Consider the following 115,343-nt stretch of genomic DNA (forward strand, 5'->3'; position numbering starts at 1 on the left):
GGCAAGCTTGCGAACGATCCGGCGATCATGAGTGCCGCCGAAGCATGGGTGATGATCGAGGGCGCGGCGCGCACGCCCTTCGAACCGTCGGTCGCCAACGATGCGGTGCTCCAGCTCTATACTTCGGGCACCACCGGCAATCCCAAGGGCGCGGTGCTGTCGAACCGCAACCTCTTCGCGCTGCGCAAACATTCGAGCACCCTCGACATGCCCTACACCAAATGGGAGGATGACGAGGCGGTGCTGGTCGCGATGCCATGCGCGCATATCGGCGGCACCGGGCTCGGCATCATGGCGCTCGCGGCGGGGCTTCCCGGCGTCATCCTCGCCGAATTCAATCCCGACGGCGTGTTCGACGCGGTCGAACAGCATGGCGTCACGCGCTTCTTCATGGTGCCCGCGGCGCTTCAGATGCTGCTGATGCACCCGCGCTGCGCCAGCGTCGATTACAGCCGCCTCAAATATATCCTCTATGGCGCCGCGCCGATCCCGCTCGAACTGCTGCGCCAGTGCATCCAGGTTTTCGGCGCGCAGTTCATTCAGGCTTACGGGATGACCGAGACGACGGGCACCATCTCGATGCTGCCGCCCGAGGATCATGATCCGGCCGGCAATGCGCGGATGCGCTCGGCGGGCAAGGCGCTTCCCGGGGTCGAGATTGTCATCCTCGGACCGGACGGCCAGCCGGTTTCGACAGGCGAGGTCGGCGAAGTCGTGACACGATCGTCGAACAATATGCTCGGATACTGGAACCTGCCCGACGCGACCGCGAAGACGATGACCGACGACGGCTGGATCCGCACCGGCGACGCGGGTTACCTCGACGCCGACGGCTATCTGTTCATCCACGACCGGATGAAGGACATGATCATCACCGGCGGCGAGAATGTCTATCCGGCCGAGGTCGAAAGCGCGATTTTCGGCCATCCCGCGGTGCAGGAAGTTGCGGTGATCGGCATCCCCGACGCGAAATGGGGCGAGACGGTGAAGGCGGTCGTTGTGGCCAAGCCCGGTGCCAGCGTCGAGGAAGCCGATATCATCGCCTGGGCGCGCGAGCGCATCGCCCCCTTCAAATGCCCGCGCAGCATCGACCTGATCGATGCGTTGCCGCGCAACGCCAGCGGCAAGATTTTGCGAAAAGACCTGCGCGCGCCCTATTGGGAAGGCTATGAGCGGATGGTGAACTGAGCGCCAAGCCGCTCGTCGTGGTGCCGGTGGACGTCCGGCAGGTTCATTTCCTCAGTGCTTAGCGCGCAACGATGGAATGGGTGATCGACTTTTACCGTCCGCTGAGTGCCGCGCTCGGCATGAGCACGGGCGCCTCGGACAGTCTGCTGCATGTGCATGGCGGCATGGTCGTCCTGTTTCTCGCTCGCATCGTAACCCGGCGTTCGCTCGCGACGTGGGCGCCGTTTCTGTTCGTCCTGGCGGCGGCAGTTGCGAAAGAAGCGGCCGATCGCGTGGCGCATGGCGGATGCCCGACAGCGCTTTCGATGTGCTGAGCACGATATTCTGGCCATTGTCCTGATGGTCGGACTGCGATGGCGTCGGGCGCATCCCGACAAGCGCTAGTTTGGGACAGGGCAATGGCCTGCGTGAAAATATGAAAGCCAACCTTCCCGCCGTCCCATAAATTGGGCCCACATACGGCCCTTCACGCGACCTACACCCCGAAGGGCCGATGCGTTTTCCTCGTTGGCTTTGCCATGCACGGGGGCACGGAGGGCTTCACCGGATGGTGGAGCCCTTTTTCGTCACGCTGCGGCCTTCTGACGTGTGCGGGCGCGCTGGAACCCTTCGCGCGCCATGCAGCGACCGAGCCATGCCTTCGTCGCCTCGCCCAGCACATCGTCGGCATCGAGGGTCGTCGCAAGGAACGCCGCATAGCCGATCACGATGTCGGCGATGGTGAAGCGCCCCGCGACCAGCCATTCGCGCCCATCGGCCAGCGCCGCCTCGATGCTCCTGGCCCGGCCCCCGAAAAACGCCTTATAGTCCTCGACCGCCTGCGCGAGCCGCCGCTCCTCGGGTTCGACGCGCGTGTAGCGGATCATGATCGCGAGCGGGAAGGTCAGCGTCGCGTCGCTGCGGTGCAGCCAGTTGCGATAATCCCAATAATCGGCTTCGCTCCGCCGGACTTCGAGCGGCGTCCCTTCGGCGATCCGTTCGCAGATCGCGGCGGACTCGGTCATCAGCCGCCCGTCCTCGGCCCAGCCGGGAATCGTCATCAGCGGGTTCACGGCGCGATAATCGGGCTCAAACGCGCGCGGCGGGAATTTAAGCAGCTTGAGATCGACGTCGATCTCCGCCTCCTCGACCGCCCACAGGCAGCGCAACGAGCGGGCATCGGGGCAGTGATACAGGATAGGGCGCGTCATGCGGCAACCTCCTTCGGCCGGTCGATATGGCGGCGATGTTCGCGCCAGGCGATGAACAGGCCCGACGCGATGATCAGCGGCGCGCCGACCCAGGTGGTGTCGGCGGGCAGGGTGCCGAAAAACCACCAGCCGGCGGCAATCGCCCAGAGCAGGCTCGAATAATCCATCGGGATCACGACCGACACCGGCGCGAGGCGCAGCGCGCCGGTCAGCGACATCTGGACGACCGCGCCGAGGAAGCCGAGCCCGATCAGCAACAGCCATTCGTGGCCGTCGTGCGGCGTGATGACGAAGGGAAGGGCGATGCCGAGCGGGATCATCGACAAGAGGCTGAACCAGAAAACGATCGTCGCGGCATTTTCGGTGCGGCCGAGATCGCGCACCGCAATGGTTATCAGCGCGGTCATGATCGCGCCGGTAAGGGCGACCAATGTGCCGACGCCGTGCGTGCCGCCGAAACCGCCCGCGAAGCTTGAAAGCGGGTCGAGCACGACGAGCACGCCGACGAAGCCGACGATCACTGCACTCCACCGCTGCCACCCCGTCGCCTCGCCGAGCAGAAGCGCAGCGAAGAGAACGGCAAAGATGGGCACCGACAGGCTGATCGTCGTCGCTTCGGCCATCGGCAGCAGGATCATTGCGCCGAAATTGCACGCCATGCCGGCGAGGCCCATCAGCATTCGCCGCGCATGCGCGCCGATCCTCCGCGTCTTCAGCGACGACAGGCCGGTGGTCGCCATCACCCATGCCAGCAGGAAGGGCAGCACGAGCGCCTGTCGCCAGAAGAGGCTCTCGACGACATGGATGCCCGCGGCGTCGATCTTTTTGACGAGCACGAACATCAGCGACAGGCTGACCATCGCGAGCAGCCGCAACGCGATCCCGCCCAGATAATGCTGCGGAGGCCCGTCGGGCCGGGCGGGAAACGGGGCGTCGCTCATATGAAATCGCGCATATCAGCCCGGCGCGTGCGCGCAACCCGTCATCCCCCTTGCCCCGCCCCTCCAATCCGGCTAGTGGCGCACTCCGGCCTAGGGGTATAGCTCAGTTGGTAGAGCATCGGTCTCCAAAACCGAGGGTCGCGGGTTCGAGTCCTGCTGCCCCTGCCAGGCCGGCGTCTTCGAGCAAGATTTCGGCCTCGCCGATTAACCGGGTGGCATTTGCCCTGGCGCGGCGAAATGGGCATCGAGCGCATTGCATCGGACGCGTCACGACGCCCGACAGCACTATATCGACGACCCCAACCCACTTGGCGAAACAGGCGTCTTGATGCGATAATTGCCTGCGTCCTTCAGGTTGAAGCCCCGAACCTGTGTCCCGTTATAACGGCCGATCTGCTCGACGCCGATGCGTATACCGATTGCTCGGGGAGATGGAGCGCATGAACGAACAGGCCTTCTTTGGATTGAGCGCCTATCATCTCGCCATGATGCTCGTCGGTGCGGGCGTCATCGTGGCTTTCTGGCTTCCGCGCTTTCTCTCGGGACGCGAGCCTGCGGCTTCTGCACTGCTGATCCTCTTCGGTATCGCAATCCATTGGGCGATGCCGGACGTCTGGCGTGCTCTCGATCCGCGTGAAGCGCCGAAACTTTGGGAGGTCGCGAGCGAGCTGGCGGTGATCGTCGCGCTGTTCGGTACCGGCATCCGCATCGACGATCTGGCGCATTACCGCCGCTGGCGACCGACGATCAGGCTGCTCGCGGCAGCGATGCCGCTGACCATCGCCGCGGTGGCACTCATGGGATGGGCCTTCGCGGGCATGACTCTCGCCGGAGCCATTCTGCTCGGTGCTGTGCTGGCGCCCACCGACCCCGTGCTTGCGGGCGAAGTACAGGTCGGCCCGCCGACCGAGGGCGACGAACAGCCGGTACGCTTCACCTTGACGACCGAGGCGGGGCTCAACGACGGATTGGCTTTCCCCTTCGTCTATCTCGGCCTGCTCCTCGGGAGCAGTGGATTCTCCGCGGCAATGCTCGGCGAATGGCTGCTTGTCGACGTCTTCTACCGGATTGCCGCGGGTGTGCTCGGGGGCGCCGCCGTCGGTTGGCTCCTCGCGCGCGTCCTTTTCGTGATTCCGCGCGGCAACGTCCTCGCCGACACCGCGTCGGGGGTGCTTTCGATTGCCGGCGTCCTCTTTTGCTATGGCGCAACCGAACTCGCCGAAGGCTATGGCTTCATCGCCTGCTTCGTCGCCGGTATTGTCCTCCGCCGGGTTGAGGCCGAGCATGAATTCCATGGTCGTCTCCACAGTTTCAACGAGGCGATCGAACTGGCGCTCACCGCGCTGTTGCTTCTTCTGGTCGGTGCGACCTTTCCACGGCTTTTCGGCATACTCGACTGGGCGCATGCCGGCATTGCGCTGGGGCTGATATTCCTGGTCCGGCCGATCGCAGGCTGGGTCGGCCTGGTGCGCACGGGACTTGCGGCCCGCGAACGCCTTTTCGTGGCATTTTACGGGATACGGGGCGTCGGCTCGATCTATTATCTCGCCTATGCGGGGAGCCATCTCGAACTGGTCAACGAAGGACAGCTTTGGGCTACGATCCTTTTGACAATCCTGCTGTCGACGATCGTCCATGGCTTTACGGCGGGGCCGATCGTCGATCAGGTCGCGAAACGCCGCGCCCAGTGACGCCGCAGGCGAAAGCGAAGCTTTTCAGCCCGATCGCTCAGCCAAAACGTGGCGGCCGTGACATCCCGCTCGACGTCGCGACCGGCGTCCCCCAATATTATTCGGGTTGCGGCGACGGGAAAATCTGCTGATCAATCCGCATCGGGCAGGCTGGGGGGCAGGCGGGGCGCAGGCATGGTGTCGAAGCACAATATATTGATCGTCGACGATCATCGCATCACCCAGAGCGGGTTGCGGTTCCTGTTCGGGTCGCTCGACCGCTATATGGTCGTGGGCGCGCTCGATCGCGGCGCGACGGTCAACGCCTTCGTCCAGTCGCAGCCCGTCGACCTGGTGATCCTCGACCTCAACCTGCCCGACGTGCGCGGGATCAATGTGCTCGCCGAAATCGTGGGTTCGCGCGACATGACGGTGATCATCCTGACCGGCGAGACGCATGTGAACGAGATTCATTCGGCGCTGAAGCTCGGCGCGCGCGCGATCGTCAGCAAGTCGGACTCGCTCGACCATATCGTCGCCGCGTGCGACGCGGCGCTCGCCGGCGAAATCTATGTCTCGCCGCATATCGGCGAGGCGCTCGGCAAGTTCCAGCAGCCGCCCGTCGCGCTGTCGTCGCGGCAAATGGCGATTCTTCACTATCTGGCGCAAGGCGAGACGAACAAGGAAATCGCCTATCGTCTGGCGATCGCGCCGCCGACCGTGTCGTTCCATATCGCCGAACTGCGGCGCAAGCTTGACGTCTCGCACAACCGCAAGATCGTCGAGCGGGCGAACGAGCTAAACCTGCTCTGATCTTGCTGAAACAGCGCCCAAAAGCGGGTGGAGCGCCATTTCGCGGCATGCGGGCTTGACCGCCATCATCGTGACGAGCTGGCTGAGCCGCCCGCGCGTCACCGTCGTGTCGTCATAGGTGAGCGCGATCGTCGGGCCGCTCGCGGCGGCATCGAGGCCGGCCCCGAACGCCGTGCGGTCGTCGAAATCGAGCAGCGTCCAGCCGTCGAGCTCCGCCTGTAGGGCTTCGGCGGACACCGGAGTGATCGACGAAAAGGCTGCGGGCAGCGCGATCCGGATTTCGGTTCCGGCGGCACTCGATGCGACAATTTTCAGCGATCCGCGCAGCGTGCTGATGATGCGCTGCGCCGATCCGAAGCCCGACCCGCTGCCTTCGTCGCTTTCATCGGCGCGAATGCGGTTCATGGTGCCGTCATTCAACGCCGCGACGAGTTCGGCGGGCATTCCGCCCCCGCTGTCGCGGACCGTGATGATGGCGCAGCCTTCCTCGATTTCGAGCGAGAGGCTCGCCCCTCCGCTGTGGGTATATTTGTAACTGTTGCTCAGCAGGTTCGCGAGTGCGCGCATCAGCAAGGGGCGGTCGGAAATGATCGTGGCCTTGTCGGGAATGCGGACTTCGAGCGTCAGCCTCTTGCCCGCGAAGGGTGTCTTGAACATCATCGACAGTGGCTCGACGAGCGCCTCGGCGCGAAAGCTGCTGAGTGCGAGGAAACCCGTATCGCTTGCGGCGATATTGGCGCCCGAGATGGTCGTTGATACGATTTCATTGAGATAGTCGGCCGAACTTTCGAGCATCTCGACCAGCTCGTCGTCGGCATCGGCGCGCTTCTGGCGCTTGAGAACCTCGACCGCGCTGTTGAGCGCCAGAATCACCTGCCGGCTGTCGTGCCCCGACGCGTGGAGCAGCGCATTCTGGCTGTTGACCGTTTCGAGTGCGAAGGCCTTTTCCTCGGCAAGCCGCGTGGCGCGCTCGCTGATCTCCAGCCGCTCCGTCAGCGACTGCGCATATTTCCAGTCGGCGACGAGCTTGTCGCGCTGGATCTTCTTGAGGTTGAGCCCCAGCGCGATCGTCACCATCACCGATTCGAACAGCCCGACCGGTCCGGCGAGGTGCCAGTTGATCGGCAGCCATGCGAAAATGCCCATCGACGCGATCGCCGCATAGACGATGAAGAGCGCGAGGCTCGCCCAGCCTACAAAGAGCGGCCAGAGCTGGACGCCGAGCTGTTTCATTGCGGCATAGCCGACGAAGGGCAGGAACAATGCGACCGCCACCGCGACCAGCCAGGTCGCGATGTGCAGCAGGAAGCGCAGCTCGGGCGGGTAATAGGCGAGGCCCGGCTGAAAGAGCATGATCGCGAGCGCGAACCAGATCAGCGCCTTCAGCACCATGTCGCGCCGCGGAAAATGGGTAGGGGTGTCGACGAAGCTCCGGCAGAATTGCGCCATCGACGCGGCAAAGCCGCATTTGATGAAATCCTCTACCGCCAGCCCGGTCAGCGGTTTGTCGTAGAGGAAGAAGATCGTGATATAGCCTTCCGAATGGACCGTGTTCAGTGCGAAAAAGGCCTCGGCGACCGCCAGCCACAGAAATTCCCTGAAACCCGTGATCGAGAAGAAGAGGAAGTTGAGCAGCAGCAGCGTCAGCGCGCCGACCACGACGCCCGAGACCATCGAGATATTCGCCCGCCGTTCCTTGAAGAAGGTGCCGTAGCTGTTGATCTTGAGCGGCATATAGGTCGAGTTTTCCGAAATGAACTCGATGGCCACCAGCGTGGTCTGGCGCGGGCCGAGGACCAGTTCGGAGCTGAAGGCCTGATATGTGCCGAGATTTTGCCGGGCGGCCTGCGGGTCCGTGCCATCGACGACCAAGGCGAGGCGCTCCCCATTTGCTTCATAGAGCCGGAAATGTTTGAGCGACCCGCGGCCTGTGGTCAGAATCCAGCTTCCTTGCTCGTCGCTGGCGTTGCGGACCTGTAGTAGAACGACTGTGCGTGTGCCCGGCGGCCCGAAGTGGATGGTCGAACCCTCCACCTGCTGAAGCGGGCCCCGCAGGATGGCGTCCAATTGCGGCGCCCGGATGTCGCCGGGGCGCTTGGCGAAGCGTATGAAAGGCGCCAGATTCGGCGCATCCTCATGGGCGTGCAGTTCGAGCACAGGCAATGTGTCCGTCGCCCCCCACGCCGGCTGCACCAGCCCGAGCAGGGTGAAAAACAGGACGGCAAGCAGGCTTCGCATCATGGGCACCCGTTCGATTACGGGGCCGGCGGTTCCATCATGTTCACGGGAGAGCAGGCGCGCGAAGCCGCGCGCTTCCCCGAATATCAGCGACCCACCCCCCGGTGACGAGGTCACCGTAACGACTACGCCGCCGGATGTGCAAGTATGACGTCAACGGTCCGTCGCAAATTTACCCAAAAAAACATTGGGTAGACGCTCGGGGGAGCCTCGACCTAGTCAACGCGCACAAAGCTGAGCGATGCGAGTCATCCCATCAGCTGGGGGCGCATATTTTTTGGGGGGTGGGGTGGACCAGCCGGAGGACGCGACGTCCTCCGGCGAACCCCTCGCCATGCTTGAATGTCGAGGGGAGTCTCAGTCATGTCGCGTATTTCGAAATCCCGCCTGCTTGCCACCAGCGCGATCGTCGGCCTGTCGATAGGTCAGATCGCGGCGCCCGCCGCGGCGCAGCAATCCTTCGGCATCCACAACGACCAGCCCGAAACGCTGGAGATCGTCGTCGCCGAGGACGAGGATGTCGAAGGCCTCGACATCGGCATCTATGCAGACAATGGCCCCGTCACCGTCGACAATGCCGGCGACATTCGCGGCGACGGCACCAGCCTCGGCAGCATCGACAGCCGGCCGAGCGGCGGCATCGTCATCGCGCAGCCGGGGTCGAGCGTCACCAACAGCGGCACGATCGCCGGCGGCTCCAACGGCATCGTCACCTCCTACTTCTTCAGCGAGGACGAAAATGACAACGAACTGCCGCCCGAAGCGCGTGCGGCCGACACGACCGTCGTTAACACGGGGCTGATCCGCGGTGACGCGGGCACCGGCGTCGGCCTGACCGGCGGCGGCAGCGTCACCAACAGCGGCACGATCCTGGGCTTCAGCGGCAACGTCGGCAACGGCGCGCAGGGCGTCGGGGTTGCGATCTCCGAATTCGCCGATCGCATTGCCGAAGGCGTGACCGGGGTCGGGACCATCGCCAACAGCGAAACCGGCCTGATCGAAGGAACGACATTCGGCGCGGTGCTGCAAGGCGGCGGCACGATCGACAATGCGGGTGTCATCCGCAGCACCGGAACACCCAACCCGGCAACGCCGGGGATCAGCCCCTTCGGTATCATTCTGACCGCCTCGCCCGATCAGGTCGGCCGAACCGCGACCGTCAATAACAGCGGAACGGTTTCGGGTTTCCTCGGCGTGCTCGCGGGCGGCTCGCTCGATACGGCGGTCATCAACAACAGCGGCACGATCAACGCCGTCACCACTGCGATCTTCGCCAACCTGTCGGGCGACCTCGTCGTCAACAACGAAGCGGGCGGCGAGATCATATCGAACGGCTTCATAGCGATCAATTCGGCGGGCGGCACGTTGACGCTCGACAATGAAGGGCTGGTTCGCAGCAACGCCAACACGGCGATCAGCGTCGGCACCCCGGGCGCCTCGATCACCAACAGCGGTACGATCGCCGGTGGCGGGAGCGACGGCATCTATACGAACGCGGACGGCGTCACCACGATCGACAATGCGGAGGATGGCACGATCACCGGCGCGGCGTCGGGCGTCCACGCCGAGCTTGGCGGGCTCGAACTCACCAATGCGGGCACCATCCACGGCGACGGCATCAACCCCGGTTTCGACGCACCGCCCGACGCGGGCGTCACCATTTCGGGCGGGCCCAGCTCGGTCGTCAACAGCGGCAGCATCACCGGCAACCGCTTCGGCATCACGACCGCCAATTATTTCAACGCCGCGACCGGCCAGCTCCAGGGTCTCGCGACCGGCACCACCGTGGTCAACAGCGGCACCATCTATGGTTATAACGACGATGGCGTGCGCCTGATCGGCGGCGGCAGCGTCACCAACAGCGGTGAAATCGGCGGCCAGATCGACGCCTTCGCCGACGGCGTGTCGATGTTCGCCTACACCGACCAGGCGAACGAGGATTATAGCGCGCTGGTCACGAACGAGACCGAGGGGCGGATCATCGGCGTTCGCTTCGGCGTCATCCTGTCGGGCGGCGGCGAGGTCGTGAACGATGGCGAGATCATCGGCGCCTCGGGCGGCGTCTATATTCAGGGCACCGCGCTCAACACCGACCCGAACGAGGAACGCAGCGGACTGACCGCGAACGTCGTCAATCGCGGCACGATCACCGGGCTCGGCGATTTCGGCGGCACGGGCACCGAAGGCTATGGCGTCGGTTTCGGCAGCGACATGTCGACCGCGACTTTGGTCAACAGCGGCACGATCAGCAGCGAATTCGCCGAGGGCGTCAGCCACGGCTCGCTCGCCGATCTGACGATCACCAACGAGGAAGGCGGCGTGATCGCCGGCGCCACCTCGGGCATCTACAGCGGCGCCAGCGGCACGCTGACCGTCGACAACGCCGGCACGATCCGCGGCAATGGCGCCTATGACGGCTTCGCTGCACCGCCCGACGCCGGCATCACCATCGGCACCGCGAGCTCGAGCGTAACCAACAGCGGCATCATCTCGGGCGCCGGCGCGGGCATCACCACCGCGTCGCTGTTCGACGAGGAAATCAATGCGCTCGTCGGCCTCGCCGTGGGTACCGAAATCACCAACAGCGGCAGCATCCTCGGCGAAACGAATGACGGGGTGCGCCTGATCGGCGGCGGCACCGTCACCAACAGCGGAACGATCCGCGGCGAAGGCACGGCTTTCTCCGATGGCGTCTCGATGTACGCCTTCACCGATCAGGCGAACGAGGATTTCAGCGCTTCGGTCGTCAACGCCGAGGGTGGCGAGATCGAAGGCACGCGCTTCGGCATCATCCTGTCGGGCGGCGGCGCGGTCGAAAATGCCGGCGACATCACCGGCGGCGACGGCGGCATGTTCATTCAGGGCACCGCGATCAACACCGATCCGGGTGAGGACCGCAGCGGCCTGACCGCGAGCGTCGTCAACAGCGGCACGATCACCGGCACCCGCGCCGACGGGCTCAACGGCTATGGCGTCGGCTTCGGCAGCGACCTTTCGACCGCGACGCTCGACAACAGCGGCACGATCAGCAGCGTGGCGGCGGCGGGCGTCTTCCACGGCACGCTCGGCGACGTGACGATCAACAACGCTGCCGATGGCGAAATCACTGGCGGCGCTTATGGCGTGCTGGCCGATGGCGCCGGGTCGCTGACGCTCGTCAACGCCGGCACCATCCGCGGCGAGGGTGCTTATGAAGGTGCCGACCGCCCGGCCGAAGCGGGGGTGACGATCACCTCGGCGAACGCCGTGATCGAGAATAGCGGCATCATTTCGAGCGCCGGGCAGGGCATCGTCACCCAGCTCTATTATAATGATGACACCGCCCAGCTCGAGATGCGCGCGGCGAACACGAGCGTCACCAACAGCGGGACGATCCGCGGCGAGAGCAACGATGCGATCCGGCTGTTCGGCGGCGGCAGCGTGACCAACAGCGGGACGATCGAAGGTACGGGCAGCGATTTTGCCGACGGCGTCACGATCCAGGCCTTCGCCGGGCAGGACACGAGCGGCAGCACGATGCTCGGCACGGTCGTCAACGAGGCCGGCGGCACGATCACCGGCGAACGCTATGGCGTGCTCGCGGTCAGCGGCGCGTCGGTCGACAATGCCGGCACCATCTCGGGCGGCATCGCGGGCGTCATCATCGGCCGCCAGAACAGCGCGGGCAAGGAAGGCGTGCTGGTCAACAGCGGCACGATCAATGGCGGCGTCCAGATCGACGTCGACAGCGCGGATGCGACGAACAGCGGTTCGATCGTCAGCGAAACCGGCGTCGCCCTGGCTTCGCTTGGCCAGCTGGACCTGGTCAACAGCGGCACGATCACCGGCGGCAACGGCGTCGCGGCGCAGCTCAGCGCGTTCGACGACACGGTGACGCTGAAGACCGGCAGCGCGATTTCGGGCCTCGTCGATGCGGGCGACGGTATCGACACGCTGACGCTCGACGGCGACGTGCTCGAACTGACCGAAGCGCAGCAGCTCACCGCCGCCAACGGCTTCGAGGCGCTCGACGTCGCGGCGGGCTATTGGTCGACGTCGGGCTTCGTCGGCGAATTCGGCAATGTGACGGTCGACGCGGGTGCGTCGCTCCAGGTCAACGAAGTCGATCTGGGCGAAGAAGGCACCTCGTCGCCGATCCTCACCTCGGCGGTGCGGACCGACGGCCTCCTCGTGCTCAACTTCGGTGAGGATGAAACCGTCTCGGCGCTCGACGATCTGACGATCGACGGGGCAGGGCAGCTGCAGCTGATCGGCGACGCCGTGTTCACCGTCGATACCGCGAATATCGCGCACACCGGCGGCACGATCATCTCGAACGGCGGGCTGGTGCTGACCGGCGTGCTGCAGGGCGACGTCCGGACCGAAGGCGACGGCTTCTTCGAACTCGGCGCTGGCGGGACCGAGGGCAGCTTCGCGGGCAATATCGTCAACGACGGCCGCTTCGTCTTCAATCGTTCGGACAACTATGACTTCCTCGGCGATTTCTCGGGCAATGGCGCGCTCGACAAGCTGGGCGACGGCACGCTGACCTTCATGGGCGACTATGCCTTCGAAGGCGTGACGAACATCCTCGGCGGTTCGGTGCGCATCGGCGGGACGATCGATCCGACGACCGATTTCAATCTCGGCGAGGGCGGCACGCTCGACATCACGGGCAAGGACCAGACGATCGGCGGTCTCGAGGGTGAAGAAGGTTCGAACGTCGAACTCGGCGACAGCCAGCTGACCGTCGACCAGCCGGGGAATACGTCCTTCGGCGGCGACATCTCGGGAACCGGCAGCTTCGTCAAACAGGGCGAGGGCACCCTCAACCTGACGGGCAACAGCACCTACACCGGCCCCACGTCGGTCGACGGCGGCACCCTCGCGGTGAACGGCTCGATCGTCTCGCCGGTCACCGTCAACAGCGGCGGCACGCTCGGCGGCAACGGCAGCGTCGGTTCGACCACCGTCGGCGACGGCGGGACGCTCGCGCCGGGCAATTCGATCGGCCGGCTCACCGTCAACGGCGACCTCGCCTTCGCCGCCGGCTCGACCTATGAGGTCGAAGTCAATGCGGCGGGCGAGGCTGACCGCCTCGACGCCACCGGCGCGGTCACGATCGACAGCACGGCGAGCGTCGCCGTTCTCGCCGAAGATGGCGAATATGCCGGCCGCACCGACTATGTGATCCTGACCGGCGCGGGCGGCATCACCGGCACCTTCGGGACGGTGACGAGCGATCTCGCCTTCCTCGATCCGCTGCTGCGCTACGACGCCAATTCGGTGATCCTGTCGCTCTATCGCAACGACATCGACTTCGCCGACATCGCCATCGGTTTCAACCAGGCGAGCGTCGCGACCGCGGTTCAGGCGCTCGGCATCGACAACCCGCTCTACGAAGCGGTGCTGGTCCAGAATGCGGCGACCGCACAGGCGAGCTTCGGCGACCTGTCGGGCGAAATTCTCGCCAGTTCGCTCAGCGGCCTGACCGACGACAGCCGGCACCTGCGCAACAGCCTGATGGGGATGAAGGCGCCCGAGGGAAGCGGCGCGTTCGTCTGGGGCTCGGCCTTCGGCGGCTGGGGCGATTTCGACGCCAATCGCGGCAATTTCGCGATGGACACCGACCACAAGGGGCTGGTCGCGGGGGTCGGTTTCGGCGGCAACGGCTTCGCCGCGGCGCTCTCGGCGGGGATCGGCGGTTCGGACTTCCGTTTCGACGGGCGTAATGACCGCACCGAGGTCGACAGCAAATATTTCGCCGCGCATGCCACCTATGGCAGCGGCGAGGGGCTGCGCGGCACCGTCGGGGTCAGCTACGCCTGGCACGACGTCGACACCAGCCGCAGCATCAGCGGCGCGCCGCTCGCCCAGACGCTGACGTCGAAGCGCGATGCCGACACGCTGCAGATCTTCGGCGAAATCGGTTATGACATCACCGCCGGCAACACGGCGATCACACCCTTTGCCCGGCTGGCGCATGTCGACACCGGCAGCGACGCCTTCACCGAAACCGGCGGCAGTGCGGCGCTGACGGTGGGCAAGGCCGACCAGAAGACGACCTTCCTCAGCTTGGGCGCGCGGGCGCAGTTCAACGCGGGACAGCCGGGCTTCCAGCCCTATCTGTCGGCGGCGTGGAACCGCGCCTTCAACGATCGCCGCGCCCCGATCGTCTCGCGCTTCGTCGCGGGTGGTCCGGCGTTCGACATCCTCGGCATCGCGATCCCCAAAAATTCGGCGGAGGTCGAAGCCGGCTTTGAATTCACCACGGGGGCCTTCCGCCTCGGCGCCGCCTATACCGGCACGCTGGCGTCGGATCGCAGCGCCCATGGTGCACGAGTAACTGCGCGCATCGCTTTCTGATAGCGACCCGATCGGAAGCGGTTCACGCAGTTTGAGGCCGAGGCAACCTAGGTTGCCTCGGCCTCATCCTCTAATTGCATCGTCATCCCGGCCTTCGCCGGGATGACGAGCTATGGAATAACGGTGTTTCGGTCTATTCCGATCACTAGAACTTCACGCTCAGTCCGGCAGTGATCCGGCGATCGGTCAGGCCCTGGAAGCAGAGCAGCGCCTTGTTGTTGACGCAATATTGGTTCTGGTCGCCGCGCAGCAGGTTGATGCCCTCGACGCCGACATTGATGTGATCGTTGATGTCGTAATTGATGCTGGCGTTGAGTTGGCCCCGCGCGCCGTTGATCAGCGGCAGGCCGAAGAAGAAGGGATCGTCCGACACATAGCTCGACCGCCACGTATAACGCACGCGCGCATTGAGACCGTATTTGTCGTAGAACAGCGTCGCATTATAGGCATATTTAGACAGATTGGTCAGCGAGATCAGGTCCTGCGAACCCGGATAGCCGAGCTGGGTGAAGACCGTCCGCGGCCCGTCGGCGGTGCGATATTCGCGCGCCGAGCCGCCCGCCTTCTGATAGGTGAAATTGCCGATAAAGCCGAAGCCCGAGGCGAAGCCGAGCACGTCCTCCCACGCCGAAAGATCGTGCTGGAACGCGACCTCGACGCCGGTTTGCGTCGTCGTGCCCGGAACGTTGAAGGTCGAACTGCGCGGAACGCAGATGCCGACGCCCTGAATCGGGTTGTTGATGTTGCGGTTGGCGATCGGATTATAGATGCCGCCGTCGGGGCAAGAGGGGTCGATCGAAATATTGAGGTTGCCGTCGGCGTCGAGATTCGGCGCCGGATCTTCCTGCCGCTGCGCGAACAAATTGGTACGGCTCTTGTGGAAGAAGCCGATGCTGATCAGGCTCGACGGCGCGAAATAATATTCGCCCGACAGGTCGAACGACCACACCGCTTCGGGAACGAGGTCGGGATTGCCCACCGCGACCGGCGTGTTCGCGCCGGTGCCGAAAGAGAAGGAGGTCGACAGCGTGTCGAAATTCGGGCGGCGAATGTCGCGCGCGATGCCGGCGCGGACGAGGAAGCGGTCGGCGGGTTCGAGCACGAGGTTGAAGCGCGGCAACAGGAAGTTGTACGAGCTTTTGGCGACGGTCTGCCCCGTGACCTCGCCGTTCGCGATATTGTTGCCGGTCGAGGACAGGCTGGTGTGCAGCCAGCGCACGCCCGCGTTGCCGCGCACCGGCATGCCGGCGATCTCGCCCTCCATATTCGCCTGAAAATAGGCGGCATTCGTCGTTTCCTTGATCTTGAAAAAGCCCGCGAAGGATTCGGTCGGCGTCACCAGCGACGCGATGGGCGGCCCCTGCGTCGCGGCGGCGTTGCTCGCGTCGATCGCGGCGTTGAGTGCGTCGAGCACTTTCGCCGGATCGTCGAACGCCAGCCCGCCGTCGATCAGCAGAAAATCGGGGAAATAGAGCCGGCGCCCGTCGGCCGCGTTGAAGTTGCTCGGCCCCGGGATCAATATGTCCGAAAACAGGTCGCCCGACGGCCGGTTCCATGCGCTGGTCGTGTTGGTCAGGCTGACATTTCGTGAAAATTCGCTGTTTTCCGCCGAGGTGCGGTTCCAGCGATAGCCGAAATCGATCGAAGTGACGAACGGGTTGAGATCGCTCGTATCATAGGAGAAATCGAGGCGCGCCGCCCTTTCCTGATTGTCGGTCGTGTTCGCGCCCTGCGCCACTTGCTGCAGCTGGTAATTGGCGGGATCGAGCAATTGCGCCGTTGTCGGCGCGAAGGGGCTCGCCTGGTCGATGCCGAACTGCAGTGTGCCGCCGCGCAGGTCGAATTCGATCGGCACGCCATTGTCGATGCTGCGTCCGATTTGCGGCTGCGGGCCGTTGGGGTTGATGAAATCGAGCGTTGTCGAAAAGTTCGGGAAATCCGATTTCGAGGTCGATAGCGCTACTTCCGCGCGCATCCTCAGCTTGTCGGTTACCTGCCAGTCGGTGCCAAAGTCGAACACCCGGCTTTTGGTGACGCGCGCTCCGGTGTCGCTCGACGTGCGCATATTCGGATCGATCACCGTTCCGGTGCTGCCGCCGATACCGAGCGTGCCCGCGACCGTCGCCTCGACGCTGCCAAGGTCGATCGGGCCGTCGGGTCCGTCGAGCGTGCCCCAGTTGACGGTCTCGAACGCGCTATTGTCGGTCGCGTCGACGACCGACGGCGTCGCGGTGCCCGAAATCTGCACGCGGTGGCTTTGCTGCCCGCGCGTCTGGTTGTTGAGCGTCGCGTCGAAATAGAATTTCAGGTCGTCGTTCGGCTTCCATTCCAGCGCGGCGGTGCCATTGTAGGTTTCATATTCGTAATTCTCCAATCCCTGCTGAAGGAACTGGATGCGCAGAAAGGGAAAGGCCTCGGCGCTTGGGCCCGATCCGGGAAGGACGACCGCGTCGCGGTCGACGCGCGGTTTGAACGCGGCGACGTCCTGCCGGGCATAGCTGCCGCTCAAGACGATGCCGATTTCGCCGATGCCGGTGTCCCAATTGCTGCCGACCGTCGCCGACAGCCGCGGCAGGGTCGACTTCGACAGGTCGCTGTTTTCCATCTGCGCGCGCGCGGCGATCAGCGGTTCCTTGAGGTCGAGCGGGCGGATCGTCCGCAGGTTGATCGTGCCGCCGACCGACCCCTCGATCGTCTGCGCGGTCGGGACCTTGGTGACTTCGACCGAGGCGATCAGCGCGGCGGGCAGATCCTCGAAACTGATGCCCGAGCGGCCGGCGCCTGATCCGACGGTCGACACGCCGTTGATTTCGGTGCGGTTGGCGTCGGTACCGCGGATCTGCACCGCATTGCCGACGCCGGCTTGCCGGGTGATCTGGACCCCGGTGACATTCTCCAGCACTTCGGCCAAATTCTGGTCGGGCAGTTTGCCGATATCTTCGGCTTGGATGACCTCGACGATATTGTCGGAGGTGCGCTTTTCGCCCAGCGCGGTGGCAAGGGAACTGCGGATGCCCGTGACGACAATCGCGTCATCGACCGCCTCATCGGCGGGGGCATCGTCCGACGCCCTATCCTGCGCGAACGCGGGAATGGCGAGCATCGCCAAGGCCGTCGTGCCCAACAAGGTCGCCGCGAAATTCATTCTGCCGCGCGAAACGCGCACGAGGCTGCCCCGAATCATTCCCACTCTCCCTGTTTGCCTTGTTTGGAGAGAGGCTCTTCCTGTCAGACCAATATGTCAACCCATGATTCATACCATATCTGGGTTGATATTGTCCTACCTCTTGTATAGGCCAATGGCCAAGAATCATAAAAAGGGTGAGGCGCGGTGCAGATAAGGGCGATTCTAACGATAGTGATGTTGGCATCGACGGCGCATCCCGCGTGGGCGCGCGACCTGCTCGTGGCCGATCAGGCGCAATATAAGGCGGCGGTCAAAAAGGCGCAGCCGGGCGACACGATTGTCCTCGCCGAAGGCGAGTGGCGCGATTTCCAGATCGTCTTCACCGGCACCGGCACCGCCGCCAAGCCGATCGCGCTGACCGCTGAGACCAAGGGCAAGGTGCTGATCACCGGCCAGTCGAACCTGCGCATCGGCGGAAAGCATCTTCTCGTTTCGGGTCTCGTCTTCAAAAATGGCGCGAGCCCGACCCGCGAAGTCATCAGCTTCCGCCGCGATTCCAAAACGCTCGCCACCGACAGCCGCATTACCGAGACCGTCATCGACGGCTTCAGCAAGGCCGACCGCCGCGCCGAGGATATTTGGGTCGCGCTTTACGGCACCGGCAACCGCGTCGATCATTCGCATTTCGAGGGCAAGACCAACGCCGGCGTGACGCTCGCGGTGATCCGCCGCGCGGGCGACCCGCTCGATAACGGCCACCGCATCGATCACAATTATTTCGGCCCGCGTCCGCCGCTGGGATCGAACGGCGGAGAGACGATCCGCATCGGCACCAGCGAGGAATCGCTGTCCGACAGCCATACGATCGTCGAACGCAACATCTTCGACCGGACGAGTGGCGAGGTCGAGATCGTCTCTGTCAAGTCGGGCGGCAATATCATCCGCGAAAATCTGGTGCTCGAAGCGCAGGGTGCCTTCGTGCTCCGCCACGGCAACGGCAATCTCGTCGAGCGCAACATCTTCTTCGGCAAGGGCGTGCCCGACACCGGCGGCGTGCGCGTGATCAACCGCGATCAGATCGTGCGCGACAATTATTTCGAAGGGCTCGCGGGCAGCTCGTTCAAAAGCGCGATCACCGTGATGAACGGCGTGCCCAATTCGGTGATCAACCGCTATCATCGGGTCGCGAACGCGCGGATCGAGCGCAACAGCCTCATCGACGTCGCGCGCATCACCCTGGCGGCGGGCGCCGACGCCGAACGTTCGGCGCCGCCCGTGGACAGCAAATTCGAGCGCAATCTGATCGTCGGCGCCAAGGGTGCGGACCCGTTCCGCGCCGAAGGCGAAATCGGCGGCATCGCCTTCGCGGGCAATGTTCAGACGAAGGTCGCGAAGCCCTTGCCGAGCGCCGGGGTCGAGCAGCGCGACATGACGCTCGAACGCGCCGCCAATGGCTTGCTCTATCCGATCGAGCCCGCGCTCGCCGCCGTCGGCGCGCCCCGCGACCTCGAACCCGTCACCCGCGAAGAGGTTGGCGCGAGCTGGTATCGCGGCGATGCTCCGGAGGCGGCGTTCGGCGCCGGCGCCACACGGCCGATCGCGGCGGGCGCCTCGCTCGCAGAGGCGGTCGCCGATGCGAAGGCCGGCGACACGCTGGCGCTCGCGACGGGCACCTACGACATCGCCGCGCCGCTGACGGTGCAGAGCCGGCTGACCATCGCAGGTGCCAAGGACGCGAAGCCCGTGCTGCGCGTCGCGTCGAGCCTCGCGCGGATCGCGAGCGGCGGCGGGTTGCGGCTCGAAAATCTGGCGGTGGACGCTAGTGCATCGCCCGGCGACGGCGCGCTGATCGCGGTCGGCGCTGGCATCGCCCCCAATTACAGCATTGCGCTCGACCGCGTGTCGGTGCGCGGCCCGGGCAAGGGCCGCCTCGACGGCATCGTCATGGCGCCCGGCACCTTCGCCGACGATGTGACGATCACGAACAGCGATTTTTCCGCAATGGGCGTCGTCGTCTCGGGCACCGGCGAGCAGGAACCAAAGGGCTGGTATCCGATGGAACGCCTGACGATCAGCGGCAGCCGCTTCGCGAGCGTCGCGATGGTCGCCGACCTCTTGCGCAAGGGCACCGACGAAAGCACCTTCGGCCCCTGGTTTTCGATGACGGGTTCGAGCGTCGCCAATAGCGGTGCGGGCGGCGCGTCGCTGCGCGTCTCGGGCGCGCAACACACCGACATCGGGCAGAACAGCTTCGCCAAGTCGGACGGCATCGTCGTCATCCATTCGGTCGGCGCGCCCGAAACGCGCATCGCGTCGAACGCCTTCGCCGCGACCCCCGCGCCGCGCATCGAGGAACTGGCATGGAAAGGCCCGCCGCGCGGGCAGCTGATCGGTAATGTCGTGGAGGCGCGCCGATGACCCGCACCCTCGCGCTCCTGCTCGCCGCCGCGACGCTGCCGGCGGTCCCCGCCGCCGCGCAGACCCCGCCCGCCGCTTCGGCACAGGCTTTCGCACCGCTCTTTGCGGCCGAGGTCGAACGCGCGCGGCGCGACGTCGATGCGTCGATCAAGGCGGGCATCAACGTTCCGGTGCCCAAGGATCCCGGCGGCGGCTTCACCCACGAGCAGCACAAGCGCAATTACCGCATCATTTTCGAGGGCGGCCAGCTCTTCCGTCTGACCGGCGAGGCGCGCTACCGCGACCATGTTCGCGATCTTTTACTCGCTTATGCCGACCTCTATCCGGGGCTCGGGCCGCATCCCGCGGCGTCGAACCAGGTGCCGGGACGCCTCTTCTGGCAGAGCCTCAACGACAGCGTCTTCCTCGTGAACGCGGTGCAGGGCTATGCTCAGATCCGCGAGGCGCTCTCCGCCGACGAGCGCAAGCGGATCGACGACAATGTGATCCGCCCGATGGCGCGCTTCCTGTCGGACGAGTCGCCCGAGGTGATCAACCGCATCCACAATCACGCGACCTGGGCCGCGGCCGGCGTCGGCCTGTCGGGCTATCTGCTCGGCGACCGCGACCTCGTCGACAAGGCGCTGCTCGGGCTCGACAAGAGCGGCAAGGCAGGATTCCTCCGCCAGCTCGATCTGCTCTTTTCGCCTGACGGCTATTATGCCGAAGGGCCCTATTATCAACGCTATGCGTTGCAACCCTTTGTCGTCTTCGCGGCGGCGATCGCCGCGAATGATCCCGACCGCGAGATTTTCGAATATCGGGGCGGCATCGTCCTGAAAGCGATCCGCACCGCGATCGACCTGACGCACGATGGCTTTTTCCTCCCGATCAACGACGCGATGCCCGACAAGAGCCTGCGCACCGAGGAACTCTACCACGCCGTTGCCATCGCCTATGGCGCCACCAAGGATCCGGCCTTCCTGTCGATCGCCGACTGGCAGGGCCGCACCGTGCTGACCCCGGCGGGGCAGGCGGTGGCCGGCGATCTTGCGGCGGGCAAGGCGAAGCCCTGGCCCTTCGCCTCGCGGCTGCTGTCCGACGGCCCCGACGGCAAGGGCGGCGCGCTCGTGCTGCTGCGGACCAAGAGTGATCCCGCCGGCCCGCTGCTCGTTGCCAAGAATACGGTGCAAGGCATGGGGCACGGCCATTTCGACCGGCTCGGCTGGCTCTATTATGACGAGACCGGCGCGGTCGTGACCGACTATGGCGCCGCGCGCTTCCTCAATGTCGAGGCGAAGCGCGGCGGGCGCTACCTCCCCGAAAACGACAGCTGGGCGAGCGCGACGATCGCGCACAACACGCTTGTCGTCGATGAGCAAAGCCACTTCGCAGGCGACTGGAAAGCTGGAGAAAAATCCGGAACGCGCCAGCTCGCCGCATCGCTCGAAGGCCCCACCCGCTACACGATCGGCGAAATCGACAGCGCATACAAGGATGTCGCGATCCGCCGCGCGCTGCTGCTGATCGAGATCGACGGCCTCGCCAATCCTCTGACGCTCGATATCCTCCACGGAACTGGCAGCGGCAGGCATGTCTATGACCTGCCGCTGCATTTTTCGGGGCATATCATCGACAGCGACATCGCGTTCGACCGCAATCTCGCCGAGCGGCCGGTGCTGGGGAAGGCGAACGGCTATCAGCATCTGTGGGTCGACGGGACGGGAACCAAGGCGGGCAAGGCGCGGCTGACATGGATGCAGGGCAGCCGCTTCTATAGCTATCATATGCTGCCGCCCGCGGGCGCAAGCTTCATCCTCGCCGAAAGCGGCGCGAACGATCCCGAGTTCAACCTGCGCCGCGAACCCGCGCTGATTCAGCGCGTCGACGGCGCCGCGAACGCGACCTTCGTCAGCCTGCTCGAACCGCACGGCGCCTACGACGCCGCGGCCGAGACGGTCGTCGCGAGCAGCGCGCGTGTCGCGGCGCTTGAGCATCGCAAGGAAAAGGGCGTCGATCTCGTCCTCGTAACTCTCGTCGACGGCCGCCGCATCGCTATCGCGGTCGCCGACGACGTTGCCGCCCATGCGAAGCACAGCCTCGTCATAGGCGAACAAACCCTCGCTTGGACCGGCCCCGTCGGCCGCCTCGACCTCGCCAAGACCGGAGCGAAGAAATGAGCAATATCAAGGGCCGCTTCCGCTGGTGCGTCATCGCGCTGATCGCGCTCGCAACCGTCATCAATTACATCGACCGCAACGCGCTCGCCGTGATGTGGCCCGAGGTGTCGAAGGACATCGGCGCCACCAAGGAAGATTACGCGCTGCTGGTGACGATCTTCATGATCTTCTACGCCTTCGGCCAGTCGTTGTTCGGGCGCATCTTCGACGCGATCGGCACGCGGATGGGTTTCACCCTTTCGATCGTCATCTGGTCGCTGTCGATCGCCGCCCACGCCCTCGTGCGCTCGATGCCGCTGCTCATGGTCCTGCGCGCCACATTGGGAGTCAGCGAGGCGGGTAACTGGCCCGGCGCCGCAAAAGCGAACGCGCTGTGGTTCCCGTCGCGCGAACGCGCGCTGGCGCAGGGCATCTTCAATGCCGGCGCCTCGCTCGGCGGCATCATCTCGGCGCCGCTGATCGCCTTGCTCTTCGTCCAGTTCGGCTGGCACGGAACCTTCCTCCTCATCGGCGTGCTCGGCTTCATCTGGCTCGTGCCCTGGCTCTGGTTCTACAAGGCCGATCCCGACAAGCATCCGGGACTCAGCGAAGAAGAGCGGCAATATATCCTGACCGGCCGCACCGAGGCGGGCCGTGACGACGGCCGCCGCGTGCCGCTCGGCGAACTGCTCCGCTATCGCCAGAGCTGGGGCGTCATCCTGTCGCGCTTCTTCCTCGACCCCGTCTGGTGGCTCTTCGTGTCGTGGCTACCGATCTATCTCGCCGAAACCTTCGGCTTCGACGTCAAGCAGATCGGCCTCTTCGCCTGGGTGCCCTTCGTCGGCGCGATGCTCGGCAGCCTGTTCGGCGGCTGGTTCGCAGGAAGGATCATCACCGGCGGCGGCGGCGTGCACAAGGCGCGCACGCTCAGCATCGCGATCGGCTGCGCGATCATGCTGCCCGCGCTGCTCTTCACCATCGGCGCGAGCGATCCGCTCACCGCGGTGCTGCTGATCGCGTGCATCCTCTTCGGCTTCCAGATGGCGATCGGCAACATCCAGACGCTGCCGAGCGACTATTTCGGCGGCGGCGCGGTCGGCAGCCTCGCGGGGATCAGCGGCACCGCGGCGGTCGCGGGCACGCTGATCACGACCTGGCTCGTGCCGGTACTCACCAAGACGAGCTACGCGCCGATCTTCGCGCTCTCCGCGGCGATCGTCCCGATCTCATTCCTGTGTTTCTGGCTGGTCGGCGGTCGCGTCGAACCGGTCGCCACCCAACCCACCCACAATCAAGAATAAGGAAATGCACCACATGACTCTCCAGGGCAAAACCGCGCTCGTCACCGGCGGCGGCCGCGACATCGGCCGCTCGGTCTCGATCGCGCTCGCGCGCGCCGGGGTGCGCGTCGCGATCAACTATAACAGCGGCCGCGAAGCCGCCGAGGAAACGCTCCGGACGATCAAGGACGCGGGGGGTGACGCCTTTCTGATTCAGGCCGATGTCACCGACAGCAACGCCGTCCGGGCGATGCTCGACGAGGTCGGCGCCCGCTTCAGCGGCCGGCTCGATATCCTCGTCAACCTCGCGGGCGGCATGGTCGCGCGCAAGACGCTGAGCGAGATGGACGAGGATTTCTTCGATCATGTCATGACGCTCAACCTCAAATCGGCCTTCCTCGTCCTCCAGGCGTCGCAGCCCTTCCTTGGCGAAGGCTCGGCGGTGGTAAACGTCTCGTCGCTTGCCGGCCGCGACGGTGGCGGCCCCGGCGCGTCGGTCTATGCGACCGCGAAAGGCGCGCTGATGACCTACACGCGTTCGATGGCGAAGGAACTCGGCCCGCAGGGCATCCGCGTCAACGCCGTCTGCCCCGGCCTGATCGGCACCAGCTTCCACGACATCTTCTCGAAGCCCGAGGGGCGCGCCGCGACCGCGAACAACACCCCGCTCCGCCGCGAAGGTCATCCCGACGAGGTCGCCGACACGATCGTCTATCTCGCGTCGCCTGCGGCGAGCTTCCTCGCGGGCGTCTGCCTCGACATCAACGGCGGGCTGGCCTTCTCGTGATGCGCCGGCTTCTCGCAACCGCGGCCTGCCTCCTGATCGCGAGCGGCGCGCAGGCTCAAACCCGTGAGCGCACCGACGCGCCGCCGCTCGAGCCATACAAGATCATCCTCGTCGGCGACTCCACGATGGCGCCGCACAGCGGCTGGGGCGGGGCGTTTTGCGCGCACCATGTCAAATCGTCGGTCGCGTGCCTCAACACCGGGCGTGGCGGGCGTTCGACGCGCAGCTACCGACAGGAAGGCAGCTGGGACATCGCGCTCGCCGAGGCGAAGGTGCCGGGCTATCGCGGCACCTGGGTGCTGATCCAGTTCGCGCACAACGACCAGTCGTCGAAGTCCGAGCGCTGGACCGACGAGACGACCGAATTTCCCGCCAACCTTCGCCGCTTCGTCGAAGAGGTGCGGGCGGCGGGCGCCACCCCGGTGCTCGTCACCCCGCTGACGCGCCGCGAGTTCAAGGACGGCAAGCTGAAGAACACGCTCGCGAGCTGGTCGGACCAGATTCGCGGCGTCGCCAAGGCGATGGACGTGCCGCTCGTCGACCTCAATGCGCTCAGCGCGGCACAGGCGCAGGAGATGGGCGCCGAGACGGCGACCAAGCTCGCGCAGGAACCGCCGACGGCCGAAGAACTCGCCGCCGCGCAAGCCGGAACGACGCTGACCGCGCGCCCGGCGCCGCCTCCGCCCCCGCCGATCGCCGGCGACGGTGCGCGCGGGCAGGTGACGCGCAAGTTCGACTATACGCACCTCGGCAATGTCGGCGCCGAAGTCACCGCCAAGCTGGTGACGCAGGCGCTTGCCCGTGCCGTGCCGGACCTTCGGAGCCAGCTCGTCCGCTGACGAATAGTGTATGGCAAAATGGACTAACCAATTGTCCATACACAATGGTTGACAATCATGCTGCAATGTTCGACAGCATTGGTCAGAACAGAATCGATTTCTTGGGAGAGACGAAGTGAATTCTCGTAATCAATTCCGTGCGCGTTCGCTCCGCGCCGTCTTGCTGGCGGGTGCGGGCTCGACATTGCTCGCCGCCGCGATGCCCGCGATGGCGCAGGACACCGCCCCCGCCGCGCAGGACGAAGAGGACGCGATCGTCGTCACCGGGATTCGCGAGACGATCCAGAATTCGATCAACACCAAGCGCGAGGAGACGGCGATCGTCGACGCGCTCTCGGCCGATGACATCGGCGACCTTCCCGCGCTGTCGGTCGGCCAGGCGATCCAGACGATCACCGGCGCGACGACGCACCGCGAAAAGGGCGACGCCTCCGAAATCGCGTTGCGCGGCCTCGGCCCCTTCCTCTCGAACGCGACCTTCAACGGCCGCGACGCGACCAACGGCAGCGGCGACCGCTCGGTGAACTTCAACCAGTTCCCGTCCGAACTCGTCAACAATATCAAAATCTACAAGACGCAGCAGGCGGACCTCGTCGAGGGCGGCGTCGCCGGCACGATCGAGATCGGGACGCTGCGCCCGCTCGACTTCGGCAAGCGCCGCATCCAGGCCGAGGTCAAGGCGCAGTACAACCCCTATGGAGACCGCATCGTCGGGTCGGGCGGCATCGGCTGGCGCGGGACGCTGAGCTATGTCGATCAGTTCGCGAACGACACGATCGGCATCGCGATCGGCGTCCAGCGCAACGACACCAACAACCCCGAGGAAACCTATGCCGCCAGCAGCACCTGGGTCGCGTGCCGCGCCGACAATGCCTCCAGCGGCAATTGCAGCGAACTCGCGCGCGAGGATTACGGCCAGGATCCCTATTATCTCGTCCCCAACTCCTACATCTTCCGCCAGATCAGCGAGACCGACAAGCGCGATGCCGCGTTCGGCGCGATCCAGTGGCGCCCCTCGGACCGGCTCAACGTCAATCTCGACGTCCAATATTCGGACCGCACTTTTGTCGAAAGCCGCCGCGACCTTACGATTTCGGAGGCGCGGCGCGGCCTGGCCAACGTCGAATATGACGAAAACGGCATCGTTCGTTATCTCGAAGGGTCGAGTTCGCTCGAATCGAACGGCTCCGAACTGTCGCGTTCGGAAGAATATCTCGGCGGAGGCCTGTCGGTCGAATGGATGCCGAACGACCGGCTGACGCTGACCTTCGACGGCAGCTATTCGCGCACGATCCGCAAGGAGATCGAACGCAATTTCCGCCTGCGCACCGACCGGAACGACCTCAACGGCGATCGCACGCCGGTGGGCGACCAGCGCGTCCCCTATATCTACGAACTCGCGCCGGGCAGCTTCGTGCCCACAATCACGATCGACCCGCGCTTCGACCTCAATAACCATGATCTCTTCTGGGACGACGCCCGCCTGCGCCGCGACGAGAGCAAGCGCCACAACGAGATCATCGCGGGGCGCTTCGACGCCGCATATGAGCTCGACGGCTTTCTCAGCCGGATTTCGGCGGGCGCGCGCTGGTCCGAACTCACCTTTCGCGACTACGACCTGCGCAACGAGGCTTTCGAGCTGACATCGGATATCGACGAAGAGCGGGCGATCAACAACCAGTGCCGCCAGGCCTTCCCGCAGACCGGTTATCTGTCGGCGGCCGAGGGCAACAACATCCACAGCTGGGCGACCTTTGACGTCGACTGCATATTCGGCGGATATCTGGGCACTGTGGATCCGGGCTTGCCCGACGAGCTCCGCGCGGCCGCCAATCGCGACGTCACCGAACGCACGCTCGCGGGCTATGTGATGGCCGAATATGACGCCGATCTGGGCAATATGCCCGTCCGCGGCAATTTCGGCGTCCGCGTCGTCAAGACCGACGTCACCTCGAACGGGCTGCGCAGCGACCTCGTCCTCGTCCCCGATGACACCGACCCCGGCCGGTTCACGCTCGAAGAAACCAGTGATTTCCAGACGGTGCGGATCGAGAGCAGCAGCACACGCATCCTGCCGAGCGTCAATGCGATCTTCGAGGTCGCGCCCGACACGTTGGTGCGCGTCGCGGGCTATCGCGCCATGTCGCGCCCCAATCCCAGCGCGCTCGGCGCCGGCCGCACCTTCACACTCGGCGACGGCGACGATGGCGGCTTCACCTCGATCGAGGAAGCCATCGACAATGTCCGCGCCAACGGTAGCCCACGCCTCAAGCCGCTGATGTCGTGGAACGCCGACGCCGCGATCGAATGGTATCCGAACAAGGACAGCCTCCTGTCGGCAACCGTCTACTACAAGCAGTTCAACGGCGGCTTCCAGCCGGTGGTCTATAACGAGGATTTCACGATCAACGGCGAAACGGTCACCGTTCCGGTGACCCAGACGCGCAACAGCCCCGACAAGTCGCGCATCTACGGCCTCGAACTCACCGCCGCGACGCGCTTCAGCTTCCTGCCCAAGCCGCTCGACGGTCTCGGCGCCAAGGTCAGCTACAATTACGCCGATTCGAACTTCGAAACGCAGGATATCCGGCTCGGCGACGAATATAATCCGGAAACCGAAACGGTGACGCCGGGCCTCATCGCGCCCGCTGGCCTTTCGGGCTATTCGAAGCATGTGTTATCGGCGCAGGCCTATTACGACATCGGGCCGGTGTCGCTGCAGGCGATCTACAATTACCGCAGCAAATATTTCCAGGACTTCGTCGGCGGCAATAGCCAATTGCGCTATGTCGGGCCCAGCGAAACCCTCGATTTCCGCGCATCGCTCGCGCTGATGCCCGGTGTGTCGCTGCGGTTCGAGGCGCTGAACCTCTTCAACGAGCCCAAGGCGACCTATATGCCCGTCTACGGCAGCAGCCGCCAATATCATTATTACGGATCCAAATATTTCATCGGCCTGCGGGCCCGGATCTAGGCGGCAAGGTGCGCACTCTGTTCGCCTTGTTATCGGTCGCGGCTGCAGCGCCCGCCGCTGCGACCGATGCGGTCGAACTCGCGCAAATCGACCGGGACGTCGTATACCGGACGGTGGAAGGAACGGCGCTGCACCTCGACGTCTATCGCCATGCGGACAGCGTCGCTGCGCCGGGCCCGGTGTTGGTTCACTTCCATGGCGGCGGCTGGGCGCGCGGCGCGCGGCCCGCCGACTGGGCGGGGTTTCGTCCTTATCTGGCGGCGGGCTTATCGCTGGTGACGGTGCAATATCGCCTCGCTGGCGAGGCGCGCGCGCCGGCCGCCGTGCAGGATGCGCGCTGCGCGCTCCACTGGGTCGCCGCCAACGCTGCCCGGCTGGGCTTCGATCCCGACCGTGTCATTGTGACCGGAACCTCGGCGGGGGGGCATCTGGCGCTCATGGCGGGCCTGCTACCCGCGGCAAATGATATCGACAGCGCCGAATGCCGCGCTGCTCCCGCGGCGGCGGCGATCCTCGATTTCTATGGACCGGCCGACCTGACCCGTATCGCGTCGCCGTCGGGCGCGCGGCATCCTACCGTCGCGAACTGGATCGGCGACGAAGCCGAAGCTGCGGTAACCGAGCGGGCGATGTCGCCGGTCGCCTGGCTTGCCAAGGACAGTCCGCCGGTCTTTATCGTGCATGGCGATGCCGACCCGGTGGTGCCCGTCGCCCAGTCGATCGAACTCAAGCGCCGCCTCGACGCGCTGGCGGTCCCGTCCGAATTGTTCGTCGTGCGCGGCGGCGGTCACGGCAAATTTACGCCCCAACGCCAAGCCGAAGTGTCGAGGCGGGCGATCGCTTTCCTGTGTGGCCGCAAACTGTTGGTCGCATCGGCTTGTGCAGCGAAAAATTGATGCGCCGCGCGACGACCCACTTCAAACTTGTCATACCAAATTGTATGACCGTACCCGCAATCATGCGGGGAGACGATTGAATATGGCCGAACGCCGCCTTTTCGAGGATGTCGCCGATACGATCCGGCGCCTGATTCTCGACGGAACCTATCCGCCGGGAACGCGACTGCCCGGCGAGCGCGAGTTGTCCGAGCGGTTCGAGGTCAGCCGGGTGACGATCCGCGAGGCCGAGATCGCGCTGCAGGCGACGGGGTGGATTCATATCCGCACCGGCGCGGGCGCCTATGTCGAGGCGGTGCTGCCCGGCGACAATGCGATCCTGCCCAAGGTCAGCGCCTTCGAGCTGACCGAAGCGCGCTCGCTGTTCGAGGCCGAGGCGGCGGCGCTCGCGGCGCCGACGATTTCGAGCGAGACGCTCGAAAAGCTCGACGAACTGCTCGTGGCGATGGCCGACGACAGCAAGAGCGAGGAAGAGATCAGCGCGATCGACCGCGAGTTTCACATGACGATCGCCGCCGCGTCGAGCAACAAGGCGATCATCCATGTGATCGAGAGCCTGTGGCGGATGCGCATGGAATTGCCCGAGGTGCGGAGCAGCCATTCGCTCGTCTGCCGCAAGGACGGCGCCGCGCGCCAGGCCGAACACGCCGACGTCGTCGCGGCGCTGCGCAAGCGCGACGCGGGCGGCGCGCGGCTCGCGATGCGGCGCCATTTCAACCGCCTGCTCGAATCGATGCTCGACGAAACCGAGGAACGCGCGATGGTCGAATTGCGCCGCCAGTCGGCCGAAAGTCGCCAGCGCTATCTGCTGAGCGCAAAACTCGCCTGATGCCCGATACCCCCGATCCGGTTGCGGCGCTGCTTGCCGCGCGCCTTTCGGGGCAGGCGCTTCCCGCCTTTCCCACGCCTGTTCCCGCGACGCTGGCCGAAGCCTATGATGTGCAGCAGCGGCTGACCGCGGCGCTCGGCGCGCCGGTGCTCGGCTGGAAGGTCGGCCGCATCCCGCCCGCGCTCGTCGAAACGCTCGGTGCCGAGCGCGTCGCGGGCCCCGTGCTGCGCGTCGCCGAACTCGACGGAGACAGGCCGGGCGAGGTCCTTATCTTCAGGGACGGCGCGGGCGCGATCGAGTCCGAGGTGATGCTGCGCCTCCGCGCGGTGCCCGACGGACGCGTGACCGCGGGCGACGGCGCCCGCTGGGTCGACGAGATCCGCGCGGGGTTCGAAGTCGCAAGCTCGCCCGCACCTGACGTCCATAACCACGCCCCCTATGGCATCATCGCCGACATCGGCATCAACAACGGCCTGCTGCTCGGTCCGCAGCTCGATCCCGGCGATTTCGCCACGCTCGGGGTCGAAACGCAAATCGACGGCGTGGCGGTCGGCAGCGGGCGGGCGATCGACGTGCTCGACGGCCCGTGGGGCGCGCTCGATTTCCTCGCCGACCTCCATCGCCGCGGCGTCATCGAACTCAAGCGCGGGCAATGGATTTCCGCTGGCGCGATCACCGGGGTCCACCCGATCGCCATCGGCCAGACCGCAACCGCCCGTTTCGGCGCCGCCGCCACCATCGCCTGCACGGCCGCCGCCGAAACCGGATTCCACGCATGATCGCTCCGCCCCGCAGCATCGCCTGTTTCGGCGAAATCGTCATGCGCGTCTCGGTTCCGGCGGGCGAACTGCCGCTGCAATCGGCGCGCTTCGGCGCGCACGTCGGGGGCGCCGAGGCGAATGTCGCCGTCGCGCTCGCAGCGCTCGGCCGTGCTACCGCGATGATCAGCGCGGTCCCCGAAGGTCCGATCGGCGACGGGGTCATGGGCGAACTGCGCCGTCATGGCGTCGATACGACGTCGGTGCGCCGCCCCGCGGGCCGCATGGGCCTCTATTACCATCTTCCCGGCGGCCCGATGCGCCCCGCCGAGGTCGTCTACGACCGCGCCGGCTCAGCCTTTGCGGCGGCCAGCCGCGACGACTGGGATTGGGACCGCTTGCTCGACGGCTTCGACTGGCTGCACGTCTCGGGCGTCACGCCCGCGCTGGGGCCGGACAGCGCCGCCGCGACGCTCGCAGCGGTCACGCGTGCCCGCGCCGCCGGGATCGGCGTGTCGTTCGACGGCAATTGGCGCGGGCGTCTGTGGGAACGCTGGCAGCCCGACCCGGCGTCGATCCTGAAACCGATCGTCGCGCACGCGACCTTGCTTTTCGGCAATCATCGCGACGCGAGGCTGCTGCTGGGCCGCGAATTTTCGGGCGAGGGCGAAGACCGGCGGCGCGAGGCCGCGCTGGCGCTGTTCGATCAATTCCCCTCGCTCGAACATATCGCCTCGACCGCCCGCGAAATCCTCGGCACCGACGCCCACCGGATCACCGCGCGCGTCGATACGCGGGACGACCGTGGCGCGAGCGACCCCACCCTCATCACGCCGGTGATCGACCGGGTCGGGACCGGCGACGCCTTCGCGGCGGGCGTTCTCGACGGCCTGTGGAGCGGTAAGAGCCTCGCCGATGCGGCGACGCACGGCCTTGCGCTCGCGGCGCTCAAACATGGGCTGCACGGCGATTTCGCGCCCTTCGCGCGGTCGGTGCTGGACCGTGCGTCCAGTGCCGCACAGGATATTGCGCGCTAGGGTTCGCAACGGTAGAGACTCCCGACGGAGGCCACGTCCTCGCCCGGCTATGCCGGGTTCTCAAGTCCGGGACGGCCCGGCAGCTCGATAAGGAGGCTGCCATGGCCTGGATATATTTGACGATCGCCGGAATTTTCGAAGTCGTGTGGGCTTTCTCGATGAAGCAGTCCGAAGGCTTCACGCGCCCGGGCGCGACCGCCGTTACCATCGCCGCGATGATCGTGAGTTTCGCGCTGCTCGCGCTGTCGATGAAATCGCTGCCGCTCGGCACGGCCTATACGATCTGGACCGGGATCGGCGCCGTCGGCGCGTTCCTCGTCGGCATCTTCATCCTCGGCGAACAGGCGAACGCGATGCGGATCGTCGCCGCGCTGCTGATCGTCAGCGGCCTCATCCTGATGAAGCTGTCGTCGACTGCGTGAGCGACGCCCGCCGGGCTTTCGAAGAAAACACGGCGAGCGCCAAGGGCAAACGGCGGGAAGACCGCCGCCCTGTTCAGATCAGGATATGACAGACGTCGGGCGCGGGCCGGACGAGCCCGCGCGTCAACCGCGCCAGCGCGCCTTCGTCGACCTGCGCCGCGTCGGCGAGTTCGACCCGGTAGCGGCCGTGGAGCGCGCGGACCGAACGCACATTCGCGGCGCCGCCAAGCGCGCCGGCCAGATCGTCGGGCAGCGTCGCATCCGCTCCGATCCCGTCCGCCGCGGGGGCAGGGACCGCGATCGCCCCGCCGCCGCCGGCCAGCGCGACGCGGATTTCCTCGGCGACCAGATCGGCGACCGGGCCCAGAACGACCTGCGCCGCATTTTCCGACGGCCGGATGATGCCGCGCGCGCCGAGCGCGGTCAGCGCCGCGTCGTCGACCGCCGACTGATCGGCGACGATCAGGCGCAGGCGCGTCGTGCACGCCTCGACGCTGACGAGATTGGCTGCGCCGCCGAGCGCCGCGACAAAGGCTTCGCCGCGCGCGCCTCCCGTCGAAACGGTTGACGCCTCGGCGGCCTCGCCGCGCTCGCGTCCCGGTGTCGTCAGGTCGAACCGGCGGATGAAGAAGCGGAACAGGCCATAATAGAGCAGCGCGTAAACTGCGCCGACCGGCAGCAGCATCCACGGCCGCGTCGCCAGGCTGAAATTGAGCACATAGTCGAACAGCCCCGCCGAAAAGCCGAAGCCGAGCCGGATGTCGAGCGCGTCCATCAGCGCCATCGACACGCCCATCAGCAGCGCGTGGATCGCATAGAGCAAGGGCGCGACGAACATGAAGGTGAACTCGATCGGTTCGGTCACCCCGGTCAAAAAGCTGGTGAGCGCCAGCGAAAGCAGCATCCCGCCGACCGCCTTGCGCCGCTCGGGCCGCGCCTCGTGATACATGGCGAGGCACGCGGCGGGCAGGCCGAACATCATCACCGGGAAAAAGCCCGACATGAATGCGCCGGCGGTTGGATCGCCCGCGAAGAAGCGGCGGAGATCACCGGTCGCGCCCGCGAAATCGCCGACGACGAACCAGGCGGCATTGTTGATGATATGGTGCAATCCGGTGACGATCAGCAGCCGGTTGAGCACGCCATAGACGAACAGGCCCGCGCCGCCGCTTTCGACGACGGTGCGGCTCGCGGCGTCGATTGCGCCGCTGATATGCGCATAGCCGTAACCGATCACCGCCGCGAGCAGCAGCCCGGCGACCCCGCTCGCGATCGGTACGAAGCGCCGCCCGCCGAAGAAGGCGAGATATTCGGGCAGGGCGATCGCCGCGAAACGGTTATAGAAATTGCCGCCGATCAATCCTGACAGGATGCCGATGGGCACTTCAAGCTTGTCGATCTGCGTCAGCGCCCAGTTCTTGCCTGCCAGCGCCGCCGCCGCCTCGGGCCATCCGGCGCCGAGGTCAGCCGGCGCGGTCATGAAGGTCTGCGCGCCGGTCGTCGTGACGAGATAGCAGACGACCCCCGCGAGCGCCGCGGCGCCATTGCCGTCGCGCGCAAAGCCGACCGCGACGCCGATCGCGAACAGGATACCCAGATTCTCGAAGATCGCCGCGCCCGCCGCCGAGACGAAGGCGATGTCGAGCAGGTCGGGCTGGCCGATGCGCAGCAGCAGGCCGGCGATCGGCAGCACCGCGATCGGCAGCATCAGCGCGCGGCCCAAGGGCTGGAGCGTTTCGAGTATCTTGCGCATCACCGTGTCTCCTCGAACGCGCGGGCGAGCGCGCGCACCTCCGCCGCCGACTTGCATTGCAGCGCCAGCGCCGCATGCGCTTGCGCCTCGGGCAGTGAGAGCCCGCGCACGATCTGTTTCGCCTCGGCGACGAATCCCGGCACCGCCGACAATTCGGTGACGCCCAGCCCGATCAGGATCGGCAGCGCTGCGGGATCGGACGCGAGCCCGCCGCACACGCCGACCCAGCGCCCGTGGACGGCGGCAAGGCGGCAGGTTTCGCCGATCATCCGCAGCACCGCGGGGTGCATCGCGTCGGCCCCCGCGGCGACCGCCGGATTGCCGCGGTCCATCGCGAGCACATATTGGGTGAGGTCGTTGGTGCCGATCGACAGGAAATCGGCCTCGGCGGCGAGCAGGTCGGCGGTCATCGCCGCGGCGGGGGTTTCGACCATCACCCCGACTTCGACCGGCGCCGCGATCCCCATCTCGCCGCGCAGCCTCTCGACCACCGCGCGCACCTGGCGCAGCTCATCGAGGCTCGCGACCATCGGGATCATGATCTTGCATTGCCCGGCGGGTTCGATGCGCAGGATCGCGCGAAGCTGCGTTTCGAGGAGGTCGGGCCGTGCGAGCGCCACACGAATGCCGCGCTGGCCCAGCGCCGGATTTTCCTCGGCGTCGAACGGGATATAGGCGGCGGGCTTGTCGCCGCCGATGTCGAGCAGGCGGACGATCACCGGCCGCTCCGCGAGCGCGTCGGCGATCCCCTGATAGGCGGCGTGCTGTTCATCCTCCGACGGCGCGGTGTCGCGATCGAGGAAGAGAAACTCGCTGCGCACGAGGCCCGATCCTTCGGCGCCTTGCGTCGCGGCCGCTCGCGCTTCGTCGACGCTGCCGACATTGGCGAAGATTTCGATGCGCGTGCCGTCGGCGCTGTGGCAGGCGTCCTTCGCCGCCGCCTGCGCCGCTTCGCGCCGCGCGTCGCGCTTCGCAAGCCGCGCGGTAAAGGCGTCGGTGCCGGCGGCCGACGGCGCCGCCGTGACATGACCCAGTTCGGCATCGAGCAGCAGCGGTGTGCCCTCCGCAATCTCGTCGAGCGCGTCGCCCATTGCGACGAGGGAAGGCAATCCCATGCCCGCACAAAGGATCGCGACGTGCGACGTCGGGCCGCCGCGCCGGAGGCAGATCCCGGCAGGCTTTTGCGCCGCCAGCGCCACAAGCTGCGACGGCAACAGGTCCTCGGCAACGACGATCGCACCCGCCGCAATATTCGCCCCGTCGAGCGGTGTCCCGGTCAGCACGGCGAGCATCTGCCGCTCGATGTCGATCAGGTCGTCGATGCGCTCGATCAAATGGGCGTTGCCCGTCGCGCGGATCGCGTCGATCTGGTCGTGGATCGCGCCGCGCCACGCGAAACCGGCGCTGTTCCCCGCTGCGATCCGGCCCTCGGCCGCCGCAATCAGTTCTGGATCGTCGATCAAGGCCAGATGCGCCTGCATCACCGATGCGACGCTGCCGCTCGCGCCGTCGGCGCGCGCGGCAATCATCGCGCGGACCTCTTCGCGCGCCGCCAGCAACGCCTCGCATTCCTCGGCCGCCCCGGCGCCTTCGCGCGCAACGGCGATCTCCGTCTGCCGCAACCGCGCGGCGGGTCCCATGGCCAGGCCGGGCGAGGCGATCACGCCGCCGATCTGTCCCGCGCGCAGCGGACTGGCAGCGGCGGCGGGCAGGGGCGCGACGACCGCCGCCGCTCCTTCGCCCATATCGGTCGCGAGCAATGCGACGATCGCCGCGAGCGCCGCTTCGGCGTCGTCGCCGCGCGCCTGCACGACCACCTCGTCGCCGAACGCCGTGCCGAGCGCGAGCAAGGCGACCGTACTCCGCGCATCGCCGCGCTTGTCGCCCTTCACCAGATGCACGTCGGCCTCGAAGCCGCGCGCCGCTTCGCCGATCCGCGCGGCGGGGCGTGCGTGAATCCCGTGCGGCAGCGACAGCGTCACCGCCTGCTCGACCAAAATTCCGTCATCGGACCGGCGGCGCGCTTCGGCCTGCACCGGGACGAGCGTCATCAGCGCCTCGCATGCGCCGATCGCGGCATCGGTCGTCCGGCGGCCGATCGCAAAAGCCTCGGCGTTGGTCACGATCACCGGCGTGATCAGGCTCGTCGCGGCCAGCGCGACCGCGTCGAGGTCGAAACGGATCAGCGGATCGCCGCGCGCCACCGTATCGCCGATCGCCACCAGCGGCGTGAAGCCTTCGCCCTTCAGCATCACCGTATCGAGCCCGATATGGATCAGGACCTCGGCGCCCTCGGCGCTGCGCAGCGACACGGCGTGGCCGGCCTCGTGCAGCGTCACCACCTCGCCGTCGAACGGCGCGACGACGGTATCGCCGAGCGGCTGGATCGCGACCCCGTCGCCCATCATCCGCTGGGCAAAGACCGGGTCGGGAACTTCGTCCAGCGTCGTCGCCCACCCTCGAAGCGGAGAGGTGATGATCAGGCCCATCGATATAATCCCCAAAACGTCCGCCGCTTATGATGCGGCTTGCGTATCATTGCGCGGCCTGGAAATGGCCCCATGCGGTTTCCGAATCAATCGCGCCGCCGATCCACGTTGCGCGCGGAGCGAGACCGGCATCGAGCCACACCCAGTCGGCGCGCTGCCCCACCGCGATCGCCCCGATGCGATCCGCCAGCGACAGGAAGGCCGCGGGCGTCGCGCTCGCCATAGCCGACACGTCGGGCACCGGCAGCCCGGTAACCTCGACCGTCTTGCGCAGCGCCGACGCCATGTCGAGATGCGTGCCCGCGAGCGTGCCGTCCTCAAAGATGCAGACGCCGTCCTTCACCGCAATGCGCTTGCCCTGCAGCGTGAATTCGCTGACCTCGGTGCCGACGCTCGGCATCGCGTCGGTGACCAGCATGATGCGCTCCTTGCCCTTGGTCCGCACCGCCAGGCGCACCACCGCAGGGTGCAAATGGACATCGTCGACGATCAGCCCGCAATAGCTATCCGAATCGAACGCCGCGCCGACCGCGCCGGGATTGCGATGGTGCAGCGGCGACATCGCGTTGAACAAATGGGTAAAGCCCGACAATCCCGCCGCGATCGCGCGCTGCGCCTCGTCATAGGTCGCGTCGCTGTGCCCCGCGCTGACGATCACCCCGTGGCGGACGAGGGTGCGGATATCCTCTTCGTCGCACAGTTCGGGGGCGAGCGTCAGCATCACGCGCCCGCGGTGCGGCGCGGTGAGCGTCGCCAATATTCCGGTATCGAGCCGCCGGATGCGATGCGCCTCGTGGATGCCGCGCTTCACCTCGTTGATGAACGGCCCTTCGATATGGATGCCGACGACGCCCGGCACGCCCTGCTCGATCGCGGCGTCGACCGCCGCGAGCGCGGCGGCGATCTGCGCGGGCGTGTCGCTGATCAAGGTCGGCAGGAAAGCGGTGGTGCCGAAGCGCGCATGCGCGGCGCCGATCGCCGCGATCGCTTCGACATCGACCTGATCGTTGAACAATACGCCGCCGCCGCCGTTGACTTGCGTGTCGACGAAGCCGGGCAGCAGCCAGCCGCCTTCGAGGTCGACCGCGCGGTCCGCCGGCGTATCGCCCGGCGCGGACACGGTGGTGACGGCGCTGCCTTCGACGGCGATGTCCGCCGCGTCGACGGTGCCGCCCGGCAGTGCGACCCGGCCGTTGTGGAAACGAACGATCATAAAGTCTCGGTAACCTTGTTGAGATGCGGTGGCGAGTCGGGGTCGCAGCCGCGCGCGAGCGCCAGCCTGCTTGCCATGCGGTAAAAGCTCTGGATCATCAGCACCGGCTCGATGGCCGGGTGCGCGGCGATGACAGGCAGGTCGCCGCCGGGATCGGCGAGCAGCACCGTCGCGCCGCGCCCGCGAAACTCGGCGGCCGCGTCGCGCACGCTCGCCGCCGCACGGTCGGTGCCGCCGAACGCCAGCACATGAAAGGCATCGCCGACGATCGCCATCGGCCCGTGGCGCACTTCGGCGGCGCTGAAACTTTCGGCATGGAGCGCCGAGGTTTCCTTGAACTTGAGCGCGGCCTCCTGCGCGACGCCGAGCCCATAGCCGCGCCCGAGCACGAACAGGTTGGTCGCTTCCCGAAACGCGGCGACCGCGGGCGACCAGTCGAGCGCGAAGGCCTGCGCAAGCTGGCCGGGCAGGGCGGTCAGCGCCGCGTCGAGCGCATCATCCTCGGCCCATGCCGCGACGAGCGCAGCGATGGCGGCGAGCGAGGCGATATAGGATTTGGTCGCCGCGACCGATCGTTCGACCCCGGCGGAGAGCGGGATCACCACGTCGGCGAGCCCCGCAAGCGGCGATCCCTCGGCATTGACCAGCGCGACGACGAAGGCGCCGGCGTCGCGCTGCTGCTCGACCGCCGCCAGCAGGTCGGGGCTCTTGCCCGACTGCGACACCGCAAGGCACAGGCGATTCCCGGCAACCGCCGGCGCGTCGTAGAGCGACGCGATCGACAGCGCGGCCGACGCGGTCGGCGTCCCGGTCATCGTCTCGATCAGATATTTGGCATAGGTCGCCGCATGGTCCGACGACCCGCGCGCGCAGGTCACCACCGCGACGGGCGGCGCGCCGCGCAGCCGCCGCCCGATCGCGGCGAAGGCGTCGCGATTGGCGTCCAGCATCGTGGCGACGGCCGCGGCTGCTTCCCCGGCTTCCTGCTCCATCAGCGTTATTCGTCCGTCTGTCGCGGCGTTCGGCATCGTCCATCACTTTCCGGATCGGGCGACGCGACGCCGCCCGATTATTGGTATTATATAGGTTATATAGGTCTTATCAAGAGGTATGTTCGGCCGGATCAGATTTTGATGATCCAGCCCTTGCGGCGCAGCCATTCCATCGCACCCCAGATCAGCAGCATATAGAGAAGGATGGGGATGAGCGACGCGACCGGATCGCCCAGTGTCTCGCGCAGCGCGCGAAAGGGCGCCAGCAGCAGGTCCCATGTCACCACGCCCGCCGTCACCTGGTGCAGCGTATAGGCCGCGATCGCATTGGCACCGAACGCCAGCATCGCGGTCGCGGCCATCCCGGGATCGCGGCCTTCGCGGTCGAGTAAATGATGCAGCAGCGCGAGCGCCAGCACGGTGATGCCGCTGGTGACGAGCACGAAGCTGCTCGACCAGATATCCTTGACGATCGGGAAGGCGAGGCTCCAGCCGCTGCCGGCGACCAGCATCGCGGCGCCGATCGTCGCGAGCTGCCGCGCCGCGGGACCTTGGCGGCGGATCAGCAGTTCGCCGATCGCGACGCCGATCAGTCCTTGGGCAATGGCGGGCAAGGTGCCCAATATCCCCTCGGGATCATAGCCTTCGGGTCCCTTCACATAGAGGTGAGTGCCGAGCAGCAGCCGGTCGACCGAAGCGACGAAATTGTGCCCACGCCCCCAGATGTCGGTCGCGAGCCCGTCGAGCGAGGGGAGCAGCGCGAGCGGCCAGTAGAGCGCGAGGATCGCCGCCGCGACGATCAGCCGCGCGCGCGGCCCCGCGAGCAGGAACAGGATCGCGCAGGCGCAATAGACGAGCCCGATGCGCTGAAGCACCCCGAACAGCCGCCAGTCGCCCGACGCGAAGCTGGTGAACCAGTAAAGATTGCTGAGGATGAAGCCCAGCAGCAGCAGGCGGCCGGTGCGGCCGAAGATATGCCGGCGCTGCGCCGAATCGAGCTTCGCATCGCGCATCGAAAAGGGGATGGCGATGCCCACCATCGTCAGAAAACCCGGAAAAACAAGGTCGGCGAGGGTGAGCCCGTCCCAGCTCACATGCAGCAGCATCGGCGCGACATTTGCCTCCGCGCCATATTTCATCGCCGCGGCCGAATTCACCAATATCATCCCGGCGACGGTGAGCCCCCGCAGCACGTCGAGTGAAATCAATCGCATGGCCATTTCCTCCCCGGTCGCCATCGCCCCCTCGGGCGGCATCCTGACGCTGCCATAAATTTGCAATGGACAGCGCGCTGGATTTGTAGTCTATTGGTAATATTCCAAGGACGCAATTGGTCTTATAGAGATTGTGGGAAGGCAATCTGGACCGCATTGGATGGGGGAAATCATAATGGTTAAGGGGCCTGCCAAGACATATCGGATTCGCCAGAGCCTGCTCCAGGGGATATGCGGGGCGGCACTGGCGAGCGCGATGATCCTTCCCGCCGCGGCGCAGGAAAGCACCGTGCCGGTATCGGCGGATGAGGAAAATCCCGACGACATCGTCGTTACCGGGATTCGCGCCAACCTCGAATCGGCGCAGAACCGCAAGCGCAACGCCGACACCGTCGTCGATTCGATCACGGCGGAGGATATCGGATCTTTCCCCGATAAATCGGTCGCTGAAGCGCTGCAGCGCGTTCCCGGCATCACCGTCATCCGTTTCGCGGGCACCGACGACACGTCGCACTTTTCCGCCGAACCCTCGGGGGTCGTCATCCGCGGCCTCAATCAGGTCCGCTCCGAATTCAACGGCCGCGATACCTTCAGCGCGAACAGCTCGCGCGGTCTCAGCTGGCAGGACATCTCGCCCGAACTTCTCGGCGGCATTGATACCTACAAAAACCAGACCGCCGACCTGATCGAGGGCGGCATCGCGGGCACGGTCAATCTGCGCACGCGCGTGCCGTTCGATCAGGACGGACGCCTGATCTCGATCTCGATCAAGAACACCTATGGCGACATCGCCGAGAAATCGACGCCCGAAATCTCGGGCATCATCTCGGATCGCTGGCAGACCGGGATCGGCGAGATCGGCCTGATGCTGAGCGGCGCCTATTCGCACGCGATCACCGCGAGCCAGGGCATCCAGTTCGACCGCATGGCGATCTTCGACGGCGTGTTCGGCCCGGGGAAGCAATATATCCCCAGCGGCATCTACATGCGCGACAATGAATATGACCGCAAACGTTACGGCGTCTCGGCCGCCTTCCAGTGGCGCTCCAACGACGGCGACATGGAACTGACCGGTCAGTATCTGCGCTCGCAATATAACAACAGCTGGCGCGAGCATGCGATCTATTCGAGCGCGTTCAGCATCTACGGCCAGCCGAGCGATTACCAGGTCACCGACCCGACGCTCGTGAACCCGCTCACCGGCACCGCCCCCTTCCAGTTCGACGACGACGGCAATTTCCTCAGCGGCTGGTGGTCGGCGCCGCGCCCCTATGTCGGCGAAGGCGACGCCAATCTCGGGCTGGGCGTCAACGAGGATGGCGAGGCCTTCTTCAATCGCTGCTACGGCTGGGAAGGCTGCGTCCCGCAACAGCGCGCGCCGCAGGTCGACACCGCGGCGAACGCGCTCAAGAACAAGCAGATCACACAGGATTTCGGCCTCAACTTCCGCTGGGATGTTTCGGACCGCCTGCGCGTCACGCTCGACGGCCAATATGTCGACGCCAGCGTCCAAAACTACAACGCATCGGTCACCGCGCGGACCTTCGCCGACACCTTCGTCGACCTGACGGGCAAATATCCGCGCCTCGAATTCCTGCCCAACCAGGCCGAGAACATCAATTTGTCGAGCGGCGGGCTGAACAACCCGAACAATTATTTCTACTACGCGGTCACCGATCACACCGAGGACAGCGACGGCGAGGAGGTCGCCTTCCGCGCCGACGTCGAATATGACGTCGATTCGGGCTGGCTCGACGCGATCAAGGTCGGCGCGCGCTACGCCGATCGCGATCAGACGGTGCGCTGGGGCGCGTATAACTGGGCGAATATCTCGAACACCTGGACCTATACGCAGGCGCCCTATTTCAACATCGACAGCCCCGCCTATGCGCCGGGCACCAACCAGCTGCACACCTTCGGCGGCGATTTCTTCGCCGGCAACCAGATCAATCATAACAGCTTCGCCTTCTTCAACATGGACATGTTGTCGAATCGCGAACAGCTCGCGGCCGCGCTCGGGCGCCCGTCGATCGGCGTCGGTGATTATTATCCGGTCTGTTCGGGCGAGGGTTATCGCGGTGCCGAGACGATCGAAAAGGCCTTCGGCTGCTATTTCCCGAGCGAGGTCCACCGCGTCAGCGAGCGCACGATTGCCACCTATGCGATGGCGAAGTTCGGCGGCGACAGCCTCGCGATCGGCGGGGTGCCGATCTCGGGCAATATCGGCGTCCGCCTGATCTGGACGCGCGACGATACGGTGGGGGCAACCACCTTGCCCGTTCCCTTCACGCCGACAGGGCTCCTTTGCGAGCGGGGGACCGATCCGGGCCCGCCGCCGCGCCCGACGGCATCATCGGGCTGCGTCGTCACGCAGCAGGAGATTGATTTCAGCAACGGCGCGACGGTCGCCGACACGACCAAGGTCAATCATTTCCACGCGCTGCCCAGCTTCAACATCAAGTTCGACCTGACCGACAGGCTGGTGTCGCGATTTGCCTATTCGCGGGCGATGTCGCGCCCCGATTTCGGACTGCTCCGCAATTTCCTGACGGTCAACCGGCTGACGCCGAACCTCAACGATTTTTCGGACCCGAACGTCACGCGCGACGAGGATGGCAACGCGATCGCCTATGACTGGCAATATACCGGCCAATCGGGCAATCCGGGGCTCAAACCGATAACGGCCGACCAGTTCGACCTGACGCTCGAATATTATTTCGGCCGGTCGAGTTCGTTCACCGCCACGGGTTTCTACAAGAAGTTCTACGATTATATCCAGGCGGGCCAATTCAACCTCGAAGTGACGAACAACGGGGTGACCGAGGACGTCCGCGTCAACCGCCCGGTCAACGGCGACGGCGCGAGCATCTATGGCGCCGAATTCGCCTTCCAGACCTTCTTCGATTTCCTGCCGGCGCCGTTCGACGGCTTCGGGGTGCAGGCGAACTACACCTATGTGAAGAACGACGGGATCGAGACGGTCAATCTGACCAACGAAACCGCGGGCGGAACGGCCGGCGGCGGCCTGACCTATGAGGATAGCACGGTAAAGGCCAACGCGCTCGAAGGCATTTCGAAGCACAGCTACAACCTCGTCGGCATGTATGAGAAGGGCCCGGTATCGGCGCGCGTCGCCTACAACTGGCGCTCCAAATATCTGGTGACCGCGATCGACTGCTGCGTCGGCTTCCCGATCTGGCAAAAGAGCACGGGCTATCTCGACGCGTCGCTTCGCCTGCGCGCGACCGCGAATATCGAGTTCGTGCTGGAGGGCACCAATCTGCTCGGCACCGACACCGTGCTGTTGCAGCAGGTCGACGGCGACGGCACGCTCAAGCCCAACGCCTGGTTCAAGAACGACCGGCGCTACCAGCTCGGCGTGCGCCTGAGCTTCTAAAAATGGGGAGGGGCGCCGGTCCATTGGGGCTGGCGCCCGCTTTCTTCCGCGTTAAGCTAGGCCGCCATGGGGGATAGGTTCGATCTGGTAATCGTCGGAGGCGGGACCGCGGGTTGGATGTGCGCCGCGGCCTGCGCCGCCAAACTCGACCCTGCGCGCTTCCGCGTCCGCCTCGTCGAATCCGAAGAGATCGGCACCGTCGGCGTCGGCGAAGCGACGCTGCCGCAGATGAAGGATTTCAACGACTTCCTCGGCCTCGACGAGGTCGAGTTCATGCAGGCGACGCAGGCGACCTTCAAGCTTGGCATCGAATTCGTGAACTGGGGGCGCGAAGGCGTCCGCTACGTCCACCCCTTCGGCACCTTCGGCCGCCCGATCGGCGAGGCCGATTTCTTCAGCTATTGGATCCGCGCGCATGTTGCCGGCACGGCCGCGCCGCTCTCCGACTATTGCTTCCCGATCGTCGCCGCGCTGCAGAACCGCTTCATGCTGCCCAGCGGCGACGCGAACGATGTGCGCAATGCCTTCGCCTACGCCTATCACCTCGATGCCTTTCTCTATGCGCGTTACCTGCGCGGCTGGGCCGAGGCGCGCGGGATCGAGCGCGTCGAAGGGCGGATCGTCGAGGTCGAGCAGCATGGCGAAAGCGGCGACATCGCCGCGGTCAAGCTCGCGTCGGGCACCCGCGTCGCGGGCGACCTGTTTGTCGATTGCTCGGGCTTCCGCTCGCTGCTCCTCGGCCAGACGCTCGGCGTCGGTCTCGAGGATTGGGCGCACTGGCTGCCGTGCGACAGCGCGCAGGCGGTGCCCTCGGCTCGTTCGGTCGACTTCACCCCCTATACGCGCTCGACGCGCCGCACGGCGGGGTGGCAATGGCGCATCCCGCTCCAGCACCGCACCGGCAACGGCTATGTCTATTCGAGCGCCGATATCTCGGACGACGAGGCGGCCGCGACCCTGCTCGCGAACCTCGACGGCGAAGCGCTCGCCGACCCGCGCGTGCTGCGCTTCAGGGCGGGCAAGCGGCAAAAGGCATGGGCGCATAATTGCATCGGCATGGGCCTCGCGGGCGGTTTCCTCGAACCGCTCGAATCGACGAGCATCTATCTCGTCCAGATGGCGATCATGCACATGCTGACGCTGCTGCCCTCGAGACCCGGCATCGACCCGGCCTTGCCTGCCGAACTCAACCGCGTGATGGACGTGGAATATGACCGCATCCGCGACTTCCTGATCCTCCACTATATCGCGAACGAGCCCGACGCGCCGCTGTGGGAGCGCGTGACGACGATGGCTGTGCCCGATACGCTCGCCGACAAGATCGACCGCTTCCGCCATCGCGGCCATGTCCAGGCCTATCGCGACGGACTGTTCGGGCCGCCGAGCTGGCAGGCCGTGTTCGTCGGGCAGGGCATCGAACCGCGCGCCGCCGACCGCCTCGCCGACGCGCTGCCCGCCGCGACGGTCGAGGAACGCCTCGCGACCCTCGCCGCGACGATCGCCGACGCCGCCGCGACATTGCCCTCGCACGCCGATTTCATCGCGCGCTATTGCCCGGCGCCGGCGCCATGACGAATGCGGTGCAGCAGGTGGTCGTCCATGGCGGCGGCGTCGCGGCGGCGATGGCGGCGCTCGCGGTCGGCCGCGCTTATGCGCGGCTCGGCACCGACACCGTCTGGGTCGACACCGGCGAAGCGCCCGCGCCGCACGCCGCGCTCATCGCGCCGCCCGACCTCGCGACCTTCCACCGCCTGCTCGGCATCGACGAAGCCGCGCTGCTCCGCCATGCCGCGGCGACGATCGCCATGGGCCAGCAGTTCGCCGGCTGGTCGGGCGGCGACGACGCTTTCCTCCACGCCTATGGCGACGCGGGCAGCGCCTTCGCCTCGCTGCCCTTCGTCCAGCACTGGACGCGCGCGTGCGCCGCGGGGCTGCGCGTCGCGCTCGAGGATTTCTGCCTCGCCGCCGCCGCCGCCAAGCAGGGCCGCACCGGCGCCCCGCGCGAGCCGGCGACGCGGCAGGCGGTCAAGACGGGCTGGCATCTCGACGCCCCCGGCTATGCGAAGCTGCTGCGCGCCGTGTGCGAACAGGCCGATATTCGCATCGTCGCGGGCGCGGACGCCGTCGCGCATCGCGGCGGAGCGGGCCTCGACCGCATCGAGCTTGCCGATGGCGAGCAATTCGGCGCCGACCTGTTCATCGACACCGACGGTGCGCTGATCGCCGCGCTCGATCCCGGCGAAACCGCCGCGCGACCCGTTTTCTGCGACCGCATCATCCGCGCCTCGGCGCCCGCCTTCGATCCGCTGCCGCTCTACAGCCGCGTCGCCGCGCACCCGGCGGGGTGGCTCACGCTGATCCCGCTCGCGAACCGCACCGCGATCGAGTTCGCCTACGACAGCGCATCCTTGGCCGACGCCGACGCCCCCGCCGCGCTCGCGGCGGCCCTCGGACGCCCCGTCGACGCCGAGCCATCCGCACCGCTCGCCGCGACCGCGCGCCCGCGCCCGTGGGTCGGCAACGTCGTCGCGGTCGGCCCCGCGGCGGGCGACCCGCCGCCGCTCGACGGCGCCGAACTGCTCCTCCTCCAGCTTGGCATTGCGCAGCTCGTGCTGCTTTGGCCGATCGACCGCGCACAGATGCCCGAGGCCGATATTTACAACGAGGAACTCGCGGGCACCCGCGCGCGCGTCGCCGATTTCACCGCGCAGCATTTCCGCCTCAACGCCCGCACCGGCGAGCCCTATTGGGACGCCGCGCGCGCCGCACCGATCTCAACCGAACTCGCGGCCAAGATCGACCTGTTCGCCGCGCGCGGCATGTTCGCGCACTATAATCACGAGGCGCATGTCGAGGATAGCTGGGCGCTCGTCATGGCGGGCCACGGCGTCACCCCGCGCAGTTTCGACCCGCAGGCGCTCTTGACCGAAGACCAGGCGCTGATGGCCGAATTCCAGCGCCAGCTCCGCGCCGTCGCGAGCGACGTCCATGCGATGGACAGCCACGCCGACGCACTACGGCGGATGCGCGGATGAGCGCGCGGGCGCGCCCCGTGCGGCGCATCGTCATCGTCGGCGGCGGCAGCGCAGGCTGGATGACCGCCGCCGCGTTCGGTCGCGCGCTCGCGGGGCAGCCGCACAGCATCGCCCTCGTCGAATCCGAGGCGATCGGCACCGTCGGCGTCGGCGAGGCGACCGTGCCGCCGATCCACGAATTCAACCGCTACCTGAAGATCGACCAAGCCGAATTCCTCCGCGCGACGCACGGCACGATCAAGCTCGGCATCGCATTCGAGGGGTGGGGCGGGGCGGGCCACCGCTATTTTCACCCCTTCGGCTATCTCGGCATCGAAATGTCGGGCATCCATTTCCACCATTTCTGGCTGCGCCATCTCGCCGCGGGCGGCGACCCCGATCACGGTCCCTATAATCTCGAAACGATGGCGGCGCGCGAGGGCCGCTTTGCGCCCGCAACCCGCCACGGCCCGGTGCATCATGCCGTCCAGTTCGACGCCGCCGCCTACGCGCGCTTGCTGCGAAGCTATGCCGAGGACAAGGGCGTCGTGCGGATCGAGGGCAAGGTCGCCGACGTCCGCCTCGATCCCGAGGATGGCTTCATCACCGCGCTCGCGCTCGACGACGGCCGCACGATCGATGGCGACCTTTTCATCGACTGTTCGGGCTTTCGCGGTCTCCTCATCGAGGGCGCGCTCCAGACCGGCTACACCGAATGGAGCCACTGGCTCCCCTGCGACAGCGCGATCGCGATGCCGTGCGAAGGCACGGGCGACCCCGCGCCCTTCACACGCTCGACCGTGCGCGAGGCGGGGTGGCAATGGCGCATCCCGCTCCAGCACCGCGACGGCAACGGCTATGTCTATTCGAGCGCGCATCTCGGCCATGACGAGGCCGAGGCGCTGCTCCGCTCGCGCCTGCCCGGCGCGCCGCTCGCCGACGCCAACCGGCTGCGTTTCGTTGCGGGGCACCGCAAGGCGATCTGGAACCGCAATTGCGTCGCGATCGGCCTCGCGGGGGGCTTTCTCGAACCGCTCGAATCGACCTCGATTCACCTCATCCAGACGACGATCATCCGCCTGCTGTCGCTGCTGCCGCGCGACGCGATCGATCCGAATGTCATCCGCCGCTTCAACCGCGACGCGCTTCACGAATATGCGGTGATCCGCGATTTCGTGATCGCCCATTATGCGCTCGCGAACCGCGACGACACGCCCTTCTGGCGCGACGTCGCCGCGGCGGGCCAGCCCGACAGCCTTGCCGAGCGGATCGAGGCGTTCCGCGCCACCGGAAATATCCTCTTCGAACCCGGCGACCTGTTCGGCCCGACAAACTGGTATGCGGTGCTGACGGGGCAGGGGGTGCGGCCGCAAAGCTGGCACCCGATCGCCGATGGCCTCTCGGACGAGGAACTCGCCACGCGTCTCGCGACATTGCGCGGCCGCGTCGCCGAACAACTCGCCGAACTGCCGCCGCATGTGGAATTTCTGCGACGGCTCTAATTCCTAACCCTCGTCATCCCGGCGAAGGCCGGGATCTCGCCGGTGCATTATGACGCGAGGTCGAGATCCCGGCCTTCGCCGGGATGACGATAAGGGCTCAGCCGTTCAGTTCCGCGACCACATCATAGGCATCGCCGCGATAGAAGCTCTGCGTGAACTCCGCGGTGCGCCCGTCGGCCAGGAAACCGCGTCGTTCGATGAACAGCCCCGGCGTGCCGGGCTCGATCTCGAGCATTTCGGCCTGCTCGGTCGTCGCCGCGATCGCGCGCAGCCGCTGGAGCGCGCGCACGGGCAAATGCCCCGCCGCCTCCAGCGCCTCATAGAGCGAAGCGCCCACCGCCTCGACCGACGGCAGGCAATAGGCAGGGATCGTCGCGATCTCGAGCGCCATCGACGTGTCGTCGGCATAGCGGATGCGGTGAAAACGATAGACGAGCGACCCCGGCGACAGCCCGAGCGACAGCGCCTCTTCGGGGGTCACCGCGCCCGCGGTCTTGCTTACCCATCTGCTGTGTGGCTTGCGCCCGCGCGAGATCATATCCTCCGAAAAAGAGGTGAGTTTCGAAAAGCTCTTCTCGACGCGCGGCCGCGTGACGAACGTGCCGGCGCCGCGCCGCCGCGTGACGAGGCCGTCGCCGACCAGCCCGTCGATCGCCTTGCGCACCGTGATGCGCGACACGTCGAATTCCTCGGCCAGGTCGCGCTCGGTCGGGATCGCCTCTTCGGCCTTCACGACCTGCCCCTCGATCGCGTCGCGCAGGATTTTCTGGAGCTGCAGGTAAAGCGGTGTCGGATCGTCCTTCTGGAGCGGACCCACGCGTTCGATCAGTGACAAGGACGATGCTCCACTTGGTTGCCCGGCGCTTCGGTCGATAAGACCAGCGCCCGCTCCCCATGTGTTGCATTGGTATCCTCGCGTCAACCTTGTTGCGAATTATTCGCGCGTCAGACCGCGTTCGATCGCCTTGGTCAACGCGTGATCTGGGCTGTCCTGCGACAACTCCCACACCATCACGCCGCCCGCCTTTTCTTTGGCAAGTCGCGCTTTCTTCTCGATCGTCGCCGAGCTGTTGAGGGTGATATAGCGACAGCCCGCGCACCGATCGCCGATCACATCGGTTTTGGTCGCATTTATGCCATGTGCGTCGGCAATCTCGCGATAGGACCAATTCGCCTTCTCGCCGCCGAAGCCATAACCGTAAAAGGGCACGCCGAGGACGAGCCGCTCGCGCGCCACCCCGCGCGCCAGCCACAGGTCGAGATCGCGCGCCGCCATCGCATAGCTGCTGTGCTCGGCGCCCGCTTCGCCCCAGCTCGGCCCGATCGCGTCATAGGACATGACGTTGACGAGGTCGAAATAGGGGATCGAGCTCACCGGGATCATCCCGCCTTCATAGGAAGCGGTGGCGCAGGTCAGCAGCTTGCCGCGCGCCCTCGTCGCGTCGGACAGCGCCGCGATGAAGGGCGTATAGTCGCCCGCGCGGTCGATTTCGGTGAGCAGCGTCCCCTCGATGTCGATATCGACCCCGTCGAGCCCGAGGGTATCGGCAAGATCGACCAGCGCCGCGACCGTCGCCGCGCGCCGTTCGGGCGCGAGCAGCGCCTTCCAGTCGCCCGAACAGCCGGGGATCACGCCGCCGGCGGTCGAGATCAGCACCTTCGCCCCGCTCGCCTGCAGCCGCGCGACCGTGCCGCGCAGCGCCGCGACCGACAGGTTCGCGCCCGTCTCGTCGCCCATGCACGTCATCCTTCCGTCATGGACAAAGCGTCCCCCGGCATCGGGATTGGCAAAGGACAGGTTGAAATGAGTGAAGGCTGCAAGGTCGGTGCGGGCGATCGACAGCTCGAGTCCCTTGAACGCTGCGAGATAGCCGACCACAACGGGCCGTCGCTCCTCCGCTCGGGCCGACAGTGACAATACTAATATAAAACCAATCAGGATCGACGCGATGAGGCGAAAAGCACGAATATTCGTCATATTATCCATTTCCCCCATAATTCTGCCCGATCCGAAAGACGTTGACCCGCACGCGGCTACATGACAAATTAGATACAAATTGTCGAGCGGGAGAAAATGGATGCGGGCTGCGGGGTGGATCATGATGGCGATGATGGCGCTCGCCCCGCCGCAGGCGCTGGCGGCCGAGACGGGATCGCAAGCGTTGCTCGACCGCCTCGCCGACACGCTCGGCTACCGCCTCACCATGGTCGACAACGGCCCGGCGTGCCCGGCGGGGATTGAAGGCTGCTTCCTCACGACGATCACGCTGACCGTGCCCGAAAAATTGTCCGCCGACGTGCCCAAGGGGCTCGCGCTCTATTTCAGCTTCGTCAACCGGCTGCCGCTCGTCGAAAGCGACATCTTCGCGCACCGACTGATCAACGGCGACCTCCAGCAACTGACGCTGAAGCCCGGCGCGGCGCTGCGCCCCGGCGCGAAGCATGAGATCAAACTCTGGGGCGTCGGCTCCAATTTCTCGAAGGCGTTCGGCATGCCCAACGCCTATCTCGTCGCCGACGGGCTGAAACCGCGCACGATCGCTGCGACGCGCCCCGTGATCGACCCCGAAACCGGTCTCGAAACCTTGCCCTTCGTCGCGCCGATGACCGACGAGGCGAAACTCGCGACCAAGAGCGCCGCCGACAAGACGCGCTGGCTCACCGCCGAGCGCGCCTTCGACCTGCAGGCCGGCCGGCTCGCACCCGAAGCCAAGGGCGTCGTGATCCTGCCGAAACCCGCAAAGGCGGTGCAGGGCAAGGGCCAGCCGGTCGATCTCGGCCGCGGCGTTGCGCTGACATTGAGCGGTGTCGAGCGTAGCGCGCTCGCGCCCGCGCTCGCGGCGCTCGGCGTCCCCGAAGGCGGGCTGCCGCTGACGATCCGCGTCGATCGCGCCGCCGCGGAGGAGCCCGAATCCTATATTCTCGACGCCAAGGCGTCGGGCATCGCGATCACCGCGCACGACGCCGCGGGCGCGAGCCATGCCTTGCGCTCGCTCGCGCAGCAGGCGGCATTCGAAAAGGGCAAGCTCACGCCGCTGCACGTCGAGGACGCCCCCGAATATGGCTTCCGCGGCCTCCACATCGACCTCGGGCGCAATTTCCACAGCCGCGAGGAGATATTGAAGCTCGTCGAGGCGATGGCGACCTACAAGCTCAACAAGCTCCACCTCCATCTCGCCGACGACGAGGGCTGGCGCATCGAAATCCCGGCGCTCCCCGAGCTCGCCGAAATCGGCTCGAAGCGCTGCCATGACCCGTCCGAGACGGTATGTCTCCTGCCGCAACTCGGCGCCGGGCCCGACGGCACCGGCGGCGTCAACGGCTATCTGACGGTCGCCGACTATGTCGCGATCGTCGAGGCCGCGGCGGCGCGTCAGATCGAGGTGATCCCGTCGATCGACATGCCCGGCCACAGCCGCGCTGCGATCAAGGCGATGGAGGTGCGCCACGCGCGCCTGACCGCGGCGGGCAAACAGGCCGAGGCCGACGAATATCGCCTCATCGACCCCGCCGACACGACCGAATATCGCAGCATCCAGAATTATAACGACAATACGCTCAACGTCTGCATTCCCGCGACCTATCGCTTCGTCGATACCATCGTCGATGCGCTCGCCGCGATGCACAGCCAAGCGGGGGTGCCGCTCCAAACCTTCCACCTCGGCGCCGACGAGACCGCGGGCGCGTGGGTCAAGTCGCCCGCGTGCCAGGCGATGACTGCCGAAAATGGCGGTGACGCGGGCAAGCTCACCCCGCGCTTCATCGAGCGCGTGACCGCCAGCCTCGCCGCGAAGGGCCTGCGCACAGGCGGCTGGAGCGACGGCATGGGGCACACCGAGACCGCCGCAATGCCGAAAGCGCCGCATCTGGTGCAGACGAACATATGGGGCGTACTCCACACCGGCGCGATCCGCGAGGCGCACGACCAGATGAACCGCGGCTGGGACGCGGTGCTGTCGATCCCCGACCTCGGCTATTTCGACATGCCCTATGCGCCGCATCCCGAAGAGGGCGGCTACGACTGGGCCTCGCGCGGGGTCGATCCCTGGCAGGTCTTCGGCTTCATGCCCGACAATCTGCCCGCCAACGCCGCGACGATCCGCAACATCCATGCCGAGGGCAAGCCGATCGAGGACAAGCCGGTCCTCGAGTCCGGGCACCGGGTTGCCGGGCTGCAGGCGCAGCTGTGGAGCGAGACGATCCGCACCGACGCGCAGGTCGATTATATGCTCTTCCCGCGCCTGCTCGCGCTCGCCGAGCGCGCTTGGGCGCCCGCCCCGTGGACCCCGCCCTATCGGGCGGGCGTCAGCTACGAATGGGGCGACAAACGCGTCGACGCCGCGAAGCTCAAGGCGGGCTGGCAGGATTTCGCCGGTCGCGTCGCCGCGCAATGGCCGATGCTCGAAAAGATCGGCGTCGCCTATCGCGTCGCGCCGCCGGGCGCGCGGATCGCGAACGGCAAGCTCGAGGCGAACAGCATGTTCCCCGGCACGGCGATCGAATATCGGGTCGAAGGCGGCGCGTGGACGCGCTATGCCGGGCCCGTTGCGGTCGGCGGCGCAGCCGAACTGCGCAGCCGCTCCGCCGACGGCAAGCGCGCGAGCCGGACGATGCGGGTCGAACCGGCCCGCTGAGGGCAGGGGAGGCGAAGTGAGCGCAGTGCTGGAAGAGATATCGGGCAGCGACCACGCCGCGATCGCGCGCGCGGTCGCGGCAGGCGATCGTCCGGCCATCATCCGCGGCATCGCGGCCGACTGGCCCGCAGTCGCCGCGGCGCGCGAAGGCGACGAATCCATTGCCGCCTATCTCGCCGCGCGCGACAATGGCAAGCCGCTCACCGTGCTCGTCGGCCCGCCCGAAACCGGTGGGCGCTATTTCTACACCGACGACATGCGCGGGGTGAATTTTGGCAGCGAAAAGATGCCGATGACGGCGCTCGTCGAACGTCTCGTCGCGCTGCGCGATAGGTCTGATGCGCCGAGCCTCTACGCGGGATCGACCCCGGTCTCCGAAAGCGTCGCCAGCTTCGCCGTCGAAAACCCGCTGCCCATCGATACCGGCGTCGATCCCCGCATCTGGGTCGGCAACGCCAGCCGCATCGCGCCGCATTACGACATGGCGGCGAATATCGCGGTCGTCGTCGCGGGGCGCCGCCGCTTCACCCTCTTCCCGCCCGCGCAGATAACGAACCTCTACGTCGGCCCCGTCGAGCGCACGATCGCGGGTCAGCCGACGAGCATGGTCGACCCCGACCATCCCGATCACGCCCGCTACCCGCTCTATGCCGAGGCCGAGCGCCACAAGCGCGTCGCCGAACTCACACCCGGCGACGCCATCTACATGCCACCGATGTGGTGGCACCATGTCCGCAGCGAAGGCGCGGTGGGTGTCCTCGTCAACTATTGGTTCGGGCAGCGGCAGGACCGCTTTCCCTTCGCCGCGCTGATGCTCGCGATGCACTCGATCCGCGAGCTTCCGGGCGCCGAGCGCGCCGCGTGGAAAAGCTGGTTCGACCATTATGTCTTCGGCGACGGCGCGACGCACGCGGTCGATCACCTGCCGCCGCACGCGCAGGGCGTGCTCGGCCCGCCGTCGCCGCAGCGCGACCGGATGATCATCGACTATGTCGTCGGCTTCTGCCGCAGCGGCGGCAGCGGCTAGGCCCGCGCCCGCCCGAAGGTGGTGATCGTCGGCCATTCGCCGCCGGTCTCGACCCTCGCGTCAATGCCGTAAACCGCACGCAGCCGCTCGGCGGTGAGCACCTCGGCGGGCGTCCCATCGGCGACGATCCGCCCTTCGTCGATCAGCAGCAGCCGGTCGCAATAACGCGCGGCCAGCGTCAGATCGTGCAGCACCGCGATCACGAGCCCGCCGCCCGCCGCTTCGGCGCGCAGCAACTCCATCACGTCGATCTGGTGCCCCGGATCGAGGCTCGCGAGCGGCTCGTCGGCGATCAGCGCGGGCGCTTCGACCGCCAGCGCGCGCGCGAACAGCACCCGCGCGCGCTCGCCGCCCGACAGCTCGGTCGCGATCCGGCCGCGCAGTTCGAGCACGTCGGCGCGCGCCATCGCGCGCTCGATCGCGGCCGCGTCGGCATCGGAAATCCGCGACATCGGCGCCAGATGCGGCAAGCGCCCCAGCCCGACGAGCCGCTCGACCGTCAGCGGCCAGTGCAATGTCTGCCCCTGCGGAACATAGGCGATCCGCCGCGCCAGCTCGCCGCGCGGCATCGCCGCCGCATCGACCCCGTCGACGCGGACCGAACCGCGCGCGGGCACCAGCGCGAGCATCGCGCGCGCCAGCGTCGACTTGCCCGCGCCATTGGGCCCGACGATCCCGGCCAGCGTTCCCGCGCCGAACGCGGCGCTGACGTCGTGGACCACCGCGCGGCGGCCGAGCGTCACGCCGACATGATCGAGGACCAGGCTCACCATAGCCGCCGCTCCCGCATCAGGTGGAGGAGGAAGACCGGCACCCCCAGAAAGGCGGTGACGACCCCCAGCTTCAGCTCGTTCGTCGTCGGGATGATCCGCACGCCAAGGTCGGCGAGCGTCAGCAACGCTGCGCCGCCGATCGCCGAAGGAAGCAGGATCGCCGACGGGCTGCGGTCGGTGAGCGGGCGGATCAGGTGCGGCACGATCAGCCCGACGAAACCGATCGCCCCCGACACCGCGACCGCGCCGCCGACCCCGATCGCGGTCCCGATCAAGAGGCGGAGCCGCGTGCGCCGCAGATCGGTGCCGAGCGCCTGCGCCGCATCCTCGCCGAGCGTCAGCGCGTCGAGCGCGCGCCCGTTCCACAGCAGCATTGCGGCGCCGATCGCGATGCACGGCAACGCGATCCACACATGTTCGAACGACCTATTCTCGAGGCTGCCGAGCAGCCAGGTCATGATCTCCATCGCCGCGAAGGGATTGGGCGACAGGTTGAGCGCGAGGCTCGTCCCCGCGACCGCGAGCGTCCCCACCGCGATCCCGGCGAGGATCAGCGTCAGCGGGCTTTCGGCGCGGCCCGCGAGGACGAAAAGCAGCGCGAGCGAGACGAGCGCGCCGCCCGTCGCGAGCAAGGGCAGCATCACCGGATGCAGCTCGGCGATCCCGAAATAGAGCGCCGCGACCCCGCCGAGCGCCGCGGCGTTCGAGGTTCCGAGCACCGACGGTTCGGCGAGCGGATTGCGCAGATAGCCTTGCAGCGCCGCGCCCGCGAGCCCGAGCATCGCGCCCACCGCCAGCGCCAGCAAGGTGCGCGGCAAGCGCAGGTCGAAGAGGATGATCGACGCGACCCGGTCGCCGTCGCCGCTCGCGGCGGCGATCAGCCGCGCAACCGACAGGTCGACCGCGCCGAACAAGAGCGAGCCGGCCGCCGCGACCAGCATCAGCACCGCGAGCGCGCCGATCAGCGACCAGCGGGGGAGGGCAAAGCGGCTCATGAGCGGCCCCCGTCGTGCCGCGCGATCTGCGCCGCCATGCTGCGCGCCGCCCGCGTGTAGGCGGGGCTGCCGCACACGGTCCACGCCTGCGCTATGCTGATGCGCGGAATATCCTTGATCGCGGGATGGTGCAGCATCTCGCTCCCCTGGTCGGTCACGACATCGGTCGCGCTCTCGACGATCAGGAAATCGGGCTCGGCCGCGACCATCTCCTCGAGGCTCAGTTGTGAGAGCGGCGGCTTGCCGAGCTTGCCCGCGAGGTTGACCAGCCCGATGCGCGCCATCATTTCGTCGATCAGCGTTCCCGTCCCCGTCATATAGCCGCGCCGCTGGTAATAGGCCGCGACGCGGCCCTTGCCCGGCTTGGGAAGCCCCGCCAGCTCGCGCTCCATCCGCGCGATCAGCGCGGTCCCGCGCTCGGGGTGGCCGACTGCCGCGGCGGTCTTGCGGATCGACGTGTAAATTTCGCCAAGCGTGTTGGCGGTCGCGAGGTCGAGCAGCGGATAATGTTGCGGTGGCAGCGCGCGGAGCGCCGCGCTGCGGCTCGCGGGCATGCCGACGATCAAATCGGGTTCGATCGCCAAAATCTGCTCGGCCGAATTGCTGAGGAGCGGCAGTCCACGCGCTGCCCCCGCCTCGCCCGACATTTCCGCGTCGGTGGCGTTCTTCGTCAGCCCGGCGATCTGCTTCCGGTCGGCGAGGGCGAGCACGAGTTGGTCGGCGCACAGGTTGATCGAAACGATGCGCTGCGGCACCGCCGGCGCCTTGACCGGCGGGGCGGAGGAGGCCGCCCACAGCAGCCCCGCGCCGCCCGCGAGCAGCGCGGCCGCCGCCAAAAGGCCGCGCCGCCGCATCAAAACTCGATTCCCTTTTGCGCCTTCACATTCTGCTCGCGGAACGGATGCTTCACCTGCGCCATTTCGGTGACAAGATCAGCGGCGTCGATCAACGCCTCGGGAGCGTTGCGGCCCGTGATGACCACATGCGTCATATGCGGTTTCGTACCCAGCGCCTCCACCACGTCATCGACCGGCAGATAGTCGTAGCGCAGCACGATATTGAGCTCGTCGGCGATCACCATCGCATAGTCGGGATCGGCGATCATCCGTTTGACCTCGTCCCACGCTTCGCGCGCGACCGCGATGTCGCGCGTCCGGTCCTGCGTATCCCAGGTGAAGCCTTCGCCCATCGGCTTGAATTCGATCAGGTCGGGGAAGCGGTCGAACACGGCTTTCTCGCCGGTCGTCATCGCGCCCTTGATGAACTGGATCACGCCGACCTTCATCCCGTGTCCGATCGCGCGCACCGCCATGCCGAGCGCGGCCGAAGTCTTGCCCTTGCCGGGACCGGTGTGGACGATGACCAACCCCTTTTCGACCGTCTTCGCCGCGACCTTCTTCGCCTGCGCCGCCTGGATCTTCTTCATCTTCGCCTTATGCTCGGCGCCGCTCCGCGCCTTCATCAGAAGCGCGTCCGCACGCCGCCATAGGCCGCGCGGCCATAGGTGCCGTAATTGAACGCCGTCGCATAATCGGCGTCGAACAGATTGTCGACGCGGCCGGTAATCTCGAAATGGCCGCTCACGGGGAAGGATGCGCGGATCCCTGCGAGCGCATAGCCGTCGAGCGGTACGTTATTGGCGAAATCGTCGAAACTGTCGCCGACCATCGTCAGCGTCGCGCCCGTCGACAGCCCGAACGACCAGTCATAATCGGCCGACAGGCTGACCGCATGTTCGGCGCGGCGGGGCAGGCGCTTGCCGTCGAACGCGGGGCGCCCCGACCGGTCGCGCGCGTCGATATAGCTGTACGACGCGGTGACGTTCAGCGCGTCGACGGGCTTCAGCGCAAGCGTCGCCTCGACCCCCTTGGCGCGCGTGCGGTCGATATTGCCATAGGTAAAGGTCGCATTGTCGTAATTGATCTGGTCGTCGGTGTTGCGCAGAAACGCGGTGAGCGAGATCAGCGCACGGCCTTCCGCGAGACTCTGGTCGACGCCGATATCATAGCTTTTCGACCGTTCGGGGCGCAGCGCGGCATTGCCGCTGAACGCGTCGTAGAGCTGGTACAGCGACGGCGCCTTGAACCCCTCGCCATAGCTCAGCCGAAAATTGGTCGCGCCCGCGTTCGGCGAATAATTGGCGTTGGCGCCGAGCGTCGTCGCGCCGCCGAACTGGCTGTGGTCGTCGTGACGGACGCCGCCCGACAGCGACAGGCCGGTGACCGGCTGGATGATCCCCAGCGCATAGACGCTGTCGATATCGGCCTTCTGGCTGTCGGTCGATCCAAAGCCGAAGAAATCATAGTCGGGGCGCTCATGCTCGTAACCGAAGATCAGCTTGGCCTGCTGTACCGGCGTCACGACACCCTGATATTCGAACCTCAAATTACTGCCCGAATAGCCGTAATCGGGCGCCGTCCCGCGCACGAAATAATAATCGCGCTCGCCCCGCATCCACGTCACCGCCGCGCGGCTGGTGAAATTGCCGTCGAACAGGCCAAGGTTCAGCCCCGCATAGCCGACATATTGGTCGAGCTTGGCGACGTCGGCGCTGTCGGCGGGCGCGCCGAAGAAGCTGTCGTAATCGAGGTCGGCGTTGATATAATAGCCGCGCAGGTCGAGGCTCAGCGCGTCGCTGAACGCGACCTTCAGCCGCGCGTTGCCTGCGAAATTCTTGTATCCGTCCTTCTCGGTGCCGACCGCCGCCGACGAAATGCCGTCGGTGCGGAAATAGGCCCCGCCGATCCCGCCCGAAATCGCCCCGGCGGTGCCCGACACATCGGCCTTGGCATTCAAAGTATCGCTATAGCCATATTCGGCCGAGGCATCGGCGGCGAAGCCTTCGGCCGGGGTTGCGGTCATCAGGCTGACGACGCCGCCGATCGCCTGGCTGCCGTGGACGACCGAGTTCGACCCGCGCAGCACCTCGATCCGGTCGATATTGCCGGTCAGCAGATGGCCGAAATCATATCCGTCGCCGATGCCGCTCGGGTCGTTGACCTTCACCCCGTCGATCAGCACGAGCGTCTGCGTTGTTTCGGCGCCGCGCAGCGATATGCTCGCGACCGATCCGGTGCTGCCCGACCGGTTGAAGCGCACGCCGGGCGTGGTCGCGAGCAGGTCGACGACATCGACCGACTGGCGCCGCGCGATCGTGTCGGCGTCGATGATCGTGATCGCCTGACCGACTTCGTCGCGCGGCTGCTCGATGCCCGACGCGGTGACGACGATATCGTCTCCGCGCTCGCTATCGACGGTTTCGGCAAGCGCCGGTGTTGCCGTTGCCAGTGTCAAAAGAGAAATGGTCGCAAATTTCAACATCGGAAGTCCCTGCACGCCGGCAACGAAGGCGGAGCCTGCCGACTGCGTGGGACGCGATCGACCGATGCCGGCGTCGCAAGTGGCGTAACGCCTGCGGCACCGCACCGAGGCGGCTCCAGCCGCCTGGTCGTCGCTCGACGGAATCCTCCGTGCCGCGGCCTTTCCCTGGGCCATGGCATTGAGCGACCCACGCCGGCAGGTCTCCTGGCTCGCGGGTCTGGGCTTGATGCACGCCTTCCCAGGATGATCCCAGTGGCTGGTCCGAAAGCCTCGAACCGGTGCATCGCGCTCGCCGCTTACAGTTGCAGGGACAGCCTCGGCTTCGGGGGTTCAGGACGAACCCCTTTACCGCGTTCCCATTTTAAGCCCTTTCGGGCACCGGCGCGATCATGCGCGGGGCAAGCCCCGCACGCGCCGCCCATAGCGCAGCCACGCTTTTGCGCAATCGGCTTTTGCGAGACGCAATCCTCCCTGTCGCGAAGCGATGGGGAGGGGGACCGCCGCGAAGCGGTGGTGGAGGGGCCGAAACCGTAGCGCCAATGCCCCTCCGTCAGCCCTCCGGGCTGCCACCTCCCCATGGCTCCGCCACAGGAGGAGTTGGTTCTAAGCCACCCGCTCGACCACCATCGCCGCGCCGACCCCCATCGCGCCGGTCAGCACGACCAGTCCATAACGCCCGCCGCACGCATCGAGCGCGTCGAGCAAGGTCGAGGTCAGGATCGCGCCGCTCGCGCCCATCGGATGGCCCTTGGAGAGATGGCCGCCGCTGACATTGACGCGCGCCGGATCGGCATCGCGGTCGCGCATGAATTTGGCGATCGTGACCGCGAACGCTTCCATGAACTCGATCCGGTCCATCTCGCCGAGCGTCAGCCCGGCGCGCGTCAGCACCTTGTCCATCGCCGCGAACCCCGCGGTCAGCGAAGCAGCAGGGTCGCCGCCGCTTTCGGCAAAGGCGACCGCGCGCGCGCGCGGCGCGATGCCGAGCCCGTCGCCGCCGACCAGCGCCAGCCCCGCGCCATCGCAGATCGGCGGTGCATGCGCGATACTGTGCAGCGGTTCAAAGGTCGCGCCTTCGAGTGCGCCCGCATATTGCGCCTGCAACTCGCCAAAGGCCGCCGGTGCGGCGGCGAGCGATTCCGCGCTCGTTTGCGGCCGGATACACTCCTCGCCGTCGAGCGCGCCGGTCGCGACGCGCGAGGCTTGCAGGGCGGGATCGGTTTCCGCAGCAGCAGCTTTCAGTTGCGAGGCGAGCGCAACCGCGTCGAGTTCGGCGCGCGCGATGCCTTCGCTGTTCGCCAGCCGGTCGGCCGCCAGCACCGGCGGCACGAAGCGCGCGCGCGGCGGCAATTCGTCGTTGGTGTAATATCCGGCGCGATCGCCGAGGAAGGGCGCGCTGCTCATCGACTCGACCCCGCCCGCGAGCGCCACCGCGATCTCGCCGCTCGCGACCTTCGCGACCGCCTGCCCGATCGCCGATAATCCCGACGCGCAATAATTGTTGATGCTGTGCGCGGCGGTCTGGTCGGGCAACCCCGCGTGCAGCTTCGACACCAGCGCGATATGCCCACCCTGCTCGCCGCTCTGCGTAACGCAACCAAGCAGCAGCACATCTGGCGTCGTAGCGACATCGCCGCATCGCGCCGCAAGCGCCGCCGCCTGCTGGCGCACCAACTCCTGCGGGCTGAGCTTGGCGAGCCCGCCATCGGGCCGCGCCTTGCCGCGCGGCGTCCGCACCGCGTCGTAAAGATAGACCTCGCTCAAATCAGGTGCCGACGACGAAGCTGACCGCGGTCGTCGCGCTGCCGCCGACGTTGAAGGTCGCGAAGTTGCGCGCGCCCTCGACCTGATAATCGCCAGCGTTTCCGGTGACCTGCCGCCATCCGTCGAGCAGCATCCGCACCCCGGTGGCACCTACCGGATGCCCGAGCCCGATCAGCCCGCCCGACGGATTGACCGGCAGCTTCCCGCCCAGCGCAATCGTCCCGTCCTCGACCGCGCGCCAGCTTTCGCCCGGTTTGGTGATCCCGAAATGATCGATCGCCATATATTCGGTGATCGAAAAACAGTCATGCACCTCGACCCCGTCGCACGCATAGATGTCGGGCATCTCTGCGCGCCGCAGCGCATCCATCATCGCCTTGCGAACGCTTGGAAAAACAAAGCCTTGGCCTCTGCTTTCCGCGACTTTGGTCGAATAGAGCAGCGGCGCGGTCGCATGCCCCCATCCCTTGATCCGCGGAATCGAGTCGATCGAAATCCCCCGACGCTGCGCGTAACGTTCGGCAACTTCCGCCGAGGCGAGAAAGATCGCAGCCGCCCCGTCGGTAACCTGCCCGCAATCGGACTTGCGCAAACTCCCCTCGATCAACGGATTGACCTCGTCATTCTCACCGAGATGATCGTCGGTAATCGCCCAGCCGCGCGTCTGCGAATATGGGTTCTTCTTGGCATTGGCGAAATTGTTCGCCGAAATGCCGCGCAGATACGCACGGTCGAGCCCGAAGCGCTCCTCATATTCCTCGGCGACGCGCGCGAACATATAGGGCCACAGATAACGCGCCTCCTGCGCCTCGCGCCCCGCCCACGCGGCGGCGCCAAGATATTCGGCGGCGCGCTGGCCGGGGACGTTGCGCATCAGCTCGATGCCGAGCACGAGCGCGAGCCCGTAGCGCTCGGCCTCGATCTCGGCGGCGGCGGCGAGGATCGCGATGCTGCCCGACGCGCAGGCGGCTTCGTGCCGCGAAGCGGGGATGCCCGCGAGGTCGGGGTGGACATGGCCGAAGAAGCCGCCGAGCTGGCCTTGCCCCGCGAACAGCTCGCCGACGAAATTGCCGACATGCGCGGTCTCGACCTCTTTGGGTTCGATCCCCGTCGCCACGAAAGCGGCTTCGGCGACATCGCGGAACAGCTCGAACAGCCCGCCGCCCTCGCGTTCGAGGTTGCGCGAAAAGTCGGTCTGCGCGCCGCCGAGGATGAAGACGTTCTTTGCCATGTCAGGCTTCCTTTTCGAGAGTGGCGAGCGCCATTTCGCGCACTTCGCTGCGCATCACCTTGTTGGTGACGTTGCGCGGCAGCGCGTCGAAGCGGAACAGGCGCTCGGGCAGTTTGAATACCGCGAGGTCGTGGCCGCGCAGATAATCGGCGACCTCGCCGATCCCCACATCGTCGCTCCCACGCGGAACATAGGCGAGTCCGATGCGCTCGCCCATCGTCGGGTCGGGGAGCGAGAAGGTGCAGGCCTCGGCCAGCAGCGGATGCCCGCCGAGCATCTGGTCGATCTCCTCGGGCGAGATATTGACCCCGCCGCGAATGATCAGATCCTTGCAGCGCCCGACGAAGCGATAGAAATCTCCGTCCTCGGCGATCTCGAACAGGTCGCCGGTGCGGAACCAGCCGTCGTCGGTGAAGGCTTCGGCGGTGCGCTCGGGGGCATTGTGATAGCCCTCGAACAAGGTCGGGCCGCGGATCTGGAGTTCGCCTGAGACGCCGTCCGCCTCGATCGGTTCGCCGCCGCCGGGCGGGACGAGCCGGCTTTCGATATTGGGGGCGCGGCCTTCGCCATAGGGGCGCTGATATGTACCGCGACGCGGGAACAGGCTCGCGCGCTTGTCGGGGTCGGGCATGTCGGCCTCGCCGGTGATGAAGCTCATCCCCTCGTTCGACCCGAACACATTGACGATGATGATGCCGAGCTTGTCCTGAAAACCGCGCACCATCGCGGGCGCGAGGGGGGCGGAGCCCGAGGCGATGACGCGCAGGCTGGAGAGGTCGACCGACGCGAGCAAAGCCTCATTCTGCAGCAGCATGTTGAGCACCGCGGGCGGCGCGATCGTCAGGCTCGGCCGCTCGGTCGCGATCTGCTTGAGGTAGACGCCGGGGTCGAAGGGGTGGTGCAGCACCATCGTCCCCGCGCTGGTGAGCCAGCACATTGTAATGCCGCCGATGCTCGCCATGTTGATAAGCGGGAAGGGGTTGAGCAGCACGTCGCCCGGGCCGACCTTCATCGCCTCATAACCGGCGCCCGCAACCGCGATCCAATGGTTGTGGCTGCGCGGCACGCCCTTGGGCACGCCGGTGGTGCCCGATGTCCAGCAGATGGTGAAGATATCGTCGGCATCGACCGGGTTGGCGGCGATATGCGCGGCTAGCGCGGCTTCGTCACCCACGGCGGTCGAGAGGTCGAGCGCTTCGTCTGGTGGATTGGGGCCAAAGGTCATCAGCCTGATGCCATCGAGCAGCGGCGCCGCAACACCGACATGATCGCATCCCTTGACCGTCGTCGCACAGAGGAAGGCTTTCGGTTCGACGACGCCGATCATACCCTTCAGCTCATGGCTGCGATATTGCACCGCCGCCGGGCTGACGATCGCGCCTATCTTCGCCGCAGCGAAATAGAGCGCGACGAATTCGCTGATATTGGGAAGCTGGACGAGCAGCACATCGTCCTTGCCGATCCCAGCCTTCACGAGCGCGCCCGCGAGCCGGTCGATCTCGGCCGCCAGCTCGGCATAACTCAGCCGTTGCGGCTCGCCGAAGGCGAAGTCGTAACGGTTCGGCGCATCGACCAGCGCCATCCGCTCGGGATGCGCCGCCGCATTGGCGGCGAACAGGCTGGCGAAGGTTTCGTCGCCCCACCAGCCGCTTTCCCGATGTCGCCGCCGTTTTTCCTCTCCCGCGACGATCATCTCAGGCGGCCAGCACACTGTTTTCGCCCATGCCGATATCGTCGCCGCTCGCCCAGACGGTATGCGTTCCCGAACAGATGCGCTCGGGCAGAATGATCCGGCACACCGGCCCCGCCGCGACATTTTTCGCGTCGATCAGCACGCATTCGGATTTGTCGGTTTCGAGGTCGGCGATGAAGGAGACGAGATAGCCGTCGTCCTCGTCCTTCGCATCGATCCGCGGCGCGAAGGGCGCCTCGCTGCCGAAGCGGCCGGGGCCGAATTCATAGTCCTCGCTCGTCCCAGCATCGAGGTCGTGCTTCACCAGCCCGCGGAACAGGAACCAGCCCGGCTCGGGGATCGCGCTATAGGCGTAGCGATAGGGCTTGCCCGCATAGCGGTGGTTGAACATGCCGAATTCGAGGTCGCGGTCGTCGAGCCTCTGTTCGGTCGTTTTCCCGGTCTTGAGGTTGAAGCGCCAGCGGTGGAGCCTCGGCTTGAGCAGCCCCTGATCGAGATACGCCATCATCCGCTCGAGCCCCTCCGGCGCGTTCGGATAGGATTTCGGCATCGGCTCTTCCTGATAATAGCCGTCGAGGATGATCTCGTCGCCTTCCTCCCACGCGTTGAGCCAATGGAGCGTGTAGGTCGGTTCGGCCTCGAACCAGCGGATGTCCTCAGGGCTTCCATGCCGCGGGATGATCGCAAAGCGCGTCTTCTCGTCGGGATGGAACTGGACGACGTGGAGGTTCCGTTCGAGCAGTTCCGCGTTCCAATAAAGCGGCATGTCGTTGAGGATCGTATAATTTTCGGTGAAGGCCATGTCGTGCGGCAGGCGCGGTCCGGCGAGCGGGACGGGGATATAATGCTTGAGCTTATTGTCCGCGCCGACGACGCCATAGTGCATATAGGGCGCGTGCTTCGAATAGTTGAAGAACATGAGTTCGCCCGTCGCGAGGTCGACCTTGCAGTGCGCCGAAATGCCGTCGAGCGGCACCCAGCTTTCGGTACCGAACTGTTCGAGCGTGAAGGGATCGAGCCGGTACGCTTCGCCGCACTGGTAGAAGGTCGAGATTATCTTGCCCGCGTGGATCGCGACGTCGGTCGAGCTTGAATCCTTGAGCCATTCCTGCGCCCCCCAGCCGTGGCGCGTCGACTTGTGCGGCGGCTCCATCAGTCCCGCCCACAGCGAGCGGCCGGCTTCCTTTTCGGCCTCGAACCCCTTGGTGCGCACGAAGCGGCTGCGATAGCTGGCGCGGCCATCCTTGAACGAAATCGCATGGATGAAGCCGTCGCCGTCGAAGGGGTGGTAGCGCCCGATCGGCTCGTGAATCTGGTTCTCGCCCGTGCGGACGTAAACGCCGTCGATGTCGGTCGGGATATTGCCGATCACCTCGGCATCGCCATTGGCAAAGATCGCGTTCCACTCGTTATAGGTCGGGCGCCAGGCGCCCTTCATATAGGGGTGGTCGTTCGGCTGGATCGTGGTGGTGATCGTATCGACGAGCTGGGCGGTCATGCGAGGGCTCCTTCGGCAGCTGCAAAGCGTGGCCTTGCGGCGGCTGCATCATATTCTTTCACGAGACGATCGACGATGGTCGCGACAGGTTCGACCGCGCGGACAGCGCCGACGCCCTGGCCGGCGGACCACACATTCTTCCACGCCTTGGCATCGTCCTGCGCGTCGGAGAAATTTGGTCGCTTGTCTTGGGGCATGTTGACGGGATCGTAGCCCGCAGCGATCAGGCTCGACTTCAGCCAGTTGGCAGTGACGCCGGTGATGCCCTTCGAAGGCACGATGTCCTCGGCGCCAGCGGCGACGACCATGTCCTTATAGCCCGGCACTGCCATGCTTTCGGCGCAAGCGATCAACGAGGTGCCGAGATAGGCGAAGTCGGCACCGAGGATTTCGGCGGCGCGGATCGCATGGCCGGTCGAGATCGCCCCGCCGAGCACGAGCGGCCCGTCCCAGAATTGCCGCACCTCCTCGACAAAGGCGAAGCCCGCGGTCGCGCCGGTGTGTCCGCCCGCGCCCGCGGCGACGAGCACGAGCCCGTCGACTCCGGCCGCCGCCGCCTTGCGCGCGAAACCCACCGAATTGACGTCGGCGAAGACGAGCCCGCCATAGCCGTGAATTTCTTCGACGACGCGCGCCGGGCTGCCGAGCGCGGTGATCACCAGCGGGACCTTGTGGCGCACGACGCAGGCGAGGTCTTCGGGCAGGCGGTTGTTCGACGGATGGACGACCAGATTGACCGCCCAGGCTGCGGCGTCGGGATCGTTCGACAGCGCCGAATCGATCCGGCTGACCCAGTCTTCGAGGTCGGCCGATGTGCGTGCATTGGGGGCCGGGAAGCTGCCGATCACCCCCGAACGCGACGCCGCGATCACCATCTCGGGACCCGAGACGAGGAACATCGGCGCCGCGATCGCGGGCAGGCGCAAATTCCGCATCAGCGCAGTTGGCAGGCCGTTTTTCGGCACCTTCGATCCTCTCCAAATTATCTGACTTGCATAACGATACTTAAAGACGATATGAGTCGCAAGGCCAGAAAAACATCGCGGGGCAAACCTGACGATGGTGGGAGGGAGAGAGTTTCATGAAAAAGCATTTGGTCGCGTTGCTCGCCGCATCGGCGCTTGCCAGCCCCGGTATCGCCCTTGCGCAGGACGCGGCGCCGGCTGACGATCAGGGCGGGCTTGAGGAAATCATCGTCACCGCGCAGAAACGCGCCGAGGGCCTCTCCGACGTGCCGATCTCGATCTCGGCGGTCAGCGGCAAGCAGGTCGAAAGTTATGGCCAGACCAACCTCGAACAAATCTCCTCGTCGGTCCCGAACCTCAAGATCACCCAGACCGCGATCGCCAACCGCATCGCGATCCGCGGCATCGCATCGGGCGACAACAAGGGTTTCGAACAGTCGGTCGCGATGTTCGTCGACGGCGTCTATTACGGCCGCGACCAGCTCTCGCGCCTGCCGCTCGTCGACATGGAGCGCGTCGAGGTCCTGCGCGGCCCGCAGCCGACTTTGTTCGGGAAAAATGCGATCGCGGGCGCGGTCAACATCACGACGCGCAGCCCGACCGACGAGTTCGAAGGCTCGGTCAGCGGCCTCTATGAATTCAACCACAAGGAAGTGCAGCTCACCGGCGTGCTGTCGGGGCCGCTCAGCGACGGCATCGAAGCGCGCGTCGTCGGCTATCATCGCTCGATGGACGGCTATTTCTACAATCAGGAACTCGACCGCGACGAGCCGAACGTCGACGAATATTATGTCCGCGGTAAGCTCGAATTCGACAAGGGCGGGCCGTTCGCGGCCGAACTCAAGCTCGAATATGCCGACTTCGAAACGAAGGGGCAGCCGCGCGACGTGTTCGGCGCGGTCGGCAATTACAATGCCGTCTTCCAGGGACCCTTCTTCGTCAGCACCGATCCCGATTTCGTCCGCGAAGACAATGGCTATGAAAGCCGGAACAAGGTGTTCGGCGCGACGCTCAACGCCGACCTTGAGCTTGGCGACCACACGCTGACCTCGGTTTCGTCGCTGCTCGATTACAAGACGCGCGAGATCGTCGACGTCGATTTCTCCGGCATCAGCTTCCTCGACGGCACCAACTTGCGCGAGGATTATCGCCAGTTCAGCCAGGAACTCCGCCTCGCGTCGCCGGGCGGCGAGGCGTTCAACTATATCGCGGGCGTCTATTACCAGCATGCGAAGCTCGACGTGCAGGACTTCACGCTGTTCAACCCGACCTTTCTCGCGCTGGGCGCCCCCTTCAGCGCGCTCGGCGATACCAGCAACGATCGTGATTATGCGCAGAAGTCCGACCTGATCTCGGGCTTTGCTCAAGGCGAGCTGTCGGTCACCGACCGGCTTCGCATCACCGCGGGCGCGCGCTTCAACCATGAGAAGAAGACGGGCAGCCGCAGCCTCGCGATCGTGCAGGGGCCGCTCAGCACCGCGCCCGCGCCGGTCGTTGCGGCGGTGTTCCGCGCTCTCAATATCGAAGCACACAGCATCTCGGGCAAGATCAGCGAGGACAGCTTCAACCCGATGGTCAACGTCCAGTACGACGCGACCGACGATCTGATGCTCTACGCTTCCTATGCCAAGGGGACGAAGGCGGGCGGCTTCGACATCCGGTCGAACTCGCTGCCGACCTCGACCACCGTCGCGCGGCCCGGCGCGTTCGAGTTCGAGGACGAAAGCGCCGACAATTTCGAGGCGGGGGTCAAATACAAGGGGCGCAGTGTCGCGTTCAATCTTTCGGTATATCGCACCGATTACAAGGATCTGCAGGTCAACATCTTCGACGGCACGCTCAACTTCAACGTCCGCAACGCCGCCGAGGCCCGCACGCAGGGGGTCGAGGCCGACTTCCGCGCCGCGCCCGCCCCCGGGCTGACGGTCAGCGGCGCGGTCGCCTATCTCGACTTCAAGTTCAGCAATTTCACCGACGGCCAATGCTATTATCTGCAGACGCCCGACGCGAACGGCTTCTGCGACTATTCGGGCAAGCGCAACGCGCTCAGCCCCAAATGGTCGGGCAACCTCAACCTCGATTACACTACGCCGGTGACGAGCGACATGAAGGTCGCGTTCAACCTTAATGCCGACTTCTCCTCCTCCTATATCGCGGCGGCGAACCTCGACCCGCGCACGCATCAGGACGGTTATGTGAAGCTCGGCGCGCGGCTTGCGCTGGCTGAGGTCGACGATCGCTGGGTGGTCGCACTGATCGGCCGCAACCTCACCAACCAACGCATCCTGCAGACCGCGAGTTCGATGCCGCTCGCGACGACGATCACGCGAAACGCCGGCAACGCCTATAACGGCATCGTCGACCGCCCGCGCACGATCGCGGTGCAGTTGACCGGACGCTTCTGACTCGGGGAGGGCGGCACGCCGCCGCCCTCCTGTCGCGGGTGCTAGCCTTGTCGATGCACCCGCCTTGGTCTAGGGGCGGGGAGAGGCAAGGACGGCTTATTTGAAACACGACCGCACCATCAGGGCCTGCTCGATCTGGCGCGCGCTCGATGTCGTCGGCGACGTGCCGGTCCTGCTGATCATGGAACAGACGTTCCTCGGCATCCACAGCTTCGACGAATTCGTCGCGCGCACCGGCCTCGCGCGCTCGGTCGTCAACGGCCGCCTCAAGAAGCTGGTCGAGGAGGATTGCCTCGCCAAAGTGCCCAAGAAGAATGGGCGCGGCTTTCACTATGTCCTCACGCAGAAGGGCCGCGACCAATTCCCGAACGGCCTGATGATGCTGCGCTGGCAGCATAAGTGGGAGGCGGACAGCCGCGATTTCCAGGTCCGGCTTCACCACGCCACCTGTGGCCATGCGACCGAACCCGTGCCCGTATGCGCGCATTGCCGCGCCGAGATCGATCCGCGCGACGTCGACTGGCGCGAGGGGCCGGGGCTTGCACAGGTCGTCCCGCATTACGAGCGCCGCCGCTTCAACGGCGAAGTCGGCGCCCGGCGCCCCGGCGGCCGTCCGCTCGTCGACACGATGATCGAGCTGTTCGGCGATCGCTGGGCGACGCTCGTCGTCCGCGCGATGTTCACGCACATCAACCGCTTCGACGATATCCAGCGCGACACGCTGATGGCGACGAACATATTGACCGGCCGCCTCGAACGGCTCGTGCGGCAGGGTATCTTGAAGACCGTGCCCTATTCGAGCCACGCCGACCGCGTCGAATATCGCCTGACCGACAAGGGGCGCGATCTCTACCCGGTGCTGCTCGCGCTGTTGCAATGGGGCGACAAATGGTTTTCCGACGAGCGCGGGCCGCCGGTGCTGCTGACGCATCGTCCGTGCGGCCATGACTTGCATATGGTCGCGGCGTGCAGCCATTGCGGCGACGAACTCGCGCTATCGAACAGCCGCTTCACGATCGAAGAGGCGGGCTAGGGTCCTGACCCTAAGCTCAGGGCAGGATGCGGCCCTCGTCGCGGCGCGGCATCGGCGCGACGAAACGCAGCACCAGCGCGGAGAGCAGAAGCCAGCCGGCGGACCCGAGGATCGCCGCGGGCAGGCTGCTGAGGTCGGCGACCAGCCCGAGCGTATAGGCGCCGAGCGCCATCGCGCCGAAGGTCACCGCCTGATAGATCGACAGGCAGCGGCCGAGTATCTCTTCGGGCGAGCGGAGCTGCATCGCGACGTTCAGCGTCGTCAGCGTCGAGACCCACGCGCCGCCCGCGACGAAGGCGGCGACCATCAGGGCGGGGAGGTTGGCCGTCAGCGCGACCGGCAGCATCGCGGCGGTGAAGATCAGCGACGCGGTCGTCACCACCCGGTCGCTGCCCCAGCGGCGCCGCGCCTGTCCGACCCACAGCGCGGCAAAGATCGACCCCGCGCCAAAAGCGGCAAGACACAGGCCGTAGATGATTTCGGTCCCGTGCAGCCGGTCACGGACGAGCGAAGGAAGCAGCGCTTGAAACCCTGCCGCGCCGAAACCGAAGGCGAAACCGCGAATCAACACGCGGCGCACCGGGTCCGAATGCGCGCAGAATCTTATGCCCGCGGCGATCGCCGTCAGCATCGGCGTCCTTCGCGGCGGCAGCGTTTCGGGATGCCAGCGCAGCAGCACGACGATCAACGCGACATAGCTTAGTGCGTTGAGCCCGAAAGCGGCGGCGGTGCCGACGATCGCGACCAGCATCCCACCCAGCGCGGGCCCGACGCTGCGCGCGAGGTTGAAGGCGATGGTGTTGAGAGCGATCGCCTGCGGCAAATCCCTGGGACCGACTTGCAAGCGCACCGACGCCTGCCACGCGGGGCCGTTGAGCGCGGTGCCGCATCCGACCGCGAGCGTGAAGAACAGTAGCGTCAGCGGCGTGATCGCATCCATATAGGTCGTGACCGTCAGCGCCGCCGAGACGATCAGCATCCCCGTTTGCGCCGCGAGCATCACGCGTCGCCGGTCGAAATTGTCGGCGATCGCGCCGGCGAAGATGCCGAGCAGCATGACGGGGATCGTCGTGCTCGCGGCCACCAGCGCGATCAGCAGGTGCGATTGGGTCAGCTCGGTCATCAGCCACGCCGCCGCGACCGACTGGATCATCGATCCCATGTTCGACGCAAGGTTCGCGATCCAGATCGCGCGGAACGCCGGGTAGCGGAAGGGCGCGAACGCAGAGGGTGGTTCGGGGCTCACGCCATCGCGCCTACCGTCCGCAAGCAGCCGTCGCAACCCGGTCAGGAAATGGCGGGGCCACTCGTATCCCTATATTCGCGGCGCAGTTCGACCAGCCGCCGCTTCATCGCCGCGATCGGACCCTTCATCGCCGGATCGCCGATCCGATTGTCCATCTCGTGCGGATCTTTCTTCAGGTCGTAAAACTCCCACGCGTCGAGCCCTTCGCCATAGAAACGCACGAGTTTGTACCGCTCGCCGCGTACGCCATAGTGCGCGCGCACCGCGTGGAACCCTGGAAATTCGTAGTAATGATAATAAACATCCTTGCGCCAGTCGCGCAGCGTGCGGCCGGCCAGTAGCGGCGTCATCGACCGGCCTTGGATCGTCGCCGGACCCTTGACCCCGGCATAGTCGAGGAAGGTCGGCGCATAGTCGATATTCTGGATCGGCGCAGCGATGCGGGTGCCCGGGCGAATATGCCCCGGATACTGGATCAGGAACGGCGTGCGCATCGATTCTTCATAGATGAAGCGCTTGTCGAACCAGCCATGCTCGCCCAGGTAAAAGCCCTGGTCGGAGGTGTAGACGACGATCGTGTTCCGATCGAGGCCACTTTCTTCCAGATAGTCGAGCACCGCGCCGACGCCTTCGTCGACCGCCGCGATCGTGCCCAGATATTGCTGCATGTAACGCTGATATTTCCACAGCGCGAGGTCGCGGCCCGACAGCGGCGCGGCGTTGAGCCGGTCGTTGTCGGCCTGCATCGCCGCGTCCCATTCGGCCTGCTGTGCGTGCGTCATCCGGTCGAAAGCGCCGGGCCAGCGGTTGTAGCGCAGCTGCGCCGACCCCTTCGCGACCGTCATCTTGAGGTCGTGCCCCTCATACATATCGCGATAGATGTTCATTTCCTGTGTGCCTGCGGCGATGCGGCCGCGATAATCGTCGAAATAATTGCCCGGCACGGGAAAGGTCACGCCCTGATATTTCCGCACATGGCGCAGCGCAGGCATGAAATTGCGGTGCGGCGCCTTGTGGTGGATCATTATCGCAAAGGGCTTCGACTTGTCGCGCCCGGTTTTCAGCCAGTCGAGGCTGTACTGCGTGATGAGGTCGGTGGCATAGCCCTCGACGACGCTGCGTCCCTTGGGCGTGATGATGTCAGGGTTATAATATTCGCCCTGATCGTCGAGCACTTTCCAGTCGTCGAAGCCGATGCCTTCGGGCGAATAGTTGATGTGCCATTTGCCGAACATCGCGGTCGCATAGCCCGCCTGGCCCAGCGCGCGCGGCCAGACCCAGACATTATTGTCGAACCGCTGGCCGTTCTGGGTGAAACCATGCGCGTGACTCTGCCGCCCGGTGAGCAACGTCGCGCGGCTGGGACCGCACAGCGAATTGCCAACGAAGCTCTGCGTGAAGATCGCGCCATTTTTCGCGATCCGGTCGATATTGGGCGTCGGCGCCAGCTTCGACAGCGGCGAGCCATAGGCCGAAATCGCCTGATAGGCATGATCGTCCGACATGATGTAGACGATGTTCGGGCGTGCGGCCGGCTCTGCCCCCGCCGCGGCAACGAAAGCGAGCGGGAGCGCGAGCGCGAGAGGAAGGCGAAAGCGCATCCTATTCGGTCAGCTCGAAGTTGGCTTCCTGCCCCTCGGCCGACGACGGCCCGACCCACAGCTTGAACTGGCCGGGCTCGCTGCCCCAGCTCATATCCTGCCGCGTGAAGGCCAGATCGGCGTCGGTCAGGGTGAAGCGGACCGTCCGTTTTTCGCCCTTCTTGAGGTTGATTTTCTCGAAGCCTTTCAATTCCTTCACCGGGCGTGTCACCGATCCGACAAGATCGCGAACGTAAAGCTGCACGACCTCCTCGCCGTCGCGCGCGCCGCTGTTGGTCACGGTAACGCTCGCCGTCAGTGTCTCGCCGGGGCGGATCTTATTCCGGTCGAGCGTCACCGGCGAATAGGTGAAGCTGGTGTAGCTGAGGCCATAGCCGAACGGATAGAGCGGCGTGTTCGGCGTATTGAGGTAGCGCGAGACATATTTCGCATCGGGGTCCGCCGGATTGATCGGCCGCCCGGTATTCTTCATGTCGTAATGGATCGGCACCTGCCCGACATTGCGCGGGAAGGTGACCGGCAGCTTGCCCGACGGATTGTACCGGCCATAGAGGACGTCGGCGATCGCATGGCCGCCCATCGTGCCGGGGTACCAGGCCTCGAGGATCGCATCGACATTGGCGTCGGCCCATTCGATGCTGTTCGGCCGCCCGCTCATCAGCACGAGGACGATCGGCTTGCCGGTCTTTTTGAGCTCTTCAAGCAGCGCCAACTGATTGCCGGGCAGGTCGAGCGAGGTGCGGCTCGCCGCCTCGCCGGTCATGTCCCAGCGTTCGCCCATCGCCGCGATGATCACGTCGGATTTCTGCGCCAGCGCGATCGCTTCGGCGAACCCGTCGGTCTTGCCCGCGTCGGCGAACGCATAGCTCGCGCCCTTGGCAAAAGCGACGCTCGTCCCCTTCGGTGCGCCGGCCTGCATCCCCTCGATCAGGGTGACCGGCCGCGTCTTGCGGTCGCCCGCCGCCGACCAGCTGCCGATCATGTCCTCCTTGCTGTTGCCGAGCGGGCCGATCACCGCGATCGACTTCGCCGCTGCGGCGAGGGGCAGGGCATTGTCCTTGTTCTTGAGGAGAACGATCGATTTGCGCGCGACATCGCGCGCGGCTTCGAGGAAGTCGGGGCGATAGATGGTCGCTTTCTCGCGTGCTTCGTCGGAATAGCGATAAGGATCCTCGAACAGGCCGAGGCGGTATTTCATCTCGAGAATCGCCTTCACCGCGGCGTCGACACGCTTCACGTCGACCTTTCCCTCGGCGACCGACTTGGCGAGATGGTCCATGAACACCGCGCCCTGCAGGTCCATGTCGACGCCGGCGTTGATCGCCTGTTCGCCGGCCTGCTTCAGGTCCTTCGAATAGCCGTGCGCGACCATTTCGTTGATCGACGTGTAATCGGTTACGATAAAGCCCTTGAAGCCCCATTTCTCGCGCAGGACGTCGGTCAGCAGATAGTGGCTGCCCGACGCCGGGACGCCGTCATACTCGTTGAACGACGTCATGAAGGTCGCCGCGCCGGCATCGGCCGCGGCCTTGAAGGGCGGCAGATAGATGTCGCGCAGCGTGCGCTCCGAAATGTCGACCGTATGATAATCGCGCCCCGCCTGCGCGGCGCCGTAAGCGGCGAAATGCTTCGCCGTCGCCAGCACGGTATCGACGCGCTTCAAATCGTCGCATTGGAACCCGCGCACGCGCGCGGCGGCGATCTTGCTGCCGAGATAGACATCTTCGCCCGCGCCTTCGGACATGCGGCCCCAGCGTGGGTCGCGCGCGACGTCGACCATCGGCGCGAAGGTCCAGTGAATGCCCTCGGCCGAGGCTTCGGTCGCCGCGATTCGTGCTGCCTTTTCAATGGCTTTCAAGTCCCAGCTCGCCGATTCGCCGAGTGAGATGGGGAAGATGGTGCGGTGACCGTGGATGACGTCATAGCCGAAGAGCAGGGGAATCTTGAGCCGCGTTTCCTCGACCGCCAGCCGCTGCAGGTCGCGCGTATATTTGGCGGTGAAGGCGTTGAAGATCGACCCGATCCGCCCCTTGCGGATATCGTCCTGATAGCCCTGGCGCATCGTCGGGCCGGTCGAATCCCAGTCGCTGGTCAGCAGCGACAATTGGCCGATTTTTTCGTCGAGCGTCATCTTCGTGATCAGTTCGGCGATGAAGCGATCCATCTTCGGATCGGGGCGCATCCATCCCGTCGAATCCTCCGGGGCGGCCTCGCTCTTGCTCGTCGCCGGTTTCGCCATGAGCGGAGCGGGGGTGAGCTGTCCTGCCACCATCAGGGTGGCCAGCGTCAGGCATGTCAGGTTGCGCGTCATCGGCGGCATGATTCGTCCTTCCCGGTCGGGTTTGCTTATACATTGTCACGCGGATTGGCCGAATTTCGGCCGAAAACCGGCTGGCCCCCGATCATATCCATCTGTGTCGCTTCCCCCTATACAGCTATCGTGAAACCGGTTACAAATCAAAAAAACAACGACGCGGTTTTCGCGACTCGTCGCTGCACGGTGGCAAGGCCGGGCGGCTGGCAAGGCGAGGGCGGAAATGGTCGGGGCACAAAAAGGGAGGATGCCGTGAAGTTTTCGTATGAATTTCAGACCATGACCGCGCACCGGTCGCGCGCACGCCGGCTCGCCGCGGCGCTTGCATGGAGCAGCGCGGGCGCTGCACTGGCCGTTGCCGTCGCGACGCCGGCGCACGCGCAGGTGTCGAACGCCTCGCTGCGCGGCACGGTGAAGGCCGAAGGCGGCGTGACGCAGGTCACCGCGATCAATGTCGATACCGGCCTGACGCGCAGCGTCGCGGTGGGCGCGAACGGCAGCTATAATATCGCCTCGCTCCCCGTCGGCACCTATCGCCTCGAACTGACGACGCCGAACGGTGTCCGCCGCACCGACGAGTTTACGCTCTCGGTGGGACAGAGCGCGGTGCTCGATTTCGATTTCTCGCAGCCCGACATCGCGTCGGCCGAGGGCGACGCGATCATCGTCACCGGTACGCGCATCCGTTCACTTGAGGGCGGCGAGGTCGGCTCGAACATCACGCAGCGCCAGATCGAGGTGCTGCCGCAAAATAACCGCAACTTCCTCGCCTTCGCCGATCTCGCGCCGGGCGTCCAGTTCGTGACCGGCGGTAACGGGCAGTCGCGCCTCCAGGGCGGCGCGCAGGACAGCCGCAGCGTCAACATCTTCATCGATGGTGTCGGGCAGAAGGATTATGTTCTCAAGAACGGGGTTACCGGGCAGGATTCGACGCAAGGCAACCCGTTCCCGCAGCTCGCGGTCGGCGAGTATCGCGTCCTGTCATCGAACTATAAGGCCGAGTTCGACCAGGTGAGTTCGGTCGCGATTACGGCGGTGACCAAATCGGGCACCAACGAATTCCACGGCGAAGCCTTCATCGACTATACCGACCAGAGCCTGCGCGACGCGCGTCCGAACGAGCTCACGACGGGCAAGGTCAAGACCAAGGATTTCCAGTTCGGCGGTGCGCTCGGCGGTCCGATCATCAAGGACGTGCTGCACTTCTTCGTGACCTATGAAGGCAAAAGGCAAGAAAATCCGGTCGATGTCCGGCCGGGGCTCAACCTGCCGGTCAGCTATTTTCCTTCGGAATATCAGGGGGTGTTCGGGCCGACCAACGCGACCTTCAACGAGGATCTGTATTTCGGCAAACTCAGTTTCCAGCCTTCGAACAGCGACCTGATCGAGGTGTCGGGCAAATATCGCAAGGAAAGCGGCGAGTTTCTGTCGAGCGGCATCAACGCCCGCAGCACGATCAGTTCGCAAGATGTCGAGGAACTGCGCGTGACCGGCCGGTGGGAACATACGGCGGACAATTGGATCAATGATTTCAAGCTGACCTATGAAGACGTCAAATGGGCGCCCACGCCGGTCGAATTCGGCAACGCGTTCCTCTTTGCCTATGCGGGTCCGTCGCCGACCAACCCGCAGCCGGGCGTGGTCGTGCGCGGAGACATTCTGCGCACCGGCGGCGGCGGCAATTATCAGGACAAGGGCCAGAAGGGCTGGGGCGTCCAGAACGACTTCACCTGGACCGGTTTCGAAGGCCACACGATCAAGGTTGGCGCAAAGGCCAAATGGGTCGAACTCAACACACTCCAGCTCGGCAATTTCAACCCGCTTTATACCTATAATCCCGCTTTCAATCCAGGCGGCGGCAGCTTCAACGACGAGGTTCCGTATCGCGTCCAGTTCGGTGCGCAGACCGGCAACGGCAGCCCGATTGTCAATTCGAAGAATTTCCAGTTCGGCATCTATGTCCAGGACGACTGGGAGGTCACCGACCGGCTGACGCTCAATCTTGGCGTGCGCTGGGACTATGAGCGGACGCCGGCCTTCCTCGACTTCGTCCACCCCGCCGACGCGGTCAATGCGGTGTCGCCGGCCAATTATCCGAACCTGATCAACGCCGATTACGACATCAACGACTTCATCTCGACGGGATCGGAACGCAAGGCGTTCACCGGGGCATGGCAACCGCGCATCGGTTTCAGCTACGAACTCGACGACGAGGCACGCTATGTCCTGTTCGGCGGTTTCGGCCGCTCGTACGACCGCAACCAGTTCGACTTCCTGCAACAGGAGATCAGCGTCGGTTCCTACACGACCCGGACATTCAACTTCATCACGGGTGACCCGAACAACACATGCGTTCCCGGACCGACCTGCGTTCCTTGGGATCCGGTCTATTTGACCGAAGCCGGCCGCGCTCAACTGCTGGCGCAGGCCGGGCCGGGCGGCGGACGCGAACTGCGTTTCATCGACAATGACCTGAAGGTGCCCTATTCGGACCAGTTCAGCTTGGGCTTCCGTGCGCGCGTGACTCCGCTGTTCGAAGCCGAAGTCGGTTACAGCCACATCGAGAGCAAGGATGGTTTCGCCTATCTCTTGGGCAATCGCCGGCCCGACGGCACCTTCTTCCCGCCCGCGCCGGCGGCACCGGGATCGCCCTTCGGTTTCGCCCCGCCGGGCTTCGGTTCGATCATCATCGGAACGAACGGCCTCGAAACCAGTGCGGATTCGGGCTATCTGAAGCTCGTAAAGAACTACACGGCGGCTTCGCCGTGGAGCTTCTCGGCGACCTACACCTATACCGAGGCCGAGGAGAACCGAAACTTTGGCGAGACGTTCAGCCTCGATTTTCCGTCGCTCGACGATTATCCGATTACGCGGTCGAGCGGGGTGCGCAAGCATCGCCTCGTCGCGACGGGGTCGGTCGATCTGCCGATCGGGGTTACGCTGTCGGGCAAGTTCCAGATCGCCTCGCCGCCATATCTCAAGCGGTTCATCGATGTCGGCGGCGCCAATCCGTCGCGCAACGTGATCTCGAACGAGGCCGACGGCAACGGCGATCGCTGGGGTTTCCGCCAGATGGACATCGCGATCACCAAATATATCCCGTTCAGGTTCATCAGCGAGGAATCGCGCCTGCGGCTCCGCGTCGACATTCTGAACCTGTTCAACGACCGCAACTATGTCGATTACAACAATGACCCGACGTCGCCCGACTATCTGAGCATTTCGGGCAATGGCGTTGGCGGCAACCCGCCGCGTACGCTAAAGTTTTCGGCCGGCTTCTCTTTCTGACCGGCTGACCGGGCGCCCGGCCTGCACCCCCCTCCCGTGGGCCGGGCGCCTCAATTTTTGGAGTATTTCATGTCGTTCCGCAGCGGGGTCCTTGTCCTGCCCCTGATCGCGCTGGCCACCGCCTGCGCTCCGAGCCCGGCGCCCTCCGCCGCCGTCCCCGCATCGACGCTCGCCCCGCTGACCGAGGCCGCCTTTTCGGAAGAGCTGAGCGAGCGGACCTTCCGCTATTTCTGGGACACGACCGATACCAAGCGCTGCCTCGCGCCCGATCGCTGGCCGAGCAATCCCTTCTCGTCGATCGCCGCGACCGGCTTCGCGCTCACCGCTTATGGCGTCGGCGCCGAGCGCGGCTATGTCACGCGCGCCGAAGCGGCGGAGCGGACGCGCGACTGCCTGCGCTTCTACTGGACCGCCCCGCAGGGACCCGCCGCGACCGGGATGGCGGGTCACAAGGGCTTCTTCTATCATTTCCTCAACAATGAGGACGGAACGCGGCGCGGCAAGACCGAGCTTTCGACCGTCGATACGTCGCTGCTGCTCGGCGGCGTGCTCTTCGCGCAGAGCTATTACGACCGCGACACGCCCGTCGAGGCGGAGATTCGCGACCTCGCCGAAAAAATCTACGCCCGCGTCGATTGGACCTTCGTCCAGCGCGAAAACAGCCGGATTCCATCAGCCAATGGCGGCGGGCAAAAGGCGATCGCGATGGGCTGGTATCCCGAACGCGGCGAAGGCGGCGATTTCGGGACCCACGACTGGGTCGGCTATAATGAGGGGATGCTCGTCTATATCCTCGCATTGGGTTCGCCGACGCACCCCGTCGGCAAGGATGCGTGGGACACGGGCTGGGCGGCCGACCTCGAAAAGGACTGGGGTACCTATTACGGGCAAGAGCATCTCCAGTTCGAGCCGCTGTTCGGGCACCAGTACAGCCATGTCTGGGTCGACTTCCGCGGTATTCGCGACGAATTCATGCGCGGCAAGGGGATCGACTATTTCGAGAACAGCCGCCGCGCGACGCTGGCGCAGCGCGCCTATGGCGCCGACAATCCGAACAAATGGCCGGGCTATAGCGCCGACATCTGGGGCTGGACCGCCTCCGACGGGCCCGGCTATTCGGAAGGCAAATATAGCGTCAACAGCACGCCGCGCGATTTCAACGGCTATATGGCGCGCGGCGTCAGCGCGATCCGCGTCGTCGACGACGGTACCGTCGTCCCGACCGCGGCCGGCGGCTCGGTCGCCTTTGCACCCGAAGCGGCGATCCCCGCGCTGATGGCGATGCGCACGCAATACGGCCCCCGGCTCTATACGCGCTATGGTTTCAAGGACGCGTTCAACCCCGGCTTCACCTTCGCCGATTCCGGTTCGAAATCGGGCGCAATCGACCCCGTTCACGGCTGGGTCGCGAACGATTATCTCGGCATCGACCAGGGCCCGATCCTCGCGATGATGGAGAACCATCGCAGCGGACTGGTGTGGAAGGTGATGCGCAAGAATCCGCATATCGTTCGCGGATTGAAGCGCATCGGTTTCACCGGCGGCTGGCTGGACGAAGCGAAATAGCGACGCTCAGCGCGGCGTCAGCGTCCATTCGACGACGTCGCTGACCACCCTGCCGGCGAAGCGGGCGGAGGCGGTCACGCGGTTGACGCCGGGCGCGAGCCGCACGTCCCCGATCTCGCATATGCTTGCGGCGCAGGCGATCTCGCCCAGCGGCTTGTCGCCCAGCATCACCATGACCTTCGGTGCGTTGCTATAGATGCGGATGCGCGTCGTCGCTTCGGTGCGCCGCGTCCAGCGCCGGCTGTTGATATGGACGACGGGTTCGGTCGACCATTCGGCCTTGTAATAGAAAAAGGCGTCCTTCTTCACCTTGCGGTCGAATGTGACGAGGCCCTTGTCATTGACGTCGGTCGCGTCGCCTTCCTGCCGGATTTTCGAAGAGAAATCGAACATGTTCCAGATCCAGCTCGCCCAGAGATAGGGGCGGTCGCGAAGCTGCGACCAGCTTTGCTCGTGATACCAGCTCTGGAATTCCTCGGGGTGCATGCGGCTGGCGTGCGCGATCTTGTGGGTCGATCCATCCTCGACATGTTGGCTGAGCGCGCCGCCCGCGCCATATTCGCTAACCGAGATCGGGATCGCCGGATAGCGCGCGTGCATACGGTCGAGATGCGGACCAAGGTCGGCGACGTCGCCGTAATACCAGCCAAAATAGCGGTTGTATCCCATCAGGGCGGCAAGCCCCGTCAGCACCGGCTGGCGGGGCCGCTCGCCGGACGGAGCCGCGCCCTCGTGCGTCGCCTCGCAGCAATCGGCGATCACCGTCGGGCGCGTCGGATCCTCGGCCTTCGACAGCGCGTCGAGGTCGCGCAGCAGCGGACGGGCGTCGGCGCTCGGCGGGGCACGGCCGGTCGCCATGTCGAGGTCGACCTCATTGCCGATGCCCCAGGTGACGACCGAGGGATGGTTGTAATTCTGGCGGATCAGTTCGACCATCTGCGCTTTCGCATTGGCGACCAGTTCGGGCGATCCGGTCGAGCCGTCGTTCGACGGCCGGTTGACGAAGGGAATTTCGGCCCACACGATCATGCCGTAACGGTCGGCGAGTTCGAACCATTCGGGCGCGTGCTGATAATGGGCGAAGCGCACGGTGTTTGCGCCCATTTCGGCGATCAGCGCCATGTCGCGTTCATGGTCCTCGGGGGCGAGCGCCCAACCCTTGCCGAGATAGTCCTGATGTCGCGAGACGCCATGCAGCGGCAGATGCTTGCCGTTGAGGAAAAAGCCCTTGTTCGGATCGATAAGGAATTCGCGAAAACCCACGGGCACCGAGACGCTGTCGAGTGACGCGCCCGCATCGGCGATCCTCGCCTCTAGCCGATAGAGATAGGGGTCGGCGCGCCCGTTCCAGCGGCGCGGAGCGGGGACGTCGAGCGTCAATTGCGCCTCGCGCTGCTGCGCATCGAGCGGCGTCGTCGCTTCGGCGATGGGGCGTCCTTCGGCATCGCGCAAGGTGACGACGAGGCTCTGTCCAGCCGCCGCGCCCGCGAGCTTTACGCGCACCGCCAGCGTCGCGCGGCCATCGGCGGCGAAGCGCGGGGTCGCGTAGACGCCGGGCCCGCCATGATCGTCGAGCGCGATATGGCTGGGTGCGACATGGAGCAGCCGGACGCCGCGATAAATGCCGCCGTGAATGAAGAAATCGCCGTCGAGCGGGATGACATGCTGCGTGCTGCTGCCGGGCTCGGGCTTGCTGTTGTCGGCGCGCAGCAGGATGAGGTTCGAACCAGCCGGATCGAGATATCCGGTGAGATCGAAGCGGAAGCGCGAGAAGGCGCCGGCGTGGCTGCCGGCCTTGCGTCCGTTGACCCACAGGTCGGCGATATTGCCGACGCCGTCGAACTCGATCACATGGCGGCGGCCTGCGGGCAAAGTCGCGCCGTCGAGCCGCAGCCGATACCAGCCGATGCCCTGCCTGTTGTCGGTCGCTTCGGTTCGGCCGACGCGATATTCGCCGAGACGATTCCATGTGTGGGGCAGGACGACCGGCGCCCAACCGCCATCGGGCAGCGCAGCCGCCGTCTCGGGCGTCAGTTTTTCATCGAAGCGAAACTGCCAGCCCGCGCCGAGATCGGCGATCATGCGCGGCGATGGAGGCGGCGCCGGCACCGAGGTGGGCGGCGTCGCCGAGCATGCGGTGAGCGACGCCGCGATCAGCAACGCCAGCCACCGCGCCATCTTCAGCAAGCCTCGCCAATGCACAGATCGGCCACCACCGGATAATGATCCGACGGCAGCTTCCCGCCGGTCTGGTCGGTCAGCGTCGCATGGCGCAGCACCGCCACATCGTCGCTGACGAAGATATGGTCGATCGGGCTGGCGTCCATCCGCGCGATGTCGAATCCGGTGAAGGTGCCGAGCGGGCCGTAATGCGGCGTGCGGCTGACCGTGCGGCTGTCGCGCAGCGCACCCTCGCCGGGCTCGACGATCGCGGCATAGGGATTGCTCGTCGCGGCGCTGTTGAAGTCGCCCATCAATATGGCGCTTTCGTCAGGCTTGCGCTCGCCGTCGATCCAGCGGCGGATCTGCCGGGCGCTTTCCTGCCGCGCGACCTCGCCGATATGGTCGAAATGGGTGTTCACGACGAGCAAATTGCGCTTCGCCGTCCGGTCGTGCAGCCGCGCCCAGGTCGCGATCCGCGGCAGCGCGGCGTCCCAGCCCTTGCTCGGCACATCGGGCGTCGGCGACAACCAGAAAGTGCCCGATCCGACCAGCGCGAAGCGGTCGCGGCGGAACCCCAGCATCGAATATTCGCCCTTCGTCTTGCCGTCGTCGCGCGCGACGCCGACGAACTGATAGGCGGGCAGATCGGCCTCGACGGCCTGCTTCTGGTGCTGCAACACCTCCTGCATCCCGACAAGGTCAGGCGCCTGATAGGCGACGAGTGCGATCAGCGCTGCGCGGCGGTGCGGCCAGGCGTTGCCGCCATCCGACGCGATATCGAGCCGGATATTATAGGTCATCGCTTCATAATGATCGGCGCGCTCTTTCGCCGCGGCGGGCAGTGCAAGCAGCGCCGCCGCGAGGATCAGGGCTTTGCGGGTCATCCGAGATTTCCTCCGTTGGCGGCGATCACGCTACTATAGAAACGCGCGCTGCGCTTCGGTGTGCGGACCTGCGTTTCATAATCGACATGGACGATACCGAAGCGCTTCGAAAAGCCCAAGGACCATTCGAGATTGTCGAGCAGCGACCAGGCCATATAGCCGCGCACGTCGACCCCCTGCCGGATCGCGTCGCCGATCGCCGAGATATGCGTGCGGAGATAATCGCAGCGCAGCGGATCGTCGATGCCGTCGGGCCCGGCCCGCGGCGGGTCATAGAATGCGGCACCATTTTCGGTGATATAGACGGGAATGTCGCCATAGGTGTCGCGGAACCAGATCAGCATGTCGGTGAGCGCGGGCGGATAGACCTCCCAGTCGGTGGTCGTGTGCGTCGCGACCTGCCGCACCGGCGACGCGCCGACGGGCCATTGGTTCGGGTCGGCCCTGACGACGTTGCGGGTGTAATAGTTGATACCGATGAAATCGACCGGCTGGCAGATGTCCTTCAAATCCTCGACGGGCCATTGCGGCCAAGCTTCGCCGAACACGTCGGCGAGTTCGTCGGGGTAGCTGCCCTTCAGCGCCGGATCGAGATACTGCCGGTTCATATAGGCGTGCGCGCGTGCCGTGGCGGCCAGATCCTCGGCGCTGTCGCTCGCGGGATATTTGGGCTCGATATTGACGACGAGCCCGATCTCGTGCGCGCCCTCGCTGCGATAGGCCTGCACCGCGCGGCCGTGCGCGCGCATCAGATTGTGGCTTGCGATCGGTGTCTCGAACAGATTGCGGTGGCCGGGGGCAAGCGCGCCGTGGAGATAGCCGCCGTCGGTGATCACCCAGGGTTCGTTCAGCGTCACCCATTTCTTCACCCGGCCGTCGAGGCGGCGGTACATCACCGATCCATATTCGGCGAACCAGTCGGCGCTGTCGCGGTTGAGCCAGCCGCCCTTGTCGTCGAGCGCTGCGGGCAAGTCCCAGTGATGCAGCGTCAGCAACGGCTCGATGTCGTTCTTGAGCAGTTCGTCGACCAGCCGCTCGTAGAAGTCGAGGCCGGGCTCGTTCACGCGCCCGATGCCTTCGGGCAGCACGCGGCCCCAGTTGACGCTGAAGCGATAGGCCTTGAGCCCGAGTTCCTTCATCAGCGCGACGTCGGCGGGCATGCGGTTATAATGGTCGCACGCCACGTCGCCGGTGTCGCCTTTCGCCGCCATCAGCCGCGGGTCGTGGCTGAAGCGCTGCCAGATGCTCGCGCCCGCGCCGTCGGCGAGCGGCGACCCCTCGATCTGATAGGCCGCGGTCGCCGCGCCCCACAGGAAATCGTCGGGGAAAATCGTCTGCGTCATTTTCTTTCCTTGGTCTTCTTGTTTGCCGCCGCGTCGGGCGGAGTGGGGAGGCGGTGAGAGAGCAGCCAGAGGTAAAGCGCGGGATCGTCATAGGCCGGGTCCCAGCTGTTGTGGCCGAGGTCGGGATAGATGGTCAGCCGCGAAACCCGGCCGCCGCAGGCGCGGATCGCGCGCGCCATCGCAAAGCTGCCCTCGGGCACGACGACATCGTCGCGGTCGCCGTGAAACGCCCAGACCGGCGTGTCCTTGAGCGCGCAGGCGGTCGTGGGATCGCCGCGCCCCGCGACCGGCGCGACCGCGGCGAAGCGGTGCGGCTCGGCCGTGGCCCAGCGCCAGCTCGCATGGCCGCCGCGGCTGAGCCCGGTCAGATAGACGCGCGTGGGGTCGATGCGCAGCGTTTTGGTCACATGATCGAGCAGCTGGTCGAGCTTCGCGACGTCCCAGTCCTGATCGGCGCCGAGCAGCGGCGAGACGGTGACGAAGGGAAAGTCGGGGGTGCGGTCGGCGATCTTCGGCGGGCCGTGCACCGTGACCTTCGCGACATCGTTGCCGCGCTCGCCCGAACCGTGGAGGAAGATCAGCAGGGGCCAGTTCGCCCTGGAATCGGCGGTGTAGCCGCGCGGCAGGAACAGCTGGTAGGGGTAATTGCCCGCCTCGATCGCAGGTTGCGGACTTTGGCCGTCGCTTTGGGCGAAGGCTGGCGGGGAGAAAGCCAACGCGATGGCCGCAAGCGGAGCAAAGGCGAACGAGTTTTTGGGCAGCTTCAACGATTTGCTCCTGATAAATTTCATCCCTTCACGCTCCCGGTCAGAAGCCCGCTTAGATAATAGCGTTGGAGCGCGAGGAAGAGGATGAGCACGGGGAGGGTGGTGACGACCGCACCGGCCATCATGATCTCGTAATCCTGCACATTCTGGCGGCTGTTCGCGGCGAGCGCGACGGGCAGGGTGTAGAGATCCTGATCGGCGAGGATGATCAGCGGCCACATGAAATCGTTCCAGCTCGACAGGAAGACATAGAGCGCGAGCGTGACGATGATCGGGGTCAGGATCGGCAGCACGATGCGGCGCAATATCTGCCCCTCGCTCGCGCCGTCGATCCGCGCCGCCTCGAGCATCTCGTCGGGGATCGACAGGCAATATTGGCGGACGAGGAAGATGCCGAAAATCCCCGCGAGCCATGGCACCAGCGCGCCGGCATAGCTGTTGACGAGCCCCATCGCCTTGAGTTCGAGGAACAGCGGCAGCATTCCGATCTGCCCCGGCACGACAAGCGCCGCGACGAGCAGGCGGAAGGTCGCGTCGCGGCCTTTGAAGCGCAGCTTGGCGAAGGCATAGCCCGCCGGAATCGTGAAGAGCAGCGCAAGGCCCGTCGCGAGCGTCGAAATGAGGATGCTGTTGAGCAGGAAGCGGCCGACGCCGAAACTGCCGAATAGCTCGCGGTAATTTTCGAGCGTCGGGCTCGCGGGCCACAGCGGCGGCGGAAAGTGCGCCGCCTCGCCCCGCGCCATCAAGCTGACCGAGACCATCCAGAGCAAGGGCGCGATCGTCACCAGCGCGGCGAACGCGGCGAGCAGGGTGACGGACCAGCGGCGCAGGCTCATATCGCGCCGCTCCGCTTTGCCAGACGCAATTGCACCAGCGTCACCGCGAGGATGCAGAGGAAGAGCAGGAAGGCGACCGCCGCGCCCGACCCGAGGTTCCACCATTTGAACCCCTCCTCATACATGAAATACAGGATGGTGACGGTCGACTGGGCGGGGCCGCCCTGCGTCATCACATAGGGTTCGGCGAAGAGCTGGAACATGCCCGCGACGGTGAGCACCGAGACGAGCAGCACCGTCGGCGCGATCGCGGGCAGGGTGACGTGGCGCAGCCGCATGAACCAACCCGCGCCGTCGATCCGCGCCGCCTCATCGAGCTCGCGCGGCACCGTCTGGAGCGCGGCGAGGAAGATGATCATATTATAGCCGAAAGTCTTCCACCCGACGAAGATCAGGATCGCGGGCAGCGATGCGGTCGGACTTCCCAGCCAGTCGACCGGGGGCACCCCGAAAAGGGAGAGCAGATAGTTGAGCAGCCCGTAACGCGTGTGGAGCAGATAGCGCCACACCACTGCCGTGGCGACGAGCGTCGTCACATAGGGCGCGAACAAGGCGACGCGCCACACCGGCCGCCACTTCAGCCAGCGCGAATTGACGAGCATCGCCGCGAACAGCGACAGCGCGACGATGAAGGGGGTGCCGACCGCGACGAACAGCAGGGTGTTCGTCATCGCCTTCCAGAACAGCGGGTTCTCGACCAGCCGTTCGTAGTTTTGCAGGCCGACGAAGCGCAGGTTTCCGATGTCGGCGAGCGCGTAAATGTCGAAATCGGTGAAGCTTAAAAACAGCGAGGCGATCGCGGGCAGCACGAAGAAAAGCAGGATCGCCGCGAGCGCCGGCGACGACATCGCCCAACCCGCGCGCACTTCGCCCACCCTGCCAGCGGCCGTCATAGCGCCCGCCCCTTCTCGATCATCCAGCGCCGCTTTTCGAGCAGCCGGTCGGCGCGCGCGTCGATCTCCTTCGCGGCCGCGTCGACGCTATATTGGCCGCGCACCATGCGTTCGGCGACGATCTGCATCTCGGTCACGATTCGCTCCCATTCGGGCACCTTCGGCAGCGCGGTCGCATGCTCAAGCTGGGCGCGGAACGGCGCGACCGCGGGGTCGCGCATCAACCCCGCCGCGGTCCACACCGAGCGCCGCGCGGGAAGGTCGCCCGTCGCCTCGTGGAGCGCGAGCTGCGCGCCCGAAGTCGTCAGGCGCGCGACCAGATCCCACGCCGCCTTGCCATGCTCGCTCCCGGCGAAGACGACGAGGCTCGACCCGCCCGGCGCCGCCGATCCGATGCCGCCCGGACCGGGGTTCGCCGCCGTGCCCCAATCGTCCTGCCGTTCGGGGCCGAGGCGGCTCTTCATGTCGCCGATCGTCCAGGGGCCCGACAGGAAGAGGCTGAAATAACCGCGTCCGAATTCGGTCCAGACGTTGGAGATTTGCGCCATCGAGACCCGCGGCGCGAGCCCCTCGTCGAACAGCGATTTATAGAAGGCGAGCGCGGCCTTGAATTCGGGGTCGGAGAAGGCGCCGCGTCCGCCCTCGTCGCGCAGCATCCGCGCCCCCGCCGACAGCGCGAGCGTCGTCAGCTGCTCATATTCGTTAAGCGGATAGAGCAGCGCGTAATTGCCGTCGCCAGCGACTTGCTTCACCTTGTGAAGCGCCGCCTTCCAATCGGTCCACTCGGCCGGCGGCGCGGCATAGCCCGCGCGCGCGAACAGGTCCTTGCGATAAAATTGCAGCCGCGTGTCGACATACCAGGGGATGCCCCACGTCTTGCCCGCGATGCGGTTGGTGTCGACCACCGCGCCGAACTGGTCGCTCAGCAACCGCTTCGCATAGGCGGGAACCGGTTGGATCGCACCGATCGCGGCCAGCTCGGCGATCCAGCTATTGCCGACCTGTCCGACGCCGGGCAGCGAGCCGCCCGCAAATCCCGTGAGCAATTTCTCGTGCGCCGCGGTCCATGGCAGCGGCTGGACCGCGATCGGCGGCGCGTCCGCCGGCCAGTCGATACCCTTGAGCAGCGCGGGCAGGCTCGCCGCCTCATTGCCCATCGCCCACACGGTCAGCGTATCGCGCGCGCGCGCGCCGCAGCTGCCGAGTAACGGGGCGAGGGGCAGCGCGGCGAGCGCGCCGGTCATATGGCGGCGCGTCAGCTGCATCGGCAAAGGCGCGCCGCGGGGTTCACAATGGAGAGGCTGCCGCGGCGGTCGCCCGCGCGGCGCCGGGTGCGCTCGCGGTGGTGCCGCGTTCGATTAGGTTCGGGGTCAGGATCGTCGCGCTCGCCGCGCCCAGCGCGTCGCCGCGCAGCAAGCGGAGCAACAGCATCATGCCCGTCGACCCCAGCCGGTCGATATTGACCTGCATCGTCGTGAGACCGGGGCTCAAATGGCGCGCGAGCGGAATGTCGTCGAAGCCCGCGACCATCACATCACCGGGCACCGACACGCCCGCGCGCGCCAGTTCGGCGATCAGTCCGACCGCCATCTGATCGTTCGCGGCGAACACCGCATCGGCGGGAAGCTGCCCCTCGACGAGCAGCCGCGCCGCCTTCTCGCCGCTTTCCTCCGAAAAATCGCCGGGCAGGATCACCGGGCTGCGTTCCTTGGCGATCTTCGCCATCGCATCGACGAAGCCGCGCTGGCGGTCGCGCGCGTCGCGGTTGTGCTTGGGGCCCGCGATATGGATCACCTGCCGCGCGCCGTGTGCCAAGAGCGCTTCGGTCATCGCATAGGCGCCGCGATAATTGTCGACCGCCACGAAGGGCAGGTCGAGCGAACCCGCATCATAGTTGAGCAACACCGTGGGCAGCGCCGGGTCGAGATAGTCCGCCAGCAGTTCGGGCTTCAGGTCGGGCGGCATGACGAGCAGCCCGTCGACGCGGCCGCGCATCGCGGCGATCGCCGCGGCGGTCTCGTGCGTGCTGCCGTGCATGTTGCCGAGCAGCAGGTGCATCCCCGATTCATGCGCGACCAGGTCGATCCCGCGGATGATTTCGGAAAAGAATTCGCCGAACAGGTCGGGCAGGATGACCCCGACGGTGTCAGTCTTGCGCCGCGTCAGGCTGCGCGCGCCGCTGTGGGGAACGAAGTTCAGCTTCTTGACCGCCGCCATCACCGCGGCGCGCGTCGGTGCGGTGACATTGCCGAGCCCGTTGATCGCGCGCGATGCCGTCGCCACCGAAACCCCCGCCTCGCGGGCCACGTCCCTCAATGTCGCCATGCCGCTGGCCCCCTTTCCCTCATTTGGCGCCGGGCCGCTGATGCGACTCCGTTGCTCTTTCGCCGAGCGCGGAAACGGCGACAGCGTAACCGGTTACAATGGCGAAATGCAAGGTCATTTCCCCATCGTCTCCAACGCTTTGCCGTCGGTGTCGAATAGGTGGAGATGGCGGGGCGCGAAGGATGCCGCGACCGTGTCGCCCTCGCCGAGGCTGCCGTCGTCGCGCCACTGGCACGCGATGGGTTCGCCTTCGCCGCGGCCGCCCAGATGCAGCGTCGCCAGACCGCCAAGCCGCTCGATAAAGCCGATGGTGAACGGCAGCGCGCCCGGCGCGTCGCCGATCGCGATATCCTCGGGCCGGATGCCGATCGACAGCGGCGTCCCGGCCGCCAGCGGCGCCGCGAGCGCGGGCAGGGCGATGCTGCGGCCGTCGGCCAGCGTCGCGCGGCCGCCTTCTGCCACCGTCGCGGGCAGGATATTCATCCGCGGCGTGCCGAGGAACTGCGCGACGAAGATATTCGTGGGCCGGTCATAAAGTTCGCGCGGGGTGCCGACCTGTTCGATCCGCCCGTCGCGCATCACGATGATCCGGTCGGCGAGCGTCATCGCCTCGACCTGATCGTGCGTCACATAAAGCGTCGTCGTGCCGAGTTGGCGGTGAAGCTCGGCAAATTCATAACGCATCCGCACGCGCAGATCGGCGTCGAGATTCGACAGCGGCTCGTCGAACAGGAAAATCTCCGGCTGGCGGACGATCGCGCGGCCGATCGCGACGCGCTGGCGCTGGCCGCCCGACAGTGCCGCCGGCTTGCGGTCGAGCAGCGCCTCGATGTTCAATATCGCCGCCGCGCGGCGCACCGCGGCATCGGTCGCGGTTTTGCCGACCTTCGCGATGCGCAGCCCGAACGCCATATTTTCATAGACGGTGAGGTGCGGGTAGAGCGCATAGGACTGAAAAACCATCGCAATCCCGCGCTCCGACGGCGCGAGGCCGGTAACGTCGCGGTCGCCGATGTGGATACGGCCGGCCGTCAGTTCCTCAAGCCCAGCGACGATGCGCAAAAGCGTCGATTTTCCGCAACCCGAAGGCCCCACGATCACCGTGAATTCGCCGTCGGCGACCTCGATCGACACATCCTTCAGGACCTCGGTCGCACCGAAGCTCTTGCGCGCGCGCTCGATCGATAATCCCGCCATGATCCCCCGCGTTCCCCGATCCTCAGTGGACCGTGACGCCCGTGCCCGCCTGCCGTGCGGGCGCGCGCCCGGCGGCGATGGCAAAGACGCACAGCGCGACATAGCAGGCGGCGGGCAGGATCAGCGCGGCGCTGTAACCGACCGCGTCCGACAATTGCCCGACGAGATAGGGGATCGCCGCGCCGCCGACGATCGCGGTGCACAGCAGCCCCGACGTCGCCTCCGCGCGCGCGGTCGAACGTTCGAGCGTCAGCGTGAAGATCACCGGGAACATGATCGAGTTGAACAGGCCGATCGACAGCGCGACGAAGCCCGCGCTCACCCCGCCGACGACCACGATATAGAGGCAGAGCAGCGCCGCGATGGCGGTGAAGAGGACGAGCAGCTTCGATGCCGAGAAACGCGCGAGCAGCAGCGATCCGATCGCGCGGCCGACCATCGCGCCGCCCCAGTAAAGCGCAACCGCCTTGCCCGCTTCCTGCAACGACACGCCGGGAACGCCGTCGCTGCCCATGATCCAGCCGAATGTGCCGAAGGGCGCGTCGGACTGGCCCCAGATCGCATCGCTGTTAAGAAACAGCGCCATCTGCGTCCCGATCGCGACCTCGGCGCCGACATAGAGGAAGATCGCGGCGCCGCCGAGCAACGCCCAGCGTGACGAAAAGGCCTCGCGGATCAGTTCGCCCATCCCCGCGCGCTCGCCGATCGGCGCGGGCGGCACCGCTTCGTTGACGATCCGCCGGCTGAACCAAAAGAAGAAAAGGAGGGCGATGATCAGGCCGCAGATCCAGAAATAGGCCGCGTCGATCCCGCCGAGCGCCTGCGCGCGCACTGACTCGGTCACCACGGTACCTTCCTTGACCTCGACGCCTTCGAGGAACAGGTGCGCGCCGATCAGCGGGCCGAGGAAGGTGCCGAAACTGTTGAAGGTCTGGCTGAAGGTCAGGCGGAAATGGCTGCGTTTCGGGTCGCCGAGCGCCGCCGCGAGCGGGTTCGCCGCGACCTGCAATATGGTGATGCCGCTGGCGAGGATGAACAGGCCCGCGAGCACGAGCGGATAGACGGCGAGGTTCGCCGCCGCGAGCATGACGAGGCAACCGACGACCATCGTCGACAGCGCGGTCAGGATCGACGGCACCGAATGAAAGCGCGCGATCAGCGCCGCGGCGGGGAAGGACATCAGGCCATAGGCGATAAAAAAGGCCGACGCCGACAATTGGGCTTCGGCGTCGCTCAGCGTGAAGATGCCCTTCACAGCGGCGACCAGCGGGTCGATCAGCGAGGTGATGAAGCCCCAGGCGAAAAACAGCACGGTCACCGCGGCAAAGGCCGCCATGGCATTCGACCGACCGCCAGTCTGGACGGTCGCCTGGCTGGACAGGTTCATTCGGAATATCCTCTTCGCCGTTACTATGTTATGCGGCGGGTCTAACGGGGCCTCGGAAGCAATGCAACCGGTTACATCGGTGGCGATGGCGTGCGTCCCTGCGGTGCTCCGGCCGCCCTCCCGAATCGCGCGAAATAATCGTTCGTCCCCCACTGGCGCGCGCGGGCGCGACTGGTTACATGGGCCGCCACCAAATGATTCGCGTGTGCCGCCCCGAAAGCTTGGGGGCAGGCGCCGCCCGCACCAGAAAGTGGCACCCATGGAAATCATCACCGGCCTTACCTTCGACGACGTGCTGCTGGTGCCCGGCGCGTCGGACATCCTGCCGTCGGACGCCAATCTGTCGACCCAGCTGACCAGCGAGATCAGCCTCAACATCCCGGTCCTGTCGTCGGCGATGGACACGGTGACCGAGGCCGACATGGCGATATTGATGGCGCAGATCGGCGGCATTGGCGTGCTTCACCGCAACCTGACCGTCGAGGAACAGGCGGCCGCGGTGCGGCAGGTCAAGCGGTTCGAAAGCGGCATGATCGTCAACCCGATCACCATCACCCCCGACGCGCCGCTCTCCTACGCGACCGCGCTGATGGACCAGCACCGGATTTCTGGCATTCCGGTCGTCGAAACGGGCGGTAAGCTCGTCGGCATCCTGACCCACCGCGACGTCCGCTTCGCCGACAATCCGGGCCAGCCGGTGCGCGAGCTGATGACCGCCGAAAATCTCGCGACGGTGCGCGCGGGAGTCGGGCAGGACGAGGCGCGCAAATTGCTCCACCAGCGCCGCATCGAAAAGCTGCTCGTCGTCGACGACGATTATCACTGCATCGGCCTGATCACCGTCAAGGATATGGAAAAGGCGGTGAATTTCCCCGACGCGACCAAGGACGGGAACGGCCGCCTGCGCGTCGCGGCGGCGACCAATACTGGCGATAGCGGCGTCGAGCGCGCCGAGGCGCTGCTCGAGGCCGAATGCGACCTTATCGTCGTCGATACCGCACACGGCCACAGCAAGGGCGTCGGCCAGACGGTCGAACGCATCAAGAAATTGTCGAACCGGGTTCAGGTGCTCGCGGGCAATGTCGCCACCGGCGACGCGACCAAGGCGCTGATCGACGCGGGCGCCGACGGCGTCAAGGTCGGCATCGGTCCGGGCTCGATCTGCACCACCCGCATCGTCGCGGGTGTCGGCGTGCCGCAACTCACCGCGATCCTCGACAGCGTCGAAGCCGCCTCGAAACTCGGCGTTCCCGTGATCGCCGACGGCGGCCTCCGCACCTCGGGCGACGTCGCCAAGGCGCTGGCGGCCGGCGCGTCGAGCGTGATGGTCGGATCGATGCTCGCGGGCACCGCCGAGGCGCCGGGCGAGACCTTCCTCTATCAGGGGCGCACCTATAAAAGCTATCGCGGCATGGGCAGCGTCGGCGCGATGGCGCGCGGCAGCGCCGACCGCTATTTCCAGCAGGATATCAAGGACCAGATGAAGCTGGTTCCCGAGGGCATCGAGGGGCAGGTGCCGTTCAAGGGCCCCGCGAAGGACGTCATCCACCAGATGGTCGGCGGCGTGAAGGCGGCGATGGGCTATACCGGCAGCCGCACGCTGGGGGATTTCCGCGAGCGCGCCAAATTCGTCCGCATCACCAATGCGGGGCTGCGCGAAAGCCATGTTCACGACGTCGCGATCACGCGCGAGGCGCCGAACTACCCGGCGGGTTGAGGGCGGCGATGCGGCCGTCCACTCCTTATCCCCTCCCGCAAGCGGGAGGGGCAGCGAGACTTGCGAGCTTGTTCGCTAGTCGCAGCGGGGCGGGCAATTGCAACGCTGCTGGTCCACCCGGCATGGGGTCGGTCGTGCCCCCGGCACGACCTGAACCAGCCGGGGGCTGGTTCACCCTGTGCCCCCCTCCCGCAAGCGGGAGGGGCTTCATCGCATGACCCCCGCCGCCCGTCTCCAGACCGCCATCGAAATCCTCGACGCCATTGCCGCTGCGGCGCGCGAGGGCGGGGCGCCGGCCGACGCGATCTTCGCCGAAGCGATGCGCGCGCGCCGCTATGCGGGGTCGAAAGACCGCCGTGCGATCCGGGGCCATGTCTATGACGCGATCCGCGCCGTGCGCTCGGCGCCGGCTTCGGGCCGCGCGGCGATGCTCGCGCTTGCCGATGCCCGGCCCGAACTCGCACCGCTGTTCGACGGTTCGTCCTACGGTCCGGCGCCGATCGCCGCCGACGAACCGCGCGCCGAAACCGGGCTTGCGGCAGAGGCGCTGATCGGTCTCTTCGACCCGCTCGTCGGCGAAGACGAACATGACGCGATGCTGACGCGCGCACCGCTCGACCTCCGCGCCAACCGCATCAAGGCGACGCGCGACGATCTCGCTACACTCTTTCCCGAAGGCGAAGCGATCCCCGGCGCGCCCGACGGCTGGCGCCTGCCGCCCGAAACGGCCGCGGTCCAGCATCGCGCCTATGCTGACGGCGTGTTCGAGGTGCAGGACGCCGCGAGCCAATATGCGTCCGCCGCTCTGGACGCTGCGCCGGGGCAGGCGATCGTCGATCTCTGCGCGGGCGGCGGCGGCAAGACCCTCGCCATCGCCTCGCTCACCGGAAACGACGCCGACATCCTCGCCTGCGACACCAACCGCGCGCGCCTCCAGCAACTGCCGCCACGCGCCGAGCGCGCCGGCGCGACGCGCATCGAGACGCGCCTCCTCAATCCCGGCAGGGAAGCAGAAATGCTTGCCGACTGGCAGGGCAAGGCGACGCATGTCTTCGTCGACGCCCCCTGCTCGGGCAGCGGCACCTGGCGCCGCAGCCCCGAACTGCGCTGGCGGCTCACCCCGGCGCGGCTCGACCGCCATCTCGCCGATCAGGCCAGGCTATTGGACATAGCCGCCGATCTGGTGGCGCCCGGCGGCAAACTTCTTTATGCTGTCTGCTCGGTTATCGCGCGCGAGGGGCGGGCACAGGTGGATGATTTTCTGAACCGGAATCCGGGCTGGACCGCCGACGCGGGCTATCTACCCGAAGGTATCGGCCGCCCCGCGGGCGCGGGTTTCCTGCTGACTCCGGCGACCGACGGCTGCGACGGATTTTTTCTCGCGCGGCTGACATCGCCATGTTAGCATCCCTTTCGATGAAGCGATGGGAGAATGCGATGCGCATCAGTTTTCTGGCCATTGGCGCTGGTCTTGTTCTGGCCAGCCTGCCGACCGCCTCCGATGCGCAGCGCGCCGACAACGACATCTTCCCCCGCTCGATCGCGCTCCAGCAGGAGGGGCATCAGGCGCAGGAGGCCGGCGACCTCGATCAAGCGATCGACTTCTATGAATCGGCGCTCGCCGCCGACCCGCGCAACCGTTCGGCGATCATCGCGCTGGCACAGGTCGCGCGTGCGCAGGGGCTGCCGGGCAAGGCGATCGGCCTCTATCGCGAGGCACTGATCCTCGAACCGAAGGATATCGTCGCGCTGACCGGGCAGGGCGAGGCGCTCGCTGACAAGGGGGCGCTCGAACTGGCGCGCGAAAAGCTCGCCGAGGCCGAGCGCGTCTGCGGCGCCAAATGCCCGCAGGTCGCCGCGCTCGAAAAGACGATCGCGTCGAGCGCGTCGAAACGCGTCGTTGCCGCCGAGGCACTGGTGCCGACGCCGGTCGTCGCGACGGTCAAGCCCGCCACCGGCCAGAACTGAGGATCTACGCGCCGAGCGCGCGCGCCAGCGCGACCCATTCGCCGACGCTGACGGTTTCCGCCCGCCGCGTCGGGTCGATCCCCAGCGCCTCCGCCGCGGCAACTGCGCCTTCGACCCCCTTCAGGCTCTGCCGCAGCATCTTGCGCCGCTGGCCGAATCCCTTTTCGGTGAGCTTCGACAGCCGTTTCGGGTCGACGCCCGCAGGCTGATCGCCCGGCGTCACATGGACGATCGCCGACATCACCTTGGGCGGCGGGGTGAAGGCTGACCGATGCACCTTCATCGCGATTTTCGCGTTCGAGCGCCACTGCGCGAGCACCGCGAGCCGGCCATAGGCGCCCGTCCCGACCGGCGCGACGATGCGCTCGGCGACCTCGAGCTGGAACATCAGGGTCAGCGATAGCCAGCGCGGCGGCCACGCCGCGGGTTCGAGCCAGCGCGTGAACAGCGCGGTGCCGACGTTATAGGGGAGGTTGGCGACGATATGATAGGGCGCGCCGCCGGTCAGCGCGTCGACGTCGATCGCCATCGCATCGTCCGCGATCACCGTCAGCTGCCCCGGAAAGGCGTCGGCCAGCTCGGCAAGCAGCGGCAGGCAGCGATCGTCGCGTTCGACCGCGACCACCTTCGCCCCCGCGCGCAGCAGCGCGCGCGTCAGCCCGCCCGGGCCCGGCCCGACCTCGAAGACCGTCGCGCCTTTCAAGTCGCCCGGAAGCGCTGCGATCCGGTCGAGCAATTGCTCGTCGAACAGGAAATTCTGTCCCAGCGCCTTGCTCGCCGACAGGCCGTGGACGCGCACCGTCTCGCGCAGCGGCGGCAGCGGCGTGCGCGGCTGGACCGTCACTTTGCGGGGGCGCAGCCGCGCTCGCGCGCCGTCGCCATGCGCGCGGCCATCGCGATCGCCGCGATCGTCGGCCCGGCATCGGCCCGGCCGGTGCCGGCGATGTTGAAGGCGGTGCCATGGTCGGGCGAGGTGCGGATGATCGGCAGCCCGAGCGTCAGATTGACCCCGTCGTGGAAATGCAACGCCTTGAACGGCGCCAGCGCCTGATCGTGATAGCCGCAGAGCAGCGCGTCATATTGGTCGCGGATGCCGGGCGCGAAGAGCGCGTCAGCGGCAAGCGGGCCGTCGACGATGATCCCATCCTGGGCCAGCTGGGCGACCGCGGGCTTCATGATCCGCTCTTCCTCGCCGCCGAGCTGACCGCTCTCGCCCGCGTGCGGGTTGAGCCCCGCCAGCGCGATGCGCGGCGTATCGATGCCGAAATCGCGGCGCAGCCCGCGCGCGACGATCCGCGCCTTGGCGACGATCAATTCGCTCGTCAGCCGCTCGGGCACCTCGGCGAGCGGAATATGCACGGTCAGCGGCACGACGCGAAGCGATGGTCCTGCCAGCATCATCACCGCGTTGGTGGCGGTCACGCCGCAGCGTTCGGCGATGAATTCGGTCTGCCCCGGATGCGTATAGCCGATGCCGTGCAGCGCATGTTTCGACACCGAACCGGTGACCAGCGCCGAGCTCGCCTGGTTGCGCGTCAACCCGATGCCGGTTTCGAGCGCGTGGAGCGCGCATGTCGCGCCGGCTGCGGTCGGCGATCCGGGTGTCAGCGGGCCGCTGTCCTCGAGATGCCAGACAGGCAGCGCCTCGCCGAAGGCTTTTACGACCTCGTCCATGTCGCCGACGCGCGCGACGGGGCCATCCCACACCGCTTCGATCGCGGCGACGTCGCCGATCGCGACAAAGGGAGGCAGGCGGTTTTCGCCGCGCGCAGCCCATGCGCGCGCCGTGACTTCGGGGCCGACGCCGGCCGGGTCACCCATGGTGACCGCGATCGGACGTCGAATGTAGTAACTCAACATCAGCTATATTCGATCACGGCATCCCGGCGCAGGTCGCGCAGATAGCGCTGGGCCCGCTTGTTGACCTTGTCCTCCAGCAGTTTCTGCTCGATCTGCTCGAGGTTCGGCGCCGTCGCGGTCTGCGGCATGTCGCGGCCGCAAAGAACAAGGACGCTGACGCCTTCGTTCGCGGCACCGAAGGGCTGCGTCGTCTGGCCGACCTGAAGGTTGACGAGCGTCGCCTGGAGCGGGGCGGGCAAGGCGCGCATTTCGATATTGTCGCGCGACACGACGCTGGCGCCCAATTGCTGCGCGACCGCGTCGGCGGCACCGCAGCCGGCGATCGTGCGCGTCGCTTCGGCGAACTTGCTGGCAAGTTCGGATGCCTTTTCCTGTGTCGTTCCGGCCGGAAAATCGAGCGAAATCTGCTTGAGGCTGAGCACCGCGTCGCGCGGATCGGCGGTCAGCACCTGACGCCGGTCGATCAACAGCATGATCGAAATGCCGCCGGGCACCTCGATCGGTCCGACGAGCTGGCCGGGCTGCATCTGCATCGCGGCCTCGCCCATCGACGCGGGCAACTGCCCGGCCTTCACCCAGCCGAGGTCGCCGCCGACGACCGCGGTCGATGCTTCGGAAAACTGGCGCGCATAGGCGGCGAAGCTGCCGCCGGCCTGCAGCGCCTGGATGATCTTTTTCGCGTTTTCGTTGACCGCGGCGATATTGTCGGGGGTTGCCGACAGATAGATTTCGCCAAGGTGGAATTCATCCTGCCCCTTGGCCGCTTCCATCTGCTTGACGATCAGGTCGACTTCTTCGGTCGATACGTTGGTCGTTGACTGGATGTTGCGCGACAATAGGCGATCCCACGCGAATTCGCCGCGGATCTGCTGCTTCACCGCCGCTGCGGACGAGCCTTTCGACGCCAGATATTCCGAAAACTGCTCGGGCGTCTGCTTGAAGCGCGTCGCGAGCCGGGCGAATTGTTCGTTGACGATGTTCTCGTCGATCGCGATCTCGGCCGCCTTGGCTTCCTGTATCTGCAGTTTCTCGTCGATCAGGTTGCTGAACACCTGGTTGCGCAGCCGCTCGATTTCCTCGGGCGGCAATTCGACATTGTTGTTCGCGATACGGATCAGCGCCATGCGCTGTTCGATATCGGTCGCGGTGATGATTTCGCCGTTCACCGTCGCCGAGGGGCGATAGACGTTCGGCTTGGCATCGCCGTAAAGCTGCACATTGCCGGGAATGTTGAGGCTGGTCGTCGGCACTTCGCTGTCGGGAACAGTCTGGGCCAGCACGGGCGCTGCGCCGACGGCGGCCAAGGCGATCAGGCCGGTCATGGTCGAAAATTTGGTCATCTTTACCCTATTCGAGAAAGTCCGGACGCTCCGTATCAGCGGACACGCCCGATGGTCCAGCGCAATCCGCCATCGGAGCCATTTGATGCCCGCAGATACGCCGCGGACGCTGAACCTAGGCTGAGCGAGGGCCGTCCGGTTTGGGGTGGGTTTCAGTCATCCCCTCCCGCAAGCGGGAGGGGCAGCGAGACTTGCCAGCTTGCTGGCTAGTCGCAGCGGGGAGGGTCTTTGCGCCGTCACAGGCCCTCCCCCGCGACCCCTCCCGCAAGCGGGAGGGGAGACGGCAACTACCGGCCGAAGTCCGCCCTCAGAACCCCAGATTCCTGAAAGCGATCCGGAATGAAAAGCTGTTGCCGCGCCGCGCGTCGCCGGTATCGGCATAATCGCGCCGCCAGGTCAGCGCGATCGACAGGCAATCGTCGTCATAGGCGAGGCCGAGCCGGTGGCGAATCGGCTCGAACCCGTCGGCACCGCTCAGCGGGTCGTCGCTCTGCTGCGTCAGGTCGACGATCGCCGATCCGAACAGCGACCAATGTTTCGCGAATGCGACGCGCCCCCCGGCGCGCACTTCCTCGCGGTCCTGCAAATCCTCGCCGAGCAGCAGGATGTCGCGATTGAGCCGCGAATAGCCGACCACGGCATAAGTCGAGCGGCTGCCGATCGTCGCGTCGAATTCGTTGCGGCGGATCGCGAGATTATCCTTGTCGAGCCGGTAACGGTGGGTGAGGCGCAGGAAATCGCGATACGCAATCGTCGTCCGCCCCACGATATCCGACGTGCGGTCGGTCAGGCCGGTGCCGTCGGGGAACAGGCTGGGTTTGTCGGTCAGGCGATAGCTTTGCCCGACGATGCTGTTGATGTTGAATCCCGGGCGGCTGTAATTCCATTCGAGGCCATAGGTGATGCGCGCCCCATCCTCGAACCGGTCGTGACCGTTGAAACGGTTGATCGCGAAGAGATTGCTGTCCTCGAGGTCGAAGGCGCGCGAATCCTCGTTCGGAATGTCGAGATTCTTGATCGGCGGCGTCGCGACGACCTGGACGCGCGGGGTCAGCGTCTGCGTGCCGCCGGCGAATTCGCCGATAAAGGGCCAGCGCATGTCGGCGGCCACCGCGGCGATCGCGCGCGCCTGCCAGCCCGACTTGCCGCGATAGCCGGGGATCGCGGTCAGCAGATTCTCGTCGCTGTGATAGACGTCGCCGCGCACGAGGGCGGTCAGCGTGACTTCCTGCCCGAGCCCGGTCAGCCCGCGCAAATTCCACTGCGCGCCGGCAAAGGCGCGCTGCGTGTCTTGTCCCGCGGTGCGGCCGATCGCGAGCGTGTTCAGTTGCAACTCCAGCTGCCCGCCGAAGAGCGGATCGTCGAGCCGTTGGCGATAATCGATGATCGGCAGCGCGATCGGCTGCTGGCCCTGAATATCGTTGACGCGCAGCGTCTGCGTCGCCCAGCCGGCGATCGAGAGATAGCTATTGCCGCCGATCCGTTCGAGTTCGAAGGTCGAACGCAGCCGGTCATCGCGGCTGATATCGTAACGGCGCATGAAGGTGCGATCGGTCGCGATGCGACCCGAATAGGTGAGGCTCCAGCGCGGATCGAACTGGAACTTGCCCGCGCTCTCCAGATAGCCGCGGAATCTCTTCTGGCTGTCCGGATCCTCTCCGACCAGCGGAACGAGCGAGCCATAGGTCGCATAGCCGTTGATACGGAACGACCCGATATCGGTCAGCGCACGGAACTCGCCTTCCAGCATCGGCGCCGCGTCGGTGTAGACGTGCGGCGTGATCGTCATGTCGCGGTCGGGGGCGATGCGCAGATAATAGGGGACCGCGATCTCGAAGCCGTTGCTCCGGTCGAGCCGGATTTCGGGCACCAATATGCCGCTGCTCGCCTCATTGTTGATCGAGTGGCTGAGCCCGGGGAGCGGGATCAGCGGCAGGCCGAAAATCTCGACGCGCGCGCCCTTGTAGCGGACCTTGTTCTTGGCCCGGTCGTACATCACCTTGACCGCTCGAATCTGCCAGCTCGGGTTTTTCGGACAGCCCTCGTCGTCCTCGACCGGACAGGGGGTATAGGCGGCGTTCTCCAACTCGATATTGCCATTGTCGAACCGCGTGCCCCGAACCGCGGCGAGGCGCGATCCATTGTCGAGCACGACGAGCAGATTTTCGACGACGCCGTCGCGCAAACTGTCGGTCAGTTCGATCTTGTCCCCATAGGCGACGTCGCCTTCGGGGTTCTTGATCATGACATTGCCTTCGGCGAACACCTGTCCCGTCTGTCGGTTCCATGTGACCTTGTCCGCGCGCATTTCGATCGCTTCGCGGTTCATCTGGACATTGCCCTCGGCGACGACGATCTCGGTGTCGCCGTCGTAATTGAGGTTGTCCGCGGCAAAGCCGATCTGCTGCTCGCTCGCGGTATCGGGCGCGTCGGATGTCGTCGGGACGACGTCGGGTGTTTGCAAATCGGGTTCGCCGGCGACTTCCTCCGCCGGCTGGGCCGGATTCGCCTCGCTCTGGGCCAGCACCGGGCTCGCCGCCAAGGCCAGGCCGCTGGCCGTCGCCAGCCAGAACGGCCGCGCACCCGCCGCCCGATGGAACAAAGCCCAGCTCATCAAGGGCCAGAACCTACCAATTACCCGTTCGAGGCGTCGAAATGGCGAAGATATCGACTTCGCGTGGCCGCAGCGGATGGTGGGTCCATCTGCAAGGCCGCGCGGAGGCGAGATCGAAGCCATTTCGGCGTCCCTGCGGGATTTGATCGATTTTGTCCATGGCCGCGTCAGCGAGCCTTGGAATATATTCATATACCTGCGTCCCGCTTCCTTGCCCTGAACAAAATCGCTTCAAACCTCGATCGGGTAATTGGTAGGTTCTGACCCTAGCCCTTTGTCCCGAACCCTATATCGACGTCTTCCGGCTTGGACCGGCAGCTTTGTTTTTGCAACTCGCAAGCGAAACCCCTATCGGTCCGCCACGTTCCAATCAATCATCGCATAAGAAAGTTAAGGCATGGACATTCAGTTTGTCGCGCAAATCGATGCGTCTGCCGACGTGGTCGCGTTTCCCGTCCGCAAGGGCGAAGCGGGCGCGCTCGGGGCGCTGCTCGGCGCCGCTGCGACGCAGGCGCGCTTCGAGGGCGCGGCGGGCACGGTCGCGGAGACCGCGGCGATCGACGGCGAACGGGCGAAGCGCCTGTTGCTCGTCGGGATCGGCGAAGGCTCGGAGCATGACATCGAGCGCGGCGGCGCGGCGCTGACCGCGAAGCTGCAGACGAGCGGTGCGACCCAGGTCCAGGTCGATTTCGCGAGCACCGGGCCGAGCGACGCCGACGATGTGCTCGCGTTCGCGATGGGCGCGCGCTTGCGCAACTGGCGCCTCGACACTTATCGCACCCGCCTCGCCGACAAGGCGAAACCGAGCCTCAAGACGGTGACGATCGCGTCGCCGCACGGCGACCTTTCGGCGCGCTGGGCCGTAAATGAAGCGATCGCCGACGGCGTCGCGCTCACCCAGACGCTCGTCGCCGAGCCGCCGAACATCCTCTATCCCGAAAGCTTCGTCGAACGCTGCCAGCATCTCGCCGAGCTCGGCGTCGAACTCGAAGTCCTAGACGAACGCCAGATGAAGGCGCTCGGCATGGGTGCGCTGCTCGGTGTCGCGCAGGGCTCGACGCGGCCGCCGCGGCTGCTCGCGATGCGCTGGAACGGCGGCAATCCGGGCGACGCGCCCGTTGTCTTCATCGGCAAGGGCGTGACTTTCGACACCGGTGGCATCAGCCTGAAGCCGGGCCCCGGCATGGACATGATGAAATGGGACATGGGCGGCGCGGGCGCCGTCGCCGGCGCGATCAAGGCGATCGCGGGGCGCAAGGCGAAGGCGAATGTCGTGGGCGTCGTCGGCCTCGTCGAAAATATGCCCGACGGCAATGCGATGCGCCCCGGCGACATCGTCACCACCATGTCGGGCCAGACGGTCGAGGTGCTCAACACCGACGCCGAGGGCCGCCTCGTCCTCTGCGACGCGATCAGCTGGGCGCAAAAGGCCTATGATCCCAAGGTGATCGTCGACCTCGCGACGCTGACCGGCGCGATGGTGATTTCGCTCGGCCACGAATATGCCGGCATGTTCGCGAACGACGAGACGCTTGCCGCCGGCCTGCTCGCGGCGGGCGAGGCGTCGAACAACAAGCTGTGGCGCTTCCCGCTCTCGCCCGCCTACGACAAGCTGATCGACAGCCCGATCGCCGACATGAAGAATATCGGCCCGCGCGAAGGCGGCTCGATCACCGCAGCGCAATTTCTCAAGCGCTATGTCGAGGACGGCGTCGCCTGGGCGCATCTCGACATCGCGGGCATGGCGTGGGGCGACAAGGACGGACCTGTCTATGCCAAGGGCGCGACCGGCTACGGCGTGCGCCTGCTCGACCGCTATATCGCCGCGAACCACGAAGGCTGAAGCGAGCAGGGCCGGGAGCATGGCGCGCGTCGACTTCTACCGGCTGACCCGCGACCCCGTCGAACGCGTGCTCCCCGCGCTCGCGGCGCGCATCCTCGGCAATGGCGATCGCCTGCTGGTGGTCGCCGCCTCGGCGATGCAGCGTCAGGCGATCGACGAGGCCCTGTGGACGCTCCAGCCCGCCAGTTTCCTGCCGCACGGCCACGCCGGATCGCCCGACGAGGCGATCGAGCCGATCCTGATTTCGGGCACGCTCGACCCTTCGCCCCCCAATGGTACTACCCTCCTCGCGCTCGCCGACGGCGAGTGGCGCGAGGAGGCGCTGGGGTTCGAGCGCACCTTCCTCCTCTTCGACAACAGCCGCATCGACGACGCCCGCGCGCTCTGGCGCACGCTCGCGGCGCGCGACGATGTCGACAACCGCTTCTGGAAACAGGACGAAAACGGCCGCTGGTCCGAAGGGCCCTAGCGCCCGCGCGCTCTGTCCTTGCGGTGCGGCGAAAGCGCGGCTAGAGGCGCGCGCATCATATAACACAGCAATCAGGAGCTTTCCCATGGCGGTCACCCGCACTTTCTCGATCATCAAGCCCGACGCCACGCGTCGCAACCTGACCGGCGCGGTCACCAAGATGCTCGAAGACGCCGGCCTCCGCGTCGTCGCGTCGAAGCGCATCCACATGAGCCGTGAACAGGCCGAAGGCTTCTACGCGGTCCACAAGGAACGCCCCTTCTTCGGCGAACTCGTCGACTTCATGATCAGCGGCCCCGTCGTCGTCCAGGTCCTCGAAGGCGAAAACGCGATGCAGCGCAACCGCGACATCATGGGCGCCACCAACCCCAAGGACGCAGCTCCCGGAACGATCCGCAAGGAACTCGCCGAGAGCATCGAGGCGAACACCGTCCACGGCAGCGATAGCGACGAGAATGCGGCGATCGAGATCGCCTATTTCTTCAAGCCCGAAGAAATCGTCGGCTAAGCCGACCGGCATTGCCGAAACGAAGAGGCCGCCGGAGCTATCCGGCGGCCTTTTTCGTCAAAACTCCTCCGCCACTCCCATCAGCCCCGCCAGCTTTTTCGGCGCGACCGACAGCCAGCTCTTGCGCAGCCATTCGCCGATCGCATCCCAGTCGGTGTCGCCGAGGTCGAGACGAATGCCGATCCAGCCATCTCCGAAATAGGCCGGCCGATAATAGCGCTCTTCGTCCATCTCGATCAGCGCCGCCTGTTCGTCAGCGCCGCTGATCTTGACGAGCAGCGCGATCTTGCCCCCCTCTTTACTATTTGGGCCATGGTGGTCTTCGGTGAAATAGGCGAATTTCTTACCCTTCACGATCCCGAAGCAGGGCATGCCGTGTGACAGCACTTCGTCCGCCTCGGGCAACGCCATCGCTAGCTCGCGCACGCGCTCGCGCAGATAGTCAGGGCTGCGCTCGCGCGTGACAAACGCGGCGAGGGTAGAGGGATAGAGCTGGTGTTCGGCGAACTGCACTCGGCGCGCCAGCGTTTCGACCGTGTCCCCGGGTAGGATCGCGACCGGCGTCTGCGCGAGAACAGGACCTTCGTCGACGCCCGGTGTCACGATATGCACGCTGCATCCGCCGAATTTGTCGCCTGCCTCGATCGCTTGGCTGTGTGTGTTCAGCCCCTTGTAGAGCGGCAGCAGGCTTGGATGAATGTTGATCATCCGGCCCGTCCAGCGTTCAACGAAATCGTCGGACAATATGCGCATATAGCCTGCCAGCGCGACGAACTCGGCGCCCGCTGCGCGCAATTGTTCGTCGACCAGCGCGTCGAACGCGTCGCGGTTCATGCCTTTGTGCGAAAGCGCCCATGTCGCGACACCCTCGGCTTCGGCAATCGCCAGCCCCGGTGCATCGGGATCGTTGCTCGCAACGAGCACCAGCTCATAGGGGCTGGCTTCGGCCTTCGCCGCATAGAGCAGCGCCGCCATATTGGTACCGGCGCCCGAAATCAGGACGGCGACACGCGCCTTCACTTCTCCCCTCCCGATTGCGGGAGGGGTCGGGGGAGGGCATGTCGAAAAGAAGTGCCTCGAAACAGGCCCTCCCCTAACCCTTCCCGCAAGCGGGAGGGGGATTTTATGGCCTTAGCCATTATGCGTCGCGCTCCACGCGCTCATCGCGCTCCACGTTTCGGCGCTGCCGGTCACGGTGCAGCCTTTTTCGCCCTCGGCGATATGACCGATCCGGAACACCGTCTCGCCCGCAGCTTCGAGCGCCGCCGTCACCCTCGCGACATCGCTCTCGGCGACGACCACCGCCATGCCGATCCCGCAGTTGAAGGTGCGCGCCATTTCCTCGGGCTCGATATTCCCCTGCGCCTGCAGGAACGCCATCAATCGCGGCTGCTCCCACGCGTCGGCATCGACATGCGCGTGCAAGGTCTTCGGCAGGATGCGCGGGATATTTTCGAGCAGTCCGCCGCCGGTGATATGCGCGAGCGCGTGGATCCGGCCGGTCTTCACCAGCGGGAGCAGGCTCTTCACATAGATGCGCGTCGGCGCCATCAGCGCGTCGATCAACAGGATAGTCTGATCGAACAGGGCAGGGCGATCGAGCTTCCACCTCTTGTCCACCGCGAGCCGGCGCACGAGCGAGAAGCCGTTCGAATGCACGCCCGACGAGGCGAGCCCCAGAATCACGTCCCCCGCGGCGACCTTGTCGGCGGTCAGCACCTGGTCGCGCTCGACCGCGCCGACGCAGAAGCCCGCGAGATCGTAATCGCCGTCCGAATACATGCCCGGCATTTCGGCGGTCTCGCCGCCGATCAGTGCACAGCCGGCCTGCTTGCACCCTTCGGCGATGCTCGCGACGACTTCGGTGGCGACGTCGTTATCGAGTTTGCCGGTCGCATAATAATCGAGGAAAAACAGCGGCTCGGCGCCCTGCACGATCAGGTCGTTCGCGCACATCGCGACCAGGTCGATGCCGACGCCGTCATGCTTGCCCGATTCGATCGCGAGCTTCAATTTCGTACCCACGCCGTCGTTCGCCGCGACGAGTAGGGGATCCTTGAACCCCGCCGCCTTCAGGTCGAAGAAACCGCCGAAACCGCCCAGATCGGCATCGGCGCCGGGACGGCGCGTCGCACGGGCGAGCGGGGCAATGGCACGGACCAGCGCGTTGCCGGTCTCGATCGATACGCCGGCCTCGGCATAAGTGTAGGAGGCGGGTTGGTTGTGCTTGGAATCCATGGCCAGCGCGACTAACGACTCTGGCCACGAAATGCCATGATTTCCTTGTCGGCGACATTGCCTTTGGCGTAGGGCATGCTTGAATCGTCATCCCGGCGAAGGCCGGGATCTCGACATCGCGCCAAAACGCGGCGATGAGATTCCGGCCTTCGCCGGAATGACGAGAAAGATTTGTCGACCCTGAGATTGGGAACGAAGCGTAAGAACAATATGATTTCGGCTGCTTTCCCCCGCTTCGCGCCCCGCCTGACCTTCGATGCCATTCGCCCGCGTGACTGGCGCTGGGCCGCTCTTTTCGGCCTTTTGTTCGCGATTCTGCTCGCCGGCATCGTCGATGGCCAGATCACGCGCGGTGACCGCGGCATCACCCCGATCAACAGCAGCGGCGATTTCCTTGCCAGCGGCATCCTCGTCGATGTCACCGGCGACAATGCCGACGACGCGCGCTCGAAGGGCTGGCGCGAGGCGCAACGCAAGGGCTGGGCGCAGCTTTATCGGCGGCTGAACGGCACCGACGGCCCCGCGCTTACCGATTCGGTGCTCGACGGGATCGTCACATCGATCGTCGTCGAAGACGAGCAGATCGGCCCGCGCCGCTATGTCGCCAAGCTCGGCGTCCAGTTCGACCGCGTCCGCGCCGGACAGATATTGGGGGTCAGCGGTCGCACGCTCCGCTCGCCGCCCTTGCTCGTGATCCCGGTCTATTCGATCGACGGCATCCCCCAGGTGTTCGAACAACGCAGCGCCTGGCAGCGCGCCTGGGCCGAATATAATACGGGGCAAAGCGCGATCGACTATGTCCGCACCGCGGGCACCGGGGCGGATACCCTGTTGATCAACGCGGGGCAGACGGGTCGTCGCGGCCGCGTCTGGTGGCGTGTGATCCTCGACCAATATGGCGCCGCCGACGTGCTGACGCCGATCGCGCGCGTCGAATATTCCTATCCCGGCGGGCCGATCAAAGGCATTTTCACCGCGCGTTTCGGCCCCGACAGCAAGCTGATCTCCAGCTTCACGATGACCGGTCCCAGCCCTGCGGCGCTGCCCGACATGATGGAAAAGGCGGTCGCGCGGATGGACCGTATCTATACCGACGCGCTGACTGCCGGCATTCTCAAGACCGACACCTATCTCGTGCTCGAAAAACCGGTCGAAAGGGAAGATCTGCCCGAAGAGATCGCGACCGATGAAGAGATACTGCCCAGCGAGATCGACGCGAGCGTATCCACCGCGCCTGCGGCGGGCGTGCAGAGTTTCACGGTGCAGTACAGCTCGCCCGACGTCGATTCGGTCACCGCGACCGAGCGCGCCGTCGCCGGCGTCGCCGGCGTCCAGTCGGCCTCGACCACCAGCCTCGCGCTCGGCGGCATGTCGGTGATGCGCGTGACCTTCCGCGGCGATATGGCGGCGCTGCGCGCGGCGCTCGCGGCGCGCGGGTTCAACGTGCAGGAAGGCGGCGGCCAGCTCAGGATCAGCCGCTGATGGGACAGATCGCGCTACCGCTCGATTGGAGCGCGGGCGGCTCGAACGACGGCCCGCTGATCGTCGGCACCAGCAACGCCGACGCGGTGCGTTATTTGCGCCATGTCGCGACCTGGCCGGTCCGCACCGCCGTCCTCACCGGTCCGCGCGGCTCGGGGCGCAGCCTGATGGGCCGCCTTTTCGCGCGCGATACCGGCGGCCGCGTCATCGATGGGCATAACAGCGTTTCCGAAGAAGAGATTTTCCATGCCTGGAACGCCGCGCAGGCGAGCGGCACGCCGTTGCTGATCGTCGCCGATGCGCCGCCGTCCGAATGGAATGTCGCGCTTCCCGACCTTCGCTCGCGCCTCGCCGCCGTTCCCGTGCTCGCGATCGGCGAGCCCGACGACTGCCTGGCGCGCGACCTGATCGAGGCGCTGTTCGCGCAGCGCGGCGTGGCATTGGCACCCGGCGTCGCCTCCTATATCGTCCCCCGGATGGAACGCAGCTATGCGATGATCCACCGCGTCGTCGCGGCGCTCGACGCCGCCTCGCTCGAAAAAAAGGGCGGCATTGGCATTCGTCTTACGCGTGAAACATTACTGTCACAGGGGCTGATCGATCCCGATTTGCTCGAACGACAGGACGCCGATACATGTCGCTAACAGGTCAGCCACTTCGCGCAGATAATGACGCCGAGACGACGGCCCCGACCTTCGGTCCCGAACGCTTCTTCAACCGCGAACTCTCGTGGCTCGCCTTCAACCGGCGAGTGATGGAGGAGGCGCGCAATCCCGCGCATCCGCTGCTCGAACGCCTCCGCTTCCTGTCGATCTCGGGCAGCAATCTCGACGAATTCTTCATGGTCCGCGTCGCGGGCCTCAAGGGCCAGCAGCTGCAGGGGATCGACGATCCTTCGGCCGACGGTCGCTCGCCGGGGCAGCAGCTCGCCGAGATCGAGGCCGAGGTGCATCGCCTCGTCGACCAGCAGCAGAGCGAATGGCAATTGCTCCACCGCCAGCTTGCCGAGCAGGGCATCGTCGTTCACGGTGCGGGCTCGGACAAGGAGGCGCTCCGCCGGGCGCTGCGCCAATATTTCATCGAGCAGATTTTCCCGATCCTGACCCCGCAGGTGCTCGATCCGGCGCATCCTTTTCCCTTCATCCCGAACCGCGGCCTCGGCGTCATTTTCGACCTTCAGCGCAAGACGAATGGCGAGACGGTTCGCGAACTGGTGATGATCCCGGCTTCGCTGGCGCGCTTCGTGCCGGTCCCCGGCGAGCCGAGCGCCTTCGTGCCGATCGAATATCTGATCGAGCTGTTCGGCGACTTGCTGTTTCCGGGTTTCACGATCCGCTCCCTGGGTGTGTTCCGCATCATCCGCGACAGCGATATCGAGCTCGAGGAAGAGGCCGAGGATCTTGTGCGCCTGTTCCGCACCGCGATCCGCCGCCGTCGCCGCGGCCGCGTGATCCTGATGGAACTCGAGGCCGACATGCCCGCCGAAATCGCCGAGGTGCTGGGCTCCGATATTCAGGGGCACGAGGCGATCGTCGCCAAGATCGGCGGCTTCATCGGTCTCGCGGCGCTGTCGGCGCTCGTCGACGTCGATCGCCCCGACCTCAAATTCCCGGCCTATTCGCCCCGTTTCCCCGAACGCATCCGCGAACATGGCGGCGACTGTTTCGCGGCGATCCGGTCGAAGGACATCGTCGTCCACCATCCCTATGAAAGCTTCGACGTCGTCCTCTCCTTCCTGCGCCAGGCCGCTGCCGATCCCGACGTCGTCGCGATCAAGCAAACGCTCTACCGCGCCGGCAACCAGTCGCCCGTCATCCGCGCGCTGATCGAGGCGGCCGAGGCGGGCAAGTCGGTGACCGCGGTCGTCGAACTCAAGGCGCGCTTCGACGAGGAACAGAATCTGCTCTGGGCGAACCAGCTCGAACGCGCCGGGGTGCAGGTCGTCTACGGCTTCATCGAGTGGAAGACCCACGCCAAGATTTCGATGGTCGTGCGCCGCGAAGGACAGGGCTATCGCACCTATTGCCACTTCGGCACCGGCAATTACCACCCCGTCACCGCGCGCATCTACACCGACTTGAGCTTCTTCACCGCCGATCCCCGCGCGGGCCGCGATGCGGCGCAGCTCTTCAATTACATCACCGGCTATGTCGAACCCGAACGGCTCGACCTGATCACCATGTCGCCGCTCAACATGCGCCAGCATCTGTGCGAGCTGATCGATGCCGAAATCGCCGCGGCAAGGACGGGGCGGCCGTCGGGCGTCTGGGCCAAGATGAACAGCCTCGTCGACCCCGACATCATCGACAAGCTCTACGAAGCCAGCGCGGCGGGGGTGCCGATCGAGCTGATCGTGCGCGGTATCTGCTGCCTGCGTCCGGGCGTGGCGGGGATTTCGGAAACGATCCGCGTCAAATCGGTCGTCGGGCGCTTCCTCGAACATAGCCGCGTCTGGGCCTTCGCCAACGGCGCGCCGCTCCCGCATCGCGCGGCGAAGCTCTATATCAGCAGCGCCGACTGGATGCCGCGCAACTTCGACCGCCGCGTCGAATATATGATCCCGATCGAAAATCCGACCGTCCACGACCAGATCCTCGATCAGGTCCTCGTCGCGAACCTCATCGACAATGAACAAAGCTGGATCCTGCAACCCGACGGAACCTCCCTGCGCGTGGCTCCGGGTGACAAACCTTTCAACTTGCACCATTATTTCATGAACAACCCTTCGCTGTCGGGCCGCGGCACCGCGCTTCACAAGCGTCAGGACGTGCCGACGCTGGCCTTCGATATGCGCGAAGATTGAGAAGAGGTTGAACTTCCTGCGCACCTCCCGACAAGCGGTCAGCCGGTCCGCCGTCATCGACATCGGCTCCAACTCGGTCCGCATCGTCGTTTATGAAGGCCCGTCGCGCGCGCCGGCGGTGATCTTCAACGAAAAGGTCGCCGCCGGCCTCGGCCGCGGCCTCGCGATCGACGGACGCATCGCCACCGAAGACGCCGAGCGCGGCCTCGTCGCGCTCCGCCGTTATGCGCTGCTCGCGAAGCATATGGACGTGAAGATGATCCAGTGCGTTGCCACCGCCGCCGTGCGCGATGCGGCGAACGGCCGCGACTTCATCGCCGCGGCGGCCGAAGCCGGGCTCGATATCCGTCTGCTGTCGGGCGAGGAGGAGGCCGAGGCCGCCGGGCACGGCGTCCTTTCGGCGATTCCCGATGCGCGCGGCATCGCGGTCGATCTCGGCGGCGGCAGCCTCGAACTGGCCGAAGTTTCGGATGGCCGGGTCGGCCGCTGCGCCTCCTTTCCGCTCGGCGTGCTGCGATTGCCGGCGCTGCGCGAGGATGGCGAGCAGGCGTTCGAGCGCGCGATCCGCAAGATGCTTCGCGCCGCCGGCTGGCCCGGCGAGGGGCTCGCCGGACTGCCGCTCTATCTCGTCGGCGGCTCGTGGCGCGCCCTCTCGCGTCTGGACCTCGAACTCACCAAGGATCCGCTCGCGGTTCTCGACCAGCATACGCTGCCGCGCAGCGCGCTCCGCCGCCTGATCCGCGCGACCAAAAGGCTGAGCTTCGAGGAATTGCGCGCGATCCCCGGCATGGCATCGAACCGCGCCGCCGCCTTGCCCGACGCGGCGGCGCTGCTCGCGGCGCTCGTCAACATCCTCGACGTTCCCGAAATGACGGTTTCGTCGTCGGGGCTGCGCGAAGGACTGCTCTATCAGGCGCTCGATGCCGAGACGCGCGCGCAGGATCCGCTGATCGTCGCCGCCGAATTCGAAGGCCGCCGCCTCGCGCGTTTCGCGCCGCACGGCCGCGCGATCGCCGACTGGATCGCGCCGCTCTTTACCGACGAAGGACCGGCCGACAGCCGCGTGCGCCTCGCCGCAAGCCTGCTCAGCGACGTCGCCTGGTCGGCAAACCCCGATTTCCGCGCCGAGCGCGGCACCGAGATCGGCCTGCACGGCAATTGGCGCAGCATCGACATTCCCGGACGCATCCTGCTCGCGCGCGCGCTTTACGCGGGCTTTGGCGGCGCCGACGCCGAATTTCCCGCGATGGGCGCGCTTGTCGCGCAGGAACGGCTCGCCCGCGCGCGGCAATGGGGCCTCGCGATCCGCCTTGCCCAGCGGCTCACCGGCGGCGTCGAGGCGCCGCTCAAGGCGAGCGGGATCGCGCTTGTCAACGGCAAGCTCAGGCTCTGTCTGGCGGCCGGCTGGCATCATCTCGCGGGCGAATCGGTCGAGCGCCGCCTGCGCGTCCTCGCGCAGGCGCTCGATGCCAAACCCGAGCTCGTTCTGCTTTAAACCTCGGCCGCGGTCGCCGCGTCGATCTCGCTCATCACCAGCTTGCCGTTCTTGACGGCAAAGCCCATCCGGCCTTCGACGAGGTCGAGCGCGGCGTGGCCGAACACGTCGTAGCGCCAGCCCTCCATCATCTGGATGCCGCCCCGCGCCCCGGCGGCAAGCGCCTCGAGATCGTCGCTGCGCGCGATCAGCCGCGCCGCGACATTGAGCTCGCGCGCCCGGATCTTGAGCAGCAGTTTCAAAAGGTCGGCGACCAACGTGCCTTCCTTGCCGAGCCCCGGGCCGCGCGGCGCGCGGTCGGGCATATCGTCCTTCGACATCGGCTTGGCGTTGGTGATCGCGTCCATCAGTCGGCCGCCGATGTCGTTGGTGCGCCATGTCGCCGACAGCCCGCGGACGCGGCCGAGCCCGTCCTGATCCTTCGGCGGATGCGCGGCGAGGTCGGCGAGCGTCTCGTCCTTGACGATCCGGCCGCGCGGCAGATTCTTGTTCCGCGCCTCGCGCTCGCGCCAGGCGGCGAGCGCCTGCAACCGGCCGAGCACGTCGAGCTTGCGCGTCGGTACCTTGATCCGCTGCCATGCCTTGTCGGGATCGACGCTGTAATTGGCGGGGTCGGCAAGCTTTTCCATCTCCTCGTCGAGCCAGTGGCCGCGCCCGGTCTTGATCAGCTTGTCGAGCATCATCGGGAAAATCTTGGCGAGGTGCGTGACGTCGCCGATCGCATAGTCGATCTGGCGCTTGTCGAGCGGACGGCGGCTCCAGTCGGTGAAGCGCGCGCCCTTGTCGAGCTGCACGCCGATCCACGCCTCGACGAGGTTCGAATAGCCGACCTGCTCGGCCTGACCCAGCGCCATCTGGCCGATCTGCGTATCGAAGATCGGGTGCGGCGTCTTGCCGGTCAGGTTGAAGATGATTTCGACATCCTGCCCGCCGGCGTGAAAGACCTTGAGCATATCCTCATTGTCGACAAGCAGGTCGAGCAGGGGTTTCAAATCGATGCCGGGCGCCATCGGATCGATCGCCGCGGCATGGTCGCGGTCGGCCACCTGGATCAGGCAAAGCTCTGGCCAGAAGGTGTTTTCGCGCATGAATTCGGTATCGACCGCGATGAAATCGCTGTTCCCGATCAGGTCGCAGAATTCGGCGAGCGCGGCGTTGGTTTCGATCAACGGATGGACTTGCATAGCGCGCCTATACAGCTAGTTGAAAGGAACGGGCAGGAAAAATTGCCCGCGCTCTTCGGGTCGTTGAGCCGGAATGCCGGCCGAAGGAAAAACGAAGGGATTTGGGGCATGACGTGGCTCGGTTGGGCGCTTGCGGCGCTCGGTTATATCCTGCTTTTCGGACAATATCTCGCAGGGCAGGCGGATATTTTCGTCTCGATCGCCAATCCGCGGCCGCTCGACGAGGAGGTGATGGTCGTGACGCTCAAGGGCTGGGGCTTCGCCGCCCAGGCCGCGCAGTCGTTCCTCACACCCGAATCCGATCATGGACTATGCGACGTGCGTGTATTTGCGACACGGCGCCAGATGCTCGTCGCGATCGCGACCGCCGGATTCCTGCGCCCGGTGACGGTGGCGTGGCGCGCGCACGCTGGCGTCCCGCCGCTGGGAGTGGCGTGATGCCTATCCTCAAACTCCGCGACGAAGGCCGCTGGACCAATTATCACGGCACCGGGACCTGCGAGGCGGCGACGCGCTTCGCGCTGCGCAGCGGCGACGCGGAGCGCGGACGCGACGAAGTCGCGATCGCCGCGAACGCGGTGCGGGACTGGCTCGCCGAGGCCGCCGCCGCGCAGCGCCGCGTCCGCCCGCTCGGTGCGGGCTGGTCGCCGTCGAACGTCAATATCGCGTCGCAAAGCTGGCTGCTTCACACGCGCCGGTTCAACCGCTGTTTTCGGATCGGCGCGAGCGATGTCCGCCCGGGCATCGATGCGGGCGCTTTGATGCTCGTCGAAGCGGGCGCGCTCGTCGACGAGGTTTCGGACAAGCTCGAGGGACAGGGCCGTTCGCTGTGGACCAGCGGCGCCGGCAACGGACAGACGTTCGCGGGGGCCGCGGCAACCGGCACCCACGGCTCGATGATCGCGCGCGGCGGTATCCAGGACCATATACGCGCGGTGCAGGTCGTCACGCCCGGCGGCATCCACTGGGTGGAGCCGGAGAGAGGCGTGATGAGCGACGCGTTCATCGCCGCGACCGGATCGACGCCGCTGCGCGACGACAATGTCTTCGCCGCGGCCCAGCTTCCGGTCGGTGCGCTCGGCGTCATCACCGCGCTCGTCGTCGACAGCGTGCCCCGATTCCTCGTCCGCCCGATCCAGAATCTGCGCAAGGTCGCCCCCGGCGCGCTCGACTGGCTCGCCGCGGGCGATTTCCGGCGCTTCTCGGCGACCTATGCGCTCGATCAGGACCCCGATTTCGTCCAGATAATCGTCAATCCCTACAAGCCGTTCAAGCGGCCCGCGATGCTGCGCTTCCTCTATCGCGAACCGTGGCGCGACGACTATCCGCGCGCGACGCCCGGTCAGCTCGGCGCGGGCTATGACGCACTCAGCCTGCTGGGACGGCTGCTCGACGACTATCCATGGGCGCGCGGTGCGCTCCTCCAATTCGCGATGAAGATGGGCTATGCCGCCGGCCCCGACCTCGACGATCCTCCGGTCTATGGGAGCTGGGGCGAGGGGCTCGACACGCACCGTCCCATGGCGGACCTGTTCAACGCCTCGGTCACCATCGACCGCGCCGACCTCGCCCGCGCGTTCGAGCGGATCTGCGCCGTCTATGCACGCCACGGAGGTTCTACGGTCGTCACCGTGCGCTTCATGGAGCGTGCGCAGGGATTGCTTGCGCCGGCGCGTTTTACGCACAATGCGGTGATCGATTTCGATGGACCGCGCAGCCAGCGCACCGCCGATGCCTATGCCCGCGTCGTCGACTGCCTCGATGCCGAGGGGATCGCCTTCACCCGGCACTGGGCGAAAAGCTGCCGCCTCGACGCGGCGCGCGTCGCCGCCGATTATGGCGAGGATTTTCGCCGCTGGCGCGCGGCGCAGGGCCGCTTGATGCCCGATCCCGCGCACCGGGCGCTGTTCGGCAGCGAGGTGCTCGATGGTCTCGGCTTGACCTGCCGAAACCGCCTCGACCCTTGACAAATGGCGCGCCGACCTGCCTTAGGCGCGGCCATAAATCACGTTAAAGTTGATTTCCTCCATTCATCGAAAGACGATAAAATGCACGCCTATCGCACCCATAATTGTGGCCAGCTCCGCGCCGAGGACGTCGGCCAGAATGTCCGCCTGTCGGGCTGGGTGCATCGCAAGCGCGATCATGGCGGGCTGCTCTTCGTCGACCTGCGCGACCATTATGGTCTGACGCAGATCGTCGCCGATAGCAGCGATGCGGCCTTCGCCACGCTCGACGGCCTTCGCGTCGAAAGCGTCGTGACGATCACCGGCGACGTTGTCGCGCGCTCGGCCGAAACGACCAACGCCAATCTGCCCACCGGCGCGATCGAAGTCCGCGCGCGCGACGTGGCGGTCCAGTCGGCGGCGATCGAACTGCCGATGCCGGTAGCGGGCGAGCAGGAATATCCCGAGGACATCCGCCTCAAATATCGTTTCCTCGATCTCCGTCGCGACCGCCTCCACGCCAACATTCTGCTGCGCTCGAACGTCATCGCTAGCCTCCGCCGCCGCATGGTCGAACAAGGCTTCACCGAATATCAGACGCCGATCCTCACCGCTTCGTCGCCCGAAGGCGCGCGCGACTATCTGGTGCCGAGCCGCGTCCACCCCGGCAAATTCTACGCGCTGCCGCAGGCGCCGCAGATGTTCAAACAGCTGCTGATGGTCGCGGGCTTCGACCGCTATTTCCAGATCGCGCCCTGCTTCCGCGACGAAGATGCGCGCGCCGACCGCTCGCCCGGCGAATTCTACCAGCTCGACTTCGAAATGAGCTTCGTCACGCAGGACGACGTCTTCAACGCGATCGAGCCCGTGCTCGCCGGCGTGTTCGAGGAATTCGCGAACGGCAAGTCGGTGACTCCGGCGGGTTCCTTCCCGCGCATCCCGTACCGCGAATCGATGCTGAAATATGGCAATGACAAGCCCGACCTTCGCAACCCGCTGATCATCACCGACGTCTCGTCGCACTTCGCCGGATCGGGCTTCGGCCGCTTCGCCGATATCGTCGCCGCGGGCGACGTCGTGCGCGCGGTCCCGGCGCCGGGAACCGCCGAGAAGAGCCGCAAATTCTTCGACGACATGAACAGCTGGGCGCAGGGCGAGGGCTTCGCGGGGCTCGGCTATGCGACGCGCAAGGGCGGCGAATGGGGCGGTCCGATCGCCAAGAACCATGGGCCGGAAAAGATGGACGCGCTCGCCGCCGAACTC

At 66.1% G+C, this 115,343-nt stretch carries 80 protein-coding genes, 1 tRNA gene and 1 riboswitch (2 of these 82 only partly in view); of the genes, 40 read left to right on the forward strand and 41 right to left on the reverse strand.

The features are described from left to right. Together OVY29_RS01805 and OVY29_RS01810 are read left to right on the forward strand one after the other, a co-directional pair. Positions 1–1,188, forward strand: partial view of a fatty acid--CoA ligase gene (locus OVY29_RS01805; protein ID WP_313910699.1) — the 3' portion only. It extends 372 nt beyond the left edge of the window; the window shows 1,188 of its 1,560 coding nt (coding positions 373–1,560); its start codon lies beyond the left edge, outside the window; its stop codon occupies positions 1,186–1,188. A gap of 71 nt (positions 1,189–1,259) precedes the next feature. After that, positions 1,260–1,502, forward strand: a complete 243-nt coding sequence (locus OVY29_RS01810; protein ID WP_313910700.1) for a hypothetical protein — start codon at positions 1,260–1,262, stop codon at positions 1,500–1,502. Between the two features lie 252 nt (positions 1,503–1,754). On the opposite strand, the gene OVY29_RS01815 is transcribed toward OVY29_RS01810, so the two are convergent. Both OVY29_RS01815 and OVY29_RS01820 read right to left on the reverse strand, forming a co-directional pair. After that, positions 1,755–2,378 (reverse strand): glutathione S-transferase, encoded by a 624-nt coding sequence (locus OVY29_RS01815; protein WP_313910701.1) that lies wholly within the window; start codon positions 2,376–2,378, stop codon positions 1,755–1,757. After that, on the reverse strand, positions 2,375–3,319 hold the full coding sequence (locus OVY29_RS01820; RefSeq protein WP_313910702.1) for a DMT family transporter: 945 nt from the start codon (positions 3,317–3,319) through the stop codon (positions 2,375–2,377). The genes OVY29_RS01815 and OVY29_RS01820 overlap by 4 nt, the downstream gene beginning before the upstream one ends. 92 nt (positions 3,320–3,411) lie before the next feature. Between OVY29_RS01820 and OVY29_RS01825 the strand changes: the two genes are divergently transcribed. The 3 genes from OVY29_RS01825 to OVY29_RS01835 all read left to right on the forward strand — a co-directional run bounded on the left by OVY29_RS01825 (position 3,412) and on the right by OVY29_RS01835 (position 5,802). Next, positions 3,412–3,487 (forward strand) — tRNA-Trp (locus OVY29_RS01825). Positions 3,488–3,759: 272 nt separating this feature from the next. After that, a complete protein-coding gene (locus OVY29_RS01830; RefSeq protein ID WP_313910703.1) occupies positions 3,760–5,010 on the forward strand; it encodes a cation:proton antiporter in 1,251 nt (416 codons plus the stop codon). Between the two features lie 174 nt (positions 5,011–5,184). Beyond that, complete coding sequence (locus OVY29_RS01835; protein ID WP_037554600.1) at positions 5,185–5,802, forward strand: response regulator transcription factor; 618 nt, start codon at positions 5,185–5,187, stop codon at positions 5,800–5,802. Here the strand turns inward: OVY29_RS01835 and OVY29_RS01840 are convergent. Continuing rightward, complete coding sequence (locus OVY29_RS01840; RefSeq protein WP_313910704.1) at positions 5,788–8,043, reverse strand: ATP-binding protein; 2,256 nt, start codon at positions 8,041–8,043, stop codon at positions 5,788–5,790. The genes OVY29_RS01835 and OVY29_RS01840 overlap by 15 nt on opposite strands. A 360-nt stretch (positions 8,044–8,403) precedes the next feature. On the opposite strand from OVY29_RS01840, the gene OVY29_RS01845 reads away from it, so the two are divergent. After that, a complete protein-coding gene (locus OVY29_RS01845; protein WP_313910705.1) occupies positions 8,404–14,385 on the forward strand; it encodes an autotransporter domain-containing protein in 5,982 nt (1,993 codons plus the stop codon). 145 nt (positions 14,386–14,530) lie between these two features. Here OVY29_RS01845 and OVY29_RS01850 read toward each other — a convergent pair whose 3' ends face one another. Then, a complete protein-coding gene (locus OVY29_RS01850) occupies positions 14,531–17,569 on the reverse strand; it encodes a TonB-dependent receptor (RefSeq protein WP_313910706.1) in 3,039 nt (1,012 codons plus the stop codon). Positions 17,570–17,746: 177 nt separating this feature from the next. On the opposite strand from OVY29_RS01850, the gene OVY29_RS01855 reads away from it, so the two are divergent. From OVY29_RS01855 to OVY29_RS01905, 11 genes are all read left to right on the forward strand, one after another. Continuing rightward, a complete protein-coding gene (locus tag OVY29_RS01855) occupies positions 17,747–19,930 on the forward strand; it encodes a chondroitinase-B domain-containing protein (protein WP_313910707.1) in 2,184 nt (727 codons plus the stop codon). Next, positions 19,927–22,089, forward strand: coding sequence for a heparinase II/III family protein (locus OVY29_RS01860; protein WP_313910708.1), 2,163 nt, complete (start codon positions 19,927–19,929; stop codon positions 22,087–22,089). Before OVY29_RS01855 ends, OVY29_RS01860 begins: the two co-directional genes overlap by 4 nt. Then, positions 22,086–23,369, forward strand: a complete 1,284-nt coding sequence (locus tag OVY29_RS01865; RefSeq protein ID WP_313910709.1) for an MFS transporter — start codon at positions 22,086–22,088, stop codon at positions 23,367–23,369. Before OVY29_RS01860 ends, OVY29_RS01865 begins: the two co-directional genes overlap by 4 nt. 13 nt (positions 23,370–23,382) lie before the next feature. Next, positions 23,383–24,135, forward strand: coding sequence for an SDR family NAD(P)-dependent oxidoreductase (locus OVY29_RS01870; RefSeq protein ID WP_037554608.1), 753 nt, complete (start codon positions 23,383–23,385; stop codon positions 24,133–24,135). After that, positions 24,135–24,974: a rhamnogalacturonan acetylesterase gene (locus tag OVY29_RS01875; protein ID WP_313910710.1), complete on the forward strand. Its 840-nt coding sequence runs from the start codon at positions 24,135–24,137 to the stop codon at positions 24,972–24,974. Before OVY29_RS01870 ends, OVY29_RS01875 begins: the two co-directional genes overlap by 1 nt. Before the next feature lie 115 nt (positions 24,975–25,089). Next, positions 25,090–27,948: a TonB-dependent receptor gene (locus OVY29_RS01880; protein WP_313910711.1), complete on the forward strand. Its 2,859-nt coding sequence runs from the start codon at positions 25,090–25,092 to the stop codon at positions 27,946–27,948. An 8-nt stretch (positions 27,949–27,956) separates the two neighbouring features. Beyond that, positions 27,957–28,844, forward strand: a complete 888-nt coding sequence (locus OVY29_RS01885) for an alpha/beta hydrolase (RefSeq protein ID WP_313910712.1) — start codon at positions 27,957–27,959, stop codon at positions 28,842–28,844. 82 nt (positions 28,845–28,926) lie between these two features. Next, on the forward strand, positions 28,927–29,673 hold the full coding sequence (locus OVY29_RS01890) for a FadR/GntR family transcriptional regulator (protein ID WP_313910713.1): 747 nt from the start codon (positions 28,927–28,929) through the stop codon (positions 29,671–29,673). Next, the gene (locus tag OVY29_RS01895) at positions 29,673–30,452 is read left to right on the forward strand and encodes a 2-keto-4-pentenoate hydratase (protein WP_313910714.1); all 780 of its coding nucleotides are present in this window, start codon (positions 29,673–29,675) and stop codon (positions 30,450–30,452) included. Before OVY29_RS01890 ends, OVY29_RS01895 begins: the two co-directional genes overlap by 1 nt. Beyond that, positions 30,449–31,468: a sugar kinase gene (locus OVY29_RS01900; RefSeq protein WP_313910715.1), complete on the forward strand. Its 1,020-nt coding sequence runs from the start codon at positions 30,449–30,451 to the stop codon at positions 31,466–31,468. The genes OVY29_RS01895 and OVY29_RS01900 overlap by 4 nt, the downstream gene beginning before the upstream one ends. 101 nt (positions 31,469–31,569) lie before the next feature. Beyond that, a complete protein-coding gene (locus tag OVY29_RS01905; protein ID WP_136173843.1) occupies positions 31,570–31,890 on the forward strand; it encodes a DMT family transporter in 321 nt (106 codons plus the stop codon). A gap of 73 nt (positions 31,891–31,963) precedes the next feature. Here OVY29_RS01905 and nagE read toward each other — a convergent pair whose 3' ends face one another. The 5 genes from nagE to OVY29_RS01930 form a co-directional block, all read right to left on the reverse strand. Continuing rightward, a complete protein-coding gene (gene nagE / locus OVY29_RS01910; RefSeq protein WP_313910716.1) occupies positions 31,964–33,643 on the reverse strand; it encodes an N-acetylglucosamine-specific PTS transporter subunit IIBC in 1,680 nt (559 codons plus the stop codon). Further along, positions 33,643–36,132: a phosphoenolpyruvate--protein phosphotransferase gene (ptsP, locus tag OVY29_RS01915; RefSeq protein ID WP_313910717.1), complete on the reverse strand. Its 2,490-nt coding sequence runs from the start codon at positions 36,130–36,132 to the stop codon at positions 33,643–33,645. Before ptsP ends, nagE begins: the two co-directional genes overlap by 1 nt. Positions 36,133–36,178: 46 nt before the next feature. After that, entirely contained in the window at positions 36,179–37,345 is a 1,167-nt protein-coding gene (gene nagA, locus OVY29_RS01920) for an N-acetylglucosamine-6-phosphate deacetylase (protein WP_313910718.1), read from the reverse strand. Continuing rightward, positions 37,342–38,373: an SIS domain-containing protein gene (locus tag OVY29_RS01925; RefSeq protein WP_037554615.1), complete on the reverse strand. Its 1,032-nt coding sequence runs from the start codon at positions 38,371–38,373 to the stop codon at positions 37,342–37,344. The genes nagA and OVY29_RS01925 overlap by 4 nt, the downstream gene beginning before the upstream one ends. A gap of 95 nt (positions 38,374–38,468) precedes the next feature. Then, complete coding sequence (locus OVY29_RS01930; protein WP_313910719.1) at positions 38,469–39,551, reverse strand: acyltransferase family protein; 1,083 nt, start codon at positions 39,549–39,551, stop codon at positions 38,469–38,471. Between the two features lie 175 nt (positions 39,552–39,726). Here OVY29_RS01930 and OVY29_RS01935 point away from each other — a divergent pair, with 175 nt between their 5' ends. From OVY29_RS01935 to OVY29_RS01950, 4 genes are all read left to right on the forward strand, one after another. After that, entirely contained in the window at positions 39,727–42,948 is a 3,222-nt protein-coding gene (locus OVY29_RS01935) for a TonB-dependent receptor (RefSeq protein ID WP_313910720.1), read from the forward strand. Positions 42,949–43,014: 66 nt separating this feature from the next. Next, the gene (locus tag OVY29_RS01940) at positions 43,015–44,520 is read left to right on the forward strand and encodes a tryptophan halogenase family protein (RefSeq protein ID WP_313910721.1); all 1,506 of its coding nucleotides are present in this window, start codon (positions 43,015–43,017) and stop codon (positions 44,518–44,520) included. Then, the gene (locus OVY29_RS01945) at positions 44,517–45,983 is read left to right on the forward strand and encodes a tryptophan 7-halogenase (RefSeq protein WP_313910722.1); all 1,467 of its coding nucleotides are present in this window, start codon (positions 44,517–44,519) and stop codon (positions 45,981–45,983) included. The genes OVY29_RS01940 and OVY29_RS01945 overlap by 4 nt, the downstream gene beginning before the upstream one ends. Next, entirely contained in the window at positions 45,980–47,464 is a 1,485-nt protein-coding gene (locus OVY29_RS01950) for a tryptophan halogenase family protein (RefSeq protein ID WP_313910723.1), read from the forward strand. The genes OVY29_RS01945 and OVY29_RS01950 overlap by 4 nt, the downstream gene beginning before the upstream one ends. Before the next feature lie 97 nt (positions 47,465–47,561). Here OVY29_RS01950 and OVY29_RS01955 read toward each other — a convergent pair whose 3' ends face one another. Beyond that, positions 47,562–48,299: a GntR family transcriptional regulator gene (locus OVY29_RS01955; protein WP_037554622.1), complete on the reverse strand. Its 738-nt coding sequence runs from the start codon at positions 48,297–48,299 to the stop codon at positions 47,562–47,564. 99 nt (positions 48,300–48,398) lie between these two features. Continuing rightward, positions 48,399–49,442: a glycosyl hydrolase family 18 protein gene (locus tag OVY29_RS01960; protein ID WP_313910724.1), complete on the reverse strand. Its 1,044-nt coding sequence runs from the start codon at positions 49,440–49,442 to the stop codon at positions 48,399–48,401. Between the two features lie 100 nt (positions 49,443–49,542). Between OVY29_RS01960 and OVY29_RS01965 the strand changes: the two genes are divergently transcribed. Both OVY29_RS01965 and OVY29_RS01970 read left to right on the forward strand, forming a co-directional pair. Then, complete coding sequence (locus OVY29_RS01965) at positions 49,543–52,098, forward strand: family 20 glycosylhydrolase (RefSeq protein ID WP_313910725.1); 2,556 nt, start codon at positions 49,543–49,545, stop codon at positions 52,096–52,098. A 16-nt stretch (positions 52,099–52,114) separates the two neighbouring features. Further along, positions 52,115–53,125 carry a cupin-like domain-containing protein gene (locus tag OVY29_RS01970; protein ID WP_313910726.1) on the forward strand — a complete coding sequence of 337 codons (1,011 nt, stop codon included), beginning with the start codon at positions 52,115–52,117 and terminating at the stop codon, positions 53,123–53,125. Here OVY29_RS01970 and OVY29_RS01975 read toward each other — a convergent pair. The 10 genes from OVY29_RS01975 to OVY29_RS02020 form a co-directional block, all read right to left on the reverse strand. Further along, positions 53,122–53,898, reverse strand: a complete 777-nt coding sequence (locus tag OVY29_RS01975; RefSeq protein ID WP_037554627.1) for an ABC transporter ATP-binding protein — start codon at positions 53,896–53,898, stop codon at positions 53,122–53,124. The genes OVY29_RS01970 and OVY29_RS01975 overlap by 4 nt on opposite strands. Next, positions 53,892–54,893, reverse strand: a complete 1,002-nt coding sequence (locus OVY29_RS01980) for an iron ABC transporter permease (RefSeq protein ID WP_313910727.1) — start codon at positions 54,891–54,893, stop codon at positions 53,892–53,894. The genes OVY29_RS01975 and OVY29_RS01980 overlap by 7 nt, the downstream gene beginning before the upstream one ends. Then, complete coding sequence (locus tag OVY29_RS01985) at positions 54,890–55,747, reverse strand: ABC transporter substrate-binding protein (RefSeq protein WP_313910728.1); 858 nt, start codon at positions 55,745–55,747, stop codon at positions 54,890–54,892. Before OVY29_RS01985 ends, OVY29_RS01980 begins: the two co-directional genes overlap by 4 nt. Continuing rightward, positions 55,747–56,355, reverse strand: coding sequence for a cob(I)yrinic acid a,c-diamide adenosyltransferase (gene cobO, locus OVY29_RS01990; protein ID WP_313910729.1), 609 nt, complete (start codon positions 56,353–56,355; stop codon positions 55,747–55,749). Before cobO ends, OVY29_RS01985 begins: the two co-directional genes overlap by 1 nt. Beyond that, positions 56,355–58,214, reverse strand: a complete 1,860-nt coding sequence (locus OVY29_RS01995) for a TonB-dependent receptor domain-containing protein (RefSeq protein WP_313910730.1) — start codon at positions 58,212–58,214, stop codon at positions 56,355–56,357. Before OVY29_RS01995 ends, cobO begins: the two co-directional genes overlap by 1 nt. A 176-nt stretch (positions 58,215–58,390) precedes the next feature. Beyond that, a riboswitch (cobalamin riboswitch) is annotated at positions 58,391–58,612 on the reverse strand. Positions 58,613–58,817: 205 nt separating this feature from the next. Continuing rightward, positions 58,818–59,978, reverse strand: a complete 1,161-nt coding sequence (locus OVY29_RS02000) for an acetyl-CoA C-acyltransferase (protein ID WP_313910731.1) — start codon at positions 59,976–59,978, stop codon at positions 58,818–58,820. Position 59,979: 1 nt separating this feature from the next. Continuing rightward, the gene (locus OVY29_RS02005) at positions 59,980–61,209 is read right to left on the reverse strand and encodes an acetyl-CoA acetyltransferase (RefSeq protein WP_313910732.1); all 1,230 of its coding nucleotides are present in this window, start codon (positions 61,207–61,209) and stop codon (positions 59,980–59,982) included. A gap of 1 nt (position 61,210) precedes the next feature. Further along, on the reverse strand, positions 61,211–62,920 hold the full coding sequence (locus OVY29_RS02010) for a class I adenylate-forming enzyme family protein (RefSeq protein WP_313910733.1): 1,710 nt from the start codon (positions 62,918–62,920) through the stop codon (positions 61,211–61,213). Continuing rightward, positions 62,904–64,400, reverse strand: a complete 1,497-nt coding sequence (locus OVY29_RS02015; protein ID WP_313910734.1) for a carotenoid oxygenase family protein — start codon at positions 64,398–64,400, stop codon at positions 62,904–62,906. Before OVY29_RS02015 ends, OVY29_RS02010 begins: the two co-directional genes overlap by 17 nt. Further along, positions 64,397–65,365 (reverse strand): nitronate monooxygenase, encoded by a 969-nt coding sequence (locus tag OVY29_RS02020; protein ID WP_313910735.1) that lies wholly within the window; start codon positions 65,363–65,365, stop codon positions 64,397–64,399. The genes OVY29_RS02015 and OVY29_RS02020 overlap by 4 nt, the downstream gene beginning before the upstream one ends. 116 nt (positions 65,366–65,481) lie before the next feature. Between OVY29_RS02020 and OVY29_RS02025 the strand changes: the two genes are divergently transcribed. Next, entirely contained in the window at positions 65,482–67,770 is a 2,289-nt protein-coding gene (locus tag OVY29_RS02025) for a TonB-dependent receptor (protein ID WP_313910736.1), read from the forward strand. A 100-nt stretch (positions 67,771–67,870) separates the two neighbouring features. After that, positions 67,871–68,803, forward strand: a complete 933-nt coding sequence (locus OVY29_RS02030; RefSeq protein ID WP_037554648.1) for a winged helix-turn-helix transcriptional regulator — start codon at positions 67,871–67,873, stop codon at positions 68,801–68,803. Positions 68,804–68,819: 16 nt separating this feature from the next. Here OVY29_RS02030 and OVY29_RS02035 read toward each other — a convergent pair whose 3' ends face one another. The 3 genes from OVY29_RS02035 to bglX are packed head-to-tail and all read right to left on the reverse strand — an operon-like array spanning position 68,820 to position 73,970. Further along, positions 68,820–70,049: an MFS transporter gene (locus OVY29_RS02035; RefSeq protein ID WP_313910737.1), complete on the reverse strand. Its 1,230-nt coding sequence runs from the start codon at positions 70,047–70,049 to the stop codon at positions 68,820–68,822. Between the two features lie 41 nt (positions 70,050–70,090). Further along, positions 70,091–71,650, reverse strand: coding sequence for a sulfatase (locus tag OVY29_RS02040; RefSeq protein ID WP_037554651.1), 1,560 nt, complete (start codon positions 71,648–71,650; stop codon positions 70,091–70,093). Between the two features lies 1 nt (position 71,651). Then, positions 71,652–73,970, reverse strand: coding sequence for a beta-glucosidase BglX (gene bglX / locus OVY29_RS02045; protein ID WP_313910738.1), 2,319 nt, complete (start codon positions 73,968–73,970; stop codon positions 71,652–71,654). Positions 73,971–74,216: 246 nt separating this feature from the next. On the opposite strand from bglX, the gene OVY29_RS02050 reads away from it, so the two are divergent. Both OVY29_RS02050 and OVY29_RS02055 read left to right on the forward strand, forming a co-directional pair. Continuing rightward, positions 74,217–77,252 carry a TonB-dependent receptor gene (locus OVY29_RS02050; RefSeq protein WP_313910739.1) on the forward strand — a complete coding sequence of 1,012 codons (3,036 nt, stop codon included), beginning with the start codon at positions 74,217–74,219 and terminating at the stop codon, positions 77,250–77,252. A gap of 69 nt (positions 77,253–77,321) precedes the next feature. Further along, positions 77,322–78,818 carry a glucoamylase family protein gene (locus OVY29_RS02055; protein WP_313910740.1) on the forward strand — a complete coding sequence of 499 codons (1,497 nt, stop codon included), beginning with the start codon at positions 77,322–77,324 and terminating at the stop codon, positions 78,816–78,818. Between the two features lie 6 nt (positions 78,819–78,824). Here the strand turns inward: OVY29_RS02055 and OVY29_RS02060 are convergent, their stop codons facing one another. From OVY29_RS02060 to OVY29_RS02105, 10 genes are all read right to left on the reverse strand, one after another. Next, positions 78,825–80,996 carry a glycoside hydrolase family 2 protein gene (locus tag OVY29_RS02060; protein WP_313910741.1) on the reverse strand — a complete coding sequence of 724 codons (2,172 nt, stop codon included), beginning with the start codon at positions 80,994–80,996 and terminating at the stop codon, positions 78,825–78,827. A 2-nt stretch (positions 80,997–80,998) separates the two neighbouring features. Continuing rightward, complete coding sequence (locus OVY29_RS02065; RefSeq protein ID WP_037554660.1) at positions 80,999–81,865, reverse strand: endonuclease/exonuclease/phosphatase family protein; 867 nt, start codon at positions 81,863–81,865, stop codon at positions 80,999–81,001. After that, complete coding sequence (locus tag OVY29_RS02070; protein ID WP_313910742.1) at positions 81,862–83,208, reverse strand: GH1 family beta-glucosidase; 1,347 nt, start codon at positions 83,206–83,208, stop codon at positions 81,862–81,864. Before OVY29_RS02070 ends, OVY29_RS02065 begins: the two co-directional genes overlap by 4 nt. Then, positions 83,205–83,975, reverse strand: coding sequence for an alpha/beta hydrolase-fold protein (locus OVY29_RS02075; RefSeq protein ID WP_313910743.1), 771 nt, complete (start codon positions 83,973–83,975; stop codon positions 83,205–83,207). Before OVY29_RS02075 ends, OVY29_RS02070 begins: the two co-directional genes overlap by 4 nt. Before the next feature lie 20 nt (positions 83,976–83,995). Next, on the reverse strand, positions 83,996–84,811 hold the full coding sequence (locus tag OVY29_RS02080; RefSeq protein ID WP_313910744.1) for a carbohydrate ABC transporter permease: 816 nt from the start codon (positions 84,809–84,811) through the stop codon (positions 83,996–83,998). Next, positions 84,808–85,704 (reverse strand): carbohydrate ABC transporter permease, encoded by an 897-nt coding sequence (locus OVY29_RS02085; RefSeq protein WP_235211473.1) that lies wholly within the window; start codon positions 85,702–85,704, stop codon positions 84,808–84,810. The genes OVY29_RS02080 and OVY29_RS02085 overlap by 4 nt, the downstream gene beginning before the upstream one ends. Then, positions 85,701–86,969: an extracellular solute-binding protein gene (locus tag OVY29_RS02090; protein ID WP_313910745.1), complete on the reverse strand. Its 1,269-nt coding sequence runs from the start codon at positions 86,967–86,969 to the stop codon at positions 85,701–85,703. Before OVY29_RS02090 ends, OVY29_RS02085 begins: the two co-directional genes overlap by 4 nt. A 22-nt stretch (positions 86,970–86,991) precedes the next feature. Beyond that, a complete protein-coding gene (locus OVY29_RS02095) occupies positions 86,992–88,029 on the reverse strand; it encodes a LacI family DNA-binding transcriptional regulator (protein ID WP_052182134.1) in 1,038 nt (345 codons plus the stop codon). A gap of 114 nt (positions 88,030–88,143) precedes the next feature. Then, on the reverse strand, positions 88,144–89,226 hold the full coding sequence (locus OVY29_RS02100) for a sn-glycerol-3-phosphate ABC transporter ATP-binding protein UgpC (RefSeq protein ID WP_313910746.1): 1,083 nt from the start codon (positions 89,224–89,226) through the stop codon (positions 88,144–88,146). A gap of 22 nt (positions 89,227–89,248) precedes the next feature. Continuing rightward, a complete protein-coding gene (locus OVY29_RS02105) occupies positions 89,249–90,613 on the reverse strand; it encodes an MFS transporter (RefSeq protein WP_313910747.1) in 1,365 nt (454 codons plus the stop codon). Positions 90,614–90,872: 259 nt separating this feature from the next. Between OVY29_RS02105 and guaB the strand changes: the two genes are divergently transcribed. From guaB to OVY29_RS02120, 3 genes are all read left to right on the forward strand, one after another. Continuing rightward, complete coding sequence (guaB, locus tag OVY29_RS02110; RefSeq protein WP_037554666.1) at positions 90,873–92,330, forward strand: IMP dehydrogenase; 1,458 nt, start codon at positions 90,873–90,875, stop codon at positions 92,328–92,330. 214 nt (positions 92,331–92,544) lie between these two features. Then, a complete protein-coding gene (locus tag OVY29_RS02115) occupies positions 92,545–93,735 on the forward strand; it encodes an RsmB/NOP family class I SAM-dependent RNA methyltransferase (protein WP_313910748.1) in 1,191 nt (396 codons plus the stop codon). Between the two features lie 32 nt (positions 93,736–93,767). Further along, positions 93,768–94,298 carry a tetratricopeptide repeat protein gene (locus tag OVY29_RS02120; protein WP_052182159.1) on the forward strand — a complete coding sequence of 177 codons (531 nt, stop codon included), beginning with the start codon at positions 93,768–93,770 and terminating at the stop codon, positions 94,296–94,298. 4 nt (positions 94,299–94,302) lie between these two features. Here OVY29_RS02120 and rsmA read toward each other — a convergent pair whose 3' ends face one another. From rsmA to OVY29_RS02140, 4 genes are all read right to left on the reverse strand, one after another. Continuing rightward, entirely contained in the window at positions 94,303–95,142 is an 840-nt protein-coding gene (rsmA, locus tag OVY29_RS02125) for a 16S rRNA (adenine(1518)-N(6)/adenine(1519)-N(6))-dimethyltransferase RsmA (RefSeq protein ID WP_313910749.1), read from the reverse strand. Beyond that, the gene (pdxA, locus tag OVY29_RS02130; RefSeq protein WP_037554798.1) at positions 95,139–96,119 is read right to left on the reverse strand and encodes a 4-hydroxythreonine-4-phosphate dehydrogenase PdxA; all 981 of its coding nucleotides are present in this window, start codon (positions 96,117–96,119) and stop codon (positions 95,139–95,141) included. Before pdxA ends, rsmA begins: the two co-directional genes overlap by 4 nt. Before the next feature lie 38 nt (positions 96,120–96,157). Continuing rightward, positions 96,158–97,498: a peptidylprolyl isomerase gene (locus tag OVY29_RS02135; protein ID WP_052182135.1), complete on the reverse strand. Its 1,341-nt coding sequence runs from the start codon at positions 97,496–97,498 to the stop codon at positions 96,158–96,160. A 307-nt stretch (positions 97,499–97,805) separates the two neighbouring features. Further along, positions 97,806–100,112 carry an LPS-assembly protein LptD gene (locus tag OVY29_RS02140; RefSeq protein WP_037554669.1) on the reverse strand — a complete coding sequence of 769 codons (2,307 nt, stop codon included), beginning with the start codon at positions 100,110–100,112 and terminating at the stop codon, positions 97,806–97,808. A gap of 397 nt (positions 100,113–100,509) precedes the next feature. Between OVY29_RS02140 and OVY29_RS02145 the strand changes: the two genes are divergently transcribed. From OVY29_RS02145 to ndk, 3 genes are all read left to right on the forward strand, one after another. Continuing rightward, the gene (locus OVY29_RS02145; RefSeq protein WP_313910751.1) at positions 100,510–101,955 is read left to right on the forward strand and encodes a leucyl aminopeptidase; all 1,446 of its coding nucleotides are present in this window, start codon (positions 100,510–100,512) and stop codon (positions 101,953–101,955) included. A gap of 19 nt (positions 101,956–101,974) precedes the next feature. Beyond that, the gene (locus OVY29_RS02150) at positions 101,975–102,424 is read left to right on the forward strand and encodes a DNA polymerase III subunit chi (protein ID WP_313910752.1); all 450 of its coding nucleotides are present in this window, start codon (positions 101,975–101,977) and stop codon (positions 102,422–102,424) included. An 85-nt stretch (positions 102,425–102,509) separates the two neighbouring features. Continuing rightward, entirely contained in the window at positions 102,510–102,932 is a 423-nt protein-coding gene (ndk, locus tag OVY29_RS02155; RefSeq protein ID WP_037554674.1) for a nucleoside-diphosphate kinase, read from the forward strand. 57 nt (positions 102,933–102,989) lie between these two features. Here the strand turns inward: ndk and purN are convergent, their stop codons facing one another. After that, complete coding sequence (gene purN, locus OVY29_RS02160) at positions 102,990–103,952, reverse strand: phosphoribosylglycinamide formyltransferase (RefSeq protein WP_037554675.1); 963 nt, start codon at positions 103,950–103,952, stop codon at positions 102,990–102,992. A 111-nt stretch (positions 103,953–104,063) separates the two neighbouring features. Further along, positions 104,064–105,170, reverse strand: coding sequence for a phosphoribosylformylglycinamidine cyclo-ligase (purM, locus tag OVY29_RS02165; protein ID WP_313910753.1), 1,107 nt, complete (start codon positions 105,168–105,170; stop codon positions 104,064–104,066). Between the two features lie 210 nt (positions 105,171–105,380). Between purM and OVY29_RS02170 the strand changes: the two genes are divergently transcribed. Genes OVY29_RS02170 through OVY29_RS02185 form a run of 4 tightly spaced genes read left to right on the forward strand, consistent with a single transcriptional unit; the run spans position 105,381 to position 110,950 of the window. After that, positions 105,381–106,652 (forward strand): hypothetical protein, encoded by a 1,272-nt coding sequence (locus OVY29_RS02170; RefSeq protein WP_037554800.1) that lies wholly within the window; start codon positions 105,381–105,383, stop codon positions 106,650–106,652. Next, positions 106,652–107,296 (forward strand): HdaA/DnaA family protein, encoded by a 645-nt coding sequence (locus OVY29_RS02175; RefSeq protein WP_037554680.1) that lies wholly within the window; start codon positions 106,652–106,654, stop codon positions 107,294–107,296. Before OVY29_RS02170 ends, OVY29_RS02175 begins: the two co-directional genes overlap by 1 nt. Continuing rightward, on the forward strand, positions 107,287–109,455 hold the full coding sequence (locus OVY29_RS02180) for an RNA degradosome polyphosphate kinase (RefSeq protein WP_313910754.1): 2,169 nt from the start codon (positions 107,287–107,289) through the stop codon (positions 109,453–109,455). The genes OVY29_RS02175 and OVY29_RS02180 overlap by 10 nt, the downstream gene beginning before the upstream one ends. A gap of 7 nt (positions 109,456–109,462) precedes the next feature. Next, positions 109,463–110,950 carry a Ppx/GppA family phosphatase gene (locus OVY29_RS02185; RefSeq protein WP_313910755.1) on the forward strand — a complete coding sequence of 496 codons (1,488 nt, stop codon included), beginning with the start codon at positions 109,463–109,465 and terminating at the stop codon, positions 110,948–110,950. Here the strand turns inward: OVY29_RS02185 and rnd are convergent. Then, positions 110,947–112,134, reverse strand: coding sequence for a ribonuclease D (gene rnd, locus OVY29_RS02190; protein ID WP_037554684.1), 1,188 nt, complete (start codon positions 112,132–112,134; stop codon positions 110,947–110,949). The two genes, OVY29_RS02185 and rnd, sit on opposite strands and share 4 nt — an antisense overlap. A 108-nt stretch (positions 112,135–112,242) precedes the next feature. On the opposite strand from rnd, the gene OVY29_RS02195 reads away from it, so the two are divergent. The 3 genes from OVY29_RS02195 to aspS form a co-directional block, all read left to right on the forward strand. Continuing rightward, a complete protein-coding gene (locus OVY29_RS02195) occupies positions 112,243–112,572 on the forward strand; it encodes a hypothetical protein (protein WP_037554685.1) in 330 nt (109 codons plus the stop codon). After that, the gene (locus OVY29_RS02200; RefSeq protein WP_313910756.1) at positions 112,572–114,101 is read left to right on the forward strand and encodes an FAD-binding protein; all 1,530 of its coding nucleotides are present in this window, start codon (positions 112,572–112,574) and stop codon (positions 114,099–114,101) included. The genes OVY29_RS02195 and OVY29_RS02200 overlap by 1 nt, the downstream gene beginning before the upstream one ends. Before the next feature lie 81 nt (positions 114,102–114,182). Continuing rightward, on the forward strand, positions 114,183–115,343 hold the 5' portion of the coding sequence (aspS, locus tag OVY29_RS02205; protein WP_313910757.1) for an aspartate--tRNA ligase. Its footprint extends 621 nt past the window's final position; the window shows 1,161 of its 1,782 coding nt (coding positions 1–1,161); the start codon lies at positions 114,183–114,185; its stop codon lies off the right edge, out of view.

The sequence above is a fragment of the Sphingopyxis sp. SE2 genome, from assembly GCF_032227185.1.
Lineage (GTDB): Bacteria > Pseudomonadota > Alphaproteobacteria > Sphingomonadales > Sphingomonadaceae > Sphingopyxis.

What these genes read in the sequence shown, in the direction of transcription:
- OVY29_RS01810 (WP_313910700.1), top strand. Translation starts at nt 1,260, where the DNA reads ATGGAATGGGTGATCGACTTTTACCGTCCGCTGAGTGCCGCGCTCGGC.
- OVY29_RS01815 (WP_313910701.1), bottom strand. Translation starts at nt 2,378, where the DNA reads ATGACGCGCCCTATCCTGTATCACTGCCCCGATGCCCGCTCGTTGCGC.
- OVY29_RS01820 (WP_313910702.1), bottom strand. Translation starts at nt 3,319, where the DNA reads ATGAGCGACGCCCCGTTTCCCGCCCGGCCCGACGGGCCTCCGCAGCAT.
- OVY29_RS01830 (WP_313910703.1), top strand. Translation starts at nt 3,760, where the DNA reads ATGAACGAACAGGCCTTCTTTGGATTGAGCGCCTATCATCTCGCCATG.
- OVY29_RS01835 (WP_037554600.1), top strand. Translation starts at nt 5,185, where the DNA reads ATGGTGTCGAAGCACAATATATTGATCGTCGACGATCATCGCATCACC.
- OVY29_RS01840 (WP_313910704.1), bottom strand. Translation starts at nt 8,043, where the DNA reads ATGATGCGAAGCCTGCTTGCCGTCCTGTTTTTCACCCTGCTCGGGCTG.
- OVY29_RS01845 (WP_313910705.1), top strand. Translation starts at nt 8,404, where the DNA reads ATGTCGCGTATTTCGAAATCCCGCCTGCTTGCCACCAGCGCGATCGTC.
- OVY29_RS01850 (WP_313910706.1), bottom strand. Translation starts at nt 17,569, where the DNA reads ATGATTCGGGGCAGCCTCGTGCGCGTTTCGCGCGGCAGAATGAATTTC.
- OVY29_RS01855 (WP_313910707.1), top strand. Translation starts at nt 17,747, where the DNA reads ATGTTGGCATCGACGGCGCATCCCGCGTGGGCGCGCGACCTGCTCGTG.
- OVY29_RS01860 (WP_313910708.1), top strand. Translation starts at nt 19,927, where the DNA reads ATGACCCGCACCCTCGCGCTCCTGCTCGCCGCCGCGACGCTGCCGGCG.
- OVY29_RS01865 (WP_313910709.1), top strand. Translation starts at nt 22,086, where the DNA reads ATGAGCAATATCAAGGGCCGCTTCCGCTGGTGCGTCATCGCGCTGATC.
- OVY29_RS01870 (WP_037554608.1), top strand. Translation starts at nt 23,383, where the DNA reads ATGACTCTCCAGGGCAAAACCGCGCTCGTCACCGGCGGCGGCCGCGAC.
- OVY29_RS01875 (WP_313910710.1), top strand. Translation starts at nt 24,135, where the DNA reads ATGCGCCGGCTTCTCGCAACCGCGGCCTGCCTCCTGATCGCGAGCGGC.
- OVY29_RS01890 (WP_313910713.1), top strand. Translation starts at nt 28,927, where the DNA reads ATGGCCGAACGCCGCCTTTTCGAGGATGTCGCCGATACGATCCGGCGC.
- OVY29_RS01895 (WP_313910714.1), top strand. Translation starts at nt 29,673, where the DNA reads ATGCCCGATACCCCCGATCCGGTTGCGGCGCTGCTTGCCGCGCGCCTT.
- OVY29_RS01900 (WP_313910715.1), top strand. Translation starts at nt 30,449, where the DNA reads ATGATCGCTCCGCCCCGCAGCATCGCCTGTTTCGGCGAAATCGTCATG.
- OVY29_RS01905 (WP_136173843.1), top strand. Translation starts at nt 31,570, where the DNA reads ATGGCCTGGATATATTTGACGATCGCCGGAATTTTCGAAGTCGTGTGG.
- nagE (WP_313910716.1), bottom strand. Translation starts at nt 33,643, where the DNA reads ATGCGCAAGATACTCGAAACGCTCCAGCCCTTGGGCCGCGCGCTGATG.
- ptsP (WP_313910717.1), bottom strand. Translation starts at nt 36,132, where the DNA reads ATGGGCCTGATCATCACCTCTCCGCTTCGAGGGTGGGCGACGACGCTG.
- nagA (WP_313910718.1), bottom strand. Translation starts at nt 37,345, where the DNA reads ATGATCGTTCGTTTCCACAACGGCCGGGTCGCACTGCCGGGCGGCACC.
- OVY29_RS01925 (WP_037554615.1), bottom strand. Translation starts at nt 38,373, where the DNA reads ATGCCGAACGCCGCGACAGACGGACGAATAACGCTGATGGAGCAGGAA.
- OVY29_RS01930 (WP_313910719.1), bottom strand. Translation starts at nt 39,551, where the DNA reads ATGCGATTGATTTCACTCGACGTGCTGCGGGGGCTCACCGTCGCCGGG.
- OVY29_RS01935 (WP_313910720.1), top strand. Translation starts at nt 39,727, where the DNA reads ATGGTTAAGGGGCCTGCCAAGACATATCGGATTCGCCAGAGCCTGCTC.
- OVY29_RS01940 (WP_313910721.1), top strand. Translation starts at nt 43,015, where the DNA reads ATGGGGGATAGGTTCGATCTGGTAATCGTCGGAGGCGGGACCGCGGGT.
- OVY29_RS01945 (WP_313910722.1), top strand. Translation starts at nt 44,517, where the DNA reads ATGACGAATGCGGTGCAGCAGGTGGTCGTCCATGGCGGCGGCGTCGCG.
- OVY29_RS01950 (WP_313910723.1), top strand. Translation starts at nt 45,980, where the DNA reads ATGAGCGCGCGGGCGCGCCCCGTGCGGCGCATCGTCATCGTCGGCGGC.
- OVY29_RS01960 (WP_313910724.1), bottom strand. Translation starts at nt 49,442, where the DNA reads ATGACGAATATTCGTGCTTTTCGCCTCATCGCGTCGATCCTGATTGGT.
- OVY29_RS01965 (WP_313910725.1), top strand. Translation starts at nt 49,543, where the DNA reads ATGCGGGCTGCGGGGTGGATCATGATGGCGATGATGGCGCTCGCCCCG.
- OVY29_RS01975 (WP_037554627.1), bottom strand. Translation starts at nt 53,898, where the DNA reads ATGGTGAGCCTGGTCCTCGATCATGTCGGCGTGACGCTCGGCCGCCGC.
- OVY29_RS01980 (WP_313910727.1), bottom strand. Translation starts at nt 54,893, where the DNA reads ATGAGCCGCTTTGCCCTCCCCCGCTGGTCGCTGATCGGCGCGCTCGCG.
- OVY29_RS01985 (WP_313910728.1), bottom strand. Translation starts at nt 55,747, where the DNA reads ATGCGGCGGCGCGGCCTTTTGGCGGCGGCCGCGCTGCTCGCGGGCGGC.
- cobO (WP_313910729.1), bottom strand. Translation starts at nt 56,355, where the DNA reads ATGAAGGCGCGGAGCGGCGCCGAGCATAAGGCGAAGATGAAGAAGATC.
- OVY29_RS01995 (WP_313910730.1), bottom strand. Translation starts at nt 58,214, where the DNA reads ATGTTGAAATTTGCGACCATTTCTCTTTTGACACTGGCAACGGCAACA.
- OVY29_RS02005 (WP_313910732.1), bottom strand. Translation starts at nt 61,209, where the DNA reads ATGGCAAAGAACGTCTTCATCCTCGGCGGCGCGCAGACCGACTTTTCG.
- OVY29_RS02015 (WP_313910734.1), bottom strand. Translation starts at nt 64,400, where the DNA reads ATGACCGCCCAGCTCGTCGATACGATCACCACCACGATCCAGCCGAAC.
- OVY29_RS02025 (WP_313910736.1), top strand. Translation starts at nt 65,482, where the DNA reads ATGAAAAAGCATTTGGTCGCGTTGCTCGCCGCATCGGCGCTTGCCAGC.
- OVY29_RS02040 (WP_037554651.1), bottom strand. Translation starts at nt 71,650, where the DNA reads ATGCGCTTTCGCCTTCCTCTCGCGCTCGCGCTCCCGCTCGCTTTCGTT.
- bglX (WP_313910738.1), bottom strand. Translation starts at nt 73,970, where the DNA reads ATGCCGCCGATGACGCGCAACCTGACATGCCTGACGCTGGCCACCCTG.
- OVY29_RS02055 (WP_313910740.1), top strand. Translation starts at nt 77,322, where the DNA reads ATGTCGTTCCGCAGCGGGGTCCTTGTCCTGCCCCTGATCGCGCTGGCC.
- OVY29_RS02060 (WP_313910741.1), bottom strand. Translation starts at nt 80,996, where the DNA reads ATGGCGCGGTGGCTGGCGTTGCTGATCGCGGCGTCGCTCACCGCATGC.
- OVY29_RS02065 (WP_037554660.1), bottom strand. Translation starts at nt 81,865, where the DNA reads ATGACCCGCAAAGCCCTGATCCTCGCGGCGGCGCTGCTTGCACTGCCC.
- OVY29_RS02070 (WP_313910742.1), bottom strand. Translation starts at nt 83,208, where the DNA reads ATGACGCAGACGATTTTCCCCGACGATTTCCTGTGGGGCGCGGCGACC.
- OVY29_RS02080 (WP_313910744.1), bottom strand. Translation starts at nt 84,811, where the DNA reads ATGAGCCTGCGCCGCTGGTCCGTCACCCTGCTCGCCGCGTTCGCCGCG.
- OVY29_RS02085 (WP_235211473.1), bottom strand. Translation starts at nt 85,704, where the DNA reads ATGACGGCCGCTGGCAGGGTGGGCGAAGTGCGCGCGGGTTGGGCGATG.
- OVY29_RS02090 (WP_313910745.1), bottom strand. Translation starts at nt 86,969, where the DNA reads ATGCAGCTGACGCGCCGCCATATGACCGGCGCGCTCGCCGCGCTGCCC.
- OVY29_RS02095 (WP_052182134.1), bottom strand. Translation starts at nt 88,029, where the DNA reads ATGGCGACATTGAGGGACGTGGCCCGCGAGGCGGGGGTTTCGGTGGCG.
- OVY29_RS02100 (WP_313910746.1), bottom strand. Translation starts at nt 89,226, where the DNA reads ATGGCGGGATTATCGATCGAGCGCGCGCGCAAGAGCTTCGGTGCGACC.
- OVY29_RS02105 (WP_313910747.1), bottom strand. Translation starts at nt 90,613, where the DNA reads ATGAACCTGTCCAGCCAGGCGACCGTCCAGACTGGCGGTCGGTCGAAT.
- guaB (WP_037554666.1), top strand. Translation starts at nt 90,873, where the DNA reads ATGGAAATCATCACCGGCCTTACCTTCGACGACGTGCTGCTGGTGCCC.
- OVY29_RS02115 (WP_313910748.1), top strand. Translation starts at nt 92,545, where the DNA reads ATGACCCCCGCCGCCCGTCTCCAGACCGCCATCGAAATCCTCGACGCC.
- OVY29_RS02120 (WP_052182159.1), top strand. Translation starts at nt 93,768, where the DNA reads ATGCGCATCAGTTTTCTGGCCATTGGCGCTGGTCTTGTTCTGGCCAGC.
- pdxA (WP_037554798.1), bottom strand. Translation starts at nt 96,119, where the DNA reads ATGGGTGACCCGGCCGGCGTCGGCCCCGAAGTCACGGCGCGCGCATGG.
- OVY29_RS02135 (WP_052182135.1), bottom strand. Translation starts at nt 97,498, where the DNA reads ATGACCAAATTTTCGACCATGACCGGCCTGATCGCCTTGGCCGCCGTC.
- OVY29_RS02140 (WP_037554669.1), bottom strand. Translation starts at nt 100,112, where the DNA reads ATGAGCTGGGCTTTGTTCCATCGGGCGGCGGGTGCGCGGCCGTTCTGG.
- OVY29_RS02145 (WP_313910751.1), top strand. Translation starts at nt 100,510, where the DNA reads ATGGACATTCAGTTTGTCGCGCAAATCGATGCGTCTGCCGACGTGGTC.
- OVY29_RS02150 (WP_313910752.1), top strand. Translation starts at nt 101,975, where the DNA reads ATGGCGCGCGTCGACTTCTACCGGCTGACCCGCGACCCCGTCGAACGC.
- ndk (WP_037554674.1), top strand. Translation starts at nt 102,510, where the DNA reads ATGGCGGTCACCCGCACTTTCTCGATCATCAAGCCCGACGCCACGCGT.
- purM (WP_313910753.1), bottom strand. Translation starts at nt 105,170, where the DNA reads ATGGATTCCAAGCACAACCAACCCGCCTCCTACACTTATGCCGAGGCC.
- OVY29_RS02170 (WP_037554800.1), top strand. Translation starts at nt 105,381, where the DNA reads ATGATTTCGGCTGCTTTCCCCCGCTTCGCGCCCCGCCTGACCTTCGAT.
- OVY29_RS02175 (WP_037554680.1), top strand. Translation starts at nt 106,652, where the DNA reads ATGGGACAGATCGCGCTACCGCTCGATTGGAGCGCGGGCGGCTCGAAC.
- OVY29_RS02180 (WP_313910754.1), top strand. Translation starts at nt 107,287, where the DNA reads ATGTCGCTAACAGGTCAGCCACTTCGCGCAGATAATGACGCCGAGACG.
- rnd (WP_037554684.1), bottom strand. Translation starts at nt 112,134, where the DNA reads ATGCAAGTCCATCCGTTGATCGAAACCAACGCCGCGCTCGCCGAATTC.
- OVY29_RS02195 (WP_037554685.1), top strand. Translation starts at nt 112,243, where the DNA reads ATGACGTGGCTCGGTTGGGCGCTTGCGGCGCTCGGTTATATCCTGCTT.
- OVY29_RS02200 (WP_313910756.1), top strand. Translation starts at nt 112,572, where the DNA reads ATGCCTATCCTCAAACTCCGCGACGAAGGCCGCTGGACCAATTATCAC.